Source organism: Pedobacter sp. PF22-3 (assembly GCF_026239555.1).
Lineage (GTDB): Bacteria > Bacteroidota > Bacteroidia > Sphingobacteriales > Sphingobacteriaceae > Pedobacter.
The window spans coordinates 1-115,343 of sequence record NZ_JAPIVP010000019.1 but is presented as its reverse complement, the minus strand read 5'-3'; the positions used below and the strand labels follow the sequence as shown (position 1 = coordinate 115,343).

The following is a 115,343-nucleotide window of genomic DNA, read 5'->3' as shown; positions in this document are numbered from 1 at the left end:
CAACACTTTCGTCAACAAGAAATTTCGTAAGTGACATTTTAGCCCAAAATGATATAAGTACCCAAGTTGCAGGATTCTCTTATAGTTTAGAAAAATTTACTGCTTATGATGAGTTAAAACTTGCATTTGGTTCAAATGTAAAAACGGGAACTCTTTTTGGTCGCAAAACATCCAGCAGCAGCGAAACCATTGATAAAATTTCGAAACGAACGGGCATTTATGCAAAATTTATTCAGAAAAATTTTACACTTGATTTAGATATACCCGCTGACGGTAAACTCATGAATGACGGCACGAACCTAGATGCACTAAATCAAAAATATCCTACCTATGTTAGCTCTATTACTTACGGACGTATGGGTATAATGGCCATAGAATCAGATTACACTTACGAGGCTGTTAACAATGCCTATAACTCTGCTTTCAAAGCCCTCTTCGTTTCTGGAAGCAGCTCTGCAACTGAAGAAGAAAAAAGAATAATAGATGAATCTTCCATGAAGATTTATATTATTGGTGCCGATGGCAGCGATGCTGTTGAAACCGTTAATGGATTTGATGCCTTTGTACAGTTTATTATTAAAGGCGGAAGCTTTTCATCAACTAACCCAGGGGTGCCAATATACTTTAGTTTAAGTCACCTTGCTGATCATTCTGTAGTAAAAACTAAATTCAGGATTAACATCGATACCCAGCCTGTATACGCTAGAATAGAATATCAGAATAAAAAAACCACCTATATTCCATCACAATATGAATCTGGAGGAGAAAGCCGCAGTACTGCAGATGTATATCTATGTTTCTACTCAGATATGACGGGCAATACGCCAACAGTTCCGCAAAACAACGTCAAATTTGAATATAATTTACGGCAAGAAACTTCTTCGTCAAGCAGTGATGCATATGGTCCCTCACCATACCAGCCACCATTGATTGTTAACAATTCATTTATTAAATCTAATAATTTCCAAGAGAACAAAATTTTGTTAAAACAGAATGCGGTCCTGATAAGTGATAGAAATACAAGTTCAAGTTATTATGATGAACACGATGGCGCAACCTATTACACGAGTAACTCCAATTATCAAAGAAACGATTACACACTAAATACTGGAATATTTTATAAAGTATTGGCTCCGGTACTATAAAGTATTAGCTATCATCGAAAAATCTTTCTAAAAAGTCATAAAAAAAGGGAATGGATTTTTATCCGTTCCCTTTTTTTATGTTTGTACTTAAAACAACAAAACTTTAATGGGATTATTATTAGACTACCTGAAACACCACAAGTGGATTGTGGTTCTGGCGTTATTGCTTGCAGGTTTCAATATTGGCTTTTCACTTTTAGATCCATACATCACCGGTCGTATTTTAGACCGCTTTATCAATAAAAAAGATACGCTCACCTACGCCCAATACCTTTGGGGTTCGCTGGGTTTAATTGGCCTTGCTATTGGTGCAGCCATGGTTTCCCGTATTGCTAAAAACTTTCAGGATTACTTTACCAGTGTGATTGTTCAAAAAGTTGGAGCAAAAATGTATGCTGATGGTTTGCAGCATTCGCTTAAATTGCCTTATCAGGTTTTTGAAGATCAGCGCAGTGGCGAAACTTTGGGTATTTTACAAAAAGTACGCTTAGATTCTGAGAAGTTTATTACCGCCTTTATCAGTATTCTTTTTGTCAGTTTAATCGGAATGATCTTCGTTATCGTGTATTCGGTTTCGGTAAGCTACAAAGTTACGCTGGTTTATTTTTCAGCTATTCCGATCATCAGCTTTGTAAGCTGGTTTTTAAGCCGTAAAATCAAAACCATACAACGCTCGATAGTTGGCGAAACTACTGCCTTGGCAGGCTCTACAACAGAATCGTTAAGAAATATCGAATTGGTTAAAAGCTTGGGCCTGGCCGACCAGGAAATTGAAAGGTTGAACAAAACCACCTATAAAATACTTGGTTTGGAGCTTAAAAAAGTGAAATATGTGCGCAGTATGAGTTTTGTTCAAGGCACTACTGTAAATCTGGTGCGCAGTACAATGGTACTGGTGCTGCTCTTGCTTATTTTCGATAATACCATTTCGGCCGGGCAATATTTTTCATTCCTTTTTTACTCCTTCTTCCTTTTTGGTCCGCTCCAGGAGCTTGGCAACGTGATTTTAACCTGGCGTGAGGCTGAGGTTTCGTTAGGCAACTTTAAAAAGATCTTAAGCACTCCGATTGATAAAAAACCTGAAAACCCGACTTCGATCGAAAAAATTAAAGAGCTAACCTTTAGTAAAGTTGGTTTCAAACACCTAACGGCGAATAGAAATGCTTTAGAAAATATTTCTTTTAAAACGCACCACGGCCAAACCATTGCATTTGTTGGTCCTTCGGGTTCTGGAAAAAGTACACTGGTGAAACTATTGGTTGGTTTATATCCGGCAAAAGAGGGTGAGATTTTATATAATGGTATTCCAAGTAACGATATTGATCTTGATGCCTTGCGTGAAAAAATTGGTTTCGTAACGCAAGACACGCAGTTATTCTCGGGTACGATTAGAGAAAACCTCTTATTTGTAAATCCTACGGCAACAGATGAGGAATGTTATAAAGTATTAAACCAGGCGGCTTGCCAAACCTTACTGGCCCGAGCCGATAAAGGTTTAGATTCGTTAATTGGCGAAGGCGGGGTAAAGGTTTCAGGAGGTGAAAAACAGCGCTTATCTATAGCCCGTGCCTTATTGCGCCAGCCAGATATCCTCGTTTTTGATGAAGCTACATCGTCTTTAGATTCGATTACGGAGGAAGAAATTACCAAAACCATCCGTTCGGTTTCCAATTTAACAGACCACATTACCATTTTAATTGCACACCGTTTATCAACCATCAAACATGCTGATAAAATTTACGTGTTAGAAAAAGGGCATATTATTGAACAGGGCAGTCACGAAGAATTAATTGCACAAAATGGCTTGTACCAGGCCATGTGGCGCCAACAAATTGGCGAGCGGATTGTTGAAGTTTAAGAGTAATTAAAATCTTTTTAAATGTTATTAGCAGAAATCAATAGCAACCAGGTAGCGCTGTTCGTGATTATACCTGCCATTTTATGGCTAGCCTTAATCTTAATAGCCCTTTATCATATCTCCAGAAATAGCGCAATGGGCTTCAGCGTAAAGGTATTGTGGTTCATCATTATCTTGCTGGCTCCCTTTCTGGGTTCGATTATCTACCTCATATGGGGTAAGAATAAAAAGTTTTAATTTTCGCCATGGTCCGTGGCCACACGGGCCATTTTGCTTTCACCACCTAAGAAGCAAATAAATAGTTAATTTATTATTGAATTCTAGAGTTGTCAACTCTACAAGGTTTTTTGGAAAGCAATTCCAGTAGTTCTTCGGTTTGGTTCTGTCCCGCTGTTCCTCCTGCCGATAATATTGATAAAAACAATTATGCTTTATCGGCATCCGTGCCATCGGGTTTAGGTGGCCAGGGCAAATGTATAATTGACGTTTTATTCTAACTGCTGCGGGGCTTGCATGAGGGATAGCAGTGGAAATCCTTTTTTGATTTTTCTTCAAAAAAGATTGCAACGAATAGCCCGACCCTTGCGCAGCTTGGGGCATGCCCAAATCATTTGCAATAGCAATTAAAACATGAATTTCAGAGTTGTCAACTTTCTAACAAACTGGCTATTAAACTTGACAATTCTTTTTTAGTAACTAAACAGCCTTGGTGGTTTGTTCATTAATATCCTGCAAACTCAGCTTGGTTAACGACTTTGTTTTTAACCAGGTAATAAATGCGATTCCGATAGTCATACTTCCTCCAAACACAACCGCGGGGACTAGTTTCATCAGTTTAGCCGTTAAACCCGATTCAAATTCACCAATCTCATTTGATGAACCAATAAACATACTGTTTACTGCCGAAACCCTTCCACGCATCTCATCTGGCGTAAGCAATTGCATGATGGTTTGCCTGATAATTACACTTACACTATCAAACGACCCCTCCAGAAAAAGGAAGAATAATGTTAGATAGAAGTTTTTAGATAAACCATAGCAAATAATGCTGAGGCCGAAGCCTGTTACTGCAATTAACAGGTTACGCCAAGGTTTCCCCATTGGCGAAAAGCGTGTCATGGCAAGCATCGTAATTACAGCTCCTGAAGATGCTGCACCGCGCATCATGCCCAACCCAAAAGATCCTAAGTGAAAAACATCTTTGGCAAATATGGGCAATAAAGCTACTGCCCCACCAAAAAAGACAGAAAACAGATCTAAACTCATCGCCCAAACCATCATCTTGGTTTTAAAAACAAATTGGATTCCTTCTTTTAAACTATGGAATATATGCTGCGTAGGCACATAGGTAGCTGGGTGCTTCTTAAAGGTTGATATGCAAATTAATGAGATGGTAATAAGAACTACAATTACACTGTATGCTGCTGTAATTCCCCATAACCAATTTACTAAACCACCAACCAACGGGCCAATAATAGTAGCCAGTTGCCAGCTGCTGCTGTTCCATGTACTGGAGTTTGGGTACAGCTCTTTAGGTACAATTTTGGCCATTAAAGAAAATGTTGCCGGACCAAAAAAACCTCTGGCCAAGCCGATGCAGAAAACCAAGCCATACATGATCAGTACAATAAGATTTTCCTGGAGGTGAAGATATTTACTGGTAATAATCAGCATTAAAACCGATGCCAGCCAAACACCTGAAAATATCTTGATTAACAACCCACGTTTCTCACTTTTATCGGCAATGTAACCACCATATAAGGCAATGCCAATAGCTGGAATAGCTTCGCATAACCCAACTAACCCGAGTTTTAGCGGATCGTGTGTTAAATCGTAAATATGGTAGCCGATAACCACGGCCTGCATTTGGTAAGCCAGTGTAAAGAAAAACCTCATTCCTAAAAAAGAACGAAATTCTTTATACCGCAATGCTGCGAATGGGTCTTGTTTAACAAGTACGGAGTTGGAATTTGAATCTGGCACTGAGAAAAATTGTTTGCAAAAGTACGTGATGCACAATAAGATCAAAGCATCATTTTTAAATTAATTACCAGTTTTTAATATTTTAGTTATATTTCGAAAGAAGCGCTGTAATAAAGAACTCTCTTCCGTAATAATTTCTACATCAGCCTGCATACCATTTTTTAAGACTATTTTTCGATTTGAATCCTTATTTTCGAAAGTCTCAAAACTAACTTTAGCTATGAAAATACTGTCGCGATAAGCAACATCAGAGATATAAGAGAGTCGGCCTCTAATCATCCCATATTGTTCAAAAGGAAAGCTTCTTAACTTTACCAAAGCGAGTTCTCCCTCGCGTATTTTACCCATGTTGTATTGCGGTATCTGAATCTCACCAAAAAAACTAGCATTACCAGGATTTACAATAAAAATTTCCTGACCAGTGGTGACATTTTGATTCTGTTGCACAATGCCTGCAAAGCTGAGCTTACCTGCTAAAGGTGCCCGTAATACATGTTGTGAAATCCAATTATCACTTTCCGTAATACATTGATTTAAAGCTTGCACAAATTTGGCTTGCTCTTCAGTAATCGTATGTTTAATATCTAATAGTTCCTTTTCTTTTGCGGCATAGCTACTAGCATTATTTAATATGGCTGTTTCGGTTTGTTGAAGTGGATATTTAGCTGATAAAAATTTGTTTTCTTGTTGATTAAATTCACTTCTAGAAATTACCTTATTTTTGAACAATTTTTGATAGGCTCTGTACTCTTGCTCTTGATTGGCAAATTCGAGTCTCTGAACTTCTTCCTGCTTAAGAATTTGGTTTTTCAAAGCAATAATATCCTTTAAATCACGCGTTAAAAAAGTCAGCTTATTTACATAATAACCATTTTGTTGGGTAGATTGATACTGAAGGTACTGCTGATAAAAACTTTGATAACTACTTTGAAGTTCGCCTAAACTTAAGTTGGCAGGAAGCGTCAGAACTTGGTTAAAATCCTTTAAAATACTGGCTTGAAAATCCTTAAGCTGCTTGTTTAGTTGTAGTACATTTTCGGGATTCGCCGTACTTTCGAAATAAGCTAACGATTGATTCTTGGTAACCATTTGTCCATCCTCTGCCAGAAGAGCTGTTAATTTCCCACTTTGTTTAGCCAGAACAGCTTTCGGAGCATTTAATGAATTTACCTTTAAGGTTGTTTTTACCACATCAGGGTAATCTATGAGGGCTGAAAGTAAAATGATACCTGCCAGTATAGCAAAAACCAATGTAATACCCCAGCGCAGAATCCATGTAGGAACAGCAGTAATAATTTCGTTTACTTCTTCGCTATTTTGATATATCGTTTCTTGTTCAATTGGCATGTTTTATCAATATATTAATTAGCTTCCTAATTCCAGTTGATTTTTAACCAAGTTATAATATTCTCCCTTACTTTTTGTAAGTTCTGCATGGCTGCCCTGCTCAACAATAATCCCTTTATCAATAACCACAATATTATCGGCGTTTCTAACTGTACTGAGTCTGTGGGCGACTACAACAACAGTTCTTCCTTTAAAAAAATCTTTCAAATTTTCCATAATAACCTTTTCATTATTGGCATCAAGCGCGTTGGTCGCTTCATCAAAAAAGATATATTCAGGATTTTTATAAACTGCCCTGGCAATTAATATTCGCTGCTTCTGTCCCTGGCTAATTCCATTTCCTTCAGCACCGATCTTTGTATCTAAACCCAAAGGGAGGCTTTCAATTAAATCGTCAATATTAGCCATCTTTATCGCATGCTGCAGTTTTAGCATATCTGGATATCCCTCTCCAACTGCAATATTTTTTGCAATGCTATCTGAAAATATGAAACCATCCTGCATTACAATCCCACATTGCCCACGCCAACATCGGAACCCTATTTGATCAATATGAGTAGATCCAACTTTTATTTCTCCTTTTTGTGGCACATAAAATCTCAAAAGCAGCTTTAAAATAGTAGTTTTACCACTTCCACTCATCCCAACAATAGCTGTAGTTTTTCCTTCTGGAATCCTTAAATCAATAGCCTTTAAAACTGGCTCATTACCCGCGCCTGGATAAGTAAAACTTAAATTTTGGATAGAGATACTTTTATTTACTGGTAAATCTTTCAAAAATATTTTATCAATGGGCTCTTCATCATTTAGTTGGTGTATCTCGTTTAAACGCTCTAAACTTATTTTAGCGTCTTGTAGTGATTGGATAAACCCCAACAGTTGCTCTATTGGACTATTTACTTGGCCTACTATATATTGAACAGCCATCATACCCCCTAAGGTTAATTCACCATCTATCACCGATTTTGCAACCAAAAATGTAATGAGGATATTTTTACCTTCATTAATAAAAAAAGCACCGGTTTGCTGTATTTGTCCTAACGATAAACTTTTTACGCCAAACTTAAATAAACCTGCTTGTACATGCTCCCAATCCCATCGCTTTTGTTGTTCACAATTATTCAATTTAATTTCCTGCATTCCACCTATAAGTTGCACAATGGCAGTTTGATTTTTAGAAGACAATTCAAATGTCTTAAAATCAAGATCTCTCCTTTTTTTAAGGAAAGCAATTACCCAAAGTGAATAAAGTACGCTACTTAATAAAAAAATAAGAAAAATATTTAGGTTGTAGTATGCAAGCACTCCTGCAAATAGCAAGAGGTTAAACAATGAGAAAACGATGCTTAACGTAGAACCAGTTAAAAAACTTTGTATCCTACCCTGATCGCTCATGCGTTGCATAATATCACCAGTCATCTTACTATCGAAAAAACTCATGGGAAGCTTCATCAGCTTAATCAAAAAATCGGTCAGAATAGAAATACTTATGCGCGTACTAATGTGCAACAAAATCCATGAGCGAATAAAATCTACACTCATTCTACCCAAAAACAACATTGTTTGTGCTATAAGAATAATGTAGATAAAATTTAAGTTTCGGGTGTTGATCCCAATATCTACAATCGATTGGGTAAGGAAAGGAACAATTAACTGAAGCAAGCTACCAACAGCTAGCCCCACAAATAACTGTGCTATTAATTGTTTGTACTGGTATAAGTAGCGCAGTAAATAGCCCCAGTTTAAACCCAGACCTTTATCTCCTTCCAGTGTATATAAATCAGGGGTTGGTGAAAGTATTAATACAATTCCTTGGCTTTTACCATTACTATTTGTACTTAACCAACCTCTTGTAAACTCCTCATAATTATATTTGATCAAGCCTTTGGCTGGATCGGCAACGTAAAAAATATTACCTTTTATTCTATACAGAATTACGAAGTGGTTTTGGTTCCAGTGTATAATTAAGGGAAATTCAGCAACCGATAATTGGATTAATGTAAGTTTACTACCAGTCGTCCTAAAGCCAATTTTCTCCGCAGCTTCGCTAATGCCTAACAACGAGACCCCCTCCTTATTAATACCCGAAATTTCCCTTAACCTTTGTAAACTGAAATTTTTTCCATAGTATTTAGCTACCATACGCAGGCAGGTAGGCCCACAGTCCATTTGATCTGGTTGCTTATAAAAAGGAAAGGTTTTCAAAGGGTTAATTATTTAAATCGTGTTCCGAAAATGGTTAACTGATTGTATTAGTTGTAAAATTTTAAAGTAAGTTTCATCAGATAAAATTAGATTTAGAATATCCTTAAATGGAATTACCAGCATAATAATCTTTTGTATTAATCTTCATCTATCATTGCAGTTCAGCCGTAACATAAGTCAAATGTTTTACACTATATATTATTCCTAAATAACAAGTTCTTGCAAAAGCATTTTTTTTAGCAAAAAATGTACTCTAAATGAGAATTAAGGTATAACCTTTTGTTTAATTCAAATCGCAGATTCACTTATTAAATACCGGTTATATAATGATTTTATAACATTAGCATCAATATTTATATCAAATTTTCGCGCATATAAACATCTAGAATGCTTGAACTTGGCTAAATCACTCATATCTAGTATTTTTGGAGACCTAAGATTGGCACTCCAATCAATCAACCTTAAATTATTATTAATAATCTGACCGTTATATTTTGAATTCAACAAAATGGTCTGGAAAAACATTTCGTCGGAAATGTTAGTATACTTAAAGAAATGATAGAAACCAACAGTTTCGTTTAAAAAATGAATAATATACTCTGCACAATCAGCAGTTAAAGTCCACCATTGAGATCCACCATAGATACTATCAATCTTTTCAAGTCTTTCTTTCCTAAATTTATTTTTCTTTTGAGCAATCATTAATTCTTCAGATTTTAAGTACCCCAATTCATCTATAAACCAATAATAGTTTACCCGATCTAGACCACCATTACCTGCCCATTTTTTTAAATTTGGAAGTTTAAAAAATTCCATAAATTGATGCTCTTTATTATTTATCAAATACTGCTCTATTTCCTGATTACTTTTAATCGGAAAATCCATCCCACTATGTAGAGAAAGATAATCAAATTTTATATTACTATAATTTAGTGCAGCCAACATCAGATTCAAAGTAGCTTCAACCATGCTGAAGCCTCCCCAGTTAACTATTAATCTTTTTTTTATCGCGTACCAGTTCTGACTTTTAGTTAGTTTGTTAAGTTTTCTTGAGAATGAAGGAGTATGTAACCTGGCATCCAAATGCAAAAAACAAAAGTTTCTAGTTCCATAAGTAAGTGTATCGATTAATAAAGCGAGCTGATCTATATTTTGGTGCGCAAGTATAAGATATGCTATTCTCATTAATCGCTTGAATCTAAGTATTTCAAATATGCTTTCTGTATTCTTTCCAGGCGCTCCTCAGTTCTGCTAAACATATTTTGAACTAGCCCAGGCTGTTCATTATGCTGTGAAGTAATATCTGAATACCCAAAATCTTTTTGTCGTGAGATAAATGGATAAAGCACCATTTTATGGCTTGTTAAATTAGCTAAAACCAAATCGGCAACATCCGTTTTTTTAAATCTATATTTTAACATTTTTGGAAAAATACTCTTATATAGAACAATGAATTGGGTTGATTGAAAAGGGTTTACCCAAAATCGATTTTTGGTTATTGGAACAGCATATCCAAAATACCCTATCCCACCAGATAATATTTCAGCACCCTGTTCATGTGCTTTAACAATATTATAAATTAGATCATCAGAATTATAATTCGAGGTAAACTCATGATCATCCTCACATATCACAATTACATCATCATTATTTTGGATAGCCATGTTCACAATCTTGAGCATACTTTGCCATAGGCCAATCGCACCAATTTTATGTTGGCATGCATCAATAATTTTAGTTGCAAACTCTGGCTTGCTTTCAAATTGTTTTGATATATGCTTTTTACGCTCCACTCGTTCTTTTAAGTTAATGATGTAAGTCGGAATAGATATTTTTTCGAATCCTGTGCTCATTTATACGTTTTTTTGATAAAAAGTATTGGCTTGAATAATATGAGATAAAATCATATCACTATTTTCAAATATTTCAGTAACATAACCTTCTTTGTTATTAAAAGGAGTTGCATCAGAATATCCAAATTCTTTTTGCACCGAGATAAAAGGATAGATCAAGAATTTTTTAGTCGTTAATTCACATATTTTTCGATCTGCCGTATCACCCACGTTAAAATCAGCATTGATAATCGTTTGATAAAACTTTTTAAAAACGATCATGAATTGCGTTCCTGTAAATTGATCCATCCAAAATAGATTTTCGGAAATTTGCAGTGCATCGAGAAACCAACTAACACCACCTAATAAAACATCTGCTTTTTTTTCTTCAGCTTCTTTTATAGCACTTAACAGTTTTTGGATATTATATCTTTTAGTGAATTCATGGTCATCTTCACATATCAAAATATAATCATCTTCTTTTGTACATGAATTTTGAATGATTTGCACAATAGTTTGCCAGAGACCAAAAGCACCATTTACGTTCTCAATTGCCTTAACAAAATTCAGCAAATAATACTTTTTATTTAGAAATTGAATATAAGCATGAGATTTACGTTCCGTTCTCTTTTCTAAATTGATAACATATGTTTTAATAAAATTTTCCATCATTGAATCTTATTTACGCAAAAAAGTATTAGTAATGTAAAAAGTGTTCATTTATTAAATAATTCAATCCTTTAACTAGGTCTTATCTCCATTTTTCATCTTTTTCAATTCATATTGCAGAAAGGTAATTCTGAGTATATGATATCCTTACAATTTCTTCCATTTCTAAAACGGATTGTTTTATCCCCAAATTTGTATTTCAATTCAGCTATGATGTACTTGTATTTTTACTTTATCTAAATTACGAAGTGATTCTAAGTTACCTGTCAAAATGCATCCCTTCTGCTAAGCAGAGCCAAAATTCATATATAATCAAACCAAAAAACTTCATAATCAAATAGTTATATCAAAAATCAGTTACTCTCATTTACAAGCAAATTTATCATCAGTTCAAGATCGGCCTCATTTGATTGATCAATTCTAAAACCACTAAAAATTAATATCCCATTTTTATTGATTAAAAAATTCACAGGAGCACTTCCCATATTATCAAGATTACCTTTATTCCTATACCGGGTTTCTTGCAATGGAATAAAACTATATTCGTAATTTTTAATTGATTGTAAAACTTGATTAGCTTGCTCTTCTTCGATATTTATGGAAACATAAGCTATTTTTTTGTCGCCAAATATTTTAATTACTCTTTCAAAATATGTAAATTCATTCCGACATGGCGAACAGGTAGGAAACCAATAAGTAAGCAGTACAGCCTTACCTCGTAGATCGCTTAAGGATAAATAATTATTATCAAAATAGTTGCGCAATCTGAAATTAGTAGCAAGTTCCGCATCTTTCTTTAGAATCTTAACTAAGTCATCCCTTACTGCTTGAGGCCCTTTATTAATTGCGTTTCCATATTTCAAAAGTGAGTTAAAGATGGATACTGAAGGTTTTGTCTTATAAAAATATAATAGGCTATCATAAGTAGCTTGCGAACCTGAAATCAGAAAAATCGCATCAGCTTTTAAAAGTCCGATCAGGGGCTTAGGCTCCTCTATAAATCTAGGAAATTTAACATTATTTAAAATCTCAAGTGCTTCTCCTCCTTTTCCGCTAGCAATAAGATCTTCTGCTGAACTGATTTTAGAAACCTGTAAGAGTAAATCGTCCCACTTTTCATATTTGACTTTATTTGTTGTTAAATCCTTTATTACATTTAATGCTCGCTTTCGATCTTCGTGTAATAAAAACTCAACATACTCTATCATAGAATCGGACGCAGAGCGAAATTTTTGAGGAAGATATACCTTTTTAATTTGTTCATAATAATTAATCTTTTCAACTTTATTATTTGAACTAGTTGCTAATATCCCTAGAGCTTTGGATGCAAAATCCGAATTTTTAAATGAGTATGATACCTTTTCAAGGGCCCTTTTAAACCTTATTGTGTCAGTTAACCTTAAGGAATAAGCATTTCTGAGCGCCTGCTCAGCTTTTTTTTCATTTATAGTAATATTTTCCCCCAGCTGCGCCCTAACTTGCTGTGAGAATATACACGTAAAAAATAACCAAACAAAGAAAATAAAATTACAACGCATGTTTCTTCCAATAAAGGAATCCTAAAGTTTACTTCATAGAGGTTCATAAATCAGAACCTCTATGATTCAGTATTTAATTAAAGGCAATATTTCGGTGGATTAGTTGTTGAGCACCCCTCTGTAACACTAGCTGTACACGATTTACCACCACTACAATCGCTATTTGTGGAACATTCTCCCTTACAATCTTGACTTCCTCCACCATTAGTACTCCCAATTCCCCCCATCACCTTCCTCAATTGTGCTCTTGTTAACACTTCGCCTTTATCAAAAGCATTTGGTTTTAAACTTAATTTTTTCATTGTTTAATGTTTAATTTTATGATTTAAGATTTTGTTGTCCTTTCACGCAAGGGCAACTTAAGCGATACCGGTGTACGCCAGTATTCGTTCTGGGGCAGTTTCGTTGCAACCGTGCTGCCCCTTTTGTACAAAAGACTATTACTTATAAATCAGGAAACTAGTTTAGGATGAATTAAGCAATTAAATATTTTATATCCTCTAAGTGATACGGCACTGGTAGTTTATATCCATTTACCAAAATAGTTGGCGTAAAAGAAATTTCAGCCATTTCACACCAAGCTTTTTGTTTTTGTATTACTACATCTATTTCATGGTCAAAATTAACGGGATATTTTTTAGCCCAATGTTCGTATTTTTTTACGGTTTGCATATACCAATCACTAAGTGCACGCTCTACTAAAGCAGTATCGTTCAATTTAGTTAAGGCACTGATATGCCGTGCTACTTTGGTTTTTTCATCATTATCATGATCTGCTGTAGTGAAAATAATTTTCAATTGTAGATCGTCTCTTATTTTAAGCCATTCGTCTAGGGTTTCGTGTGCATTACCGCATGGCCCACAAAACGGATTACTTACCATAGTAATTATTGTTTGAGCTTGAGGATTTCCTAAAACTACGGGCATTAAATCATTATTTACCGCATAACGAGGTTGGTTTAAAAGTGCTTGGTTAAACAATTCGTTGTTATATTTAAAATTTTTAAGCTGTTGGGATAGCAATTTAAACTGGGATGTTTTTAAAAATAATGGTTTCAATAAAGACCAAATTATAATAGGTAAAAAGAAACAAATTAACAATGTGAATAAGAAACTTGGAGATATATAGGCTGCAAAGCTTAAAGACCAAAGACCAAAGTTTAAGGCAATAAGATTTTCAAACAGCAGCAATACTTGCACCATACAACACAATACGCACCAATTTTTATGTTTATACTGGTAAGCAATGGAATAAAAGGTATATGGTAAAGCCAATGCACTTAGCCAACCAATCAAGGCAAAACTAATAGGTTTGAGTAATAGACAAAGGAAAGAACCTGTAAAATAAAAGAATCCGACCTCGCTCCAGCTTAGCCATTTAGTAATTTTTGCAGCATTTGATTTTAAAATGGCATTACAGTTATTTTTATTTCCTAGGCTACATAAGTTTTGTACAAGGGGATTGTTAGCGTCAATACTATGCGTCAATAAAAGTATGCTCACAGCAATGCCAGTAAGTTTCAACAATAACACTAAACCATAACCCAAAGTTATCGATTGAAAGTTTACTGCCATTAAAATGCTTATAGTGATTATTAAAACTAAAATGGGCAATTTAGCTGTACTAAAGATTTCGAGCAAACGTTTATTTTTATAACCAGGTTCTGTACTATTTTCGTTGGCTTCCGCCCTTAAAACACTGCCGCTCCATTTTTTCAGAAATTCATCTTCTGGCATGGATGCATTTAAATGCTTTTCGTCGCTATAGTTTATTTGGCCTTGGATAATGCTATTAATTAAAATAAAACTGCCTCCATTAGGAATTAATTGTGCAATGAAGGGTATTTCATAATCTTTATAATTTTCTTTGCGAATTCTCCTCGCCTCATTTGCAATATACCAATCAGTAAGGCAATCGGATACGGCCATTAAACTTGGATAATCAGGATGATTTCCTAAACATTCTTTTATTGTGGTTTCAGTGACACTTACATTTAATTTTTCTACCAAAAGCTGTGTAACTGCTTCAATATTGTTTAATTTATTTTTAAACAAAAACATACATATTCATTTTTTAATTATACAATTTAAAAACAATTAAAATTACTTTTTTAATTTTTATTCCAACACACCCAAAATATTATGTAAACCCTCCAAAATCAACAAAACATAAAACTGTCAATAGAATAATTTTAAAAAATCATACAAGCATATTCGATCTGTTTAAAAAATAAAATCCTAATAAACAATTACTTACAAAAGTAAAATCTGAAATTAAAAGATTTTTTGATCTATAATCAAAATTTACTACTAAAAAATTCGTTATTATTTAACTGTTAACGCAACACTAACCAATATTTTGAAAACATTCTCATGTATAATAATAGATGATGAGCCTACTTCCTTAGAATTATTGGCAGGTTACATCAGCAAAATGACAAATCTAAATCTAATTAAAACTTATATCAATGCAGAATTAGTCCTACAAGATGTAATTACTCTTGAGAATAAAATAGATTTTGCATTTATCGATGTGAAAATTTCAGGATTGGACAGGTTGTCACTAGCCACCCAAATTGCTCATAGAGTTGAAAATATTGTATTGGTAAGTGCAAATTTACAACATGCAATAGATGGTTATAATATTAATGCCAAACACTTTTTGTACAAACCTTTTGACTTCACATCTTTTGAAAAAACTGTTAATGCTGTAATTAATAATATAGCAAAAGAAACGCCCTATATTATGGTAAAATTAACTTGCACTCAAATTCGACGAATTTATGTTGACGAGATAATAGCAGTTGAAGGCAATGGAAATTATATTAATATATATACAACCGATGCGGTACTAACTCCTTATTATAAATTGGCGGATATGGAATTTAACTTAAAAGCCTTTTTGTTTATAAAGCGTGTCAACAAATCTTATATCATATCAACGAAGCATATTGAGAAAATAGATGGTTTTTTAATATCTCTTAAAAATGGGCTAAATGTATCAGTTGGTGAAAGTTATCGATCTAGCTTTAAAAAAGTAAGACTAAACTACTTTGAGAATGAAGCCAAATAAGCTTACAGCATTCATCATAAACATGAAAGCCCGATGAGTATGTTTACTCATCGGGCTTCTCTTACTAAAAGAATTTAGTATCCCGGATTTTGCTCAAGTAAATTATTTTTATTCACCTCATCGCGGCTAAACGGCCTAAAATAAAGTTTATTGTCCCAGCTACGGTTTTCCTGCGCATTCTCAGTAACAGGGGTATAAGTATAATCGTACACCGTATTATCATAATGATAAGGGGCAGACATGGTTTTACCTGCCTTAAATTTGCCGGTAACCTTAATATAAGTGGTTTTTCTGCCTAATGTTTCATTCGCAATTAACCACCTGCGCGCATCATGATAACGTTGTTCTTCATAAGCCATTTCTATGCGGCGTTCGTGACGGTAAGCTGCTCTAAGTCCATCCTGATCTGTAGCGGTTACAGCTGGCATACCTGCCCTGAAACGGATTTTGTTTAACCAGGTAGTAGCATTATTTAATTCTCCAAGTTCTATGCTCGCTTCGATATAATTAAAAACAGCTTCAGTATACCTAAAGAATGGCCACGGTACATTCTGTGACATAGAAGCATCTACTATAGTTGGATCTGGATCGATAAATTTATGATAATAATATCCTGTCCAGCTGCCGTTCCAGTTTTCAATTGAGCTTGCACGGGTATCTAAACCTTTAAAGTCAATTCTGCCAGAGTTATCCATTAAATCATAAATACCGGTCTGGATCTGGCTAGCCGGATCCACATTGCCCGAAGCCTTATCGCGCGGTTTCCAACCTGCGCCATCGTATAAAATGGTGGCATAAAAACGAGGGTCTCTATCCTGATAAGGATTAGCTTTCTGTGTGGTATTTGTCCAGCTAAATTTACTGCCATCTTTCATCTCATAATCATCAACCAACAAACCTATAGGTGTATTACCTGCCCAGTTATGATAACCATTCGGACCATTCTGCTGTGCATGTTTAATATTGTTCTGGATGATAAAATAACGGGCAAAAATAAGGTCTGATGCCGCAGTAGCATCTATTCCCGGTGCTTTACTGGCTCCGCCCATGGCAATGCTTTTATAATTTAACTGGCCATCTGCTACAGAAGCGGGCGCAGAAAGATTTAATTTATAACCTGTACCCAAATCCATCACGGCTTTAGCAGCAGTTTGCGCCAAACGGTAACGATCTGCTTGGCTGCCACTTGCATAACTTAAAAAATCTAATTTTTGGGCAGCAATGCCTGTAATTTTCGAAGTAAGTTTTGCCCTGTCATGCAGATCGCTTGCAGCATAAATTAATACCCTTGATTTTAAGGCTAATGCTGCAGTTGCAGTAGTACGCCCTTTATCTAACGTTTTACCTGTTAACAACCTGCTGGCTTCATCGCAATCCTTAACAATAAAATTTACACATTCTTCGTATGTATTCCTTTTTACGTTATAGTTATCATCTAACACATAAATTTTTGTAATAAGGGGTACAGCGCCATAATAACGCAATAACTGCTGATAGTAGTAAGCCCTTAAAAAATATGCTTCGCCCAATAACTGATCTTTTAACGATTGGCTGCTCAAACCATTATCCCCACTGGTTATTTTTTCAATGGTAATATTACAGGCCCTGATGCGATTGTACATTTGTTTATACGCCCAGGTATCGTCTACCCAACCTAATGTAGAAGGATTAATGGTCGCATTATTAACCAGATCTATACCGCGGGTGGGGTGTGTAAACAGGGCTTCATCTGAAACAGAAGCCAGCATTTGTTCTGAGAAACCTCCATTACCTAATCCGTTATAGATATCATTAACGAAGGCCTGCGCAGTTGCCGGATCTTTCCATACTGATTCTGCTGGCACCTGGCCAGGCGATTCTACATTTAAAAAATCTTTTTTACAGGATGCTGCAAAAATAATAGTGAAAATTAATATATATAGCTTTATATTTTTATTTATTGCTTTCATATTTTTGATTGTAACAGTTAAACTTGATTACCCTTTAAAAGGCGGCTTTAATACCAAAATTGATTACCCTGGCCTGTGGATAATATTGGCCACTCGAATTGGTTGATTCGGGATCCCATATCTTGATTTTATCCAGCGTAGCCAGGTTTAATCCGTTCGCATAAACCCTTACGCTATTCAGGCCTACTTTTTCTACCAGGGTATTTGGCAAGGTGTAGCCTAACTCTACGTTTTTAAGCCTGATGTAATTATTGCTCCGCAACCAATAGGTATTGTTCAGCGCATTGTTACTATCGGTATAATAAGTAGCTCCACGATTAGATAAACGCGGATTTATCGAACTTGGGCTATCAATGCTCCAACGGTTCAGGTACGACCATTCCAGAAAATTACCAATATCGCCAGATTCAGTTATACCTACAATCTGCATGCCTCCAGTTGCGCCTTGAATCAGGACAGATAAATCGAACCCTTTATATTGCAGGTTTAAATTGAAACCTCCGGTAAAGGTTGGTGTGCCGTTTTTATCCAGGCGGATTTTATCATCAGCATTAATTTTGCCATCACCATTAATATCCTTAAACTTCATATCACCAGGGCGTAAGGTGCTGGTTAGCGCACCATAATTTAATTTATTGGCATTAATTTCTGCCTGGTCTTTAAAAACACCATCATAATCGTATACCAACCAAGAATTGGTTATGCGACCAGTTGAGTACTGCCATTCAGGAGCACCAGGGGTTTCATCCCAAAAAATGATTTTATTTTTCGCATAGCCTCCGTTTACACTCACTCCAAAGTTTAAATCACCAACCTGGTCATTGTAGCTTAATTTAAATTCAAATCCTTTGTTGTTTACTTTCCCTAAGTTAACAGGAGGTAAACGATCGGTAATGCCCGAGCTTTCAGGCACTGAGCTACCTCTGCTAATTAAAATGTTTGTACGTTTATTGTAGAAATAATCTAATTCAAGTGATAATTTGTTATTTAGAAACGATGCGTCCAAACCTACGTTGGTATTATTGGCCACTTCCCATCCAAAGTTGAAGTTTGGCACTTTGCCTTCTGTTAGCGTTTTAGTAACAAGATCATTAAAGGTATAGGTGCCAAAATTCATTAAGCTGAGGTATTGATATTCTTGCAGTACATCTCCAAAATATGCCTCAGCACCCATCTGGCCATACGATGCCCTCAGTTTTAAATTATTTATGAACTTAACATTTTCTTTGAAAAAAGACTCTTCAGATAAACGCCAGCCTACCGATACACCAGGAAAAAAACCAAAACGTCTGTTGATTGGAAAAATGTATGATCCATCTACACGCCACAGAAATTCAGCAAGATATTTTTCTTTATAGTTATATCCAGCCCTCCCGAAATAACTTAACCGTGCTCTATTGAAAAGACGATTTGGATTACTAGGATCATCTAAATTACCTAATGATTGTTCGCGTTCATCACCAGCCAATAATTCCTGAACAGATTGTGAAATAAAATACCTTCTGAAAGCCGTAAAACCATCATTATCAACTTTTTCTCGGGTTACCCCAGCCATCAGACCAATATTGTGATCACCAATTTTTTTATCATAATTAATCATTCCGGTCAGGTTGATGGCCAATTGTCCACCAGCAGTTTCCCTTAACCTGGGATCGGTATATTGCGACCTTACCGTACCCGTTAACACTGGTGTTACACCGTCTGCTTCAAAAGTTTTCTTGTCCCAATCGTAAAGTGTCCAGGGCAATTGCCAATTTTTCTGCCTGCCCGAATATTTATCTATTGCAGCAGTTCCCGTTACTTTTAATCCCTCAACACCTGGGATTTTAATTTCTACTTTACCTGTAGTTTGAAAATAGTCTCTGATATCTTTATTATAACCGGTCAAATCTGTAGTAGATACCACCGGGTTATAACCATATTCGATATCTCTTCCAGGTTTACCATTTGGCCATATCGCAATTTCAGTTGGTCTTCCACGCATTAAAAACCTGAAAATATCGCCGGCACCCACCGTAGGGAAATTACGGTTTTCTTCTCTGGCTGTCACCCCTAAGGTTGTGGTAATATATTTATTCAACTTTGCTTCGAGATTAAAACGCATATCATATTGCTTGTATCCCGTTGCAGAATTTTTATAATAGCCATCCTGATCAAGATAGCCCAAAGAAACGAGGTACTTTACATTTTCACTTCCTCCATTGATCTGAACATTATGCCTTTGCTGAGGCGACCAGTTTTGAAAAGTGGTTTTAAACCAATCGGTATTAGGATATCTTAGCGGATCTGATCCATCGCCAAACTTTCTGATCTCATCTGCCTTATAAGCAGCATTAATTGTTTTTCCTCCTGTAGAAGTATAGGAACCCGTAGATTTAAAACTGTTCCACGCCGCCGACCATTCATTTGGATTAATATCAGAACCAAAGATATTAAGCTCATTCAGGATTTCGGCATATTGTACGGAATTGGCCATTTTCGGTATTCGTGTAGGTTGTTGCAAGCCATAACTAAAGTCGTATGAAAACTGAGGTTTACCAGATTTACCCAGTTTGGTGGTAATTAAGATTACCCCGTTGGCTGCTTGCGAGCCATAGATAGCAGCAGATGCATCCTTCAACACCGATACACTTTCAATATCGTTCGGATTTAACCTTTCGATACCTCCTGCACGGTTGGGTATACCATCTATTACAATCAGTGCATTGTTATTTCCAAGCGAGTTTGTACCACGAATCCTGATGGTAGACCCGTCGTAGCCCGGTTCTCCACTTCCCTGTAAAGCCGTTACACCAGGTAAACGTCCTGCTAACGAGTTGGTTAAGTTTACCGATGAAGATTTAGCAAGTTCAGTACCTTTAACAGAAGCAACAGCACCAGATACGACAGCTTTCTTTTGTGTGCCATAACCTACAACAACCACTTCCGAAAGATTTTGGTTATTCTCTAATAACCTGACATTAATATTGGTTTGGTTTTTTACCTGAACTTCCTGATCTGCATAACCGATATAGGTAAATATCAATGTTGCATCTTCAGGTACTTTGATGCTAAAATTTCCCGATCCATCGGTTACCGTAGTTGCTGCGCCTCCTTTCAACTTCACACTTACACCTGGAATTGGGCCTTTGGCATCTGTAACTTTCCCCTTAACAATAATATCCTGGAAGGGAAGTTTATAAAAATCAAAAGGTTCCTTTTCATGCAATGATGCCCTGGCAGACATGCTGGCAAGTGGAGAAAAAACGAGACAACCACCGCAAACAAGAAATAGGCTACTTTTGGCAAAAGTCCTCAATAGATTTTTTTTCATAGTTTTTAATTTATTTTGGTTAGATATTGATTGTAATACAATTTAATATTCATGAGTAATCATGAACTTTCATTAGTGCATTATTAATACTTTGATTTATTGAGTCAATCCTTTATATCAATTTCTCTAAAAAGATTGTAGCCTTCTTAGTTATGATGCCAATAAACACAGTTAACCATTATGAATCCCCTTATCTGATACATAAACTAACTATTTATATCTACGTGGTAAATATATGATGCGTATTACTTGTCAACTAAACAGTTAATATTTGGTTACACGCAAGATAGGAATATTAGGAATTTAAAAATGCGGGCGAAATAATATTTATACTGCAATGTATTGTAAAAAAAGCATTACAAAACGACGCAATATAGAATAAATAATACAATGTTAATTATTATTGTAAAAGCCGAAGAATTACTTTGGTTATTCGTTAGCTTATTTTGTCAAAAGAAATGCCTCTTTCTAACCTATGCAGGTAGGCCTTTAAACCAGCATGTTCGGTTTTTTCTAACTGTGGATCTTCAGAAAAAAGTTCGATAACTGTATTGCGTGCTTCAGATAAAATTATTTGATCTTTGGCCAGGTCAGCAAGTTTTAAATCCAGCACACCACTCTGCTGCGTTCCGGTAATATCGCCGGGGCCTCGAAGCTGCAGATCAATTTCCGATATTTCGAAACCGTTATTGGTCCGCACCATTGTTTCTAAACGGATCTTTCCCTCTTTACTGAGTTTATTACCGCTCATTAAGATGCAGAAAGATTGTTCTGCTCCACGGCCTACCCTACCGCGTAACTGGTGAAGCTGAGACAGACCAAACCGTTCGGCATTTTCAATTACCATTACTGAAGCATTAGGTACATTAACACCTACTTCAATTACGGTTGTAGCTACCATAATCTGACTTTTACCATCAATAAACTGCTGCATCTCGAACTGTTTATCTGCATTTGGCATTTGGCCGTGCACAATACTCATCTGGTATTCAGGGCGTGGAAATTGGTAGCTCAACTGCTCAATTCCAGCTTCGAGATTTAAAAGATCTAATTTCTCACTTTCCTTAATCAAAGGATAAACAATATAAACTTGTCTGCCTTTGGCTATTTCCTGCTTCATAAAACCAAACATCCTAAGCCGTTGGCCTTCAAAAAGGTGTTTTGTTTCTATTGGCTTTCTGCCAGCCGGTAATTCATCAATAATAGAAACATCAAGATCACCATATAAAGTCATTGCAAGCGTACGCGGAATTGGCGTAGCCGTCATCACCAGTATGTGTGGAGGAATAATATTTTTCCTCCACAGCTTAGCACGCTGTTCAACACCAAAACGATGTTGTTCATCAATTACAACAAGCCCCAGGTTTTTAAACTGAACCTTATCTTCAATCAATGCATGTGTCCCAATCAGAATATCAATCTCACCATTCTCCAATTGCTCATGCAAAACGGTACGCTCTTTCTTTTTAGTATTTCCGGTAAGAATAGCAACACGCACCAGATCATCGGTTACAAGTTCGGTAATAGAGGCATAATGCTGACGGGCCAAAATTTCGGTCGGAGCCATCATACAAGCCTGGTAGCCGTTATCATTTGCCAAAAGCATACTCATCAGTGCAACCGCAGTTTTACCACTCCCTACGTCGCCCTGAACAAGCCTGTTCATCTGCACACCGCGTTGCGTATCGATCCTGATTTCCTTAACTACACGTTTTTGAGCATTGGTTAACTCGAAAGGTAAAAATTCCTTATAAAAACGGTTCACCTTTTCACCAACTTTATCGAAGGTTGCACCTTTAAATTTTAATTGGCGTAAATGTTTATTGTGTAAAAGCTGTAACTGGATAAAGAATAACTCCTCAAACTTTAGCCTTCTTTCTGCAGCATTTAAATCCTGTTGATTTTTAGGAAAATGAATATTTAGCAAGGCCAATCTTTTATCAGGCAGCTGGTACTTATCTATAATGTATTGAGGTAAATTTTCTGGCACCTGAGGGATAACCTGATCAAGCAGACCTGCAATTAAACGTTGTAAGCCCTTTGAATCGAGATTAAATTTTTTAAGCTTTTCTGTCGAATTATAAACCGGTTGTAGGGTTAAATTACCTCTTCCTACCTGTTTGCGTTGGTATAGCTCCATTTCAGGATGTGAGATACTGAATGTTCCGTTAAAAAAATTGGGTTTCCCAAAGGCTACGTACGCGGTTCCAACGGTAATATTCTCATCAACCCATTTCAGGCTCTGAAACCAAACCAGTTCCATAATTCCGGTATCATCTTTAAAAACAGCGATAATACGTTTCGCTCTTTTGTCGCCGATTACCTTTTTGTTAATTACCCTACCGATGATTTGGATATACTGCGAATCGGGATTAATCTGGTTGATCTTAAAATATTTTGTACGGTCGATATACCTGAAGGGATAGTGCGCAAGCATATCCTGATAGGTGAACAGGCCGAGATCTTTTTTTAAAACATCGGCACGACTTGGCCCAACGCCTTTCAAAAACTCAACAGGTGTATCTAATACCGAATTAAACAAAATATTCTACTGTTTCTTGTAAACAACACTTTTTAGCAATGGTGCATTAAAAATAACAATCGATAGCAGCAAAAGCAAATAAGCAAAAAGTTGGTGCAGATCTATCTTCTCTTCAAAGTAGAAAAATGCAACGGCAAAAGCAACAATTGGATTGATATAGATTAAAATACCTAGGGCAGATGAAGGCATTCCCATCAGCGCATAAGAATTTAAAAAAAGTGGAATAATGGTAAATACAATAGCGATCAAAAATATATGCAGCCAAAAAATATTTTCGGTTGGAAAAGGCGCAGCATTGAGAAAATATAATGGCAGCATCATTAATCCGGATAAAATTAACTGAACGCCTAAAAAATTAAATTTATCTATTCCTTTAATTATTTTCAGCAAAATAACATACATGGCATAAAATGAAGCAATGATAATGGCCCATATTACTTCATGTAAGGATCCTGTTGCCAACAGTATGATACTGATAAAAGCAACAATAAGCGCAATAGCCTTGGCCTTGGTTAATCGCTCTTTTAAAATAATAAATCCGCAAAGTGCAGTTAACAGCGGGCAAACCATATAGGCAAAAGCTGCCGCCCTTAAACTCACACTATTTACGGCATAAATATAGGTGAACCAATTTCCGGTAATTAGAAATGACGACACTACCGTAAGCAGCATTAATTTAGTTTTATTGCGCGTGCTTAGTGATTTCAAGAAATTCAAATCACTTTTTAGTGCTTCTCTCCTGAATAAAAAAATGGTTGCCCAAACTAAAATAGTGGAAACGAATATCCTATAATATAAAATTTCGTGTGGTGGAAAACCCTTTATGTTACGTAAAGGTATAGACATTGTTCCCCAGATAATGTAAGGAACAATGCCCGATAGGAAGTATTTAATTTTATTGTCTGTCAAAACTAGCCTACAATGGCAATTACAGAGATTTCTACATTAACGTTTTTAGGCAATACAGAAACCTGAACCGTTTCGCGGGCAGGAAAATCAGCTGTGAAGTATTGCCCGTAAACTTCATTTACCTGAGCAAAAGTACCCATATCACTTAAAAAAATAGTAGATTTTACTACATGATCAAACGTTAAACCTGCCTCAAGCAAAACAGCTTTAAGGTTACGCATTACTTGATGCGTTTCTTCTTCAATATTGCCAATATTTAATTCTCCGCTTTCGGGATTAATAGCTACCTGGCCCGATACGAATAAAAAGTTTCCAGCTTTTACAGCCTGGCTATATGGCCCAATTGGAGCTGGGGCATTGGTTGTCTTAATAATTTGTTTCATACAATTTAGGGTTATTTGGCAAGCCACTGAATAAGCTTATAGATGATACCAGCAAGAAAAATTAAGATGGCCAATGCATTAATAAAATGCATAATTCTCAGATTGATGTTATTTGGCCTGTTAGGATCTTTTTTTCTAAAGAAGTACATGATACAAACTTAGCTAAAAAGCTTAATACGCGAAACTAAAAGGCATAAAAAAAGTCCCGATTTGCATCGGGACTTTCTTAAATTTTATATTGAAATACTAGTTTCTAGCAGTTTCAACACGACGGTTTTGGATACGACCTTCTTCAGTATCGTTAGAAGCAATTGGGTTAGCTTCGCCATTACCTTTAGTAGCAACTTGACTAGCGTTAACGCCAGAGTTTACTAAGTAAGTTTTAACAGAGTTAGCTCTGTCTTTAGATAATTTCAAGTTATATGCAGCAGTACCTTCGCTTGAAGCGTAACCGTTTACAGTTACTTTACCACCGTTTTCACGTAACACTGAAGATAATTTATCTAAAGTAGGGTAAGACTCAGTTTTTAAAACTGAAGAGTTGAAATCGAAACCGATTTTCTCGAAACCAGTTACGTTAGAAGCTACTGAATCAACTGGAGCTGATTTTGGAAGAGGACAACCTGAACCATCAACAGCAGTACCAGCAGGAGTTCCTGGGCATTTGTCGAATTGATCAGCAACACCGTCACCATCAGTATCTTTTTTCAAATCTTCAACAGATTTCTCAACAGCAGAAACACGGTTTTTCAATGCTTCAACTTCTTGACGTAAAGTTGGATCTTTTAACTCATCGTACATAGTAGCTAATGGGTTAGTCCACTCTAAACTTGGTTTAGCAGAAGAACCTAAAGAGAATTCTAAACCAGCATAACCGTAAGAGAATTTATCTTTAGTTTGACCTTTTGCATAAACTCCGTCTAAGTTATCAGCATCAACAAAGTTCATAGTGTAACCTAAGTTAAAGTTAACACGCTCAGAAACTTTGAATTTAACACCAGCACCAACTGGAATATAGAAACCTTTTACGTAATCTTTAGCATCATGTCTGTCATCAGCAGGACCAACAGCTTTACCTTTCCAGTCAATAACTTGACCAGCACCAGTAGTAATTTTTGGCGCATAAGCCATATAACCAGCACCAGCAGTTAAGAAGAAACCTACAGCGTTCTCACGACGTAAGAAATCGATAGAACCTACGTTTACAACACCACGTAAATCTACAGCATATTGTAATTCAGTTTCGAAATCTTTAACAGCAGGGTTAGTAATACCTTCGTTGTTACCTGAAAGTTTACCACGTGTTCCGTTTAATTCTAAACCGAAAGAGTGACCTAACTGCTTACGGATGTTTAAACCGTAACCTAAGTTAGCATCCCATTTGTTGAAATCATTAGTACCACCGATAGCAACAACTGGCATTAAAACACCACCGTGTACACCGATAGACCAAGTTCTGTACTGTCCTCTACCGCCAAATACCTTGACAGCAGAAGTGGTTGCAGGAGCATCCTGAGCGACAGCAAGAGAAGCAACTCCTGTTAATGCCACTAAAGAAAGCGCAACACTTTTCTTTAAAGTAGAATAATTCATTTTTTTCTTTTTTAAGGGTTAAACAATTTAATTGATTAATTTTTCAGTAAAGGCAAAATTAATCAAAATTTTAAATTTTCAAACTTTTATACAAACTCCGTTCCAAACTTCGCTACTCATTAAGCATTTTATTACTTTTGGCCCTTGCCCACATAAAATACCGTATCATGAAATATCCTACTATTGATCAGTCATTATTCTTTTTAAATAGAAAAAAATTCACTAACAACCTAAAAAACAATTCAATAGCTATATTTAACGCTAATGATGAGTTCCCAAGAAGTGGTGATCAAAACTTCGTTTTTAAGCAAAATCCCGATTTATTTTATTTATCTGGAATTGATCAGGAACAAACAATTTTATTGTTATATCCTGATTGTCCTAATCCTTTGTACAGAGAAGTCCTGTTTTTAAGACAGACTAACGACTATATCAAAGTTTGGGAAGGATATAAGTATACCAAAGAACAAGCAAAAGCTGCATCAGGTATCCAGTCCGTATACTGGCTGGAAGATTTTGATAACATTTTACATAGCATCGTTAATTATGCTGAACATATTTATTTAAATACCAATGAGAACGATAGGTACGCTCACGAAGTTCCTTATCGCGATATCCGTTTCATTGAGAAAATGAAATCAAAATATCCATTGCATCATTATGAACGCTCGGCACCGATTATGCGAAATTTGCGTGCAGTTAAATCAGATGTTGAGATCGAACTGATAAAAAAGGCATCAGCAATAACACGCGATGCTTTTATTAGGGTGCTAAAATTTACCAAACCTGGCGTTAAGGAATTTGAAATTGAAGCGGAGATTATACACGAATTTATTCGCCAGGGTGGAACAGGTCATGCCTATACCCCAATTATTGCTTCCGGCCATAACGCTAACATCCTCCACTACAACGATAATAACGAGGTTTGTAAAGGTGGAGATGTTATACTTTTCGATTTTGGAGCAGAGTACGCCAATTATAATGCAGATATGAGTAGGGCCATCCCTGTTAACGGCAGATTTACACAAAGACAAAAGGATGTATATAATGCCGTACTGCATGTAATGAAAGAGTCGATTAAATTAATTGGCGAAGGGACGATATGGAATACTTACCACGAGCAGGTTGGTGAAATCATGACCGAGCAACTGATCGATCTTGGGCTCCTTTCAACGGCAGATGTAAAGAAGCAAACCGCAGCATGGCCTGCTTATAAAAAATATTTTATGCATGGCAATTCGCATCATCTGGGTATTGATGTTCATGACTTTGCAGGAAGATACACCCCATTTGCCAGCGGGAACATTCTTACAGTTGAACCAGGTATCTATATTCCAGAAGAAGGCTTAGGCATCCGTTTAGAAAACAATATTCTCATCACTGCAAATGGCAACATCGATTTAATGGCCGATATACCATTAGAAGCAGAAGAGATTGAGGAAATTATGAACAGTTAGTCAGTTTGCAGTTAACAGTTGGCATTTGCGCTTACAGTTAATCAGTTTAAACAATAACCGCTTAACCATTATTGCCAAACTTATCCGCAAAACGATAAATATTAAAATCATCTTTTTTTAAGGCTGCCTGAATTTTTTCTCGCAGCCTTTTCTTATCGATATGCTGCAGTTTTTGATGCTGTATCAGTTTCCATGCTTTCTCTGCAAACAAAAAAGCTTTTCGGTTATGGTCAAAAAGTTCGGGTTTGATGATCCATTTACACAATTCGTCTATACCCATATTTTTATCGGCAACTGTTTTTAAGATGGGAATAGTTTTTACACCCTGATGAACGATTTTTTTTAGGTTATTGGCAAAAGTATCTGCTCCTTCCCTATCAGCCTTATTAATTACAAAACAACCAGCAATTTCCATCAAACCAGACTTGATATGTTGGACTTCATCTCCAGATTCTGGCACCAATACCACAATGGTTTTATCTGCCAATCCCGCAATTTCCACTTCCGATTGGCCAACCCCAACAGTTTCAACAATAATCAAATCAAAATTTGCCGCTTTTAAAACATCAACCATTTCAATGGTTTTTGCCGAAATACCGCCCAAAGCGCCACGTGTAGCCAACGAACGGATAAAAACATTTGGATTGTTAAACTGACCAGCCATCCGGATGCGATCGCCTAACAAAGAGCCAAAATTAAACGGAGAGGTCGGGTCTATCGCTAATATGGCAATGCGTTTGCCTTCAGCAACAAAATGATTGGTTATTGCATTTACCAGCGTACTCTTACCAGCACCTGGAGGCCCTGTGATACCCAAAACCGGAACATCAGTTTTACTATCTAAACTTCTTAAAATCGAATCGGCTGGTGCAATATCATTTTCAACAAGCGTTAATGTTCTTGCCAAAACCTTATAATTGCCCGCTTTTATTTCGCTTAAAATGGATAGATGCGTATTCATCAATAAAACTATCTTTGTACAAATTAACAAAAATTATTAGCTACAAGGCGCCACCATAATGAAAGTTACCGGTTTTACATTTTTAAGAAATGCTATTGCTAACGATTATCCTGCAAAGGAAGCGATACTTTCTGTGCTGCCATTGTGTGATGATTTTATTGTTGCATTGGGAAACTCTACAGACGAAACCTCCAAAATGGTTAAAAGCATTGATCCTAAAATCAGAACAATTGATACCATTTGGGATGAAAGCATCCGCGAAGGTGGACGTGTTTTTGCCGATGAAACCAATAAGGCTTTGGCTGAAATAAGTAGCGATACCGACTGGATGATTTATATTCAGGGCGATGAAGCCATACACGAAGATTATCTTCCACTGATTAAAAAAGAAATGGAAGCTGAAATCGACAATAACCATGTTGAGGCCTTGCTTTTAAAGTATAAACATTTTTATGCTTCTTATGATTACCTGGCCGAATCGAGGCGCTGGTACAGAAGAGAAGTAAGGATTATCAAAAATCTGCCTGGTGTTCGCTCTTACCGCGATGCACAGGGGTTCAGAATTAACGACAGAAAACTTAAAGTTAAGTTAATTGATGCTTATGTTTATCATTATGGCTGGGTAAAACCACCAAAAGGATTACAGGGCAAAGTGCGGAATTTTAATCAGTTTTATCAGACAGACGAGTGGATTGAAGAAAATTATCCGGTTCAAGAAACCTATGACATGCACAATGCGGATCGCTTGGTTCATTTTAAGGGTAGCCATCCAAAAGTAATGCAAGCCAGAATTGCAGCGGCAAACTGGAAATTTGAAAAAGATTTAACGAAAGAAACCACTAAAATGAATTTCCGCAGAAGAGTTTTACAAAAAATTGAAGATCTAACCGGATTGCGGTTATTTGAGTATCGGAATTATAAAATTGTAAAGTAGACTACAATTTAAATCTATATATATTTGCATCATCAAATAACATTTTAATGAAAAAGCCCAACATTTTAGTAACTTTTGATTCGATGAAGGATGCCAATTGCGGCTATTTCTCGTTTGGAAAAGGCTTGGGTGATGCATTGATCCAGGAAAATAGGGGAAAATTTAAATTAAAGTTTTATCTTTTTAAACATACTCAATATCTTTTTAATGGCCTGGTTGATATTATTTATCTATCCAGGTTAGACAGGTTATTCTTTAAAGGAAAAAATGACTTCGATGTTGTTCATCTTTCCGATCAAACCTGTAGATTAAGACCTAACAGGGTGAATGCAAAAGAAATAATGACCGTTCATGATATGAACAAGGTTCATTTAAGGTTTAGTAAGCCGCACAGAATCCAGGTATATTTAAAAAAACTGGGCAAGCTCATTTCGCAGTGTGATAAGATTGTATGCATATCACAGTTTGTTGCTAATGATGTTGTTCACTACTTCCCCGAAGCCAAAGAAAAGGTGAGTGTGATATATAATGGTGCAGATAAATTGATTTCGGATGAAAAACATCACCCCAGCTTTGTTCCTCCAAAACCTTTCTTATTTACAATAGGGTTATTATCGGTGCAAAAAGGATTTCATCTACTGCCAGCTTTATTAAAAGGGAATGATTTTGACCTTGTTATTTCGGGAAAAGAAACCCCTCATAAGCAAAGGATTTTAGAAGAAGCGGAGAAATATGATTGTTTAGACAGGATACATGTCACAGGACCAATCTCAGATGAAGATAAAGCCTGGTACTACAAAAATTGTGATGCTTTTTTATTCCCTTCAGTTGCCGAAGGATTTGGTCTTCCTGTAATAGAAGCCCTGCACTTTGGAAAGCCTGTTTTCCTCTCAAAATTCACTTCACTTCCTGAAGTTGGCGGCGATGTTGCCTATTATTTTGACACTTTCGAACCTGAACACATGCAGGAAGTATTTAGAAATGGAATGATGGATTTTACTCAAAATAACCGATCTAAAGAAGCGATTGCGCAGGCCGAAAAATTTTCGTGGGAAATTGCAGCCAACCAGTATCTGAATTTATATCAGGAATGCCTGGGGAACAGCAATGAAAAATAGGGATTTATATTGTAACAATTCTATCATTCCTATTCAATTCTGCACTGATTAATGTTTGATTATTAAAATATATCAGCTGTAAAACAGCTTATTTATTCATCCTTAAAAACCAAGAATTGTAATTTTAAACCGCACAGGTTTCGAAAAACCACAACGTTTAATTGAAAAGCTTAACTTTGTTGAGTTTTTATATAGATTTTTTAGGGTGATACTTTAACCATCTTCCTTTTTACATATTCCATTTTACATAAAATGAATACTTATTTTCGTTTATTATCATTTGCCAAGCCAATAGAAAAATTTGCAATACCGTATGTTATTGCAACTCTACTTTCGATTCTATTCGGAACCTTTAACTTAGCCTTATTATCGCCGCTATTTGAAACACTTTTAAATGCAAATAAACAAGCTTGCCAAACACCAAGCTTAACTGATAAAGCAGCTTCATCATTTAGTTTACTGGGAAAGTTAAGAGACTTTGTTAACTATTCAATTAAGGTTAACACCATAGAAAGTACACTGATGTACATTTGTATCATCATCGTTATCTCTGTATTGCTTTCCAATTTGTTCAGGTATTTTTCTCAGCGTTATATGGAAGATTTGAGAGTACATACGCTCCTCAACTTTAGAAAGCGGGTTTTCAACAATGTGATGAATCTTCACATAGGATATTTTAACAATGAAAGAAAGGGTGATATTATTTCTAAAGTAGCCTCTGATGTCCAGGTAGTTCAATTTACAGTTACCAACACCCTTCAGGTTGTCTTTAAGGAGCCTGTAACGCTAATTGTATATGTTATTCTTTTATTTAACATATCAGCAAAGCTGACCTTATTCTCTTTATTAGTAATCCCGATTTCTGCATTTATTATCAGCAAAATTGTAAAAAGATTGAAGCAGCAGGCAAAAGAATCGCATGAATCTTTTGCGAAAATGATTGGCTTTTTAGATGAGGCCTTGAGTGGGATTAAAATTATTAAAGCCTTTAACGCAACTGAACGAATTAAAGATAAATTCAACCAGGAAAATATATTCTATTCTAACTTAACTCGCAAAATGGTTAGGCGTCAACAACTGGGTTCTCCAGTTTCTGAATTTCTAGGCGTTTTAATGATTTCAATTATCGTTTGGTACGGGGGATCATTAATTTTGCATAATGATAAAAATGCGCTAACTGCATCAGATTTCATTGCTTATATTGCCATTTTTTCTCAAGTAATGCGCCCCGCAAAAGCATTAACAGATTCATTTAGTGGGATCCACTCTGGAATTGCAGCAGGCGAAAGGGTTTTAGAACTAATTGATACAAAACCATTATTGTTAGATCAATCAGATGCTAAAACGCTTGATGGTTTTAATGATACAATAAGTATTCAAAATATATCATTCAATTATGGAGAAAAACAAATATTAAACTCAATAAGCTTGGATATAGAAAAAGGTAAAACAGTGGCATTGGTTGGTCCTTCAGGTGGAGGTAAAAGCACCTTAATGGATTTATTTCCACGTTTTCATGATCCAAAATCAGGGAGTATCAAAATCGACGGCCACGATTATAAAGATCTTACCGTAGATAGTATCCGCTCTCAAATGGGTATTGTAAACCAGGAATCATTTTTGTTTAACGATAGCATTTTTAATAATATCGCCTTTGCTAAACCCGATGCTACGGAGGAAGAAGTGATTGCAGCTGCAAAAATTGCCAATGCGCATGATTTTATATTGAATACCGAAAATGGTTATCAAACCAATGTTGGCGATAGAGGGAACAAATTATCAGGCGGCCAAAAGCAACGGGTTTGTATTGCCCGCGCAGTTTTAGCTAACCCTCCAATTATGCTTTTAGACGAAGCTACTTCCGCGTTAGATACAGAATCTGAAAAATTAGTACAGGATGCTTTAAATAATTTGATGAAAAACCGTACCTCAATTGTTATCGCACACCGCTTAAGTACCATTCAGCATGCCGATAAGATCGTTGTGATTGATAAGGGCGAAGTTATTGAAAGTGGAAGCCACATGGAATTGATGAATAAAAATGGTTTATACAGGCGTTTAATCGACATGCAAGCCTTTAACGACTAAATATCGGATGAAGAAAGTATTATTTTTTATGCCTGACAATCCGCTTAAAAAAAATGCGGGTAACAGAACCCGGGCTTTAAGTATGTTAGGCTACTTTAGATCAAGAAATTTTGAAATTGATTTTGTAAGCGAATACTACACCGGCAAATGGGATGAGGATGATATTAAAGCTTTTGAACAATCTGGCCTGGCAGATAATACTTACGTGATTAAAAAAAAGCCTGCCAAAAAAAATATACTTTATTACCTGCTTTTTTACAAACTGCCAAATTTCTTCTATCAAAATAAAGCTTGGTTCTTTCCGCTCCAATTCCCGGAGTTGGTTACCTTAAGATTTAAGCGTGCTTTCAAAAAAATTCTAAAAAAAAACAATTACGATTACATCATGATCAATTATGCCAGTTGGGCTACGTTGGTAGCAGATAACCCGTACACTAAAAATGCGATAAAGGTAATTGATACCCATGATTTTATAACAGCCCAACTGCAAAGAAAGGTTAATATTGGCCAATCTTTTAAGGAAGAGATTAGAAGAATTTCATTATTTGATATTGCTTTAGCCATATCTGTAGAAGAGCAATATATCTTTAGTCAGTTTTGTAAAAGCAAAGTTGTTTTAGCACCAATGATGCTGGACAGGCCCGAAATCCTCCATTCAGTTAAGGGGAGAACATTTGACCTGATTTATGTGGCCAGCGATAATATACATAATCAAAAATCTGCCAGTTGGTTTTTTAAAGAGGTGTATCCACTGTTACCCGCCCATGTGCAAATATGTATTATCGGGCAGATCAACGAACACCTGTCTATTAAGGCGCCAAATATTACATCGGTAAACTTTGTTGAAGATTTATCTGCCTACTACCTCAATGCCAAAGTAGCCCTTTGTCCTATGCTAACGGGCACCGGGACTAAGATAAAAGTTATAGAAGCGCTTTCTTATGGTATACCTGTAGTTTGCAATACCAGAGGGATAGATGGCTTGATTGATAAAACCAATAATGGCTGCTTAGTGAGTGACGATGCGATTGAGTTCAAGAACAACATTATGCAACTATTAACAGACGCATCTGCATATCGTAAACAGGCCGAAAATGCATTGGCTACATTTAATCTTAATTACGAAAAGGAAAGTTGCTATAGGAAACTCGATACTGTTTTTAAAAAATAGTTTAATATTATTTCAATATGCAAAAGGTTGCCGTTATTGTGCCTATTTATAGAGAGCCAACTGCTTTAGAGGATATTTCGTTGCAGCAGTGCTTCAAAGTTCTTGCTAAATCACATCCAATACTTTGTGTAAAACCTAATTCTCTAAATCTACATACTGCCTATCCATTCGATAAATTAATCGGTTTTGATGATGCTTATTTTAAAGATATCTCTGGTTATAACAGGCTAATGCTAGCTGGCGAATTTTATGGAGCATTTTTGGATTACGAGTATATCCTGATTTATCAATTAGATGCATTTGTTTTTAAAGATGAGTTAGATATTTGGTGCAAAAAAAACATAGATTATGTTGGGGCTCCATGGCTCAGACATAAATACCCTGATGTGATCAAAGCAGTAAAAAATAATGTTTTGAGCTACATACATCGAAAATTTGATGTTAGAGATAAAAATACACTTGCTCCAACTCAACTACAACTGGAGTATAAAGTTGGAAATGGTGGTTTATCCCTCCGCAGAACACAGTTATTTTATGATTTAACCCAACGCTTTCAGGAAAAAATAAAAGAATATACTTTGAATTCTGCAGCCAACTTTAACGAAGATGTTTTTTGGAGCATTGAAGTAAATAGAAAAAAGAAAATTTTAAGAATCCCTTCGTATAAGGAAGCAGTATACTTTGCGTTTGAAGTGCCAGTGGACAGAGGCTTTGAACTCACTAACCATACACTGCCATTTGGGTGCCATGCCTGGAACAAAAACCTCGATGTCTGGAGGCCGATATTTAAAGACTTTGGGTATGCTATTTAAACCACAAGCGCATAGGATTAACTTTTTCTGCTATCATTCATTACCTTTAGGTAAGACGCCACAAATTGAAATAAACCAGCGTTTTTAATTAGTCTCAGACATTCTTTTAAGCTAAGCTGTGATTCTTTAATTAAACCACTTAAAATGACCTTATTATGCCTTGCATTTGATTTCTCCAGCAACCTCTTTTGTCCTGAATTAATAAATGAACAATTTTTTATTAAGTTTTTAATCCGCTTTCTCACTATTATTTCATAGCCTGACATCTTTTTTCGATTCTGGCTCATACTGCTTTTATGTACTCTAATTAAAGCAAAAGCCCCTTCAGCCGGTAAAAAAGCAAAATGAAAATCTTTAAATGCACACGAAATCCAAAAATCCCAGTCTTCCAAACTTTTCATAGCCATATCAAAAAAACCTATTTTTCTCAGTGATGATGACTTTATTAAAGCCGAGTTAACCGGCATTATATTTTGCTTCACCAACATTTCTAAAATGTCATATCCAGAAGCATTAAGCTTAGGCATCCAGTCATCTTGGTTTAAGGCTATGTTTTTATAAAGTTTTTCTTTGCTACCATCCACAAAATAATATGCCATAGTATAAGAGATATCTATAGTGGCATCTTTTTCCATATCCTCAATTTGCAGACTTAATTTTAGGTCCGACAAAAGATCATCTGCATCTAAAAACTGAATATATTTCCCCATTGAGTTTTTTATCCCCAGATTTCTTGCTGCAGATAAACCCGCATTTGATTGATAGAAATATTTTATTCGGGAATCTCTTGCTGTAAATTCTGCCACAACATCCTTTGTTTTGTCTGTCGAACCATCATCTACAACAATAAGTTCAAAATTTTGATATTTTTGTCCTAATACCGAAGTTAAAGTATCGGGTAAAAATAGCTGATAGTTATAAGCAGGTATGATAATAGTAACTAAAGGATTTTCCATTTAAAACAAAGTTAATTTAAATCTGAGTATGTATTTCAAATCATTCGGATTTAAGTAGAAATTTATTGATTCAAACCACAGTATGATTATCATAAAAATAATAGGCGGACTAGGCAATCAGATGTTTCAATATTCACTCTACAAATCGTTACAAAGCAAGGGCATCAAAGTTTATGCAGATTTATCTGATTTTAAAGATTATCCATTACACAACGGCTATGAGCTGGAAAGGGTTTTTAACATTAGCATAAAAACGCCTGGCAAATTTCTTTTAGATTTATTCAGACCCAATCAACCAAAATGGATATTTCGAAAGCTTAGAAGAGTTTTAAATTTAAAAAAGACTTATAAAGTAGAAGAAAATGAATTTAGATTCGATGCTTCTTTTTTAAACAATACCAACCAGTATTATGCCGGATACTGGCAAAATGAAAGTTATTTCTCAGATATCTCCAATCAAATAAGGCATGATTTCAAATTCCCAGAAATTGAGGGGATCGAAAATCAAAGCGTAATACAGCAGATTAAAGCCACTGAAAGTGTAGCGCTGCATGTAAGAAGAGGCGATTATTTAAAAGATCCTTTATTAGGCAGTATTTGCGATTTAGCTTATTACGAACAAGCCATATTGAGCATAAATTCGAAAATCGTAGATGCCCTGTTTTTTGTTTTTTCCGATGATATCCTTTGGTGCAGGCAAAATCTTAAACTGAAAAATGTAATATACATTGATTGGAATAAAGGATGCAACAGCTACATCGACATGCAATTGATGAGCAACTGTAAACATAATATTATTGCAAATAGCAGCTTTAGTTGGTGGGGCGCCTGGCTAAATACCAATAATGATAAAGTAATTATTGCACCCAAAAAGTGGGTAAATAACCTCGCCGCTAATGATACTGATATTTGCCCAAAAAATTGGATTAAGCTATGATAAGCCCTAAAATAACAGTCTTCATGGCTGCATATAATGTTTCTGGCTACATAGCAGAATCTATATCGAGTATTCTGAACCAGACATTTAAAGATTTTGAATTTATTATTATCGACGATGGATCAACTGATGATACGGCTTTAATAGTTAAAAAATTTAACGATAGCAGAATCAGTTTTATACAAAATGATGGAAATAAAGGAATCCCTTTTACCAGAAACAGATTACTAGAGTTAGCTAAAGGTGAGTACATTGCAATTTTAGACAGTGATGACATCGCTTATCCTGAAAGGCTCCAGTTACAGCTCGATTTTTTTTCATCGCATCCTGAAGCGGCATTGTGTGGAGGGCATGGTAAAATCATTGACGAAAACGGAATAGAAACTGGTACAGAAATAATTGTGGCAACCGATGATTCAATAAATATGCGCATGTTATTTGGCAATCCTTTTATCAACTCCAGCACCATGTTTAAAACCGAAATCTTTAGAGCACTTAGTGGTTATAAGAATTTTGCATTAGCTGAAGATTTCGATCTTTTTATTCGGATTTCTGAAAAACATAAAGTGAGAAATATTGATGTTTTTCTAGTAAAGTATAGAGTACACGGCGAAAACATAACTATAAAAAGATCGGAAGAGCAGGAAAAACACGAATTGGAAATTCTTAAAAATATACAGGAGAACTTAGGCATATCACATACCGAAAACAGTTTGAGTCTTCACAAAGAATTACTGACCAATAACTTAAATGAAGGTCGCTTTTTAGAATATTTCGAATTATTATTCGCGATGAAAAGTGCAAATTTGAAATCAAAGAGATTTGATATCCCTAAAATGAATCAATTTTTATTTAATAAGTGGTACGAAATATTGCGCTTAAAAAGATCAAATATTAAGGCATTAAACTGGTATTTTAAAAAGGAATTGTACAGTGGCGAATATTTTAATTTCAAACAATTCCGAAAAATGTTCAAGAGCAGCTTTAGGGGATTGATAAATTAATTTCCAACTATCCACTTCATTTTTGTTTTACCTATAGCTTTAGCTAAGAAAAAACTTACAACATAGGTTACTAAAAATCTAAACAACAGTATTGCAGTATTTAACCATACACTAAACTCAAGAAAGTTTAGCTTTAACGGTTGAAAAATTAAGGGAAGACCCCGGTCGATAATGATAACGTGGATGAGATAGATACCAAATGTAGTTTCTCTTGGTTGTAAATGTTTCCGTAGCCAATTTAAGCTACCCATTTTCAGCAATAGTGCAAACATGACCAAAGAATACACGATATTACTTACACGCAGGGTATTATATGCATCTTTTATCCCAATACTATTAAGGTATGTAGATTCTCCAACGGCAATACAAAAGGTAACAAAGGCTAAAAACAATACAATAATCCAAGAAGTGCGCTTAATTATACCCATTATTTTATCATAGTATGCATTGAAATAAACACCTAGCCATAGATAAAATACAAATCCAAAAATTGCTGTGGTATGGGTAGTGGCAATCCAGCCTTGATAAATATTTACACTATAAAACAGCGAAAACGAAGCCAGAACCAAACCAAACCAGATGTTGTATAAATACCTTTTAAATATTAATAAAATGGTAATACAGATTAGAAAATTAAGGATAAACCAATATGGACTAATGAGTACTATACGTATAAAGGTTTCGTAGAAATACAGAAAAAAATTGGATCCTATTAAGCCCATCGCACTTCCCCTGGAGTGGGCAATGAAACGGTCTAACACACTTAACATAATTAATACACAAATCCAGAACAACCATGGTCCGATGGTTTTTTTAAACCTATTTTTTAAATATTGAAAAGGGGTATATTCCTGAAACTTATGGTTAATTAAAAACCCTCCGATCAGAAAAAAAGCAATGGTACTAAATTTAAAAAACTGAATAATGGATGTTTCAAAAACCGAATCGAGTTGATTGGCATAATGATTTGGAGGAACAATTCCGCAGTGCTCCAACACAATACCCATCATCGATATACACCTAATAGTATCAACAAAATCAAAATTCTTTTTTTCGGGTGTTGCTTTCTGCGTTAATTCAATATTCATTAATGGCTTTGGTAGTTGGATTTGCAAATATCAACAAAAAAAGGCCTATATAAAAGACCGATTATTTTTTAATATATATAGAATATATGCATGTCGAATCTAGCTAAATACTTGAAGTGTTAATTTAAAATCCGTAATAGACTTAAAATAAATTAATTAAGTTCAGCAAAAGATTTCGCTTATAATTGCATTACCTTAGCTATGCCAACAATTAATTTTAGCATGATTAAAAAATTAAGAAAGTTATTTTCTAAAGATAATCCTCAAATTGCAAAATTTAAAACAGAATTTAAGCAATTGCTCATCGAGGAAAAGCGTTCAGCAAAACGTTTTTCTTTGGATGAAGAAAATATTTATCCATGTTTATCAGATAGTACAGCACAAACGGGTTTCGACAGGCATTATATTTATCACCCTGCCTGGGCAACAAGAATAATCATAAACAATAAACCTGTTAAGCATATAGATATTTCATCTACGTTACATTTCTGCTCAACCTTATCAGCAATTTTACCTGTTGAATTTTACGATTATCGGCCGGCAAAACTAAAGCTATCAAATTTAAAATCATTGCACGGAGATTTGATGAATCTGCCCTTTGAATCAAATTCGATTAACTCATTATCCTGCATGCATACAGTTGAACACGTCGGCTTAGGTAGATACGGTGACCCGTTGGATTACGATGGGGATATTAAGGCAATAAAGGAATTGATGCGGGTATTAGCTGTTGGCGGTAGTTTGCTATTCGTTGTTCCGTTAGGGTCAAAAGATGTCATCTGTTTTAATGCTCACCGCATTTATTCCAAAAACCAGGTTTTATCATTATTCTCTGAGCTAACTCTTAAAGAATTTACTTTAATACCAGAAGATGAAGCAGATGGAGGATTAGTTGTTAACCCATCTGATGAGTTGCTTAACAGGCAGTTTTATGGCTGTGGATGTTTTTGGTTTAGCAAAGATAAATAGCGACACATTATGCGAAAAAGAGCCTCAATTTCTTATTGAGACCCTTTTAACATTAATGTATGCAAAATATTACAATTTAATAAATTGGAGGGCCAATTACGTACCCTGCTGTCCCATTAATATGCTGAATACCTTTAAAATTAAATTTATATCTACTAGCAACTGAGGGGCTTGTGATATATCTTAAAACATTTCCTTCATTAAAATATACCATACCATTACTTAGGTCGTCTACAATTCTTGTACCGGGTAAGATTGGATTACCCATTGGATTTTTTGTAACATCTAGATTAGTTTTAATTGGTATAGTGTTTCTCACAAAAAGGGCCAAATATGTATCCATAGACTGGATATGCCTCAATTTCCCATCCATTACAATTAATATTCTGCCATCATTTGTAAAAGTTAAGATATCCCCCTCATTCCTAGTGATGCGTGTATCTGTTGGGGCTGGGGTTGGATTCGTATTAATACCATATCTTGTAGAAGAATATTGTGTTCTAACTTGACTTTGAAACTCAGTATATACATAACGAATCAATATTCTTCCATTTACTTTATGACCAGGTAAGGAAGCGGTAGTTGCAATTGAGGCAAAATCATCTTTATAATCCGCTGAAGTTAATGCCTTTTCATACAACGTAATTTCAGATGGATCTGGCTGGATATTAGAATCTCCACTTTGATATTCAGTATAAATCAGGGAAACTATACAATCGCCAGATGTGAATCCACCTGTACTTAATATACTTCTTTTAAAAGAAAAAGAAAACTTAAAACCAGTAGGTGTATTAACATTTGGGACTTTTAAAGCATTATTTTCAATATAGTCCGCATCAATTTTAAATGACACAAACTGAATCTGTGCATTTGATTTTATAGCTAACACCATGAAAGCTAATAAAATAAAAATATATTTTCTCATATTATTTTTCATAGCGGGCTTTATATTCATTTGCCATATCATACTCGGCCTTTACACTTTCTAAGCTTTTATGAAACCAGCCATTAATAATAAATTCTTTATCTTTTTCGACATATATCACCTTATCTTCAGTTGTTACTAGTGTAATTACTAAGAATTTTGTAAGATTTAAATCTGGGGTATTACGAGCAACTTTTGTGCTAATTTCGTCTGTTCTAATGTCTTTCTTACATCCCTGAAAGGACATTGCACTGATACTTCCTAGCAGAAGTATATAAATTATTTTTTTCATAGGTATTTTTTTTCACAAAAAGACAAATAAAAAACATTATTTTTGACAATTCCTTATTATCATTATTTACATTATTAATATACAATAGTAAATAATAAAAATACATAGCCGTTAACGTTTTTTAGTATGTTAGATATAGGGGTTACCTTAAGAAGGTACAGAGATAAGTATAGTTATACACAGCAATACGCCGCTGATGTAATCGGAATAAGCAGAGTTGCTTACCGAAAGTGGGAAAACAATGAAGTGGATTTTTCGCTTTCGCAGCTTGGTAAAATAGCCGAACTTTACGAAATTTCCATTCAGGATATTATCATGCAATCAGGCTTCAAAAAAGCTAAAGTAGTTTCCCAAAAACAAAAAGTGCATCAATATTTTTGATGCAGCATTTATATTATCTTTAGGTTAACAAGCTATAACCTGATAACCTCTATCGAATCATTTTTTGTAAGTATCTTACAAACACATTCCAGATTGAAATCAGGATAAGCCTCAACAAATTTTTTATACTTATTAGGTTTAAACTGAATATCGTTATATTTTACCTCGTAGGCCATTCCTTTGTTGAGCTGTTCTTCTACTACAAAATCTACTTCGTTACCATCAGCTGTACGCCAAAAATGCAGGTGATCGGCATCATAAAGCTGCCTCAATCTGATATATGTATAATTTTCTAGAAGTTCTCCTTTATCGCCCCTATCGCCTGGTCTAGAAAAGTTATTCAGCAACGCATTACGCAAACCATTATCGTTAAAATAAACCTTTGGCATTTTGGTCAACTCTTTACGCACATTGCCATAAAAAGGAGATAGTAATTGTACAATAAAGGTTTTCTGCATTAAATAAACATAATTTTCAATTGTAGAACTGGCCATCTTTAGGGTATTTCCTAATTCGTTGTTATTGATCAGACTGCCAGTCTGATCGGCCAACAGCCTTGCCAGCTGAAAAAACTTTAGTTCTTCCTTAATTCCTGCTTCCAAAGCATCCTTTTTCATATAGCTGTTTACAAGCTCCTTAAGCATTTCCTGCTTTTCCTGTTCAGTATCTGCCAATACAACGGCCGGATAACCACCATAAACCAAATATTCATCAAACAAAAGGTTTATACGGTTTAGCTGAAGGCCTTGATATGTTGGTCTCTTAATCATCTGCTCCCATTCCACGATTAAATCATCTTCACCTTTAAAATGGAGAAACTCATCAAAGGCCAAAGGAAAAAATTCGAATACCTTTTTCCTACCGGCCAGGCTATCCCTAAAACTCTTATCAATGTAAAACGCACTGCTACCTGTAGCGATGATTTTTAATTTTGGTGAATACTTATCGTATAAAAGTTTTAAAAAATTACTGGGGTCTTTTGCATACTGAACTTCATCGATAATGACATATAACCGTTTATCTGCAGGAAGATCGGCCGGCAATAAGGTATAATTGAAAATATTTTCGGGATGCTGATTTACGGCCTCTAAAATGACAGGATCTTCGAAGGTTAAAAAATACACTAGCTCATTTTCCATTTGCAATTGCTCTGCCAACTGCTTAACAAGCGTGGTTTTGCCGATCTGCCTTGGCCCTATAATAATGGTGTGCTGAGGCTTATTAAGGTGGTTTTTTAGAGATTTTAATGCAGTTGATCTTTCCATATCGATAATTGAAGAATACAAATATCGATAATTTTAAGATAACAACTCAATATTATCCGATAATTTTAAGATAACAACTCAATATTATCCGATAATTTTAAGATAACAACTCAATATTATCCGATAATTTTAAGATTAATATTTCGCTTCAACAAAAAAAGTGGCCTTTTTGAGGCCACTTTAAAATCATATCTCTTAAACCAATTAAAGTTTTCTGGCTACTTCAACCTGTTCGTAAGCTTCTACAATATCGCCAACTTCGATGTTGTTAAAGTTCTGAATATTTAAACCACACTCATAACCTTTCGATACTTCTTTCACATCATCTTTATAGCGTTTTAAAGATGCCAGTTCACCGGTGTATACTACAACACCATCTCTAACGATACGGATCTTGCTGTTACGGGTAATCTTACCATCCAGTACCATACAACCTGCAATGGTACCCACTTTAGTGATTTTAAATGTTTCGCGAATCTCAACGTTAGCCACAATTTTCTCCTCAAACTCTGGATCCAACATACCTTCCATTGCCGATTTAATCTCGTTGATGGCATCATAAATGATAGAATATAAACGAATATCAATCTGTTCAGCTTCTGCCAATTTACGTGCACCTGTTGATGGACGAACCTGGAAACCGATAATGATTGCATCAGATGCCGAAGCCAACAATACATCAGACTCTGAAATCTGACCAACGCCTTTACTGATAATATTGATCTGGATCTGCTCTGTAGATAGTTTCAGTAATGAATCTGACAGTGCTTCGATAGAACCATCCACATCACCTTTAACAATGATATTAAGTTCTTTAAAGTTACCGATTGCCAAACGACGACCAATTTCATCCAAAGTAATGTGTTTCTGCGTACGTAAGCCCTGCTCGCGTTGTAACTGCATCCGTTTGTTTGCAATATCACGTGCTTCGGTTTCACTTTCTAAAGCATTAAATCGATCACCTGCTGTAGGCGCTCCTTGCATACCCAAAACCTGTACCGGCTGTGATGGACCTGCAGATTCTACTTTAGCACCACGCTCATTGGTTAATGCCTTTACACGTCCGCTGTAACTACCTGCTAAGATTGGATCTCCTACTTTTAAGGTACCACCCTGAACCAATACTGTAGTTACAATACCACGTCCTTTATCTAACGCCGATTCAATTACCGTACCTGTAGCACGTTTATTTGGATTGGCTTTCAGTTCTAATAATTCAGCTTCTAATAATACCTTATCTAAAAGCAAATCAACATTTAAGCCACTTTTGCTTGAGATTTCCTGTGATTGGTATTTACCGCCCCAATCTTCAACCAGGATATTCATTACAGATAATTGCTCACGTACTTTATCTGCATTGGCACCTGGTTTATCTACTTTAGTGAAAGCAAATACCAATGGTACGCCTGCTGCCTGTGCGTGATTAATGGCCTCTTTTGTTTGAGGCATCACTGCATCATCTGCTGCAATAACAATAATGGCAATATCGGCTGCCTTAGCACCACGTGCACGCATCGCCGTAAAGGCTTCGTGACCTGGAGTATCTAAGAAAGTTACTTTTTTACCGGTTGGCGTGGTTACCATGTAAGCACCGATGTGCTGGGTAATACCACCTGCCTCGCCAGCTACCACATTTGCCTTACGGATATAATCCAGCAATGAGGTTTTACCGTGATCGACGTGCCCCATAATTGTAACAACCGGAGCTCTTTCGATTAAATCTGCTTCTTTGTCTTCCTCTTCAATTACGTTTTCCTCATCTTCATCAGGTTTAACAAACTGAATTTCGTAACCAAACTCATCGGCAACGATGGTTAAGGTCTCAGCATCTAAACGCTGGTTAATGGAAACAAACATACCAAGGCTCATACAAGTACCAATAATTTTGGTAACCGGTACATCCATCATGCTCGCTAATTCATTAGCCGTAACAAATTCTGTTACTTTTAATATTTTCGATTGCGATTCAAGCTCGTTTGCGGCTTCTTCTGCATTATAAGCAACATCATCACGTTTCTGACGACGTAATTTAGCACGCTGTGCAAATTTACCTGATTTACCTGCACCACTTAAACGGGCAAGTGTTGCCTTAATCTGATCTTGAATTTCTTTCTCAGTAGGTTCTTCTTTAGGTCCGCTTGGTGTAGCATTTCTATTTTGAAAACCCGGTCTGTTATTGTTGTTATTTCTATTTCCTTGATAAGGAGTTCCTCCTTGCCCGGCTGGTCTGTTACCTTGATATGGTGTACCGCTAGCTGGCCTGTTACCTTGATAAGGTTGACGAGGCTGACCTGGTGCACCACCCTGACCTGCAGGATTATGCTGTCCTGGCTGACCTTGACCATGTTGACCTGGCTGGCCTGGTGCCCCCGGAGTTTTCTTACGTTTACGCTTACGTTTAGCAGCTTCACTATCGCTAGATGATGCTACTGGACCGTTTCTTCTGTCCGGTGTTGTTGGTAAAACAATTTTACCAATAATATTCGGACCTGTTAATTTAACCGTACGTGCTTTAATTACCTCAGGTTCGTTATTTACCGGCTTTGTTTCAACTGGTTTCTCTTCGGCCTTAGGCTGTTCAACTGGTTTTACAGGTTCAGGTGCTTTAACCACTGGTGTTTCTGCTACTGGCGCTGGTGCGACAGGAGTTTCTTCCTTTTTAACCTCAACTGGTTTTTCTTCCACTTTAGGCTGTTCAACCGGTTTTACAGGCTCTGGTGCTTTAACTACTGTTGGTTCTACAACAGGTGCTGGCGCAGCAGGAGTTTCTTCTTTTTTAGCTGGGCGCGTTTTTGGATTAAGATCATTTAAATCGATCTTGCCTACAATTTTAACTCCAGGTAATCCGGTTTCTTCAGCCTTATTCTCTTTTACTGGCTCTACTGCTGCCGCAGGTGCTGGTGTTGGCGCTTCTACCTTAGGTGTTTCTACAGCCTTTGGTTTTTCTACCGGAGGGGTAAATGATTGAGTATTTTTAATTAAAATCTCCTCATTTTTCTCAAAATCGGCATTTTTCTTCGGCGCTTCTACTGGCTTCTCAGTTTCAGGCTCGTCGCGACGTATTTTACCAATCACTATTTGTTTGGCTTCTTCTCTTACGATCTTATCTCCCTGATACTCTTTTAATAAGGCATTATACATCTCACCCGTAAGTTTAAACATAGGGCTTTTCTCGGCAGAGAATCCCTTTTTGTTTAAAAACTCAACGGCCGTACCCATGCCTATATTAAGTTCTTTAATAGCTTTAATTAAAATGATTGGTTTGTCGTCTGACATTTAGCTCCTGTTATTTTTTATAATAATACAAAAGTAGTGTTTATTTGGCAATTACACCACTTATTCAAATTCTGACTGTAAAATCTGAACCACTTCTTTAATGGTCTCTTCTTCTAAGTCGGTGCGTTTTACCAAATCTTCTACTGTAAGTGCCAAAACACTCTTAGCAGTATCGCACCCGATAGCCTTTAATTCATCAATGATCCAGCTATCAATCTCATCTGAGAATTCTTCTAAATCCACATCCTCGTCGCTTTCTTCACCTGCTTCACGGTACACATCAATTTCGTAACCGGTTAATTTACCAGCCAGTTTAATGTTATGTCCGCCACGTCCAATAGCTAATGAAACCTGATCTGGTTTTAAATAAACCGATGCATGTTTAGTTTCATCATCCAATTTAATAGAAGTGATTTTAGCCGGGCTCAAAGCACGGGTAATGTATAATGAGATATTATTAGTGAAATTAATCACATCAATATTTTCGTTTTTCAACTCCCTAACGATTCCGTGAATACGTGATCCTTTCATACCCACACATGCTCCAACCGGATCTATACGGTCATCATATGATTCAACAGCAACCTTTGCACGTTCTCCTGGTTCACGAACAATTTTCTTAATGGTAATTAAACCGTCGAAAATTTCCGGGACTTCCTGTTCGAACAGGCGTTGCAAGAATTCTGGTGCCGTTCTAGAAATAATAATCTTCGGATTAGCATTGATCATTTCTACTTTAGAGATTACTGCTCTTACAGAATCGCCTTTTTTGAAATAATCAGCAGGAATCTGCTCGGTTTTAGGCATTAAAAGTTCGTTACCTTCATCATCTAAAACCAAAGTTTCTTTCTTCCAAACCTGATAAACCTCGCCGGTTACAATTTCACCAACGCGATCTTTATATTTTTTGAAAATTTCATCCTTCTCTAATTCCAATACTTTAGAAACAAGTGTTTGGCGTGCGGCTAAAATCGCTCTGCGACCGAAGCTTTCTAGCGTGATCTGCTCAATATAATCGTCGCCAACTTCTAATGTTGGGTCAAGTTTCTGTACATCAGCAAGTTCGATTTCTAAATCATCATCCTCAGAAAATCCATCCTCCATCACTTTTCTCGTTCTCCAGATCTCCAAATCCCCATTATCAGGATTAACAATCACATCACAGTTTTCGTCTGTTCCGTATTTTTTACGCAACATGCTACGAAAAACTTCTTCCAGCACACTGATCACCGTTGGGCGATCTATATTTTTGAAATCTTTGAACTCTTGAAAAGAGTCGATCAAATTAATTGTTGTAGTACTCATTTTACTTAAATGAAATTAACACACTTGTTTCTAATATATCATTAAACGGAACATCTGTTTGTTTTGCTACCGCTTTTTTCCCTTTTTCTTTAACTGATTCTTCAATCAGCAGATTATCTTCTGTAACCGCAAGCAGTTTTCCTTCTTTTTTTAATCCTTCTTTCAACTTAATGCTTACCGTACGGCCAACATTTTTATTGTACTGACGGATTAATTTTAAAGGTTCGCCAACACCCGGCGAAGAAACTTCTAAATTATAAGCCTGTTCTATTGCATTTTCCTCTTCCAGATGAAAACCAACATGCCTACTTATGGCTACACAGTCCTGTATGCTAATACCTTCGTCGCCATCAACATGAATAATCAACTTATTGTTTGGCAACATTTTCACTTCAACCAAAAACAGTTCTGGCCGATCTGCAATTTTTTCCTCTACGAGGGCTGCAACTCTCTTTTCTACCTGCATATTTTAACCTGATTTCATAGAAAAAGGGGACATTGTCCCCTTCTCTTTTCTTCGATTACGATGCAAATGTAGTAATTTTTTATAAAAAATCAAACACCAGCACTAATTATTATGCTGATTATTACCGTTTAAGTGTTTGTTGCTGTGCTTTTAAATTCTGCTTACCCTTTCCCATAATCAGATCGCCAACGGTTGCAAATTTTACCCCAATGTAACTTTCTACCAGATATTCTTTACCTCTTAGAAAAGGCTGCTCGGGACTAAACACGAGTGAATCGCCAAATACTTCAACCTTTCCAGGCACTTCCTGCTCATCCTGGATACTATCCTGATCGCCTGGCTTGATCAAAACCGACATCATATTAATTGTATCTGCTTTGTTCTGATACGCATTTTTAACCTGCAAGAGACTCGCCTCATCAATATTTTTAATTATGATCGAAGTACTATCTCTGGAAAACTTAATGACCGGTTTATTGTTTCTATTCGAACATGAAAATAAGGATATGGAAACCCAAACAATAACCGAATAGGCAAAATAGCTTTTAAACATTTACAAAAATAACAATTATGAGATTTATTATTGAAATCCTGATAACAGGACTGGCATTTTTTATAGGCGCAAAACTGGTGCCGGGCGTAAGTATTGATGGCTTCGGAAATGCCATTATTGCCTCTGTACTGATTGCACTTGCAAATGCAACAATCGGATTCATCCTAAGGCTACTAACTTTCCCAATCAATTTCCTAACCTTAGGATTGGTATCATTTATCATCACCGTTTTAATGATTTTACTGGTTGATAATATGATGACTTCTTTTAACACTTCAGGCTTTATCGCTGCAGCATTTTTAGCTATAGTTGTCGCTTTGATTAAAGCGATATTTAGTGCGGTTGCCGGAGAGAAGGATTAGTTCGGAGTTGTGAGTCTGTAGTCATGAGTCGAATTGAACTAAGGACTACAGACTTTTGACTAAAGACTACCGAATAACTTCTCTTGATATTACCATTTTCTGGATCTCGGAAGTCCCTTCGTAAATCTGGGTAATTTTAGCATCGCGCATTAACCGTTCTACATGGTATTCTTTAACGAAACCATAACCACCATGTACCTGTACCGCTTCAATGGTAACATCCATGGCAGCTTTCGATGCAAACAACTTAGCCATGGAACCCGCCTGGGTATAAGGCAATCCCTGATCTTTTAACCAGGCAGCCTTGTAAACCAACAGCCTGGCCGCTTCGATCTGCGTAGCCATATCAGCCAGTTTAAAAGCAATAGCCTGATGATCAGCAATTGGTTTCCCGAAAGATTTACGTTCTTTAGCATACTGCGTTGCCAGCTCGAAAGCCCCTTGTGCAATACCTAAAGCCTGGGCTGCAATACCAATCCTTCCGCCCTCTAATGTTTTCATGGCAAACTTAAAACCAAAACCGTCTTCACCAATCCTGTTTTCTTTTGGCACTTTAACATCGTTAAACATTAAAGAATGTGTATCAGAGCCACGGATGCCCAATTTATTTTCTTTTGGCCCAACGGTAAAACCCTCCATTCCTTTTTCTACAATAAAAGCGTTTATTCCTTTATGCTTTAATTCAGGATGGGTTTGTGCAATAACCAGGTAAGTTGATGCAGTACTACCATTGGTAATCCAGTTTTTGGTGCCGTTAAGCAAATAATAATCTCCTTTATCTTCGGCTGTGGTACGTTGAGATGTAGCATCAGATCCAGCCTCGGGCTCCGACAAACAAAAAGCGCCTATTTTTTCTCCGGCAGCCAGTGGCTTTAAATATTTTTCCTTTTGGGCTTCACTGCCGTAAGCTTCTAATCCGTAACAAACCAATGAATTATTTACCGAAACCACTACAGATGCTGACGCATCTATTTTAGAAAGCTCTTCCATTACCAGAACGTAAGAAATGGCATCAAGTCCGCTTCCATTATATTTTTCACTCACCATCATCCCCAGGAAACCAAGTTCTCCAAGTTTTTTTACCTGCTCGGCCGGAAATTTCTGGTGTTCATCTCTTTCAATTACGCCAGGCTTTAATTCTTGCTGCGCAAAATCGCGGGCAGCTTGCTGAATCATTAATTGTTCTTCACTTAATTCAAAATGCATAACATTTATGTATAAAAGGTTAGTAAATCAAATGTAGCATTTCTGATCGAAATTACTATGGCTGCATAGTAATTTATTTTTAAATCCATTTCCTAATGCGATGGCATATTTAGGGTTGGCTTATGTAGTCGCAAAAAATCTATTTGTTTTTTTTGGAAAGCAATAACTGCAATACTTCGGTTCCGATAGCCTGCCCTTTGCTTAATCCAGATGGAAGAATCTGGATAACGCTGTCGGTCAGGTTTATTTAACTAAGGCTAGCTGTACTATTAAGCTGACAGCAGCTCCAGATTTACTTACTCGTGCAGAGGCCTTTGTTAACGACTGAAACGGCATTCTTTTGGCTGTAATCCTGAAGGCTAATTTATGGGATGATCATCAACATTAATGACAAGAGAATTTAAGAAAATAATATCGTCATTTCCTTTGAAGCTTACCGATTTTCCATCGGTAGCGTAATGGAGAAATCTTTAACCTTTTGGCAACACAACCCAAAGATCTCTCTACTCCGCGCTGCTCTGGCAGAGATAACGATTTTCTATTGAAGTATATCTACGGTAGCGCAGTTCGAAGTATAATTAAAAAATATAGTAAGGTGCGCATAAAACGATCAAAGAAAACAGAATTATTTGGGCTCTTTCTTAGTCAGGATGAAGAATAAACTCAAACTACCCAAAACCAGGATCAGCAAGACCTGCGAGGAATGGATAATGGTTGAGTAGGCTAAGCCATCATTAAAAGATATGCCATACAATACCAGTGACCGGGCAACCATCCAATGAAAAACACCAATACCACCCTGAACAGGGGCTGCCATTGCAAAGCCTGAAAAAACAATTGCTGTAAATGCAGCATTAAAATGTAATCCGGCAGTAGCCTGTATCGAAGAAAAAGCAAAATACATAGAAAGTAAATAGAAAAACCAAATACCCAGGGTATAGGTTAAGAACAATCCTTTTTGTTTCAGCTTACTGTACGAGCCAAATCCCTGGCGGAGGTTTACGAAAATGCGCAGAAATTTTTTATTAAATTTTTGACGGAGAAAATAGATTGCAATGGCAATGAACAGAAATATAACAACACTAAAACTAATTAACCACCAATAGTTAACGGTATTTAATTTTTTAGCGAGATTAAGATATATGGTTTGATAAAGAAAATCGGCTACAATATCATATTGAAAGCTCAGCATCACCAAAGTGGTTACAAAAAGCATTACTACATCAAACAGCCGTTCGGTAATTACCGTACCTATGGAAGCAAACATGGGTACCTTTTCGGCTTTATGAATAACGGAACAGCGACCAATTTCGCCAAAACGCGGCAAAGCGAGATTAGCGAGATATCCGATCATTACGGCGTGGTACGCATGCCAAAAGCTCACATTATAATGGATAGACTGATACAACATCTGCCAGCGCAAAGCCCGCAACACATGGGCAATTAAAACGGCAATGACAGAAATAATTACCCAAAGGTAATTAGCCGTTTTAATTTCCAGCCATATCTTTTCTAAATCCTGACCCCAAAAAGCTAAATACAAAACCCCTATTCCTATTAAAAACAGGATGATAAATTTTAGCGCTGTTTTGAGGTCGAATGTCACAAGGTTATTTTAGCAAATGATTATTATCGTCGGGAAAAACCAGTATTGGATTATATTTTTTAGCATCTTCTATTGGCAGTGAACCATATGACATGATGATCAGCACATCACCCAATTGAGCCAAACGGGCTGTGGCACCATTTAAGCAAATGGTTCCGGTTCCACGCTCGCCTTTAATTACATAGGTTTCAAAACGCGCACCATTATTATTATTTACAATCTGCACCTTTTCATTTGCAATAATGTTAGCTGCATCCATCAAATCCTCATCTATCGTAATACTACCTACATAATTCAATTCGGCTTGTGTTACCCTAACACGGTGTATTTTCGATTTTAATATTGTGATAACCATTTGGCAAAGTTAGCAATCAGTTTGGAGTTTCAAATAATGTATAATGTAATATGGAAAATGGATGATGGTTGGCTATATACATCATGAAAAGGTTCATAGATGATAGCTTCGGGAGCTATTCAATAACCATACAACTCTTCCATCTTACCTCTCCGGTTTTCAATCACTTTATAATCATATTATCAATCAACCTCGTTGTGCCTACTTTTGCAGCAACCAGGGCAACTAAGTTATTTTCGTCTTTTGATTTGGCTGGCTCGAGTGTATCGCCATTGGCAATGGTAAAATAATCAAGTTCTACACCTTCTATATCCTGATAAAACGCTTTTGCCCGATCTACCAATGTCGCAAGTGAATATTCATCAAAATGATCCATAACAAACTGCAGCGATTTACTCAGCACGAGCGAATTTGCGCGTTCGTCTGTTGATAAATGGATATTCCGGCTGCTCATGGCTAAACCGTCATCCTCGCGAATAATAGGGCAGGTAATAATAGTAATGGGCAATTTAAAATAAGACAGCATATTTTTGATCATCAGTACCTGCTGAAAATCTTTCTGTCCGAACATCGCCACATCAGGCTCCACAGCATCAAACAGTTTTTTAACAATCTGCGTTACACCCTGGTAATGGCCTTTCCTAAACTCGCCTTCCAACAGAAATTCGGCATGACCTAAATCGATGTGCCATGCCTCATCGGCTCCCATTGGGTACATTTCCTCCACATTTGGCATGAACACAGCGTTACAACCGGCATCGGCCAGCATTGCCAGATCATGTTCAATAGGTCGCGGATATTTTTCTAAATCTTTAGGGTCGGTAAACTGTGTAGGGTTTACGAAAATACTGCAGATAATGATATCGGCATTTTGTTGGGCCAGTTTTATCAACGAGATATGGCCATGATGCAGAGCACCCATGGTAGGCACTAATGCTACTTTTTTAGCTGATGCTTTTAATGGCTGTAAAAATGCCTTAAGCGCTGCTTTGGTTTTAAATATTTCCAATTTGGACAATCTAAATTAAAGCCGTAAAGGTGTAAATTAATCTAAATGAAACCAAACAAATGCTTGCTATATTGATAAATAGTATTATTATGCTTACCTTTGCAGCTCATTATCTTTTATTTAACTTAATTTTTTCCTAAAATATGGAGATGGCAAAAACGAAGCTGCTGATTGTTACACACGAGATGTCGCCTTTCCTCGAGCTTACTAAAATTTCTGAAATTACACGCCAATTGCCACAGGCTATGCAAGAAAAAGGATTCGAAATCCGCATCTTGATGCCAAAATTCGGTAATATCAACGAAAGAAGAAATCGTTTACACGAAGTAATACGCTTATCGGGAATGAACATCATTATTGATGACAACGATAATCCTTTAATCATTAAAGTAGCCTCCATCCCAGCTGCACGCATGCAGGTTTATTTCTTAGACAACGAAGAATATTTCCAACGCAAACAGGTATTTAGAGATGCCAGCGGAAAATTCTTTGATGATAACGATGAACGTACGATTTTCTTCTGTAAAGGTGCATTGGAAACGGTTAAAAAATTAGGTTGGGCACCAGATATCGTTCACTGCCACGGCTGGATGAGTGCATTGGTTCCTGCTTACATTAAAACCACCTACAAAAATGATCCTACATTTAAGAATTCTAAAGTAGTGTATTCTGTTTATGAGGATGGTTTTACAGAGAAATTGAATGCCAGTTTTGCTACTAAAGCGGTAATGGCTAACATGACTGAAGATGACACCAAAGCCTTTTTGCCATCTGATTGCGATAGCATGCACATCGGCGCTATAACGCACTCAGACGCAGTGGTTTTAGCGGATGAAAACTTAAGCAAAGATGTGTTAAAATTTGTTAAAGATTCCAATAAGCCAACATTAGCTTTTAACTTAACCGAGAATTTTGAAAACTTCTACAGTTTTTATGAAGAAATTTCAAATGATGAATTGGTTTCAGTAGCTTAATCAGGTATTATTATTTTAAATATGAAATTTACAAAACAAGACTTATTAACCCTGTTGATAGGTCTTTTTCTTTTTGCATCGTGTAAAAACCCCGATGGTGTTGGTTTAGATGTGGATCCAAATACCGCCATTACCGGAACTTTGGTGGTATCTCCTGTTACCACACAATTAGTACGGGAAACAGCAGCGAATACTTTAGGATTAAACCGTTATCCATTAGGATACATGACTGACCCTGTTTTTGGTAAAACAGAATCAGGTATAGCGATGACAGTTTACCCGGTAAGCAACAGTTATGATTTTGGAAACGCCCCTCAACTTGATTCGGCCGTTTTAGTACTAAAATTCGATGAATCCAGCACGGTGACCAAATTTTATGGCGATACTACCAATTCTAAATACAGTATAGATGTATTTCAATTGGCCAATAAGGTAACCACTTATAAAAGTTCGGATGTTCAAGCCATCAACAATACCCTATTGGGAAATTTTACAGGCAAACTGGCACCGAATACTAAAACTAAGGTATTTGATGTTATAGCAGGCAAAGACACCCTAAAAACGGTTCCTGCACAGATCAGAATTCCTTTAAATAAGGCGTTTATACAAAACGCCATACTCAATCAGGGTACAGCAGGAACGGCAACAGATACTAAGTTTATAGAATCGTTTAAAGGTTTGTACGCACAGATCAATAAAACTTCTTCTACAGGAGTTGGCGGAATTGCATTCTTTAACTTTTCGGGAACTGATTCTTACCTGCAAATGGTTTGGAAAAAAACGAATACTTCCAATGGCACAGATACTGCAACTGTAAATTTCCCTATCGGAAAGCTGGTTTCAAACGGTAACGGTGGTTCTGCAATATCGGGCGTAGCCGCCAATATTAAACACGATTACACTGGCACAGAGGTACAAAAGCAAATTGATGTACCAGTCTTACCAGACACAACACAAAGTTATAATGTAACATATTTACAAGGTTTAGCTGGTGTAAAAACAAAATTAAAGTTTCCTGCATTAACAAACTTTACCAGCACTTACGGAAAGGCAGTTATTAATAAGGCAGAATTAGTTGTAGAGATTGGTGAGAGTGCACCAGCATATCCTTTTAACGCCGCACAGCGACTTTCTTTATATCGGTGGGATATTGCGCAACAGCCTGCAAATATACCAGACTATACAACATTTTCTGGCAGTAATGCTTCTGGAGGCGCGGCACTATTTGGCGGTTACTTCGATTCGTTAAAAAAACGCTATATCTTTATTGTAACCAGTTATGTGCAAAGTTTAATCGACAAAAACATGCAAGATTATGGCACATTTCTGGCGCCTACATCTTATACTGATTTTCAGAATGTTCCAAGTGCCACATCTGCCGAAAGATCGGTTATAGGTGCTGGCAGCACAACTGCAAATAAGATAAAACTAAATATTTACTACACTAAAATTAATTAATGATTTTAGTGAAGCCATAAGGGAAACTCCTGTCAATAAACCGACAGGAGTTTTTTTGTTATCAAAAATAAACGCATAAAAAAAGCCACCTCTCATCAGGCAGCTTTTTCAAAATTACTTTAAACGCTTAATTAAAACGGAAGATCACCATTTTCATCTGATGGACCGATTGTAAATTCATCATCAATTTTAGTTTCAGTATTTTGATGGATGGGTGTTGTTGGACTTTGCTCAAAATCGCTTTTTCTACCCAACATGGTAAAGTTTTCGGCCACAATTTCGGTTACGTATTTTTTAACCTTTTCTTTATCTTCGAAGGATCTTGTTCTTAGTTTGCCCTCTATGTAAACCAGTTTTCCTTTCTGCAGGTATTTAGAAGCTACCTCGGCCAATCCGCGCCATAATACAATATTGTGCCATTCTGTTTGCTCTACCCTCTTGCCGTCTTTGTTGTATGTTTCCGAAGTAGCTAATGGAAAGCTGGCTACTGTTACGCCACCGTCTAAATGCCGCACTTCAGGGTCTTTGCCTAAGTGGCCTACTAAAATAACTTTGTTAATCCCAGACATAAATATTTTTGGTTAGTTGTTTTCTTTTTGCAAATGCACTGAATAAAATGGTTAGTTATTCCATTTTATCCTTATAAAAATATTCCTGAACAAAATCATGGATTACTTTTGGTTGCGGCAACTCATCTAATTTACTTAAAGAAACCCAATTAAGTTCCTTTTGTTTACTAAAGTTAAATATATAATTTTTTAATGCAAAAAATTGTATATGGATTATTTGGTGGGTTAAAATATGCTTCTTAGCACTTATAAAGCTAAAACCGACTTCATTTCCAAATACAGATTTTACCTGGTCGATGAATAATGAATCGTTCCACTCGTATTTTTCAGTTGTTTCTACACTCGGGAAATCATATAAATGCTGCCATATATCTCCTGCCTGCCGTTCCCTAATCAATACTTTCTCCTCTTCAGAACAAATAAAATAATTGATGTATCGATGTTTCTGTTCGGCTTTACGGATTTTAACTGGCAATGTGTTTACCTGGCCATGGTTAAAGGCATAACACTGTTGATTGAGCGGGCAAATACCACAATTGGGCGATTTTGGCTTACACTGCATGGCCCCAAATTCCATAATAGCCTGATTATATAGGGCAGGGTCTTCTTTATACAGTAAATCATTGGCTAATGCATAAAACTCTTTTTTACCGGCAGGACTATTTATTGGGGTAGCTAAACCGTAAAACCTGGAGAGTACCCTAAATACATTTCCATCTACTACAGCACGTGCTTCACCTGATGAAAATGAAGAGATTGCAGCAGCGGTATACTCACCAATTCCTTTCAATTTTATGAGCTCATCATGCAGATTTGGGAAGATTCCGTCGTAATCTTTCACCACAATCTGAGCAGTTGCATGCATATTCCTTCCTCTCGAATAATAACCCAGGCCTTGCCAAAGCTTTAAAACTTTGGCCTCGGTAGCACTAGCAAAATCTGCAACTGTAGGGAAATTTTCTAAAAACCGAATAAAGTATGGAAGCCCTTGCTCTACCCTTGTTTGTTGTAATATAACCTCTGATAACCAGATGGTATAAGCATCATTGGTGTGTCTCCATGGTAAATCTCTTTTATTGATCAGGTACCAATTGATGAGTTCATTTTGAAATGTCATTAGTGCAAATTACGGTCTATTTATCCAATTAAAAAAAAACTTGCAATAGCCTGATAAGTCTGGTGATAAAAAAATCATCTTTTATTTCCCTATCTCATTAAAAAGCAATACTTTTGCAACCCCAAAACAGTAGTAATATTAAAACATAATATATAATAAATAATAAAATATGACTAAGGCAGATATTATTTCAGAAATATCAACAAAAACCGGAATTGAGAAGGTTGATGTACAGGAAACAGTGGAGGCATTTTTCAAGGTTATCAAAACCAGCATGATTGGCGGTGAAAATGTATACGTTAGAGGCTTCGGAAGCTTTGTTGTTAAAAAGAGAGCGCAAAAAACTGCGAGAAATATCTCAAAAAACACTGCAATAATCATCCCTGAACACTTTGTTCCTAGCTTTAAACCAGCAAAAGTATTTGTTGATAAAGTAAAAAGTAACTCAAAAAAAATTAAAGTAGAAGCCTAAGTCTTAATATATGAATAGCAACATCAGATCAAAACAAACCATTGTTATTGGAGCGATTGTATTGCTTGTTGCGTTCTTATTTACAAGAGACATTAAGGGTTTAGTTAAACCAACGGAAGAAAATGGAAAAATGCCTTCAAGTGGCCAAATGGCCGGAGCAGCTTCTCCATCATCAACATCGGTATTAAACCTCGAAACTTCATCTACTGCTGCAAAAAATGTGATCAATAAAAATTTGGCTACAGACATTACAGCTTTAGAAAATAGCTACAAAGGCGCAAATGGCGCAGAAAAGATTCAATTTGCCAAACAACTTGCTCAGAAATGGGACGATGTTGAACAAATTACTCCATCTGCCTTATATTTAGAAGTTGTAGCCGAAGGTGAACCATCAACAAAATCGTGGTTAGCTGCCGGAAATCAATTTATAAAAGCTTTTGAAAGCACACAAGACAGCCTGGCACAGCCTGCTTTATTGCAGAAAGCCAATATGTCTTACAAAAATGCATTAGAGAAAGACTCTACGAACATTGAAGCTAAAACAGGCTTAGGTGTAACAATAGTAAATGGCTTAGGTGCACCAATGCAAGGTATTGCAATGTTGTTAGAAGTTGTGGCGAAAGAACCTAAAAATGTGAAAGCGAATATGAATTTAGGATTGTTCTCGATAAAATCAGGTCAGTTTGACAAAGCAATTCCTCGTTTTAACACAGTAATTGCCGCAGCTCCAACACCTGAAGCCTATTTTTACTTAGGAACAGCTTTAGAAAATTTGGGCAGAAATAAAGAAGCAGTAAATGCTTACCTATCAAGCAAAAAATTAGCGGCTAACCCAACCTTATCTTCATTCATTGATAAGAAGGTGGCTGAACTAAAGAATAAAAATTAATTAACAGATTAATAAAAACATTTAAAACTTAAAACTATGCCAAGCGGTAAAAAAAGAAAGAGACATAAAATGGCTACCCACAAACGTAAAAAACGTTTAAGAAAAAACAGACATAAGAAAAAATAGTTTCTTATTTTGATTAAGCCAGTTAAACCTCATAGTAAACACTATGAGGTTTAAACAATTTATATGATTTTTTTAATTGTATATTTTTTGGCTACATCAATGTTTTATTTACTATCCATTTGTTAATAGGCGAAAGCCTTAAATCTGTAGCTGTTGGTAAAAGAATTAATTATCAATTCGACTCCTGCCGGAGTTACCATAGCGTTGATTGAAGACAAACAACTTGTTGAGCTTCACAAAGAACAAATCAATATTAATTACGCCGTAGGCGATATTTATTTAGGCCGCATTAAAAAAATTATGCCCGGTCTGAATGCTGCTTTCGTGGATGTTGGTTATGAGAAAGATGCATTTTTGCATTACTTTGATTTAGGCCCTCAGGTGCAATCTTTAATTAAGCTAACGAAGATCAAGCGTAATGGCTCGGTTACAGGCACGTTATTAGATAATTTAAAGCTGGAAGCCGATATTAATAAGGCAGGCAAAATTTCTGATGTGCTCAGTAAAAACATGCTCCTACCTGTACAAATTGCCAAAGAACCAATTTCTACAAAAGGTCCACGTTTAAGTTCCGACATTTCGATTGCCGGCAGGTATGTGGTACTGGTGCCATTCTCCAATACCATATCTGTATCAAAAAAAATTAAAAGTAATACCGAGCGTAATCGTTTAAAAAAGATTATCGAAAGTATTAAACCTCAAAATTTTGGGGTCATTATCAGAACCGTTTCTGAAGGCAGAGGAGTTGCCGAAATGCAAAAAGATCTTTTGGATTTGATTGCTAAATGGGAGAACTTCATTAAAAAAATGCCATCTACCGAACCTTCAAAAAGAGTTTGGGGAGAAATGGACAGATCATCAACGTTAATCCGTGATATTCTGAACCCTGATTTTACAAATGTTTACGTTAGTACGCCAGATCTGTACGACGATATCCGTTCTTATGTTCACGATATTTCTCCTGAAATGGAAAAAATCGTTAAACTTTATAAACAGAAAGAACCGATCTTCGATCATTTTGGTGTAGAAAAGCAGATTAAAAATGCTTTCGGAAAAACAGTAAACTTACCAGGTGGCGCATACCTTGTTGTTGAGCACACTGAAGCACTCCACGTAGTAGACGTGAACAGTGGAAACCGTACTGCCAGTAAAGAAAATCAAGAAGAGAATGCTTTACAGGTAAACAAAGAGGCGGCTAAAGAAATTGCCCGTCAACTGCGCTTGCGTGATATGGGCGGTATTGTGGTCATCGATTTTATCGATATGCACAAACCAACAAACCGTAAAATACTATTCGATTATTTGCGTGAGCTGATGTTATTGGATAGAGCCAAACATACGATTTTGCCTCCAAGCAAATTTGGTCTGGTACAAATTACCAGACAACGTGTTCGTCCGGAAATGAATATTGTTACGGTAGAAAAATGCCCGGCCTGCGATGGGACCGGAGAAATTAAAGCGAGTATCGTGTTAATGGATGATATTGAGAATAACCTTAATTATATTTTAAGAGAGCAGAATGAAAAAGGTGTAACACTCTGTGTACATCCTTATATTGAAGCTTATATTACTAAAGGTATTTTCAACCTTCAACGCCGCTGGTTCTTTAAGTATGGCCAGTGGATTAAAGTTAAAGCGCAATCATCGTATCATTTAACTGAGTTTCACTTTATCTCTGCTAAAGACGAAGAGATTAAACTGTAACTGAAAAAAATTAACTGAAAGCCTGGATACTCATCCGGGCTTTTTGCTTAGGTGTAATTTCAAACCTCGCAGGTTTTAAAACCTGCGAGGTTTATCAACGAGAAAGGTTAAATTCGTAATCTAAAATTTTAATCAATTGGCAAAATCTAAAACCGCATATTTCTGTCAGAGCTGTGGCTACGAATCGGCAAAATGGCTGGGCAAATGTCCTTCCTGCAATCAATGGAATACTTTTGTAGAAGAAATTGTAGAAAAAAGTCCGGCTTCAGTTCCTACCTGGAAAAGTGATACAGCCAGTCGCAAACTAAGCAAACCAAGCAAGGTTAATGAAATACAATCATCAATTGAGCGTAGGATATTAACCGGTGATAAAGAATTGGATCGGGTATTAGGCGGAGGCCTGGTAGAAGGATCATTGGTATTAATCGGTGGCGAGCCAGGTATCGGAAAATCGACCCTGATGCTGCAATTGGCCTTAAATTTAAAAGGCAAAAAATTACTTTATATTTCCGGCGAAGAAAGCGAACAACAGATAAAAATGCGGGCGGAAAGGATTCAGGATAGTCCGTCGTCTAACTGTTACATCTTAACGGAGACATCAACGCAAAATATCTTTAAACAGATCGAAATTTTAGAACCTGAAATTTTGGTGGTCGATTCTATTCAAACGCTCCATTCTGCCCATATTGATTCTACTCCTGGCAGCGTATCACAGGTAAGGGAATGTACCGCAGAACTCTTGCGTTTTGCAAAAGAAACTGGTGTACCAGTTTTCCTGATCGGCCACATTACTAAAGACGGCGCTATAGCTGGGCCTAAAATACTCGAGCACATGGTTGATACGGTTTTGCAATTCGAGGGCGACAGGCATCACGTTTATCGCATTCTAAGATCGATCAAAAACCGGTTTGGTGCAGCGGCAGAACTGGGTATTTACGAAATGCAGGGCAGTGGTTTAAGGGAAGTTTCTAATCCTTCTGAAATTTTATTATCGCAGCGCGATGAAGAGTTGAGCGGAATAGCCATAGCGGCAACATTAGAAGGCGCCAGGCCAATGTTGATTGAAACACAGGCTTTAGTAAGTTCGGCAGCGTACGGAACTCCGCAACGTTCTGCAACAGGTTTCGATACCAAAAGGATGAATATGCTTTTAGCTGTTTTAGAGAAACGTTGTGGTTTTAGGTTAAGTACACAAGATGTTTTCTTAAATATTGCAGGCGGAATTAGAGTAGAAGATCCTGCCATTGATCTGGCGGTATTGATTGCCGTTATATCGTCTCATCAGGATATTGCGGTGTCTTCAAAAAATTGTTTTGCTGCAGAGGTAGGTCTATCCGGGGAGATTAGAGCGGTAAACAGAATCGAACAGCGCATTGCCGAAGCAGACAAACTGGGTTTCGAAACCATTTACATTTCTAAATATAATTTGAAAGGTATTTCATTAGAAAAATACAACCTTGAGATTAAAGCGGTAAGTAAAATAGAAGAAGTATTCAGCCTTGTTTTTGGGTAAAAAAAGTGTGGAAATAACTCAACAACATTCCTCACAAAGGAGATAATTTTCCACATTCTTTAATAATACTAACGATTAAGTGGAACAAACAAAAACAAAATAACCAACTGAATATAAGAACATTAGCAATAATTAAAACAAAAACTAAAGTTTTGGTTTTGGGTTTGCCCTAAGAAAATAAGATAAGTAAATCATAGCGTTTGATTTACATAATATTAGGGATGATTTTCCTCGCTAACGGATGTTAGCGGGGCTTTTTTTTGTTCAACATTTAAAAAAAATTTAGATAACTTTGATCAGACCATAACCAAATCAACAATAAAATCATGAAAAAAATTATTCTAAGCTTAAGTTTTTGCCTATTTACAGCACTTTCATTTGGGCAAGCGGTATATAGTGGTCAAAAATTTGGAGAAGAAGTTAAACCAGGCGATGTAAAACCCGCTGCTAAGATGGAAGCTGCCATGGGCGACAAAAAAACGGTCGATATGAAAATTGAAGGCAAGGTAGTAGATGTATGCAAGAAAAAGGGTTGCTGGATGACATTAGAAATGCCAAATGGTGATCCTATGCGGGTAACTTTTAAAGATTACGCTTTCTTTATGCCAATGGATATTATAGGTAAAAAAGTGGTTCTGGATGGTTTAGCGAAGAAACAGACCATTTCAGTAGAAACCTTACGCCATTATGCCGAAGACGCCAAAAAATCTCCCGAGGAAATAGCTAAAATTACTGACCCTAAAAAGGAACTTGCATTTGAAGCTAAAGGTGTAGTGATTTTGGACAAATAAGAACATCTTTTTGCCTCTATTCGTCACCCTGAACCGAGCCTTAGCGAGCTCACCGAAGGTAATTTATTTCAGGATCTCCATAGCATGAAAGATACTGAAATAAATTTCAGCATGACGATAATATAAAAAAAGAAACCCCGATGCATAACATGTATCGGGGTTTTATCTTTATAGGATTTCAGATTATAAAACCCAGTTCCAGCCAAATTCATCAGGCGCTAAACCGTAACGAATATCGTTTAATTTTTTAGCAATACCATTAGAAATATGTCTTGTTGATGGATCAGTCAGTTTATAGATCTGACCATTATAACCCATTTCGCCCACGTGCGTTACCGTAGCTGCAGTTCCAGCAGCAAAAGCTTCAGTTAAGCTTCCGTTTTCGATTCCTTCAATTATTTCCTTAACAGAAACTCTGCGTTCTTCAACTTCTACTCCAGCCTCTTTAGCCAGTTTAATAATTGTATCACGCGTTACACCGTCTAAAACAGTACTGCGTACTGATGGTGTTACCAGTTTACCATTAATTACAAAAAGTAAGTTGGCTGTTCCGGCTTCTTCAATAAATTCATGGGTTACTGAATCTGTCCAGATCAATTGATCGTAGCCTTCTTTTTTAGCTTGCTCGAAAGGATATAGCGAACGTGCATAATTTCCAGCGGTTTTGGCAAAGCCAACACCACCTTCATCCGCACGTGTAAATTCAGTTTCAATTTTAACCTTTAATGCACTGCTATAATATGGACCGGTTGGCGTGGTTAACAAAGCAAATTTATAAGTATCAGATGCTTTAACACCTAAATAAGGATCCATGGCGAACATTACCGGACGAATATACAGCGCATAATCTTCCTGGTTAGGCACCCATTTCTCATCAACATTGATTAATGCGGCCAAACCCTGCATAAAAATTTCTTCAGGAATACCCGGCATCGACATCCTGGCTGCTGATTTGTTAAAACGTTCGAAATTTTTATCGGCACGGAATACACTGATTTTTCCGTTTGGTTGACGGTAAGCTTTTAATCCTTCGAAAATTGCCTGCCCGTAATGAAGTGCAGAAATTGCCGGGCTCATCGGAATCGGGCCATAAGGAAGAATCTGTAAATTTTTCCATTCGCCATCTTCGTAATCAGCAGTAAACATGTGATCGGTAAAAACCTTACCGAAGGGTAATTGGGAAAAATCAGTAACCGTTAATCGTGTTTGATCTGTTTTGGTGATTTTTATATCTAATGTCTCGGTCATTGTATTTGAATTTTGAATGGGTGAATAATCGAATGATTGAGGGTTTTACCCGCTCATTCTCTAATTCAATAATTCACTCATTCTGTCATTAATTATTTCGTGCAAATTAAGAAAAAACAGGCTTTTTTAATAGCTTTTTGCAATATTAATCTTTGTTTTTGAGTGTTTTAAGTACACTAAGCACCCACCCTTTACCCCACTCTTCCATCTGCTCATCTGTCCATAGAAATGGATAAAAGATTCGCTTCTGAAAACGTGGCGGCAGGTACTTTTGCCAGTTGGTTCCACCTGTTGCCGCAATATCAACCGGATCTTTCTCCAGATAACGTACCGCAGATTTATAATGCGATAAAGGCCATTCTACATTAACGTACAGATCAAGTTTACGTAATTCATCAGCAAGGGCAGAAACATCAGCTCCATTGGCCTGCAATTTATGGTAAAGCGCTGTAAAATTAGTTGAAGTGCGGTTTTTAGCCAATTGTAAAAACTGCGCTGCATACTTATTGATAAATTGCTTTAAAGTTAAAGTTTGCTTACCCGAGGCCAGTTCGGTTGCACCGAATTTCCAATAAATATTTTCGAATTGTTCTTCTATTGTTGCATTGCTTAGCTCCTTACGTTTGGATTTGTCTACCAATCTGATAAAATCTGTAGCACAGATCTCGATCATCCGGTACTGGCCCGATTGGAATCCACTGGCAGGAAGTAACGACATACGGAATTTCAGGAACTGCTCTTTCTCCATACCATCAACCATCACCTCAAAAGAAGAGGTTAAGGCATTAAAATAAGCATTGATCCGTTTTACCCGTGCTGTAAAAAATTCGACGGTTAAATTTTCATGCTCTGCAATCTGCCTGCATTCGTGCAATGCAAGCTTAAAATAAAGTTCGGTAATCTGGTGGTACATGATGAAAATCTCTTCATCAGGAATTGGTGTTTTAGGGTTCTGCAGGCTTAGCAAAGTATCCAAATGGATGTAATCCCAATAGGTCAGGAAATCAGCATACAAAAGCCCATCAAGGTATGATGCCATATCCTGCCCCATTGCGGTATACTTTTCCTGCAATTGGTGTAGTTTGTCTTTTATTTCGGGTGTAAAATCCATGGTTTAAAGTTAGCTTCACAAAGGTGATAAAGATTTTGCAACAAATAACTAAATTTTATACATTTGAAACATGGCGATGGGGTACCGCCAAAACCGCCCAAACAGGCTGATGACTCCTACGATTTTTATTTAAAATTGAATACAAATGCCTGTTAAAAAATTAACAGAAGGATTTCTTCTGTCTATCAAACACTTTATTAAACTCGACTTCGGACTACTCTTAATGAGTACTGTTAAGTGGTTATTTATCTCTACAATATTGGGTGGAATTATTGGCTCTGCCTCTGCCCTGTTTTTAGAAACTTTAAATTGGGCAACTGATTATCGTGAGCAACACCTTTGGATAATTGCCTTTTTACCCATTGCAGGTATAATTATTGGTCTGGCTTACCATTATTGGGGTGCGAAAGTTGTTAAAGGAAACAATCTTTTGATTGAGGAATTACAATCGCCCAAAAATGTAATTCCGCTGGTTATGGCTCCGCTTATTTTTGCGGGTACGATTATCACCCATTTATTTGGCGGATCGGCTGGCAGAGAGGGCACAGCTGTGCAAATTGGCGGAGCCTTTGCCGACCAGTTTACAAGATTGTTCAAGCTTAAAGCCAGAGACCGCAAAGTGATTCTCATCTGTGGGATCAGTGCGGGTTTTGCCTCTGTGTTTGGAACACCTTTGGCCGGCGCCGTATTTGGATTGGAGGTTTTTGTGATTGGAAGTTTAACTTACGGTTCAATTCTTCCATCATTTATCACCGCAATTATTGCCGATTATGCCTGCAAGGCCTGGGGCGTTGGGCATACCCATTATTCTATAACCGAAATACCAGAAATAGATTCGATAAACCTATTGTTATCTTTAGGCGCAGGCATATTGTTTGGCCTTACAGCCAGAAGTTTTTCTACTTTGAACCATACGTTATCCAGTATTTTTGCCAAAATTAACTACCCACCATTACGACCATTTATAGGCGGAATAATTTTAGCCGCCATTGTTTACCTGATCGGAAATACGCGATATATCGGTTTGGGCATTCCAGTTATTTCAGAATCCTTTATCAAACAAGAAGCCTGTTATACATTTGCAATTAAATTATTTTTAACTGCATTTACCTTGAGTGCGGGGTTTAAGGGTGGTGAAGTTACTCCACTTTTTTTTATAGGGGCAACACTGGGCAGCTTTTTGAGTTTTTTCATCCCTTTACCGCTTAGTTTGCTGGCAGGAATGGGCTTTGTGGCTGTTTTTGCAGGGGCAGCGAATACCCCTTTGGCCTGTATTTTTATGGGAATAGAATTATTTGGCGCATCATCAGGAATTTATATTGCCCTGGCCTGCGTTACTGCTTACTTATTTTCTGGCCATACAGGGATTTATCGCTCGCAAACGATAGGCGCACCTAAACATTTGTTGTTGAAGAGGCACCAGTTTTTGAGGTAGCGAAGCGCGTGGGGCGCCGGGCGTACAGAAAAAAGCATTGTTGTCATTCTGAACGCAGTGAAGAATCTATTACCATCAAAGCGCTAAAAAGGCAGTACTTTATGAGGGCAAGTATAAAAAAGCACATGGATTCTTCGTTGCAATCAGAATGACAAAATTCTCTATTTTCGACGTCATTCCCGCGCATGCGGGAATCTTAAAGCGTTTGCGTTAAGATTCCCAATCAAGTTGGGAATGACGATCTCTAGAGAGATATTACCTAATTAAAATTTATCTGTTACCCATATTGATTTTTATGCAATAAATTATCCTTCAGAATCACAGAACTCTATAAAAATTTGTTCTCCCGATTGGAACGCAGCCCCGAACGTTCGGGAAAGAGATCTATCTGGACAGATTTTGCTTCGCAGAGCCTTCGGGTTCTCGACTTCGTTGCACTCCCGCTCGAAATGACGATATTTAGGTTATTACATTTTACATTTAGTACAGCACCCTAAACTTTATTGTCTGCTCAATCTTTTTAAGCGATTTAAACAATTGTTTATCGTACTGTGCATTGATATCCGTAATGGCATAGCCAATTTCTGGGTTGGTCATTAAAAACTGGCTCACAATGTTAATATCGTGTTTAGCAAAAACGGTATTGATTTTTGCCATAATACCCGGAACGTTTTTATGAATATGAATTAAACGGTGCGATTTCTCAATTTTTGGCAATTGCAGATTTGGAAAATTAGCACTTAGATAGGTTGCGCCAGTATTCATAAAATCAGCAACCCTTTTCGGGATAAAACTAATATTACGCGGGTTATTTTTAGGGTCATCAAAAACAACAATACCTTGTGTAGTACATAAACTAAGGTCTATTTTATTCTTTGCATTTCCCAAATATCCAATAGTTTTTAGCTTAGCCGCATTTTTCAGCTGTTCCTTGCTTATTTTTTCTCCATCGGCTAAAACAATAATTCCTACATCTTTTATGTATTTATCCTCAAAAGAGGTTTTATGCCTAATCGATAAGCCATCATTTTTAAGGATAGAAATCGTTAAAGGGTCAACATCACCAATTACCAGGCAAAGGATTCTATTTTTGGGATAGGAAATTGCACGCGGCAAATCGTTTACGTACAAAAACTCGTCGAAGCTTGGTGTTACATGGTCTGCTTTGGAAACAATGCTTTCACGGGCAATATTTTCCGTAAATGCAAAAAACTTATTAATAATCCCGCTTTCGCGCAATTGGAAATCGGAATAGCCATCACCTATACCAAATAACTCGCCTTCTAGTTTTAAATGCTGAAGTAATTTTACTTTACCCCCCTCTTCACTCAAAGGATTGGCATGATCATAATCTATAATTTTGCCATCGCCAGTGGTTACAAAAGTATTGGCATAAATATTTTCCTTTTTAATATGGTATTGGCTTACTACAGGGGTAATAAATTCTTTAAAACCGCCAGAAACAATCAGTACGTCATCTGCATGTTTCTTAAAAAACTCGGCATTACGCGAAAAAGAAGTGGATACCTTCTTTTTTAAATGTTTAATGAGCTGTTTTAAATGATCTTCATCCGCTTCGAGCAGTTTAACTCGTTGTGCTAAACTCTCGGAGAAGGAAAGTTTTCCTTCCATGGCTAAATTGGTATAATCTTCAATTTTTTGGAAAATCGCCTCTTTATCTGGGTGGTTCTTTAGCGAAATTCGGGCAAGTTCATCAAGGGCTTCTACCTGTGTAAAGGTACTATCAAAATCGATGATGTAATAGGCTTTCTGTTTGGGCATTATTTTAAATGTTGGGTAATTTCTTTTATGCTTTCGGCAACCGGCTTAAAGATAATGCCTGTTGCAGTTTTTACTTTATGATTATTGTAATAACTTAAGGTTAAACTACTCTTCGCGGCATCCTTGGTGATGGAAGGCTGTTGACCAGTAAATATAGAAGCAAATTTAAGCGCCCTCCAGGCTATTCCAAGCATCCATGGTTTTGCTTCTTTTGTTGGCGCTTTAACACCAAAACCCTGCGCAATTTCGCTGAACAAATCTTTATAATGATAATCATCAGCAGAAATGATATACCGCTCTCCTGAAACTTCGGTATCCATTAACAGGATCATCACTTTAGCTACGTCTTCAACATCAACAAAACCCGAAGCGCCATCAGTATAAAATGGAAAACCGCCTTTTACCAATTTAAAAATTGCCCCACTCCCTTCAAAACCCGCATTTTTACCAATAATTACCGATGGATTAACAATGAGCGCGTCTAATCCTTCGGTAATGCCCCGCCAAACCTCCATTTCTCCTTCGTATTTAGACAAACCATAAGCATGTGCTTTTGCATCATATTCCCAAAAATCTTTTTCTGTAATTTTATGACCCTTTTTGGCATTGCCGAGGGCTGCAACCGAACTTACATGCAATAGCCTGCAATTATTTTCGGCACAAAGGTTAACCATGTTCGATGTACCTTCAATATTTACATGAAAAAGCTGTTTTTTATCTTTCGGGTTAAAGGACACAAATGCAGCACAATGGTAAACTTTGGTAATCCCGATAAATGCATCTTCTAAAGCAGCGGGTTCATTAATATCGGCTTCAAACCATTCAATCAAAGGAATATTTTCAATCAATGAAGGAATTTTAGATTTTTCCCGCCTGAGCGCCCGAACAGCTAAACCACTATCAGTTAACTGCTTAATTAATTCAGATCCTAAAAATCCAGTTCCTCCGGTTACCAGTATCATTTTATTTTTTTCGGGCTATATGTGGAAATACGCATTCAAAAATAGATATTTGAGCCGAGAGTTTTAAATATATGTCATTAACGGATTTCTTTTCCCCAATAAACCCAGATAGTTTTACGCCCAAACAAGGTTTTTTTACAAGTCAGTTAGGGCTAAAAACGCAGATTTATACTGAATCGTTTCCCGATTTTGAAGAACAAACCTACGATCTGGCCATTTTTGGGGTACTTGATGGAAGAGGTGCCGTTAATAACGAAGGTTGTGCCCTGGCTCCTGATTATTTCAGGGAGAAATTTTATAAACTGAATGAAGGTTCTTTTAACAGCAGGATTGTCGATCTAGGTAACATTAAACATGGTGCAACCATTGCAGATACATACATCGCCATCAAAATGGTGGTTTCGGAACTCATTAAAAAAGATATTATCCCAATTATTATTGGCGGTGGACAAGATCTAACTTATGGCCAATACCTGGGTTATGAAGATTTAGAGCAGAAAGTAGATCTGGTAATTATTGATAACCAATTTGATATTGGCGACGATGACAACGAGGGAATTTCCACCCGATCGGATTGTTACCTGAACAAGATTTTCTTACATCAACCCAATTACCTGTTCAATTTCAGTAATGTTGGCTATCAAACTTATTTTGTAAATCAAGAAAGTTTGAGTGTAATGGATAAATTATATTTTGATGTACACCGTTTGGGTGAGTTTGCACAGGATATCACTTTAACAGAGCCTATAATCCGCAATGCGAATATGATAAGCTTTGATATTGGCGCTATCCGCTCTGCTGATGCCGCAGCAAATGCCAATACTACTCCGAACGGTTTTGATGGTGAAGAAGCCTGCCGTATTGCCCGCTACGCCGGCATGAATGATAAGTTGACTTCAATAGGATTTTATGAGTTTAACCCGGCTTATGACAATAACGGACAAACGGCTTTCTTACTTGCCCAAATGGTTTGGTATTTTGTAGATGGATTTTACGCCCGTAAAAAGGATTTCCCGCTCACACCGAAATCGCAGTATATCATCTATAGAACCAGTTTAAAAGACGGTTCGGGAGAAATGACGTTTGTAAAAAGTAAAAAATCAGACCGTTGGTGGATGCAGGTCCCTTATCCATCCGGCCAATCCAAAAACGAACGTTACCATTTAGTACCTTGCCGATATGATGATTATCAGATTGCTGTTAATGGAGAAATGCCCGATTTGTGGTGGAGAACCTATCAAAAGCTGAATTAAGAGTTGTACAATCTCAAAGTTGAAACCGTGTAATTTCAAAGTGAATGTTGTGTAATTTCAAATCATAATCTGTGTAATTTCAAAATAGACATTCTATATATTTTCTTTTTTTGTAATTTTTATTAAAATAACTTGCTATGCAACAATTAGTTAAAAGGCAGATAAGAAACATATTGATCAACAAAAAAGTAAATTCCTATTATTGCAATTAAGGTTACTGCAAATCCTAAAAAGGTTGAAAAAACATGAATTTTTGGAGGATCGGAGAATCAAAAACGCAGCCAGTATAAAATATTAAGCTGGCAATCGATAAAATAGGGACTAGATGATTACAAACAGTCTACCATAATTTTACACAGCTATTTACGTTTTAGCGATACAGATTTCTATATTTGAATAGGAATAAACGAACCTCATAAAAACATCATGATTTTCAAAATTACAAATCATGATCACTAATGAAAAAATTAATACAGATGAAAAAAATATTATTAGCAATGGCTTTGTTGCCATTTGCAGCATTGGCGCAAAAGCCATTTACAGTTAATGGCAATATAAAAGGCCTAAAAACCGGGGATAAGGTTTACCTTATTTATCAAACAGACGGTAAAAGCATTACCGATTCTGCAATGGTAGCAAATGGTGCTTTTGTTTTTAAGGGAACACTAGCCAGTCCTGCGCAGGGGAGTCTCTTCTTAAACAAAAACCCTTACGTAAACCGTCCTGCACAAGGTGAAAAATTAGATGCTTTATCACTTTATGTAGAGCCGGGAAGTATAAAACTCGCTGCTGCAGATTCTTTAAAGAATGCAACAATTACGGGTTCTACTGTTAATGATGATGCAAAGAAATTAAGAACATTAACCAAACCGGTAGCAGACAAACTTGCTGCAATTAATGCAGAATATGCAGGTTATACCGCTGAGCAAAAACAAGATAAGGCCGTTATGGAGGCTTTAAGCAAACGTTATGAAAAAGAAGCTGCCGCAATGCCTCCGTTGTTATTACAGTTTGCCAGCAGCAACCCAAAATCTTTTGTGAGCTTAAGTTCTATAAACCAGTTAGCTTCAGATCCAGATCAGGCAGCCGCAGCTCAAAAAGCTTTTGAAGCACTGTCACCTGAACTTAAGGCAACTTACACCGGCAAAAAAATTGCTCAAATATTTGACGCTGAAAAGAAAACAGCGATAGGTGTAATGGCCATGGACTTTACACAGAATGACCCGGAAGGCAAACCTGTTAAATTATCTGATTTTAAAGGAAAGTATGTGCTGGTAGATTTCTGGGCTTCATGGTGTGGCCCATGTCGCCAGGAAAACCCAAATGTAGTAGTAGCCTACAACAAATTTAAAGATAAGGGCTTTACTGTTTTAGGTGTTTCTTTAGACCGTCCGGGTAAAAAAGATGCCTGGTTAAAAGCAATCGCTGATGACAAATTAACATGGACACATGTTTCTGATTTGAAGTTTTGGGATAACGAGGTTGCGCAGCTATATGGTATCCGCTCAATTCCAGCCAATTTCTTAATTGATCCAACAGGTAAAATTATTGCTAAAGGCTTAAGAGAACAAGCTTTACAAGATAAACTTCAAGAATTATTAGGAAGTAAATCAAAATAAAAAATCCGCATTAAAAGAGAAAGTCCCAGCTAAAAACTGGGACTTTCTCTTTTTAATAGCAAAATATTAACCTCAATTTAGTTAATATTTATTCCTATATTTTTCAACTTATCTTCTTTTAAATCAAATCGAACCCGATATCTTCCCTGAAATATTTGCCATCGAAATAAATCCTGCCTGCATCAGCAGTTGCTGATTGTAAAGCAGTAAATAAATCTTTTTGTAAACTGGTAATGGCAATTACCCTGCCTCCATTTGTTTTCACTACATCATTTTCTAACAATGTACCCGCATGGAATGCATTAGAATGACGTAGGTTTTCGATTCCAGTAATGGTTTTACCTTTCAGGTAATCGCCTGGATAACCACCGGCAACAATCATTACAGTAGCTGCAGTTTGTTCAGAGATAACCAGATTAACCTGGTTTAATTGTTTATTAGCCGTAGCTAAAAACAGTTCTACCAAGTCGTTTTCCACTCTAGGTATCACACTTTCCGTTTCTGGATCGCCCATGCGCGCATTGTATTCGATTACAAATGGCTCTTCCCCTACTTTAATCAGTCCGAAAAAGATAAAACCTGTATAGTCGATATGATCTTTCTTTAAACCGTTAACGGTTGGTTTAATGATGCGCTCTTCTACTTTAGCCAAAAATTCTGGTGTAGCAAAAGGAACTGGAGAAACCGAGCCCATACCACCAGTATTTAAACCGGTATCGCCCTGGCCAATCCTTTTATAATCTTTAGCAGAAGGTAGTGTAATATAATTTTCACCATCAGTTAAAATAAACACCGAAAGTTCTATACCACTTAAAAACTCTTCAATGACTACCGTTGCCCCAGCTGTACCAAATTTACCACCAAGCATCTGTTTTAATTCTTCCTGAGCTTCGATGGTTTCGGTACAGATTAATACCCCTTTACCTGCTGCCAAACCATCGGCCTTTAAAACAACGGGTAAAGCATGGTTTTGAAGATAAGCCAGACCATCTTCCAAAGTTTCTGTTGTGAAAGATTTTGAAGCTGCGGTAGGAATACCATGGCGTTCCATAAACTGTTTAGAGAAATCTTTACTTCCTTCTAAAATAGCGCCTTCTTTTTTAGGTCCGATAACGGGAATGTGCGCAATGGTCTGATCGGCAAGGAAAAAATCATGAATACCATTTACCAAAGGCTCTTCAGGCCCTACTACAACAAGTCCGATGTTTTCAGTAAGCACTACTTTTTTTATGGCATCAAAATCGTTTACATTGATGTTGATATTTGTACCATAAGCCCCTGTACCACCGTTACCTGGAGCAATAATTAGTTTATCGCAGTACGAAGACTGGCTCATTTTCCAAGCGAATGCGCTTTCTCTGCCGCCTGAACCTAAAAGTAAGATATTCATATCGGCAAAGATAATTAAAAATGTAAGATGGAAAAGGTAAGATGGATGATGTACCTATTGATCGCCTTCATTTCCCGTCTTACATTCCAACCTACATGTTCGCTCACTTCGCGCTTCGCGTCATTTGCTCAAGCATATCCCACATTTCGTTCGGGATTGCTTCCAAACCGTTCATCTGGCCTGCACCCTGCAACCATTCGCCGCCATCAATGGTAATTACTTCGCCATTAATGTAGCCCGAAAAATCGCTTACCAGAAATGCAGCTAAATTGGCGAGTTCCTGGTGATCGCCAACTCTTTTTAGCGGAACACGGTTTTTAAAATCGAATTTTTTAGCTAAATCTCCCGGTAAAAGACGCTCCCATGCGCCTTTAGTCGGAAATGGACCCGGAGCAATTGCATTGGTACGAATACCATATTTCCCCCATTCTACGGCCAAAGATCTTGTTAATGCTAAAACACCACCTTTTGCACAGGCCGATGGCACAACATAGGCCGAGCCTGTAAAAGCATATGTAGTAACAATATTTAAAACTGTTGCCGCCTGTTTTTCCTTAATCCAATGTTTACCAAAGGTAAGTGTACAGTTAACCGTTCCTTTTAGAACGATATCGATAATGGACGAAAAGGCATTGGCTGATAATCGTTCAGTAGGTGAGATAAAATTACCTGCGGCATTGTTCAATAATACATCCACAGCGCCAAACCGCTCTAACGTTTTCGCCAGTACGTTTTCTACCTGTTCAATTTCCCGTACATCGCAGGCCACCGCCAACACTTTGCCGCCGGTTTTTTCTTCCATTTCATCGGCAGTTTTTTGTAATACATCCTGCTTGCGGCTGGTAATAACTAAATTAGCGCCTAACTTCAAAAAATAAACACCCATCGCTTTCCCAAGTCCTGTTCCTCCACCTGTAATTACAATGGTTTTTCCTTTTAAAGCATCTTCTCTGAGCATTGGTGAGTTATAATTGAACATCATATTTGGTTAACTGGTTAATTGTTGAAATCGGTTAATTGTTGAAACTGGCTAAACGTTCATAGCCATTGCGGATTGTGAACTGCCAACTAAAAATCATTAATTACTTCCGCTGCAGATTAGCTAAAATGGTTTTTAAAATATGGCGCGTTGCAGGCGACCACCATTGTGCCAACATTTTTTCTAAAGTAGCAGATTGGTCAGCAGATACCGCAGCAATTAGCGCTTCGCGAATATTTACTTTGCTTTGCGACCATGTATTGCTTTCGAGTTCCATGTATTTTTTAATCTTGCGTTCGGCTGCTGTTAACAAACTCTCGTTTTTGACCAATTCATCTACCAAACCAATTTTTAGCGCCTCTTCAGGATTATACAATTTACCTGAGAGCAAACTGCGGGTGGCTTCGGCTTTACCGATCCAAAAAGCATATAACTGAAAAATACTATTGGGTACGATAATACCTACCGGAACTTCATTTAAGCCGATAATATATTGCCCTTCTGCCATTACACGGTAATCGCAGGCTAAGGCCATTACGCAACCACCTGCCGGGCTATGCCCGCTAATTGCTGCAACCATCGGTTTTTTGAATGAAACCATATTGGCTGTAAAATCTAAAAACAACTGCCAGAAAGATTTAGCCTCTTCTTCGTTATAGTTATAAAGTTCAACCAAATCCAATCCAGCAGAAAAGAATGGTGCTGTTCCGGTTAATATTACACCACCAATATTATCATCGGCAGTAATATTTTTAAGCATATCGTTTAGCTCGGTAATCAACTCCCGGTTTAAGGCATTTGACTTACCTCTATCTAATGTGATGGTTGCCAGTCGATCTTTAACACTTACTTTTATTGTATTCATATTTAAATAGTATCAAGATTTAAGAATCTAGTATCATGACATATATACCGCAGCATAAACTATGCATGCATACTAATTCAAATTTATCTATTTTTATCTATTTAACATCATAAGTATAAACTTTTCTGGCCAAATGCCCTGCAGCGTCTATTCCTTCTATTACCATGCGGTATGTGCCGGGCTCATCTGCATTATAAAATTCGAATTGTGCCTTTCCATCTTTATCTGTAACAACCTGTGGGTTCCAATAAATGGTTGTTCTTAAATCGGACCTGTTGCCAGGGCTAGCGGTATCGTATTTTGGTGAATAAAATTCTCTTGAAACCGTAAATCCTTTAGGATTAAATGTTACAATTCCCGGCGCATATCTATCTACACTTCTACCACCATCGCCACGTTTAGTGGTAATAATAATTAAACCTCCACCTCCTCGTGAGCCATAGATGGCAGTATTACCAATACTTTTTAGCAACTCGATAGATTCTACATCCATAGGTGTAACATTATCCAGGAAATCGGCCTCCATTTGCATGCCATCAACAATAATACCCATAGGCGTATCTTGACTACGCATCAGGTATGGTACATTCCCCCTAAATATTACGCCTGGTAAACGCCCCTGCAAACATTGTGATAAGGTAACACAAGTGGACAACTGGTCGGCTGTCATAATAAAATCAGCCCTACCAGCTCCGTTCAGGTTTGATGAATTTTTAGCCGGATTTTTCTTTTCTGTAATGGTCACCTCATCAAGTTTAATGGTTCGCTCCAGCAAGCCCAAACGGGTCATCTCATTAAAATAGTTATCACTTTCTTTAATGTACTTCATTAAAGAATTGTTTACATTGATATCAACATCGGCCCCATTTTTATTCTTGGTCACAATCTGCCCGGGAACAACATCAAGATTAATGTCTACAAATTTCCGTTCCGTTTTAGTTCTTGCCTGAACTACAAACTTGGTACTGTCGCCAAAACTTAAATTATCGAACACAAATTTCCCTTCGGCGTTGGTTACCGTATCCAAAATATACATGGTTCCTTTGGTGGCCATTAACATTACTTTACCACCAGGTACAGGCTTATTGCCTTTCATCACCGTTCCGCTAATGCTAATAGACTGCTCGGGCTTATAGGTAATATTCGGACCAACATTATTGATAATATTCTTCCAAAGAAATCTTCTCCAGCCCTGGGTAAGCATCAGGTTATCAAGGTCTTTTTGTGTTTGAAGATCATCTTTCAAGAAATAATGGTTGGGCTGCTCTACGTACCCCGTTAGATCAGAAGTAAGTAATAGTGAAGTAAGAATATTGGATTCATTGTTTTCATCGGGAGCAATTTTTGAGGCATTGGTAACTGCTACCGAAAAACTACCTAAAACGGGTTTATTATCATTATTTGCATTGAAACTAAAAGCCGCTTTTCCTCTTTTTGAAGCTGATACAGCAGATGAATTAAGCGATACATCAATCAATTCTGACTTGTTATTTATAAAGGCCAAACGTTCGGCTAAAGGCTGATTGCTGCTTGAAAACAAAGTAAACTGAACAATGCCTGCTGGCAGGTTCTTTTTCGGAATATTGGCCACCAGCACTTGTTTATCCATTTTGGCTTTGGAGCCATAATATACATTGCCGCCTTGCTGGGCAACAACCTTTAGTTCGGCTCCATTTGTAAGGTCGGCACTGGCCATAATTTTAACCACTACTTTACCAGTATCTAAAGCGTTTACAGAAAGTGCGTAACCACTTTTAACTGCTACCGGAAGTTTAATCGTCTTTTCGGATCCATCTTTGAATTTAACTTTTGCCGAATATGATCTACCTGCCTGACTATTAAACACGAAACTTCCCATACCCAGGTAATTGGTAGAAAAAGTGGTCACTTCATTTCCCGCTTCATCTATAATGCTTCCTTGCACATCCTCACCCCGGCCGTTGGAGCCTACCGCTTTGATAGCTAATTTTTGTGGAAGCTCCTCAACAAGGGTACCTCCTTCTGGCATAAACTGCACATCTACATCATTAGAGGTTGAGGTAATCGGTATAGATTTGATCACCTTTTGTTTATTATCGAGTGTTATGGTGGCCATAATTTTTCCAGATTTATTTTGAAAGGGCTGATTATTGGTGAAATTAATCACGGCATCGCCTGTTAAACTGGTTTTAACTTTCCCTTTGCTAACCGAGCGATAATCTAACTGCACATCATAACTTACTTCATTCTGGCTATAAGCAACACCATTTTTATCTTCAAAATGAATGGTTGCCACAACTTTATCTGCATTGTTCTCTTTGGCAAAATTGTAAGCGGTTTTTGTAAAAACTTTGTTGGCCCAGCTATTTCCGATCTTAATGGTTTTATCGTAAAAGAATTCAGTACCGAAATTACGCATGTAATTGGTATAGGCCCTGATTCTATAATTACCCTCAGCAAGTGAATCGGTTAGCTTAAAATCGCCCCATGTAATTCCACCCATAATAGGTAATTTAACTTGTTTCTTTAGCGAATCTTTTTCATTGATCAACTCTACATATAGGATTTTGCTGATGCCAGAAGGTGCCGAAGTTTTGGTATTCACCACATAGGCCTTGAACCAAATATCATCTCCAATGGCATAATAAGGCTTATCTAAATGAAGGTGGACTTTTTCCTGGGGATATTTACTGGTATAATCATCAAGTTTCTGTAGGATCTGACTAAATGGATCATCATCCATTTTAAATGCGCCAAAAACAATAAGCAGAGATAGAAAACTAATTGCGAGAGTAATTTTAAGTTTCATGTGGTTGGGGTACAAATAAATACGTGTCAAGGTACAAAACCTAAGGCATACTTTTATGAAGTAAGCATGAAATTTAGCTAGACTTCTAAGTTTTTAGTTAGTCATGCTAAAAATGCTTTCTTCATAAAAAGGCAGCGCTACGGGTTTAATTGCGAGCGCCGTTTATCTCCTTAAAATTTTTATATATCAATTCGGAATGAGCACACTGAACATTTGGCGGCCTCAGCCCAGCTTTCATTTTACTCCGCTGCGCTCCATGTGCACTTTAATCGGGTTTAGGAACAAAGGTTTATGTACCCGCAACCCTACAAATGAAATACCGCATTAGCCAACTAGCCCCGGTTACAGCGATACCCTGCAGCAACGAGGAACGAGGAAGCGAAGCGTATAAGCGGAAAACGGGAAGAAACTTTATGTTTTGTATTGGCCCTGCGCTCCCTTTAATAGAAATGTTTATTTTTTTTAGAAAATGAGCATATAGTGGTCCTTTGCAACTTTAGTCCCGCTTTCGCTTATAGTCCTCGCTGCGCTCCGGGCTATTCCGCTTAATCGGGTTTAGGAACAAAGGTTTGTGCCTGGAGAACTGACCATCAATCATAAACCCGACAGCAGCGGCGGCTCAAGATTCTTCTATCGGGACCATAGCGAATGGCGGGGCTACAGACCGCCACAGCACACTGGCTTTCATTTCCAAAAACAAAAAACATTTCTTTAGTTAGGTGATTTGGAAATGAGGGGTTCCGAGCATTTGGCAGCATCAGCCCCGCTTTACGCTTTACTTCGTTACACTCCGTGTTCGCTTTAATCGGGTTTAGGAACAAAGGTTTGTGCCAGGAGAACTGACCATCAATCATAAACCCGACAGCAGCGGCGGCCCCCCGATTCTTCTATCGGGACCACAGCGAATGGCGGGGCTACAGACCGCCACAGCGCACCGGCTTTCATTTTCAAAAACAAAAAACATTTCTTTAGTTAGGTGATTTGGAAATGAGGGGTTCCGAGCGTTTGGCAGCATCAGCCCCGCTTTACGCTTTACTTCGTTGCACTCCGTGTTCGCTTTAATCGGGTTTAGGAACGATGTTTTGTACCCTGAGAACAGACTGTCAATCATAAACCCGACAGCAGCGACGGCCCCCGATCTTCTATCGGGACCACAGCGAATGGGGGTCTACACACCGCTTCAGCGCACCGACTTTCATTTCTAAAAAAAGAGAAAACGCATTGACTGTCGCCCACCAACAGATTAAAAAATTTATTAAAACTTATTCTTCCACATCATGCTTTCTACCGGCCTGGTGGTTTTATTGTTGTACTTTGCGTTACCTTTTGTATTGTACATTGTTTCTATTTTACCCTCAACAGCAAAATAAATCAATTGGCCAATAGGCATGCCGGCATAAATTTTTACAGGCTGCGCTACTGATATTTCCAAGGTCCAGGTATTACAGAAACCAACATCGCCTTTACCAGCCGTGGCATGGATATCGATACCCAAGCGCCCCGTGCTGCTTTTTCCTTCTAAAAAAGGTACATGCCCATGTGTTTCGGTATATTCTACGGTAACACCAAGGTAAAGCGTACCTGGATGAAGTACATAACCATCTTTAGGAATTTCGAAATGTTCAATTTCGTTATGCGCCTTCGAATCAAGTACGCGGCTTTTATAAGTAGCCAGATATTTACCTAAATGAACATCATACGAGTTGGTTCCTAAACATTCGCGTTTAAAAGGCTCAATGATGATTGTTCCCTTCTCCATTTCTTCCAATATCCTGCTATCAGATAATATCATTTTTTGTACGTATTTTTGGCCTAAATTATCATTTATTTAAGATAATTTTGCATGTAATCTCCAATTTAATCAATGCCAATAATTTACCACAAAAATATTGATCAGCATTCTGTTTTAGCCATTTGGAAAATTGAGGAAACGGAAGAAGAGTTGTTGGCCGGACTGCAGCTTAAGCAGCACGAACATGATATTATTTCATCGTTAAACAGTGGCAAAAGGCTATTGCACTGGTTAAGCACAAGGTTGCTGTTGAGAACCATGCTAAATACAACCGAGTATATCGACTGCCAGTTTGATGAACATGGGAAACCTTACCTGGTTAATTCCGATTATCATATTTCATTAAGCCATTCTTATGATTATGCTGCTGTAATGATTAGCAAAGATCACCCGGTTGGTGTTGATATTGAACTCATCAAGCACAAAATAAAAAGCATTAAACACAAGTTTTTAAGTGATTTAGAGCTTGCCCAAAAACAGATTGGCGATAATACCGATGGCTTATACGTAGCCTGGTGTGCCAAAGAGGCTGTTTATAAGTGGCATGGAAAAAAAGGATTGGAATTTAAGCAGCATATCCATATTAAACCCTTTAAGCTAAAAAACGAAGGCTCATTAAATGCATTGGTAGAACTGCCATCGGGTACCCGGGAGTTGACCATTAATTACTTTAAAACAAAAGACGGTTACATGTTGGGCTATGTAGCCGGCAATTCTTAATATACATGGAGATGAACGAGACAGCGGATAAAGCAATTGCTAAGGACTTTAAGCCAACTATTTTTACAGACTGGGGCTTAACAGACTACCAGGAAGCCTGGGATAAACAGGAAGATCTGCTCAATAAAACTGTAGCCATTAAAACAGAGAACCGGGTTAATAACACGAATAAGCCTACGCCAAACCATCTTATATTTTGCGAGCATCCGCACGTTTATACGCTAGGCAAAAGCGGGCATCCCGAAAATTTATTATTGGATGAGCAGGGATTACAAGATAAACAAGCCACCTACTATAAAATAAACCGCGGTGGTGATATTACTTATCATGGGCCAGGGCAGATTGTAGGCTACCCCATCCTTGATCTTGATAATTTTTTTACCGATATCCATTTATATCTACGCACCCTGGAAGAAGCCGTTATCCTTACCTTAAAGGATTATGGGATAGAAGCAGGACGTTATCCGGGTTTTACCGGAGTTTGGCTGGATGCCGACAATGAAAAGGCACGTAAAATATGTGCCATGGGCGTACGCTGCAGTCGCTGGGTTACCATGCATGGCTTTGCCTTTAATGTAAATGTAGATTTGGATTATTTCAAAAATATTGTTCCATGCGGCATTGATGATAAAGCGGTAACCTCTTTAGCACAGGAATTAGGCTATCAGCCAGACATGCAGGAAGTTAAAGATAAACTGAAAAACCACATTGCAGAATTGTTTCAAATGAAGCTGGTTGAGTAAACGATAAAACCAGGCTTGAAGCTACTTCGTAGATCAAGTTATGAAGATTTTATTAAGCGCCATTTTATTTTCTTTCTTAACTTCGGGCTGTACAAAACAAGCCCCCATGATTAACGAGCCAGCAACCAATCCAGCTACAATTCCTTCAAAAGAAACTGGAAATTTCACTTATTTAGCCCTTGGCGATTCTTACACCATTGGCGAATCGGTTAAGCAAGCCGAATCTTTTCCTTATCAGCTTCAAGGTTTATTAAAAGCTCAAAACATCACCGTAGCCAATCCTAAAATTATTGCCACTACAGGCTGGACAACCGACGAGCTTCAGGCGGCCATCAAAAGGGAAAATTTAAACGGCACTTTCAGTTTTGTTACGCTTTTAATTGGTGTAAATAATCAATATAGGGGTTACCCTTTAAGCACCTATAAAAAGGAATTCTCAGAATTGTTACAAACGGCAATTGCTTATGCAGGCGGCAATAAATCTAGGGTTTTTGTGGTTTCCATACCCGATTGGGGCGCTACTCCTTTCGGCAAAAACTCAGGAAGAAACACGCAAACTGTTGCCACTGAAATTGATAGTTTTAACGCGGCAAACCAGGAAATAACGCTGGCAGCAGGCGTGAGCTATACCAATATCACACCTGCATCAAGAAATGCAGCAACCGACCTATCGCTGGTAGCAGACGATGGACTACACCCCAGTGCCAAAATGTATGCCGGATGGGCTACCTCTTTATCAACAAAGTTAGCTGCGGTGTTGAAATAATAAATGCTCATTTATTCCATTTTTGAATAAAAAAAATTACTTTAGTTCGACAATTTAAATTAATCACCTTTAAAAACAGTAATTTATGAATGAGTATGAATCAAGCGGAGTAGCCGCGGGCATTGGAGGAGGTATTGCAATCGTATATCTTGCAATAATCGTAATAATGATTGTAGGCATGTGGAAAGTGTTCGAAAAAGCGGGCAAACCAGGCTGGGCAGCTATTATTCCTATCTACAATTTAATTATTTTATTAGAAATTGTTGGTAAACCAATGATCTGGATTTTATGGCTGATCATTCCTTGTGTTAACATTGTGTTTGCAATCTGGCTTTACAATTTAGTAAGCAAAAGCTTTGGCAAATCAGAAGGTTTTACCGTTGGTATGGTTATTTTCCCTTACATCTTCTGGCCAATTTTAGGTTTTGGAGATGCTAAATACTTAGGACCATCAGCAGCAGAAGCACAAAATGGTGGGTTTGGAAATAATCCTTTTAATAATCCAAACAACCCATTCAATAGCCCAAACAATCCTTTCAACAAACCAACTGATAATCAAAACAATCCTAATGATACTCCACCAGTAGTATAATTTAGAATGTTTATCATATTTATATTTTGCAGCTTAATCAACCTGGTTGATTGGCTGCAAAATCATTTAATCCCATGCCCCTTTAAATCCTTAACAGGTATCGACTGTCCGGGTTGTGGCTTTCAAAGATCTTTTATCGCGCTTATTCAAGGCGATTTATCAAAAAGCTGGTCGCTTTACCCTCCTACCATTCCCCTGCTGTTTTTATTTATCACAGCTAGTCTATTGTATAAATTTCAGTTTAAACAGCGTTCCTTTATCTTTAAAATATTGGTTATCGTTGTTGGTAATTTTGTAATGATCTGCTATTTACAAAAAATGTTTTTTAGCTAAACATTTATATTAGCCGTAAGGTGATTATAATCCTTTAATACCGTTTCTAAAAACTGTAATTCGTTCATTCCTGCTGGAATGTTTACCAAAATATGGGTTTTAGTTTTAGCCGCCATGGCATAAATTAAATCGGCATTACCTGTTTGATAATAACTGGTTAACACTTCATGAATAAGTTCTATATCCCGATCATTTAAATGAAGAACTTCCTTAAACAGCGGCTCATATTCTTCAGGCAGATTAAAACTAAATGCAACATTGGCTAATTCTGTGCGAGGTTTAGTTTTAATTAAGGTTGTTTTGGCCAATAAATCTCCCAAACGCTGGTGGTTTTTAGTTATCGCTACCGATACCAGTGCAACAACGCCCCAGCCAAAAGGAAAGCCAAAATCAATCATCCGGAATAACCATCTAAAAATATACTGCCCGAAGGTTGGCTGTGTACCATCAATACTGATCACCTTGATCTTTAGCACCTTTTTTCCAAAAGTTTGTCCATCCATAGTGATTTCGCAAACCAGATCATAAAAAACAAAAACAGCCAGGAAAATAAATAAAATAACTATCGCAGCACTTCCAGACATTGCCATTTGAGCAGCTCCCATAATTACCATGGTAATTACAGCGAGCATTATAAATCCGGCCAAGTCGATACACCTTGCGGCGATACGTTCTCCAAGGCCGGCAATTTCGTAATCAATATCAATATTCTGAGCCGTGCTAATTCTGATGCTATCCATATTATTCAAACATAATTTTTTTAAAGATAATAGCTATAGTTAAATCTTTATTTATTTGAAAATAAAGATTTATTATATTTTTCGATTTAGCTGTTTCATATATATTTCTTTTCATGAATTAAAACATCTGGGAATAATTCGGGTTTTATTTCCATGAAAATTTAACTATTTTAACCCAAGATTTGGTAACGCCTTTAAATGAGAGAAGCACTATTTGTTAAACAGAATTCGAAAAAGTGGCAGCATTACGATTCCATGCAACAGGCAAGTCCCGATGACGTGGCCAATCAGTTTATTGAGATCACCAATGATCTGGCATACTCGAAAACGTTTTATCCAAATTCGAAAACAACTGAATATCTTAACGGCTTAGCTTCCAAATTACACCAAACAGTTTACAAAAACAAAAAGGAAAAATCGAACCGCTTTATTCATTTCTGGCAAACTGAACTCCCTTTAATATTGTTGCAACAAAGAAAACAAGTATTTTATGCCCTGGCATTTTTTTTGGTTTCTTGTGCCATTGGTGCATTATCTGCTAAATATGACGATACTTTTGTCCGTTTGATTATGGGCGACGCCTATGTAAATATGACAAACGAAAATATTGCAAAAGGTGATCCTTTTGGGGTTTACAAGCAAAGCAATGAATTTATGATGTTTTTGCAGATTGGCTCCAATAACATCTTCGTTGCTTTGTATACTTTTGTTTTAGGTATCTTATTTTCATTTGGTTCTATTGTTTCGTTATTCAGGAACGGGATTATGCTCGGTTCTTTCCAATATTTCTTTTTTAGCAAAGGCCTGGGCTTTCAATCGGTTCTGGTGATCTGGATTCACGGAACGTTGGAAATATCGGCAATTGTTTTAGCGGGTGCAGCGGGTTTAGTTTTGGGCAATAGCCTTTTATTCCCTAAAACTTATACCCGAATGGCCTCTGTATTAAAAGGCGCAAAAGATGGATTAAAAATTGTAATAGGTCTGATCCCGATTTTTATTGTGGCCGCATTTTTCGAAAGCTTTGTTACCCGACATACTGAAATGCCCTTATGGCTGAGCGCGCTGATATTATTATCTTCTGCAGCTTTTATTATCTGGTATGTATTTATTTACCCCATTAAAATCTACAATAACAAGCAACACTCACATGCCAGGGAAAATTGAATTTAAGAAAAGAAGAGATTTCGGACAGGTAATCAATGATACCTTTACTTTTGTGCGCCAAAATATTAAGCCGCTAATCAAAATATATTTTACATTCTGTGGCTTATTTGTACTGGCCAGTATGTTAACCATGTTAATGCAACAATATAAAATGGTTAATATTATCAATACCATCGGTAATGGTAAAAACAGCAATGGATTAGGCTTCTCTGCGTTATATGGATTAGAATATTTTCTTTCTATTTTGTTTTCTTTGGCCTCTTATACGAGCATGAGTGTTGCCATCCTCTCTTATATAGCTATTTACGTAAAAAAAGGCAACCAAACACCTACAACAGATGAGGTATGGGGATACTTTAAACATTATTTCTTCCGGATTTTTGGCAGCTCTATTCTACTGATTATCATGTTACTTATCGCTTTTATGTTTTGCCTTCTGCCCGGTTTCTGGTTATTCCCCTATGTAGCCATGATCTATCCCATAATGGTTATTGAAAATGGTTCTTTTGGCTATTCTTTTAGTAGAAGTTTCAATATTATAAAAGATAATTTCTGGATTACCTTTGGCACGCTGATCGTGGTATGGATTATTGTTTACGCCTGCATGAGCATGATCATTCTGCCTACCAGCCTGTTTAATATGATTGGTATGTTTACCCATAAAAGCCCACACATGTCATTAACGCTCACCATGATTACAACGGTTTTGCAATCGTTGTGCCAGGTGTTTACCATTATTCCCATCATTACCATTTCATTAGCTTATTTTAGTTTGGTTGAACAAAAAGAAAGCACGGGTTTAATGGAAAGGATTTCTAATTTTGGCGATATCGAAAAACCTATTGATACCAGACCTGAAGAATATTAAAATGCAGCGCGCACTATTCCGATATCTTCTTGCTTCACTTTTGTTTTTTATTCCGGTAATCAGCAAAGCACAGCATGTTAAGCCTAAACCTATTATTAAGGAAATCAGGATTGACAGTGCTAAAATTACCCCATTAAAATTCGATAAAGATTCCATCAGCACCTATAAAGAGCAAAAAGAATTTCAATATGATGAAATTGGCGAGCAGCAATTGTCGTGGTGGGATAAATTCTGGATGTGGTTTTGGCGTTTAATCAGCTCATTAATTCAGGGGGCAACCTCTAATTTAATTTCGAGGTATATTTTTATCGGACTAGGCGTAGCGCTTATTTTGTTTATCGTAATCAAAACCATCGGGGCTGAGAATATATTCAGGAAAAAATCGAAAGCAACAATCCTTCCATACGATGTGATTACCGAAAACATCCATGAAATCGATTATGAACAAGAACTGCAAAGATTGGTTGCGGAAAGAAAATTCCGCCTGGCGGTTAGGCTTTTATATTTAAGGGCATTAAAAAAACTGAGTGATGCCGAAATCATCCATTGGCAGCCTGATAAAACCAATTACAATTATTTAATGGAAATCGATAAACCGGAACTCAGAAATGATTTTGGTAAGCTTACCCTGCAGTTCGATTACATCTGGTACGGCGATTTCCCCATTGATGAAGGAAAATTTGAACCTATTAACCAATCGTTTAACCAGTTTAACAGCCAGATTAAATGAAAGGTTATAAAATATATCTGACAATTGGGGCTATACTAATTATTCTTTATTTGGTTGCCCAGTACAACAAACCCACCCCAACCAACTGGGCCCCCACCTATGCAGTAAAGGATAAAATCCCATATGGAACATATATTTTGTACCATCGGATAAAGGACATTTTACCGGAGGCAAAGATAAAACAATCTAAAACGGCTATTTACAATACTTTAAAGGATAAAAATTTTAACAAAGCAGCATATTTAATCGTTGCCCAACAAGCAGAAATCAGCAAAACAGACTTTGATCAGCTGGTTAAATTCATGCAGACCGGTAATGATGTTTTTATTGCCAGTTACGAGCTGGGAAAAATAGAAAAAAGCCTTAAACTACAATCGCTTAGCACCATGTCTGCCGAAGGGAGCACGCTGAATTTCACTAACCCAAGTTTGAAAACTGAGGCAAACTATGGTTTTGAAAGGGGGATTGGCAGTCAATATTACAACAAACTTGATACCAGTAAGGCTACTGTACTCGGCGTAAACGGAGACGGGAAGCCCAACTTTGTCCGTTACAGCTATGGCAAAGGAAATCTATACTTAATTGCCGAGCCAGGTTTTTACACTAATTTCAATCTGCTGGATAAGTATGGTGCAGAATATGCCGCTAAAACCTTAAGTTATTTACATGGTACTCGGCAGGTCATTTTCGACGAGTATTTTTCTGCACAAAAAACCACCACTACTGATATGCTCAGGGTATTCTTTAAACATCCTGAACTGAAATATGCTTATTATCTGGCCATATTCAGCTTAATCATTTTTGTGTTATACGATATGAAGCGCAGGCAAAGAATTATCCCAATTGCTGATCCGCTTACCAATTCTTCATTGGCATTTGTCCATGTAGTGGGCAGTGTTTATTACCACGAACGCAACAACATCGATATCGCCTTAAAAAAGATCAACTATTTTTTGGAATATTTAAGAACAAGATATTACCTAAAAACCAACGATATTGACGGCAACTTTGCCCAGTTACTCATGGAAAAAACAGGCATTAACGAAGCGCTGGCCAAAACGCTTACCAATCACTTTATGCAAACGCCAACCATGAACACCTTAAGTGATACCCAATTGATTTATTTAAACGCAAGTATAGAACAGTTTTATAAAAATACGCAAAGCAATGGAACAAGAACAGTTTAACCCACGTACCGACTTAAGCGCTTTAAATGAGGCGGTAAATCAGATCAGAAATGTACTTGGAAATATCATTATCGGCCAAAAACAGGTTATTGATTTCTTAATTGTTGGTTTGCTAGCCGATGGACACATCTTAATTGAGGGCGTACCTGGAGTAGCTAAAACGCTTAGTGCGAAACTGCTAGCCAAATCGATAGCGGCGCAATTTTCGAGGGTGCAGTTTACGCCAGATTTAATGCCTTCTGATGTTTTGGGAACCCCAATATTTAATACCAAAACTGGAGATTTTGAATTTAGAAAAGGTCCGATTTTCGGAAATATTATTTTGGTTGACGAGATTAACCGTGCGCCTGCCAAAACCCAATCTGCACTTTTCGAAGTGATGGAAGAACGCCAGGTAACTATTGACGGGCAAACCTACATCATGGGCGAGCCTTTTATGGTATTGGCCACTCAAAACCCGATTGAGCAGGAAGGCACATACCGCTTACCTGAAGCACAATTAGACAGGTTTTTATTTAAAATAGAGGTTAAATATCCTTCATTAGAAGAAGAAACCGCAATTTTAATGGCACAACATAGCCTGGTTAATAAAACATTGTTGAGCGATGTAAAACCGGTATTATCCATCCAACAGATACTAGAAGCCAGGGCTGTTATCCGTAATTTATTTGTGGAACCGAAATTATTGGAATTTATTGCCAAAATTGTAAGTGAAACCCGCAACAACCCATCGCTATACTTAGGAGCATCGCCCAGGGCATCACTAGCCATTGTACACAGTGCAAAAGCTTTTGCTGCTATCCAAGGGCGCGATTTTATTACACCGGATGATATCATTGCCGTCGCAAGCCCCGTATTGGCACATAGGGTTTTGTTATCACCTGAAAAAGAAATGGAAGGATTAACCACAAGCGATATCATCTATCAGATTATTAAAAAAATAGAAGTACCGAGGTAGGTCAGTTAACAGTTGCCAATTTTCAGTTTGCAATTTGTAATACAGTTAACCAGTTCCAACAATTTAGCAATTAAACAATCTATACAATTGAAAAAAATCTTTCAGCAGTATTACAGCAACCTATTCCTGACCGATCGTTTATTCACGGCCTTAGGATGCTGCATTCTACTTTTTTTGTTAAAGTTCTTTTTTCCTTGGCTAGCCGATATCCCCGAAATTGCAACAGGTGCTGTTATCCTTTTATTTTTTATCGATATTTTTATCCTATACCGAAATAATATTGGCATTGAAGCCAGAAGATTAACTTCTAAACGTTTAAGTAATGGTGATGAAAACCCGATACAGATCGAAATAAAAAATTATTATGGTTTCGGGGTAAACGCAAGGGTAATTGACGAAATACCTTTTCAGTTTCAGATTCGTGATAAAGATTTTAAGCTCCATTTAAAACCTGCAGAAATAAAATCGATCTACTACAACCTGCGCCCAACAAAGCGTGGTGAATATGATTTCGGATTCATTAGAACATACATTAGCTCGCCTTTGGGTTTAATCAGTCGCCGGTACAATTTTGATGGCGCCAAACTTCTACCTGTTTATCCATCATTTATCAATCTTGGCCAATACGAATTAATGGCTGCTTCACGCTATTTAACTGAATTTGGGATTAAAAAGATCAGAAAGATTGGACAAAGCAGTGAATTTGACCAGATTAAAAATTATGTCGGGGGCGACGATATCCGTACCATTAACTGGAAAGCCACTGCAAGAAAAGGCAGCTTAATGGTGAACACCTATATAGATGAGAAATCACAGCATATTTATTGTATCATTGATAAATCGAGGGTAATGCGCATGCCTTTTGAAGGATTGAGCTTACTTGATTATGCCATAAATGCTACCGTTGCGCTTTCAAAAGTAGCCATGCTTAAAGAAGATAAAGCCGGATTGATTACCCTATCCGAAACGATCGGATCGATAGTACCGGCCGACCGTAAAACTTCGCAGCTGGGCAGCATTATGAACGTGCTTTACAAAGAAAAAACACGCTATCTGGAAAGTAATCTTGAGGCCCTGTACACTACAGTCCGTTCTGTTGTAAAACAACGCGGTCTTTTGGTTTTCTTTACCAATTTTGAGAGTTTATCGGCGCTCCAACGTCAGTTGCCATATTTAAAAAGAATTGCTAAATACCACTTACTGTTGGTTGTGTTTTTCGAAAATACCGAACTAAAAGAATTAAGTACAGAACCTGCTAAAGATGTGGAGGGCATTTATCATAAAACCATTGCTGAAAAGTTTATCTACGAGAAAAAACTAATGGTTAAAGAATTGAACAAACATGGTATTCTGGCTATTCTTACACCACCACAAAAGCTTACCGTAAATGTCATTAATCAATATTTGGCACTAAAAGCACAACAGCGGATTTAGTTTAGAGCGTGGAGCAGCAAGCTTGGAGTCACGTTGAATCGACTCAAAACGCCTTATCGTCGGTCTGTGTCACCACAGACCGAAATTTATAAAAGATTCCTATAATCGGTTAAAAATCCAAAATTATCTATACCTGTTTCATAAAATCTGGCAGATGAATAATCATAATCTTCAGGTTTTTCGCATAACTGCCATTTTTCCTGTAATGGATTGTGATGGATGTAATCTATTTTCTGTTCAAGTTTATGTTGCGTATCCATAAGAATGGCTAATGGATCCCGTTGCCATAGACGAAAATTTCTTTCTACATCGGTTACCTTAAAATCTGATATTATTTCTGGATGGTGATGTTTCATGTCCTGAAAAATTTGATGAGAAGTAAATTTATTAAAGCTTGCATAAGGCATCTCTTTCCCATTTACCTCAACCATTTTCCAAACCAAGTGTAGGTGATTTGGCATAATCACAAACGCATAAACCTCAATATTTTTTCTCTTAATTAATTCTTCTAAGCTATCAATAACAATGCGTTTATACTTTTCGGAAGAAAACACTTGCTTCCAATCTTTCACCGTATCTGTCCAAAAATAAACTTCACCCAAAAGCATTTTTGAATTACGATCTTGTCTAAAGATTTCGTTTTCCATAAATAAAAATAGAAAATTAACCTTAATTTATTCACTCAGGCCATACGCCTACTCTTGGTTTTTGTCCACAAAGAGTAACAACCGATAACTACTAAAAATTGAAATCTGTTAAATTGAAGATTTGTTCGGTCTGTGGGGACACAGACCGAGGGAATGGCGGATTTAGTTTCGAGGGTGGACTAATGAGCTTGGAGTCACGTTCAATCGACTCAAAACTCCAAACGCCTAACTCAAAACTAACTACTCTTCTTCCCTAAAATATACCTTATAAAAATTCATCGATTTATCATCGTCATAACCTTTCTCGATCATATCTTTATTACCGTGGATATAGATGTGAAAATTCTTATCCAATTTTAATACACTTTTATAGGCACGCGCCTGTTTTTTAACCGCAGATTCGGCAATCTCAAAATGATCGGCTATGGGACTTTCGTACTCTTCTTCGTAGTTTTTCTTATAGTTTTTAAATGATTCTATCCCCTCAGCATTACCGATTACCTCATTTCCAAACTCTTCAATATCAAAAGTTTCTTTTTCTTTGAAATACTTCATTGAACGATTTAAGAGGTCTATTTTATCTGCTTTACTGATTTCATAATCATCATCAAGCTTCTGCGTGACGAAGTTTTTATAAACGCCTAAAACATTATTGGTCTGGTTATAATTATCGTTCCTGATTTTCAGTTTTAAGAATTCATCTTTCCAATAAACGGCAGAATCGTTGCTGCTTTTAGATTGATCCAATACAACAACTTTATAACCCTCTTCTCTATCTACATTAAAAATCAAACAGCCTTTATCCAACTTATTAATGCTAATGGCTTCTTGTTCATAACTTACATTAAAGCCATCCTGTTCCGGATAAACTTTTAGATAGGTATCTTTCGTTTCAGATTTAAAAATCCCAACTACATCCAATTGTTCGCCCTCTATCTGCACTTTTTCAAAATAGGCAACATACAATTCACCCGATTTAATTTTTGGATGGTTCGCTACATCGTATAAATGTTTGGCCAGTTGTTGCGAATCTTCATGAAAAAGTTGATTATTCTCGAAAATTTCATGAACGAAATGGAATACTTCGTTCAATTCTAAATTATCGTTAGGGTGATAAAACCGGTAGACTTCATTTACCTTTTCGAAAGGCTTTAAGAAATACTGCAACAGCAGGTTTCCTAACATTTCATCATCGATTTTTAAAGGCGCATCAGATAATCTGTAGTACTCTTCAAGTAATTTATTGCCTGTATGGTGGATGGAAAGTTGCTTAAGGGAAGCCTCGAAAAATGAAATCATAGGCGCAAAAATAGCAAAATCATTGATTACCCCGTCGTCAAAATTTGCTTGTTACCTGCAGTTTCACCTTCAGGCATCTATTTTCTGCGGTAGAATTAAGACCGGTTTTGGCGGTGAAAGTTAGTTTGTACTTTTCAACTGATTTAGAAAATCAACAATCTTCTTATCCGCATAATTGGCCACACCTTCATGTTTGAAAGACAATCGGCCCTGCTTATCGAAAATGACTGTTGTAGGTAAAGCACCTGCAAATATCTGCTCAGGGATATTACTTTCCACTTTATAAACCGGCAAAGTATATTTACGATCCGCCATAAATCTGGTTGATTTTGTAAGATCGCCATCAGCATCCGCAAAAATGAAAACTATATTTTTATCATTTTTAAATTGATCGTATAATTTGTTGATCGAAGGCATTTCGGCCCTGCATGGCGGACACCAGGTTGCCCAAAAGTTGAGAAAAATAACTTTGCCCTTCAAATCGCCAAGATCAACCAGATTACCGCTGGCATCTTTAAACCGGATTCCGTTAAGACCCCCAACATTTTCTTTTGGTGTTTCAACATTGGGCTTGTAAAAACCGATCTCCATTAAGCCCTTAATAAAAAATGCTTTTGCGCCAGGTACAAAAACCATTACCAAAACGATAACGATCAATAATGCGTTGAATATATTTTTCCTGATGAATTTCATTAATTATCCATTTTTCTTATCGCAAATCATTAAAGAGCAAGGTTGCAATCTATATTTAAATAATTTATAACAGATTTATGCAATTCTACGTTAAACTACTGATTAAATTGAAAGTCGAAATACTATAAACATAAAGTTACTTTGTAAATATATATAATTGCTTAAGAATTTATTACTTTTGACCGCATTGAAAAAGCATAGACAGAACATTCATAAATATTTATCGGTATTCCTGCTGATCGTATTTGCTATTGCTTTAACTCCGTGGAGTGTACTTCACCACCACAACGCTCTTCCTGTTGTGGAAAATGAAGTCAACTGTAAACATGTTAGTCACGTACAGGCTCATGGCGATACCTGTTTAATCTGTAATGCAAGTTTTGAAAAAAACTATGTGCAAACGCACCACATTTACAAGATCTTCTTATCAGCCAAGATTTTCAACCGTACCGAACCTACATTAAAAAATGCCTTTACCGAAATAAAGCGCACTTGTTTACGCGGTCCTCCTTTAGCTTAATTTTTTTCTTATTGCGCATCCGCGCTGATCAAATTATTTATCCGATAAACTAAAAACAGCTTTATTTAAGCTTCTGTTTTGGTATTTCGTTCATTTTATTTACACACAACACATGAAAAAATTACAGCTTATTGGCTTGGTAATTCTATATACATTATTAAGCAATACTGCTTTCGCTGCCTTACTAAAGGATATAAAAGGTAAGGTTGTTGATGCCAGTACAAAACAAGCATTACCTGGCGCTACCATTTTTATTCCCGACTTAAAAGTTTCTTCCATAACTAATAATGATGGAGAGTTTACATTAAATAACCTTCCTGCAAAAGGAAGTTACCTGGTTGAGGTACACTACATAGGTTATAAAACCGCTACACAAGTGGTAAACTTTGCAAACGCAACCGGATTAGAATTTGCCCTACAGCCTACCGCTATAGAAACAAAAGAGATCGTAATCACAGGAAGTTTAATCAGCAGTACAAGCAAAAGAAATAGTGCTTCATCTGCGATAGTTGGCAAAGATCAGTTATTGCAGCCATCCACTAATTTAATCGATGCATTAGCTAAAGTACCTGGTGTATCGCAGATTACTACCGGTCCATCTATTTCTAAACCGGTAATAAGGGGCTTAGGCTACAACCGCATTGTAACTTTAGATGATGGCATTAAACAACAAGGCCAGCAATGGGGCGATGAGCACGGTATCGAAATCGATCAGTTTAAATCAGACCGTATCGAAGTTTTACGTGGCGCAGCATCATTAATGTACGGTTCTGATGCACTTGGGGGGGTGATTAACTTATTGGAGCCAAGTTCTGCTCCCGAAGGACAGGTGAAAGGAGAATTCATCACCAATTATTCTACCAACAACGGACTTACCGCTAACTCGTTGATGTTGAATGGCAACGAAAACGGCTTCGTTTGGAGGGCCCGTGGAACCTATAAAAATGCTTATTCTTTTAAAACACCTACAGGTTACTTTCCAAATTCGGGCTTTAACGAAACCGATTTAAGTGGTATGGTGGGTTTGAACAAAAGCTGGGGTTATACTCACTTAAATGTTTCTAATTTTCATAATAACATCGGTTTTTACGACCCGCATTTAGATGACAATGGAAATTTCGTGAGAGAAGATGGAAGCTCTTTCACTAATGACGATAATAAAAACCGTACTTTAGAATTTCCACGTCAGGACATCAGACACTTCAAGATTGCATTGAACAACAATTTCATCATCGGTAACGGTAATTTAAAGGTTGATTTAGGTTATCAGCAAAATCAACGAAGAGAGTTAGACGAGCCAACCCCAGCTTTGTTCTTCGATCTTAAAACGTACAATGCAGATCTGAAATATTATATCCACGAAACCAATGGATGGCAGCCCGTTTTTGGTGTAAGTGTAGATGATGGCCATAGCCAAAATAAAGGAACAGAGTTTTTAATCCCTGCTTACGATACTTTTGGTTTAGGCGCTTTTGCTTATGCAAAGAAAAACTGGGAAAACAGTACTTTTAGTATTGGTGCCCGTTACGATTTCAGAAAAAACAATGGAAAACAATTATTTGATGATGGCGAAGAAAAATTTGCGCCTTTTAAAAACAAGTTTTCTAATGTAAGCGGTGCATTAGGTTTTACACACCAGTTTAATGATGAACTGAACTTTAAAGCGAATGCGGGTTCTGCTTTCCGTGCACCTAACCCTGCAGAGTTAGGCTCTAATGGTGTGCATGAAGGTACATTTAGATACGAGGTGGGTAACGCTGCCTTAAACCCTGAGCGCAGTTACCAGGTAGATGCCGCTTTAGAATATGAAGGAAAAATTGTAAGTGCAAGTGCCAGTATCTACAACAACTATATCCACAATTATATTTATGCATCTACCAATGGCGAACAAAGAGTAGCTGACGGTACACTTTATGATGTTTACCGCTACGGACAGGTAAATGCAAACCTTTACGGCGCTGAGGCCAGTTTAACCATCCACCCGGTTCCGTTTATTCATTTCGAAAACACATTTGGATATGTTCATGCACAGAACAATACGCTAAACAGACCGCTTTCATTTATTCCGGCCGGAACATTGAGAAATGAGCTGCGTTTCGAGCCTAAACTTAAAGGCACAAATGATGCCTACCTTTCTGTAGGTATCAATTCGGCATTTAAACAAACCCGTGTGGATGATGTTTTTGAAACGCCAACCAGCGGTTATACCTTATTAAATGCAGGTATCGGCGCTACATTTAACTTAGGCAAACAACCGGTTAAATTATCGGTTTCGGCCAACAACTTGTTAAACCAGAAATATTATGATGCTTTAAGCAGGTTTAAACCAGGTCGTTTTGATCAGGAAAACCTGAATTTAGGCGTTTACAACCCTGGCAGAAACATCACTTTCGGATTGTACATTCCTTTTACAGTGGTGAAGTAAGCGTATTAATCTCATTATAACCAAAAAGCGGAGTTGATCGATGAGATCACTCCGCTTTTGTTTAATACAGTACCGTCGTCATTTAGAGCAGAGTGCAACGAAGTCGAGAACCACGAAGTGCTCAGCAAAGCTAAATCTATCGATATAGATCTCTCCGTTCCGCTACTCTTCAGTCGAGATGACGACTCTTTTATTGAAGTCTGGCTGAAGACCATGAAATGAATTACCTTCGGTGAGCTCGCTAAGGCTCTTCAGGGTGATGACATATGCAACTACTTCTTAAACGTTTCCCTTTTGGCCCTTACATACTGGTTTGGCCATTCCAAATCATCACCAAGAACCTGTGCCGCGTGTGTAGGGAAGTAAGCATCACGCAACGATTCGCGGGCAATAAAAATTAAATCGGCTTTTTCCTGTTCCAGAATTTCTTCTGCCTGGTGGGCCTCAACAATTACACCAACTGCACCAGTATAAATACCGATCTCATTTCTGATTTTATCTGCGAAAGGAACCTGGTAATTTGGTCCGGCTGGAATAAAAGCATCAGGTACATTTCCACCGGATGAGGTATCAATTAAGTCGACACCGCGATCTTTTAGTACCGCAGCCAATTGCAACGAATCATTCTCGTTCCAGCCGCCATCTGTCCAGTCGGTTGCCGAAATGCGGACAAATAATGGCAGGTTATCTGGCCATACCGATTGTACAGCTTCAACCACATCAATTACCAAAAGGATCCTGTTTTCGAAACTTCCGCCGTAAATATCTGTACGTTTATTACTCAATGGACTAAAAAACTGATGGAGTAAATAACCATGCGCAGCATGTATTTCTACTACTTTATAGCCCGCATCAAGTGCCCGTTTTGCAGCCGCCCTGAAAGCAAAAACAATATCCTGAATTTCAGAAATCGTTAATTCATGTGGCTTCACCTGTCCAGGTTTAAAAGGAACTGGAGATGGACCAACTGGTTTCCAGCTGTTTTCACCTGCAGCAATTTGATCGCCGCCGTTCCATGGCACCTCACAACTGGCTTTTCTGCCCGCATGTGCCAACTGGATCCCAGCGATAGCACCGTTATTATGAATGAAAGAAACAATCTGTTTTAGTTTTTCTACATGTTCATCTTTCCAAATCCCTAAATCGGCATAAGTGATTCTTCCATCAGCCGTTACTGCTGAAGCCTCCTGGATAATTAAACCTGCGCCACCAACGGCACGGCTACCTAAATGCACCAAGTGCCAATCGTTGGCAAAGCCATCAATAGCAGAATATTGACACATCGGAGAAATCACAATTCTATTTTTTAAGGTTACATCCTTTATGGTAAAAGGAGAAAATAATTTTGACATATCTTGTTTGTTTAACCGCAAAGAACGCAAAGTTTTTTCGCAAAGAAATTGAAGCCCTTAACCACAGTGCTCTTTGCGTATTTCTTTTTTCCTTTGTGATTTACGTTTAAAAACCAGCTTTATTTAATTCGGTATTGATAAACTGAATTTCTTCAGCATTTAATTTTACGTTTATAGCTCCTGCATTTTGTACAGCCTGTTTTTCATTTCTTGCACCAACTAAAGCGATGGTGATGCCTGGGCGTTCAACCGTCCAGCGTAACACCAATTGAGATAAGGTGGCATTTTTCTCGTCGGCCAACGGTTTTATTTTAGCTAAAAATGCGTTTGTTTTTTCGATACTTTCTGGTGAGAAAAATTTATTTCCCTGACGGTGGTCACCCTCTTCAAACTGATAATCAGCAGTCATTTTTCCGGTTAATAAACCACGCTCCATCGGACTGTAAGCCAAAACTGATTTATTATTCTCGATGCAATATGGAACAGTTTCCGCCTCAACGCCACGGTTTACCATGCTAAATGGAATCTGGTTGGAAATAATTTGCAAAGTCTGATCTACCTCTTTTAATTGTGTTACATCATAATTGCATACGCCTGCATAACGCACCTTACCCTGTTCAATTAACCTGCTCACGGCTTCGAAAGTTTCGCTGATTGGAGTAGTTAAATCTGGCCAATGGATCTGGTAAAGATCTATATAATCAGTACCCAAACGTTTTAAAGATTGCTCACATTCATAAATCACACTTTCCTTTCCGGCATATTTATAAATATCAATCTCCTTTCCGTCGTTGTTTTTACTCTTAAAGCCAAAATCGCCTTTAGCCAGATCCCAACGCATGCCAAATTTGGTTACCAGTTGTAACTTATCGCGTGAAATACCTTTTATAGCATCGCCCACAATTTCTTCGCTATCTCCCTGGCCGTAAATGGGCGCGGTATCAATAGAAGTGACCCCTAACTCATAACTGGCTTTTATGGCATTAATGGCATCGTTTCTGTCTGTGCTTCCCCACATCCAGCCGCCAGCAGCCCAGGCACCAAATGTGATTACCGAAAGTTCTAAATTTGAGTTTCCAATTTTTCTGTATTCCATAATTATTTTTTAATAATTTTATCAACTGCATAACCGTTATGCGGTAAGTAAACGAGTAGTGCGGATAAAAATGCCACATGGATGAGTTGCGAAGGAAGTGCCTCCCAATTCTCAATGAGCGTTGTTCCGAAAATAAGCATCAACGAAATTACTCCTGCCAATAACAATCCTTGCCTGGTAAATAAACCCAATATAATCATTAGCCCCGCTATAAATTCCGCAAAAGGCAAAATATAACTGAAAGGAACAACTAGTATTTCAGGCAGATACGATTTTGAAAATTGTCCAACCATCCAATGGCTAAAACCTGCAAGTTTTGGCAAACGAACCAAACCATGCCCGAAAAAACTTAAACCAATTGCTAATCTGCTAAGCAGATATGCCCATTTTGTATCCATACTACATCGATGTATTACAAACATACAATCTCGGCATTAAGGATGTTTTAGTGCAACAATTATTAGACTGATATTTTACCTTTCAATGGCGGAGCCCGCGGCAAAGACGCAAAGCGTTTGGCGTTTAGCGGTTGATGCATCGCATGAAAACACCATCCGTCACAAGCTCAACACCAAAATTTTTCTTCAAAAATTTGGAGATAATAAAATAAGATCATACTTTAGTGTATTATTTAACTAATACAGTAGATATGATCAATATTAACAATCTTAATTTTGGCTACAGTAAGCATAAGCCATTATTTAAAAATATGAGCATGCGGTTAAGCAACGGCCATATTTATGGTTTGCTCGGTAAAAACGGTGCCGGCAAATCAACTTTATTAAAAAATCTTGCAGGTTTGGTGTATGCCCAAAGTGGTACATTAGATGTATTGGGTTATGACCCTGCAAAAAGACAGCCTGCACTTCTGGAGCAGATCTGTTTTATTCCTGAAGAATTTTATTTGCCATCGGTAAAAATTAATGCGTACATAAAAGCCAACGCTCCTTTCTATAAAAACTTCGACCATAGTTATTTCACTGATCTGATCAAAGAGTTTGATATTCCGGTTGAACAGAAACTCATTAATATGAGTTATGGCCAGAAGAAAAAAGTAATTATCGCTTTTGGATTAGCTACACAAGCCAAGCTGGTGATTATGGACGAGCCGACCAATGGTTTGGATATTCCATCAAAGGCACAGTTCAGGAAAATTATGGCTTCGGCCATGACGGATGAGCGATGCATCATCATTTCTACCCACCAGGTAAGAGACCTTGATAACCTGATTGACACGGTAATTATGCTCGATGAGAATGACATTGCCCTTAAAGCTACAGTAGAAGAAATTACGGAAAAACTGACCTTTAAAAAAGTAAAGGAGGTTGATGACAGCGTCTTTTATGCTGAACCATCACTCTCTGGTTACAATGCCGTAATGCCAAATTATCACCATGAAGAAAGCAAGTTGGACATGGAGCTACTTTTCAATGCCATCCTTGCAGAAAAAACCAAATTTAAACCTTTATTCAGCTAAGCAATGAACAACACTTTTAATATGACTCGATTTGGCTTATTGCTCAGAAGACAATGGCTAGAATTTGGAAAAATTTACCTGATCAGCCTTGTGGTATTACTGGGAATTGTAGTAGGATTCTACGGCTACAATATACCTTCGCCCTTTAAAAATAACAATTTCGATTACGCCGGCAATCTTGATATGCGTTTCCGCTATCCTCTTTTCCTGATTTTGGGATTTGTTTTTATCAGCATAGTGGCCAGCAGCTATTTTAATATCCTCGGACAAAAATCGAGGGCCATTTTGGAACTGATGACACCTGCATCTGTATTTGAAAAATTTCTGGCAGGGGTAGTTTACACGGCATTAATAAGTTTATTCAGTTATCTACTGATCTTTTATCTGACCGACCTTGCCTTTGTAAAATACTTAAACGGGCATCTCAATGCTTTTAACCATCCAGGCATTAAGAAAGTCGAATCCATTCCCCAAGAGGTATTTCGTGATGAAGGATTTGGAAAATATTGGGCCTATTTCTTTGCTTTACCTTTTCTGATTACCAGTATCTTCCTATTGGGATCCATTTATTTTAATCGTTTCCATTATATTAAAACAGCCTTATCTGTTATGGTTTTCGTTGGCCTGGGATCGTACCTGGTTGTTAGATTTTCGGTCTGGCTAATGGAAAATAAAGTTCGCTACCACCATAACTTCAGGAATGATGGTAAGGATCAGATTTTGTTAGCAATTTTACTCATAACAAGCCTCATCACATTCATGGTTTGGGCAATTACATACATCCGCTTAAAAGAAAAAGAAGTTTAATTAAAAGGTATAGATATGGAATTTAGAGATAATAAGGCAATATACCTTCAGATAGCAGAATACGTTTGTGAACACATTTTGCTCGGAAAATGGAAGGCCGATGAAAAAGTTCCTTCGGTAAGGGAATTAGCTGTAGAAATGGAAGTAAACCCCAATACGGTAATGCGCACCTATGAGTTGCTGCAAAATAAAAACATCATCAAAAATAAAAGAGGAATAGGTTTTTTTGTAGATGAAGCTGCAGCTGAACATGTAAAAAGCTACCGGAAGCAACAGTTCATAGCAGATGAGCTACCTGTAGTGTTCAGGAATATCTACCTGCTTAACATCGGTTTTGATGAACTGGAAAACCAATACGAAACGTTTGTAAAAGAAAACTTTAACGCTTAAGAGAATGAAAACAAGTAATAAATTATTAATTAGCCTGGCGGTGCTATTAATTGTTATACCCATTATAGTTGTAGGTATAAATATAAAGGTAAATTATAAAGAAAAAGGTCCTGAGGATACCTATTTAGGAACCCAAAACATCAACAATGAGTCCTTTGAACAAAAATCTAAAGGAAGGGTTAGCATTTCATTGCAATCGCCTTTCAATGCAGTTCAGATTAAAGATGCAAAGGGTTTTAATGTACAACTTTTTGTAAAAGAAGATAACAAGTACGGCCTTAAGATTCAAGAAAAGTTTAAAAACGATTTAAAGTATGAGGTAGATGCAAACGGCGTGCTTCAACTATCGATTAAAAACTTTAGTGAGGATGATGGCATTGAAAAAATTATTATTGTAATTTATTGTCCAAAAATTAATAAAGCTTCAGTTGCCAACTCATATCTTCTGGAATTTAGTGCCCATTCAGATTCTTTACTATTGGATATCGATAATGGCGGAACTCTATTCTTAACCGGAGACAATACAACTAATGATGAGAAAGGAAAAATCACAAGTGTAATCAACCCAACCAAAATCGGTAAACTTTACCTTAACCTGAACAAAACTAAGTTTAGTGGTTTTACCAATGGTTTTAAAGACCTGTATATTATTGCAAATAAATCAGAAATTGAAATCGGAAATATCGACGAAAACAACAAAACACCATTCCCTTTTGATAATCTGAGTATTAAAACAACAGATACATCAAGTGTAAAGCTTCAAAATGTAAATGTAAAAACCTTTGCTGCCGATTTTTCAAATGCTACAACATTACAAATCCCAACGCCTTTGCTTAAACAGCTGTTTAAGTAATAATTTTAATGGGCTGATAGATTTACATAATAAATTATCTCTACCATTTACAAACTCTAATAGAATGGTCATCCTAGACCGGAGCAACGCGAAGTGGAGAGATCTATCTAGACAGATTTCTCGACTGCGTTTCACTCCGCTCGAAATGACGATAACTTAAGAGGGTTTTTACGCGTAGATCAATTACTGCCATTCATATAATTATACAACAAATCATCCTCCAGGAAGACATGATGCATTGATGATATAGCCCATTTCTCACGCTTTATCTTATACAATACATCTTTTCTTCAGGTGATGTAAAAAGGGCATGATTTTTAAGCTAACTAATTGGCAAAAGTTTAACTTGAGCCAATTAGTTTTTTAAATGATTAGCCATCAATGAAGAAATACTTCCTGTTATTAGCAATTAGCCTGTTTATTTTTAGCCACGCAAAGGCACAAAAAACAGATACCCTTTCTATCACTCTGGATAACGTTAAATATCCTTATCCCGTTAAATACTTCCCCATCAATACCGAAGGACAAGATATTAAAATGGCCTATATGGATATCCAGCCAACGCAAGCTGCCAATGGCAAAACGGCTATTCTTTTTCATGGGAAAAACTTTGGCGGGTACTATTGGACCAACGTAATCAAAGCCCTCACCAATATTGGTTACCGGGTAATTGTTCCTGATCAGATTGGCTTTGGTAAATCATCAAAAGCATTTATCCATTATAGTTTCCACCAAATGGCTACCTGGAACAAAAGGCTTCTAGATACTTTGGGCGTCCAAAAAACTGTAGTTTTGGGTCATAGCATGGGCGGTATGCTAGCCACCCGTTTCGCTTTGATGTATCCTGAAAAAACAGAAAAGCTTTTACTTGAAAATCCGATCGGATTAGAGGATTATAGAATGTTTATCCCTTATATTACTACAGCGCAACAATACCAAACAGAACTTAAAACCACTGCAGAAAGTATTCGAAAATATTACCAGGGCTCATATTTCACTTATTGGAAACCCGAGTATGAATATCTGGTAAACATTGCCGGTGGAGTTACCAATAGTTCAGATTACCCACGCTGGGCTAAAGTTGCCGCACTAACTTATACGATGATATATGAGCAACCTGTGGTATATGAATTTCAAAATTTAAGGGTGCCTACCGTTTTATTTATCGGTAAAGAAGATAAAACCATTGTGGGCAAAGGTTTACTTACACCAGATCAACAGGCTTTACATGGGCAATATAAACTTTTAGGAAAACAGACTGCAGCCAAAATTATCGGTGCTAAAATTATCGAATTTGATGCCTGTGGACATATCCCGCATATCGAAATCCCTACGGAGTTTTTGGTGGCTTTAACGGGGAGTTTATAAACTAGATACCGTAAGTAGCGTAATTCCTGCGCATGCCGGAATCTAAATAATTATCATAAGGCAGGTATAAAGCATTAAGATTCTCAATCAAGCTGGGAATGAAGACTATATTAAATTAATTAATCTCTTTACCCACAATTTTATTAATACCCTGCATTTCAAAATCGATATCCTGCCCCATCGATTTCATTTTTCCGTACAACTCTACACGTAGGTGACTGTTCTGCACAATACCAGTTTTGACGTCAATAGATGTTTCTCCGGAATTGGTTCCCCGTAAATCTGTTTCCATTTTGTTGCCCATTGCTTCAAAATTTCCTTTTGAAATCAATGTCCCTTTTACGCTCAATATAGCAATTCCGTCCTTTACTTCTTTCAAAGTGTATTGCGTAATTGTTTCAATGGGCATACTCATTTGCATTTTGGTATCAACGGTCCAGCTGTCGCCTATTTTAACCGCCCTATCCGGATAAATTTTAAATGACGATTCCATTGTCTGCTTTATTATTTCATTGCTAAATTGTTTACTTAAAGCACTTTTAAACTGTTTAATCTGGCTGGTATCTTTACTCATCCTTACCGCCATATTATCCAGCATTTTATCTATACCAGCAACGGTTTTAACCACTCCGGTTGGACTTATCGTCATATAAAAAGATGCGCCTTTTAGGCCGCTGAAAGGATTCTTTTTGGTGCTATCCTGATCATCGGAGGTTAATGTCATGGCATTTCCCATTGCATTCGATTTCATAAACAACCTATTGTAGGTTACCTTTATATCTTTATCGCCATTGTGTCCCTCAGTGATATCAAAAATATAATCTGTACCAATGGTTTGCGTAGAATTAATGCTTCTCCCGGCAATTTTCTGGTTGATGATCTGATCTGAAACAAACGAAAAATCATACTTATTCCCTGTCGGATAATTCTGCTTAAGCGAATATGTTTTTTGCGCCCATACACCGAGTGAGGCTAAACTGCAGAGCAATGTGATTATTATTTTCATCTTCCTTTATTGATCAAGCTATCCGGCAGGTTGCTGGGCAAAAATGCGACTTAACTGAAAATACAATTCGGGATGTTTATCTTTTAACAGCTCAGGTTTTTCAAAGAAATATTCAGAAACCACGGCAAAAAATTCGGCCTGGTTAGTAATGGCGTAAGGGTTAATATCCGACTTGTTATCTGCAATTTTTTCCATTTCCTCATGCATCATTTTAATCCATGGTAAAGTGTATTCATGTGCCAGTAAATTCTCTGGAACACCATCAGTTGCCCCATCAGATTTATCCAGAAGGTGTACAAATTCGTGGATGGCTGTATTTTCTTTGCCTGCACTTTTAGAAAAACCATGGCGCAGCGCCGAACGCGACAAAATCATCTGTCCGTTCATATAACCCGTACCTACCATGCCCATGATGTTCCTTTCGCCACTATCAAACTGAAAATCCTTATTAAAAGTATCTGGATATAATAAAACGCTGGTCAGGTTTTTGTATTCCCAATTGTCGAAACCAAAAATGGGGATCACCGCACTTGAGGCAATCAGCAACTCATCTAATGTGGTCATTTCCAAACCAACAGGCTCAATTTTAACCGTACTGAAAAATGCAGCTACTTTTTCTTCAAATCTACGTTTATCTGTTGAATCAAGATTATGGTAATAACCTACATAATCATCCAGTATTTTCCTGTCTACATCGGTTAATGGCGTTACCGCCACTTTCTTTTTCTTCAGGATTAAATAAAGGGCAATCAGAAAAATTGGAATCAGGTATATAAAAGGGAGAGAATTCATGCTCAGGATTATGATATTGCAGGGCTTTCTATAATTTCAATTTGTATTAAAACATCCGCTCGTGTCACCGGATAAGGTTTATTGTTGGCTATCGCCTGATAAACGGCTTCAAAAAGTGGCAAATAACTTCCTACTTCCGACGGAATATTCTTCTCGGTTTTATTTCCATCAGCATCAATGGTAGTTAATAAACCCTCTTTATTTGCAGGCTCAATGCCATAATCAGGATCGGTTAATTTCATGCCAGCCAACAACTGTTCTTCCTGAATATCGGCTCTTTGCTTGATAAAGCTGCCGTTTACGCCGTGTAAAATAAATCCTGACTGCGAGTTTACGACCAACATGCTCGAAGTAACAAAAACATACACACTATCGGGGTAAGTCAATTGGATCGAAAAATAATCATCTACTAAAGTACCAGCTCTATTTTTACCCAAAATTTTTTGGTAACTTAAAGGTTTGCCAAAAAGGCTGATTACCTGATCTAAAAGATGTGGCCCTAAATCATATAGAAGTCCACTGGCTTCTAAAGGGGTTTCTTTAAATACTTTTGGTCCAATTACATTGCGGTAACGATCATAACGGAAATGCACTTCAACCAGTTTACCCAATTTACCACTCTCAATTACATGACGTACAGATGTAAAATCGCTGTCCCAGCGGCGGTTCTGGTAAAAGAAAATCTGTTTGCCTACACTATCGGCCAGTTCGAAAAGTTCTTTTGCCTGTGCAGTAGTAGCGGTAAAAGGTTTTTCAACTAAAATATGCTTATATGCATTTAATGCAGCCTTCGAATGTTCATAATGGAGATTGTTTGGGGTGTTAATTACAACTAAATCTATTTCCTCATCATTCAGCAGTTCGTTAACACTATTGTAGCTTATAATATCTGGATAATCGTTTACTGCGTTTTTATGGCTGCGCTCTACTATAGCCTTTAAGTTGAAGCCGCTGTGTGCCTGTAAAAAAGGAGCGTGAAAAACTTTCCCCGACATGCCATAAGCTAATAAACCCGCATTAATTATTTTATTGATATTCGTATCCATAGGTTATAAAAGTAACCAAAAATATCATTACCATTCAAGCCTAAGTGTTAAAAAGCCTAAACGTTTTACTTAAGGCTTACACGTTTTTACACTATCTTTGCAGGTATGAAACCGTCGGAGATTAATGCCAAGTGGAAAGTTTTACAGGAAAGGATTTCAACTGAATTTGATTCAGATTTCCCTGATTTAAAGGTAATGCTTTTTCTTATCGGCGTTCAGGAACTGGGCAAAGGGCCTAAGAAATACAGTAAACGCCAGAAAGAAGAGCTAATGCACATTGCTACCTGCCGTTTGTTAAGCGAAATGGGGTTCTATGAATTGGAAGGATTAGATCAGGATGGTTGGCCCCACTGGAAATTAATCAAAGCCATACCCCCTTATACCATGTTGGAGCAGGAAATGCTGATGAAATCGCTGGTGGTGAGTTATTTCGAAGATATCTATTCTGCAGACTAAATCTCATCGTATCCGTGGTGTTGGATGTTCCCATCCGACACAAGTCTATTTAAAGAGTTATTTAAGTGTTTTGGAAAGCAGGGCCTCTGCTTTTCTTATGTTAGTCGGGCTTTTCGCTATATCCCGATGAAAAATCGGGTATGCCGCTTCATCCGATAGCAATCGGATCCCGTTTAATAAATTCAGCCAGTGCAACTATTTGGGGTCGCAGGTGCGCCAGAAAAACTTACGAAGTTGGCCCCGGCCTGGTCTAAGCGAAACTTAGTAAGTTTGGCCTGGCCTTGCAGCGATCACCCCCCCAAGCACCACAATTCGAGGTTAAATAAACCCGACAGTAGCGGACACCGAACGCAGAGAGGTAAAGCGAATGGCGGGGCTTTCGGAACCGATACAAACAGGAACCTGCTTTTCAAAAAACTAAAGAATATAAAAACTAGCAGTGTCAGATGGTAACATCAGACACCACATCAAAAAACTTACGAAGTTGGCCCCCGGCCTGGTCTAAGCGAAACTTTGTCAGTTTGCATGGCCAGCACCAAACTAAGTTAACTAAACCCGACAGTAGCAGACACCGAACCCAGGAACTTGATTTTCAAAAAAACTAAATAATATAAAAACCAGCAGTGTCAAATGGTAACATCAGACACCACAAAAAACCCCGGTGAATGTACACCAGGGCTGCATATATATTGACCTCATAGGTAGAGGGAATTTTAAATATTATCCTTGTTTTTGTGCTGAAGCTTTTAAGGCATCATTAGCCACAATTACAATTTCTACACGACGGTTAGCTGCACGGCCTGCGTCTGTGTCGTTATCTGCAATCGGCTCAGCAAAACCTTTACCAATGGTAACTAATCTTGATGATGGAACACCTTGAGAAACGGCATAAGCTTTAACAGCTGCTGCTCTTCTTTCTGAAAGGCCCATGTTATATTGTTCTGTACCACGGCTATCGGTATGACCGATAATTTTGATATCAGTATCTGGATATTGGTTTAGTGAAGAAGCTAAACTCTGAATATTGGTTTTAGCGGCATCTTTTAAAGCGGTTTTATCGAAATCGAATAAAATACCACTATCGAATTTTACAATAATACCTTCTCCTTCACGGATTACTTCTGCGTTAGGAATAGCTTTTTGAATTTCAGCAGCCTGCCTGTCCATTCTACGGCCGATAAAAGCACCTGCGGTACCACCAATAGCACCACCAATTAAGGCACCAACTGCTGTATTACCTGCTTTTTTACCGATTAAAGCCCCGATAACACCACCTGCTGCTGCACCAATACCGGCACCTTTTTGTGTTTTAGTTAAACTATCACAACTTTGGAATGCCATCGATCCTACGGCTAATCCTATACTTAATGTGGCTATTCTTACTTTTGAAATACTCATGATATGCTAGATTTATAATTTCTAACCGACATATTCAAACACAATGCCAAAAAATAATATAACCGTATTTTCGGTCTATTTCGACAAATAACACTATAAATAGTACTTCTATTTACAAAAAAGGGTCCTGATCAATCAGAACCCTTCTTGTATAATGTATTATTCTTAGTACAAAACTAAGCAGAGAAATAACTCTCCAGCTCTTTCAGCGTATTTTCATCTGTTTTAAAATCTTTGATTACCTGTCCTTTTTCCACCAACACAATGCGGCTACAAACATCGGTAACATGATTTAAATCATGACTAGAGATAAACGTAGTCATGTTGCCTGCCTGTGCCTTTAGCAAATTCTTTAAGCGGATCTGCGTGGTTGGATCGAGGTTGGCAAAGGGTTCGTCTAGAATTAATATTTCTGGCTTTTGCATCAAAGCAGCAGCAATACCCACTTTAACCTGGTTTCCCTTACTAAAATCACGTATGTACTTTCCGCTGTTCAGGATTTCACCATTAAAAAACTCTCCGTACTGGTTAAGGTATGCAGAAACATCGGCAACACTTAAATTATGTAAACTGCCAATAAAAATAAAATACTCTTCAGGTGTTAAATAATCGATCAGGAAACCTTCGTCTAAAAAAGATGCGGTATAATTTTTCCAGTTATCGTTTTGCATTACGTTTTCACCTTTCGATAAAACCTCACCTGTGGTTGGGCGGATCAAATCTAAAAGCATCCTAAAGAAAGTGGTTTTACCAGCGCCGTTATTCCCCACTAAACCTACGGTTTCTCCGGCAGCAATCTGTAGATCTTCGATATTTACAACGGTTTTATCGCCATAAACTTTTTGTAATTTCTTAACTTCTAAAATCATAATTATTCTCTAAAGCCTTCGGCTATTTTATATCGTTGTTTTTCAAGTCGTTTTGCAATGTAGTTTACCCAAAAGCTCCTTAATAATAGCATGGCTAAACCGAATACGCCCACTACAGCCAAGCCCCAGTAAGGTTTATTTAATATGCCAAATGGCACATACATAATAATGGGTGTAAGCGCATAAGGGAACATTAAAAGCCATTGGGTGGCACCGGTTCCCTGGTAGTTAAAGCTTGCGGCTTTGGTAATATCTAATCTTTTATAATTTAAAGTAGCCAGGTAAAGCACTACAACAGTTCCGAAGCCAATGTTATAAAAATAAGCAGCCAGGTGCAGGAGCAATAATTTTGGACTTAAAAATCCATAAAAACTTGCCAATACGGTAATAATGGTACAACCAATAGTAAAAAGTAAAAATTTAGCTTTTATGTAATCTTTAAAATTGATTTTGTTGGCCAATATGCCATCAAAGTGGGCGCTTTGCCAGGCAAACATAAACTGGCCATAAATAATGATGGAGATGCCCGTCATAAATATAGCGCCAAACATCATCTGTCCAAAAGCATCGCTATTGATCGCTTTTTCCTTATAAAAAATAAACCCGTAAAAAAGGAAAAAGAAGCCCATAATTACCGCTGAGCGTGGACGTTTATGGCGGAGAATTAATTTTAATTCTAAAGCAGCCAGTTCACCCACTTTACCAAAGCGGTTAAGGAATGCATAATCGGTGCTGCCTTTTTTCTCCTGTTTGGTACTCAACTCTTCCACGTATAAGTTTTTACGCAAGAAATTAGAATTGAAATAAAATATAGCAATTGCTGCAAGCGTAAATGCAAAGCCATATGCAGGTTGTGCAGCAATGCCCTTGAATACGAAATCAGAAGCTGCCATAATAGAAATAACCTTATAATATTCTAAAGCAGCAAAAGCAGCAATTACAACCAATCCGAAAAAGGTATATAGGGTATTAGTGATGGATTTACGCTTAATATACAATACAAGGTAATTGTTAAAAACCATTATTGAAAATATCGAAACGATATACATAATGGTGGTAACAGCACCTAAGCTTGGCGCAATTTTAGTAAAGCAAAAAGGCAGAAAAATGAAAAAAGGCCAAAGGTTAAAAGCAGAAAACAGTGCTTTAACATTTAAAAAACTGATGATTTTACTTCTCGAAATCCTTAAATGCAGATAAGGAATAATGCTCAGTGTGGGCAGTTCCTGAAACTGTAGACGCATGATAAAATCGAATGCAAAATAATAAAGGATAATGCCATTGAAACTGGAGATTACCGTTTTGTTTGGGAAAATTTGTGGCAGAAAATGCGACATTCCAAAACCTACGCCAACAGCAATGGCAAAGAAGTAAAGCATAACGAAACCCAAAACAATCTGGCCAGCAATACTACCGCCCCTGTTCCGCGAACGCCAGAAAGATTTTCTTTGATGGCTTAAAAAAGTACTCAGCATATTTAGTTTAGGTGTTTGATTTTTAGTCAATATACCTATTAGTATGCATTTGGAAGAAATTGTTACACTAATATTTGTATTTGTCTTTCCAGTTCTGCTTAAGCTTTTCGCGCAGTTTCTCTTCTGCAGGGTTTTTACCCGGATCGTAGAGTTTTGTGCCACTTAATTCTTCAGGAAAATATTCTTGTGCCGAAAAATTACCTTCATATCCGTGTGAATATTGGTAATCTTTTCCATAGCCGATGTTTTTCATCAGTTTGGTAGGTGCATTGCGGATATGCAGCGGTACAGGCAGATTACCGGTTTGTTTAACTAAAACCTGCGCTTTGTTAATGGCTTCGTAAGAGGCATTACTTTTTGGCGAACTAGCCAGATAAGTTACACACTGTGATAAAATAATCCGCGCCTCGGGATAGCCTATTACATTTACGGCCGTAAAACAGTTATTGGCCAATAAAAGTGCATTTGGGTTGGCATTTCCGATGTCTTCTGAAGATAAAATCAATAACCTGCGGGCAATAAATAAGGGATCTTCTCCTCCTTCTATCATCCGGGCTAACCAGTAAACCGCAGCGTTAGGGTCGCTACCACGGATTGATTTAATAAATGCCGAAATGATATCGTAATGCTGTTCTCCGGCTTTGTCATACAGTGCGAGGTTTTGTTGTGCATGGGCCAGTACATTCTCATTGGTGAGCACAATTTTACTGCCGCCGATGCCATTGATGGCGATCTCGAGCACGTTTAACAGTTTTCGCGCATCGCCACCAGATAAACGGATTAAGGCCTCATGTTCTTTGATGGAAATTTTCTTCTCTACCAGTACAGTATCCTTTTTAATGGCGGTTTGCAACAGACCAACCAGTTCTTCTTCTGTAAGTGACTTTAAAATGTAAACCTGACAACGCGAAAGCAAAGCGGAAATAACTTCGAAAGATGGATTTTCTGTGGTGGCACCGATCAAAGTAACCAAACCCCTTTCTACAGCTCCTAATAAACTATCCTGTTGCGATTTACTGAAACGATGGATCTCATCAATAAACAAAATGGGCAAACCCAGAAAGCTATCTTTTAGTTGTGCGGCACGGTCGATTACCTCGCGGATATCTTTCACCCCACTGTTAATGGCACTCAGGTTAAAAAATGGCCGGTCTAAGGCCTGCGAAATGATATAGGCCAATGTGGTTTTACCTACTCCCGGCGGACCCCAGAAAATCATGGATGGCAGCTGGCCACTTTCAATCGCTTTGCGTAATACCGCTCCCGCTCCTACCAAATGCTGCTGACCAACATATTCATTGAGGTTTTGGGGGCGCATACGTTCGGCTAAAGGGGGCAGGTTTTGCATAATGGTAAATATATAAAATTGAATATTTTGTTTGTAGATAATTTACTAACCAAATAGGTGTGGGATAAGTTTGCTACGGATGCACGAATCTACGCGGAGAGGTTAATGTGGTTTTCAATTTTCCGTGAACATCTTTGCAATATTTTAAAATTAAATAATCTAAGATGATATGACGCAAAACATTATCTATGCAAAGTAGCTTAATGAGTGCCGTCATGCTGATCCCATTAGGAAAAGGATCTAAAACCTAATCCTCTATCTTAGAGTGGTGCTTGGTATCCTTCATCGTAGTATACAAAATCAGCGAAATCAAAATACATCCGGTTACGTACCAGTAAAAGTAATTTTCATGACCGATATTTTTAAACCAAAGCGCAAAATATTCTGCCGTTCCACCGAAAATGGCAACTGTTAAAGCATAAGGCAAACCCACGCCCAATGCCCTGATTTCGGCGGGAAAAAGCTCTGCCTTTACCACCGCGTTAATACTGGTATAGCCGCTAACAATAATTAAAGCTGCAATCATCAATAAAAAGATAATGGTGGTGTTGGTTTCGCCAGCCAAGCCTGTTAAAATCGGATAGGTACATAAGGTACCCAATACACCGAAACCAATTAATAGGGGCTTCCGGCCGATCTTATCAGACAATAGACCGAACAGCGGCTGCATGATGGCAAAAACCAATAGCGACACAAATGATAATGTTGTGGAAGTTTCTTTACTCAGGTGGACAGTATTGACCAGAAATTTTTGCATATAAGTACTAAACGTGTAAAAGGCGATGGTTCCGCCTAATGTTAGGCCCACTACGGTAAAAATCTCTTTCGGGTACTTCAATAGTATGGCAATGCCACCCTTTTTGTCTTCCGTATTTTTACTTTTAAAGGCTACTGTTTCATTGATATGTCTCCGCAGATACAAGGCAATAAAAGAAAGGACAGCACCAATAAAAAAAGGAATCCGCCAGCCCCAGGCGCTTAATTCTGCAGGACTAAGCAACCAGTTCTGCAAGATCAACTGAATGCCTAAAGCCAGCAACTGTCCGCCGATTAAGGTTACATATTGAAAGCTGGAATAAAATCCACGGTGTTTTTTGGTGGCCATTTCGCTAAGGTAGGTAGCAGAAGTTCCATATTCGCCGCCAGTACTCAAACCCTGAATCAATCTGGCAAAAACGAGCAATAGTGGGGCGGCAATGCCAATCCTTTTGTAACCCGGGGTTAAACCGATAATTAAAGATCCTATGGCCATAATTAGCACAGAGAGTGTCATCGAATGTTTTCTGCCCAGTTTATCGGCAATACTTCCAAATAACCAACCTCCAATGGGCCGCATTAGAAACCCTACGGCAAAAATTCCGGCTGTATTTAATAACTGTGCAGTTGGATTGCTGTTCGGGAAAAAAGCAGGCGAAAAATAAAGTGCAAAAGCAGAATAGGTATACCAATCGTACCATTCAACCAGATTCCCAACGGAGCCTCCAAAAATAGATTTTAGCCGGGATCCTACCTCCTTAACTTCATTTTGCTGTACCGTTTTTTCCATAGTATTGAATTACTGAATGAGAGAGTTTTGATTGATTGAATGAGAGAATGATTGAATGCCGGATGTGAAACTTAAATCAACACTGGTTGTTTATCAAAAATATAATAATTTTATCAAGAAAGCGCTCAGTTATTTCAATCTAATACCGTTCACTTTGTATTTCAAAACCCAATCATTACCACAATGAAAGATAACTTTTCTACCCAATCTGCCGATTATGCCATCTACCGTCCAACTTACCCACAAGAATTATATGAATATCTGTTCTCCTTGATAAAAAGCAGGGAAACGGCATGGGATTGCGCCACAGGAAATGGCCAGGTTGCACGTGTATTGGCGCAACACTTTAATGCAGTTTATGCAACCGACATTAGCGAAAATCAATTAAAAAATGCTTTACAACTACCAAACATCACTTATAAAGTAGAACCAGCAGAACAAACCTCTGTGGAAAATAATAGTTTCGATTTAATTACAGTAGCGCAGGCGATCCATTGGTTTAATTTTGAGGCATTTTATGCTGAAGTAAAAAGAACATTGAAACCGAATGGACTTTTCGCGGTAATTGGTTATGGCTTAATGGTTATCGACAAAAAGGTAGATGTGGCAGTACATAAACTATATGAAGATATTTTGGGTAAATACTGGGACAGTGAACGCCGTTACATTGAAGAAGGTTACAAAACCATTCCCTTTCCTTTTGAAGAAATTATTGCACCACATTTCCAGATCAAAACCACCTGGAATTTTAAACAGTTAATCGGCTATTTGAATACCTGGTCTTCATTGCAGCATTATAAAAAAGCGAATGAGCGCAACCCATTGGAGTATATGCTTACCGAACTAAAGGAAGCATGGGGCGATGATGCAGAGAAGGATGTTCATTTCCCTGTTTTATTGCGGGTTGGACGATAATTCATTGCTTGTCATTGCGAGGAGGAACGACGAAGCAATCTTTCATACACTAGTGATCCTACTATAAAGATTGCTTCGTCGGCTGAAAAAGCCTTCTCGCAATGACGGATTTTCTTTGCGGTAAAAAACAGAGATTATTTCAACAACTCTAATATACCTAAAACAGTTAGCTTTTTTTGTTCGCCGCTTTGCATATCTTTTAACGTCAGTTCGCCGCTGGCAATTTCATCGCCACCAATTAAAATCACATAAGGGATGTTCTTTGCATCAGCATAAGCCATTTGTTTTTTCAGCTTCGCTGAACTTGGGTATAACTCTGCTGCAATCCCGGCATTTCTAAGCTGCTGAACAATCGGCAAGGCATATTTTTCAGCTTCTGCATCGAAATTACTGATCAAAACTTTCGTTCCCACTTCTGCCGAAGCAGGGAAAAGGTTCAATTCTTCCAATACATCATAAATACGGTCGGCACCAAAAGAAACACCCACACCGGTTAAACCTTTTAAGCCGAACATCCCAGTTAAATCATCGTAACGACCACCTCCACCAATGCTGCCCATGGCCACTTCATTGGTTTTAACCTCAAAAATACAGCCGGTATAATAATTTAATCCACGGGCCAATGTAATGTCTAACTCCAATTTAGCAGTTAAAGGTAAACCATAAGCAATCAGACTTTCTACGTAGTCAAAAACCTGTTCTATTTCTTCAATACCTTTTAAACCGGTTTCAGATTCAGCTAAAACTTCTTTCAGGCTGGCCAGTTTTTCCTCGTTAAAACCTTCTAACAAAATTACCGGACGGAGTTTTTCTAAGTCTTCTTCGGTAAAACCTCGTTCTAATAATTCTTTGCTTACACCATCTAAGCCGATTTTATCCAGTTTATCGATGGCTACCGTCATATCAATGATCAACTCTGGTTTACCGATAATTTCGGCAATACCTGATAAAATTTTACGGTTATTAATCTTGATGATAAAATCCTTTAAGCCCAATTTGCTCAAGGCCTCATTGTAAATCAAAATAAATTCGGCTTCGTTTAATAAACTTTCCGAGCCTACCACATCCACATCACACTGGTAAAATTCACGGTATCTACCTTTTTGAGGACGATCGGCACGCCAAACCGGCTGTACCTGAAAACGTTTAAAAGGCAAGGTGATTTCGTGCTGGTGCATCACTACGTAACGGGCAAAAGGTACGGTTAAATCGTAACGGAGTGCTTTTTCGGAAATTAAAGGAATCAGCTTGTTGCTATTATCTTCTTCAGCAAAATCGAACGATTTTTTTTTCGGATCTTTAAGATACTCCCCGCTATTTAAAATTTTAAATATCAGCTTATCACCTTCATCACCATATTTCCCTGTTAATGTAGAAAGATTTTCGAAACTTGGCGTCTGGATTTCAGCATAACCATATTTCCTGAAAACCGTTTTAATGGTATCATAAATAAAGTTGCGTTTTACCATTTCAACCGGAGTAAAATCGCGGGTTCCTTTTGCTAATGAGGGTTTAATAACTGACATAGCCGCAAAAGTACAAAAATGTAAGGTTTAAACCGATCAGGTTTTTAAATGTAATATTAAATAAACTTGCAGATGCTAATTGTAAACTGCCACTGTTAACTGATTTGGGCGTTTCCCAAGCTACGCAAGGGC

General features: G+C 37.3%; 102 protein-coding genes and 1 riboswitch (1 of these 103 running past the window's edge). Of the genes, 45 read left to right on the top strand and 57 right to left on the bottom strand.

Annotation, left to right across the window (positions count from 1 at the left end; translation table 11 throughout):
* From OQX63_RS20395 to OQX63_RS20385, 3 genes are all read left to right on the top strand, one after another.
* A protein-coding gene (locus OQX63_RS20395) for a thiol-activated cytolysin family protein (RefSeq protein WP_265852650.1) crosses the window boundary here: on the top strand, nt 1-1,145 show its 3' portion. 448 nt of this gene lie to the left of the window's left edge; 1,145 of the gene's 1,593 nt are visible here — the last part of the coding sequence; its start codon lies off the left edge, out of view; the stop codon is at nt 1,143-1,145.
* Between the two features lie 106 nt (nt 1,146-1,251).
* Nucleotides 1,252-3,003 (top strand): ABC transporter ATP-binding protein, encoded by a 1,752-nt coding sequence (locus OQX63_RS20390; RefSeq protein ID WP_265852649.1) that lies wholly within the window; start codon nt 1,252-1,254, stop codon nt 3,001-3,003.
* Between the two features lie 21 nt (nt 3,004-3,024).
* Nucleotides 3,025-3,240 (top strand): PLDc N-terminal domain-containing protein, encoded by a 216-nt coding sequence (locus OQX63_RS20385; RefSeq protein ID WP_265852648.1) that lies wholly within the window; start codon nt 3,025-3,027, stop codon nt 3,238-3,240.
* A gap of 459 nt (nt 3,241-3,699) precedes the next feature.
* Here OQX63_RS20385 and OQX63_RS20380 read toward each other — a convergent pair whose 3' ends face one another.
* From OQX63_RS20380 to OQX63_RS20340, 9 genes are all read right to left on the bottom strand, one after another.
* A complete protein-coding gene (locus OQX63_RS20380) occupies nt 3,700-4,986 on the bottom strand; it encodes an MFS transporter (RefSeq protein ID WP_265852647.1) in 1,287 nt (428 codons plus the stop codon).
* 60 nt (nt 4,987-5,046) lie between these two features.
* Nucleotides 5,047-6,333 carry an HlyD family secretion protein gene (locus tag OQX63_RS20375; RefSeq protein ID WP_265852646.1) on the bottom strand — a complete coding sequence of 429 codons (1,287 nt, stop codon included), beginning with the start codon at nt 6,331-6,333 and terminating at the stop codon, nt 5,047-5,049.
* Nucleotides 6,334-6,351: 18 nt separating this feature from the next.
* Entirely contained in the window at nt 6,352-8,538 is a 2,187-nt protein-coding gene (locus tag OQX63_RS20370) for a peptidase domain-containing ABC transporter (RefSeq protein ID WP_265852645.1), read from the bottom strand.
* Between the two features lie 288 nt (nt 8,539-8,826).
* Nucleotides 8,827-9,723, bottom strand: a complete 897-nt coding sequence (locus OQX63_RS20365) for a beta-1,6-N-acetylglucosaminyltransferase (protein WP_265852644.1) — start codon at nt 9,721-9,723, stop codon at nt 8,827-8,829.
* Entirely contained in the window at nt 9,723-10,391 is a 669-nt protein-coding gene (locus OQX63_RS20360) for a glycosyltransferase family 25 protein (RefSeq protein WP_265852643.1), read from the bottom strand. The genes OQX63_RS20365 and OQX63_RS20360 overlap by 1 nt, the downstream gene beginning before the upstream one ends.
* Complete coding sequence (locus OQX63_RS20355; RefSeq protein ID WP_265852642.1) at nt 10,392-11,042, bottom strand: hypothetical protein; 651 nt, start codon at nt 11,040-11,042, stop codon at nt 10,392-10,394.
* Nucleotides 11,043-11,392: 350 nt separating this feature from the next.
* Nucleotides 11,393-12,577 carry a TlpA disulfide reductase family protein gene (locus OQX63_RS20350; protein ID WP_265852641.1) on the bottom strand — a complete coding sequence of 395 codons (1,185 nt, stop codon included), beginning with the start codon at nt 12,575-12,577 and terminating at the stop codon, nt 11,393-11,395.
* A 77-nt stretch (nt 12,578-12,654) separates the two neighbouring features.
* Entirely contained in the window at nt 12,655-12,879 is a 225-nt protein-coding gene (locus tag OQX63_RS20345; protein WP_265852640.1) for a hypothetical protein, read from the bottom strand.
* Nucleotides 12,880-13,051: 172 nt separating this feature from the next.
* Nucleotides 13,052-14,638: a thioredoxin domain-containing protein gene (locus tag OQX63_RS20340; protein ID WP_265852639.1), complete on the bottom strand. Its 1,587-nt coding sequence runs from the start codon at nt 14,636-14,638 to the stop codon at nt 13,052-13,054.
* A 298-nt stretch (nt 14,639-14,936) separates the two neighbouring features.
* Here OQX63_RS20340 and OQX63_RS20335 point away from each other — a divergent pair, with 298 nt between their 5' ends.
* Nucleotides 14,937-15,650 (top strand): LytR/AlgR family response regulator transcription factor, encoded by a 714-nt coding sequence (locus tag OQX63_RS20335; RefSeq protein WP_265852638.1) that lies wholly within the window; start codon nt 14,937-14,939, stop codon nt 15,648-15,650.
* A 74-nt stretch (nt 15,651-15,724) separates the two neighbouring features.
* Here the strand turns inward: OQX63_RS20335 and OQX63_RS20330 are convergent, their stop codons facing one another.
* The 7 genes from OQX63_RS20330 to OQX63_RS20305 all read right to left on the bottom strand — a co-directional run bounded on the left by OQX63_RS20330 (nt 15,725) and on the right by OQX63_RS20305 (nt 26,339).
* The gene (locus tag OQX63_RS20330; RefSeq protein ID WP_265852637.1) at nt 15,725-17,599 is read right to left on the bottom strand and encodes a RagB/SusD family nutrient uptake outer membrane protein; all 1,875 of its coding nucleotides are present in this window, start codon (nt 17,597-17,599) and stop codon (nt 15,725-15,727) included.
* Nucleotides 17,600-17,633: 34 nt separating this feature from the next.
* The gene (locus tag OQX63_RS20325; RefSeq protein WP_265852636.1) at nt 17,634-20,912 is read right to left on the bottom strand and encodes a SusC/RagA family TonB-linked outer membrane protein; all 3,279 of its coding nucleotides are present in this window, start codon (nt 20,910-20,912) and stop codon (nt 17,634-17,636) included.
* A gap of 436 nt (nt 20,913-21,348) precedes the next feature.
* Nucleotides 21,349-23,454 carry an ATP-dependent DNA helicase RecG gene (gene recG, locus OQX63_RS20320; protein ID WP_265852635.1) on the bottom strand — a complete coding sequence of 702 codons (2,106 nt, stop codon included), beginning with the start codon at nt 23,452-23,454 and terminating at the stop codon, nt 21,349-21,351.
* 6 nt (nt 23,455-23,460) lie between these two features.
* A complete protein-coding gene (locus tag OQX63_RS20315; RefSeq protein ID WP_265852634.1) occupies nt 23,461-24,363 on the bottom strand; it encodes an EamA family transporter in 903 nt (300 codons plus the stop codon).
* Nucleotides 24,364-24,365: 2 nt separating this feature from the next.
* Nucleotides 24,366-24,746 (bottom strand): RidA family protein, encoded by a 381-nt coding sequence (locus OQX63_RS20310; protein WP_265852633.1) that lies wholly within the window; start codon nt 24,744-24,746, stop codon nt 24,366-24,368.
* 11 nt (nt 24,747-24,757) lie between these two features.
* Nucleotides 24,758-24,895 (bottom strand): DUF6728 family protein, encoded by a 138-nt coding sequence (locus OQX63_RS23425; protein ID WP_317039670.1) that lies wholly within the window; start codon nt 24,893-24,895, stop codon nt 24,758-24,760.
* Nucleotides 24,896-24,992: 97 nt separating this feature from the next.
* Nucleotides 24,993-26,339, bottom strand: coding sequence for an OmpA family protein (locus OQX63_RS20305; RefSeq protein WP_265852632.1), 1,347 nt, complete (start codon nt 26,337-26,339; stop codon nt 24,993-24,995).
* Nucleotides 26,340-26,506: 167 nt separating this feature from the next.
* Here OQX63_RS20305 and OQX63_RS20300 point away from each other — a divergent pair, with 167 nt between their 5' ends.
* Nucleotides 26,507-27,796 carry an aminopeptidase P family protein gene (locus OQX63_RS20300; RefSeq protein ID WP_265852631.1) on the top strand — a complete coding sequence of 430 codons (1,290 nt, stop codon included), beginning with the start codon at nt 26,507-26,509 and terminating at the stop codon, nt 27,794-27,796.
* Nucleotides 27,797-27,857: 61 nt separating this feature from the next.
* Here the strand turns inward: OQX63_RS20300 and meaB are convergent, their stop codons facing one another.
* Nucleotides 27,858-28,757, bottom strand: a complete 900-nt coding sequence (meaB, locus tag OQX63_RS20295) for a methylmalonyl Co-A mutase-associated GTPase MeaB (protein WP_265852630.1) — start codon at nt 28,755-28,757, stop codon at nt 27,858-27,860.
* 58 nt (nt 28,758-28,815) lie between these two features.
* Here meaB and OQX63_RS20290 point away from each other — a divergent pair, with 58 nt between their 5' ends.
* From OQX63_RS20290 to OQX63_RS20270, 5 genes are all read left to right on the top strand, one after another.
* Nucleotides 28,816-29,691, top strand: a complete 876-nt coding sequence (locus tag OQX63_RS20290; RefSeq protein ID WP_265852629.1) for a glycosyltransferase family 2 protein — start codon at nt 28,816-28,818, stop codon at nt 29,689-29,691.
* Between the two features lie 47 nt (nt 29,692-29,738).
* Nucleotides 29,739-30,809 (top strand): glycosyltransferase family 4 protein, encoded by a 1,071-nt coding sequence (locus tag OQX63_RS20285; RefSeq protein ID WP_265852628.1) that lies wholly within the window; start codon nt 29,739-29,741, stop codon nt 30,807-30,809.
* Between the two features lie 252 nt (nt 30,810-31,061).
* Entirely contained in the window at nt 31,062-32,897 is a 1,836-nt protein-coding gene (locus OQX63_RS20280) for an ABC transporter ATP-binding protein (RefSeq protein ID WP_265852627.1), read from the top strand.
* Between the two features lie 7 nt (nt 32,898-32,904).
* A complete protein-coding gene (locus OQX63_RS20275; protein WP_265852626.1) occupies nt 32,905-34,068 on the top strand; it encodes a glycosyltransferase in 1,164 nt (387 codons plus the stop codon).
* Between the two features lie 17 nt (nt 34,069-34,085).
* Nucleotides 34,086-34,880: a DUF5672 family protein gene (locus OQX63_RS20270; protein WP_265852625.1), complete on the top strand. Its 795-nt coding sequence runs from the start codon at nt 34,086-34,088 to the stop codon at nt 34,878-34,880.
* Nucleotides 34,881-34,897: 17 nt separating this feature from the next.
* Here the strand turns inward: OQX63_RS20270 and OQX63_RS20265 are convergent, their stop codons facing one another.
* Complete coding sequence (locus OQX63_RS20265; RefSeq protein ID WP_265852624.1) at nt 34,898-35,836, bottom strand: glycosyltransferase family 2 protein; 939 nt, start codon at nt 35,834-35,836, stop codon at nt 34,898-34,900.
* Between the two features lie 82 nt (nt 35,837-35,918).
* On the opposite strand from OQX63_RS20265, the gene OQX63_RS20260 reads away from it, so the two are divergent.
* Nucleotides 35,919-36,773, top strand: a complete 855-nt coding sequence (locus OQX63_RS20260; RefSeq protein ID WP_265852623.1) for an alpha-1,2-fucosyltransferase — start codon at nt 35,919-35,921, stop codon at nt 36,771-36,773.
* Nucleotides 36,770-37,777 (top strand): glycosyltransferase family 2 protein, encoded by a 1,008-nt coding sequence (locus OQX63_RS20255; protein WP_265852622.1) that lies wholly within the window; start codon nt 36,770-36,772, stop codon nt 37,775-37,777. Before OQX63_RS20260 ends, OQX63_RS20255 begins: the two co-directional genes overlap by 4 nt.
* Here the strand turns inward: OQX63_RS20255 and OQX63_RS20250 are convergent.
* Nucleotides 37,774-38,865 (bottom strand): acyltransferase family protein, encoded by a 1,092-nt coding sequence (locus tag OQX63_RS20250; protein WP_265852621.1) that lies wholly within the window; start codon nt 38,863-38,865, stop codon nt 37,774-37,776. The two genes, OQX63_RS20255 and OQX63_RS20250, sit on opposite strands and share 4 nt — an antisense overlap.
* A 222-nt stretch (nt 38,866-39,087) precedes the next feature.
* On the opposite strand from OQX63_RS20250, the gene OQX63_RS20245 reads away from it, so the two are divergent.
* Nucleotides 39,088-39,834: a DUF268 domain-containing protein gene (locus OQX63_RS20245; RefSeq protein WP_265852620.1), complete on the top strand. Its 747-nt coding sequence runs from the start codon at nt 39,088-39,090 to the stop codon at nt 39,832-39,834.
* Between the two features lie 76 nt (nt 39,835-39,910).
* On the opposite strand, the gene OQX63_RS20240 is transcribed toward OQX63_RS20245, so the two are convergent.
* Both OQX63_RS20240 and OQX63_RS20235 read right to left on the bottom strand, forming a co-directional pair.
* The gene (locus tag OQX63_RS20240; protein WP_265852619.1) at nt 39,911-40,771 is read right to left on the bottom strand and encodes a hypothetical protein; all 861 of its coding nucleotides are present in this window, start codon (nt 40,769-40,771) and stop codon (nt 39,911-39,913) included.
* Nucleotides 40,761-41,051 carry a hypothetical protein gene (locus OQX63_RS20235; protein ID WP_265852618.1) on the bottom strand — a complete coding sequence of 97 codons (291 nt, stop codon included), beginning with the start codon at nt 41,049-41,051 and terminating at the stop codon, nt 40,761-40,763. Before OQX63_RS20235 ends, OQX63_RS20240 begins: the two co-directional genes overlap by 11 nt.
* A gap of 126 nt (nt 41,052-41,177) precedes the next feature.
* Here OQX63_RS20235 and OQX63_RS20230 point away from each other — a divergent pair, with 126 nt between their 5' ends.
* A complete protein-coding gene (locus tag OQX63_RS20230; protein ID WP_265852617.1) occupies nt 41,178-41,432 on the top strand; it encodes a helix-turn-helix transcriptional regulator in 255 nt (84 codons plus the stop codon).
* A gap of 32 nt (nt 41,433-41,464) precedes the next feature.
* Here the strand turns inward: OQX63_RS20230 and OQX63_RS20225 are convergent, their stop codons facing one another.
* The 5 genes from OQX63_RS20225 to OQX63_RS20205 form a co-directional block, all read right to left on the bottom strand.
* Nucleotides 41,465-42,697 (bottom strand): ATP-binding protein, encoded by a 1,233-nt coding sequence (locus OQX63_RS20225; protein ID WP_265852616.1) that lies wholly within the window; start codon nt 42,695-42,697, stop codon nt 41,465-41,467.
* 204 nt (nt 42,698-42,901) lie between these two features.
* On the bottom strand, nt 42,902-45,973 hold the full coding sequence (infB, locus tag OQX63_RS20220; RefSeq protein ID WP_265852615.1) for a translation initiation factor IF-2: 3,072 nt from the start codon (nt 45,971-45,973) through the stop codon (nt 42,902-42,904).
* Between the two features lie 60 nt (nt 45,974-46,033).
* Nucleotides 46,034-47,278 carry a transcription termination factor NusA gene (gene nusA / locus OQX63_RS20215; RefSeq protein WP_265852614.1) on the bottom strand — a complete coding sequence of 415 codons (1,245 nt, stop codon included), beginning with the start codon at nt 47,276-47,278 and terminating at the stop codon, nt 46,034-46,036.
* A 1-nt stretch (nt 47,279) separates the two neighbouring features.
* Nucleotides 47,280-47,744 carry a ribosome assembly cofactor RimP gene (rimP, locus tag OQX63_RS20210; RefSeq protein WP_205057670.1) on the bottom strand — a complete coding sequence of 155 codons (465 nt, stop codon included), beginning with the start codon at nt 47,742-47,744 and terminating at the stop codon, nt 47,280-47,282.
* Between the two features lie 121 nt (nt 47,745-47,865).
* A complete protein-coding gene (locus OQX63_RS20205; protein WP_265852613.1) occupies nt 47,866-48,297 on the bottom strand; it encodes a hypothetical protein in 432 nt (143 codons plus the stop codon).
* 17 nt (nt 48,298-48,314) lie between these two features.
* Here OQX63_RS20205 and OQX63_RS20200 point away from each other — a divergent pair, with 17 nt between their 5' ends.
* On the top strand, nt 48,315-48,659 hold the full coding sequence (locus OQX63_RS20200) for a phage holin family protein (protein ID WP_265852612.1): 345 nt from the start codon (nt 48,315-48,317) through the stop codon (nt 48,657-48,659).
* 66 nt (nt 48,660-48,725) lie between these two features.
* Here the strand turns inward: OQX63_RS20200 and OQX63_RS20195 are convergent, their stop codons facing one another.
* From OQX63_RS20195 to panC, 4 genes are all read right to left on the bottom strand, one after another.
* Nucleotides 48,726-49,865, bottom strand: a complete 1,140-nt coding sequence (locus tag OQX63_RS20195) for an acyl-CoA dehydrogenase (RefSeq protein WP_265852611.1) — start codon at nt 49,863-49,865, stop codon at nt 48,726-48,728.
* A 625-nt stretch (nt 49,866-50,490) separates the two neighbouring features.
* A complete protein-coding gene (locus tag OQX63_RS20190; protein ID WP_265852610.1) occupies nt 50,491-51,471 on the bottom strand; it encodes a lysylphosphatidylglycerol synthase transmembrane domain-containing protein in 981 nt (326 codons plus the stop codon).
* A 4-nt stretch (nt 51,472-51,475) separates the two neighbouring features.
* Entirely contained in the window at nt 51,476-51,826 is a 351-nt protein-coding gene (panD, locus tag OQX63_RS20185; protein WP_090503313.1) for an aspartate 1-decarboxylase, read from the bottom strand.
* 163 nt (nt 51,827-51,989) lie between these two features.
* On the bottom strand, nt 51,990-52,835 hold the full coding sequence (gene panC, locus OQX63_RS20180) for a pantoate--beta-alanine ligase (protein WP_265852609.1): 846 nt from the start codon (nt 52,833-52,835) through the stop codon (nt 51,990-51,992).
* A gap of 149 nt (nt 52,836-52,984) precedes the next feature.
* Here panC and OQX63_RS20175 point away from each other — a divergent pair, with 149 nt between their 5' ends.
* Nucleotides 52,985-53,809: a glycogen/starch synthase gene (locus OQX63_RS20175; RefSeq protein WP_265852608.1), complete on the top strand. Its 825-nt coding sequence runs from the start codon at nt 52,985-52,987 to the stop codon at nt 53,807-53,809.
* Nucleotides 53,810-53,830: 21 nt separating this feature from the next.
* The gene (locus OQX63_RS20170) at nt 53,831-55,267 is read left to right on the top strand and encodes a DUF4270 domain-containing protein (protein WP_265852607.1); all 1,437 of its coding nucleotides are present in this window, start codon (nt 53,831-53,833) and stop codon (nt 55,265-55,267) included.
* A 131-nt stretch (nt 55,268-55,398) separates the two neighbouring features.
* Here the strand turns inward: OQX63_RS20170 and OQX63_RS20165 are convergent, their stop codons facing one another.
* Complete coding sequence (locus tag OQX63_RS20165; RefSeq protein ID WP_193422884.1) at nt 55,399-55,836, bottom strand: single-stranded DNA-binding protein; 438 nt, start codon at nt 55,834-55,836, stop codon at nt 55,399-55,401.
* Nucleotides 55,837-55,891: 55 nt separating this feature from the next.
* The gene (mutY, locus tag OQX63_RS20160) at nt 55,892-56,953 is read right to left on the bottom strand and encodes an A/G-specific adenine glycosylase (RefSeq protein WP_265852606.1); all 1,062 of its coding nucleotides are present in this window, start codon (nt 56,951-56,953) and stop codon (nt 55,892-55,894) included.
* A gap of 169 nt (nt 56,954-57,122) precedes the next feature.
* On the opposite strand from mutY, the gene OQX63_RS20155 reads away from it, so the two are divergent.
* The 5 genes from OQX63_RS20155 to OQX63_RS20130 all read left to right on the top strand — a co-directional run bounded on the left by OQX63_RS20155 (nt 57,123) and on the right by OQX63_RS20130 (nt 62,448).
* Entirely contained in the window at nt 57,123-57,425 is a 303-nt protein-coding gene (locus OQX63_RS20155; protein ID WP_055909222.1) for an HU family DNA-binding protein, read from the top strand.
* A 10-nt stretch (nt 57,426-57,435) separates the two neighbouring features.
* The gene (locus OQX63_RS20150; protein WP_265852605.1) at nt 57,436-58,314 is read left to right on the top strand and encodes a tetratricopeptide repeat protein; all 879 of its coding nucleotides are present in this window, start codon (nt 57,436-57,438) and stop codon (nt 58,312-58,314) included.
* A 279-nt stretch (nt 58,315-58,593) separates the two neighbouring features.
* Complete coding sequence (locus OQX63_RS20140) at nt 58,594-60,144, top strand: Rne/Rng family ribonuclease (RefSeq protein WP_265852604.1); 1,551 nt, start codon at nt 58,594-58,596, stop codon at nt 60,142-60,144.
* A gap of 136 nt (nt 60,145-60,280) precedes the next feature.
* The gene (radA, locus tag OQX63_RS20135; RefSeq protein WP_265852603.1) at nt 60,281-61,657 is read left to right on the top strand and encodes a DNA repair protein RadA; all 1,377 of its coding nucleotides are present in this window, start codon (nt 60,281-60,283) and stop codon (nt 61,655-61,657) included.
* Between the two features lie 326 nt (nt 61,658-61,983).
* Nucleotides 61,984-62,448 (top strand): DUF4920 domain-containing protein, encoded by a 465-nt coding sequence (locus tag OQX63_RS20130; RefSeq protein WP_265852602.1) that lies wholly within the window; start codon nt 61,984-61,986, stop codon nt 62,446-62,448.
* A 183-nt stretch (nt 62,449-62,631) separates the two neighbouring features.
* Here OQX63_RS20130 and OQX63_RS20125 read toward each other — a convergent pair whose 3' ends face one another.
* Together OQX63_RS20125 and OQX63_RS20120 are read right to left on the bottom strand one after the other, a co-directional pair.
* Nucleotides 62,632-63,696 carry a branched-chain amino acid aminotransferase gene (locus tag OQX63_RS20125; protein WP_265852601.1) on the bottom strand — a complete coding sequence of 355 codons (1,065 nt, stop codon included), beginning with the start codon at nt 63,694-63,696 and terminating at the stop codon, nt 62,632-62,634.
* A 145-nt stretch (nt 63,697-63,841) separates the two neighbouring features.
* Nucleotides 63,842-64,807 carry a tryptophan 2,3-dioxygenase family protein gene (locus tag OQX63_RS20120; RefSeq protein ID WP_265852600.1) on the bottom strand — a complete coding sequence of 322 codons (966 nt, stop codon included), beginning with the start codon at nt 64,805-64,807 and terminating at the stop codon, nt 63,842-63,844.
* A 63-nt stretch (nt 64,808-64,870) separates the two neighbouring features.
* Nucleotides 64,871-64,933, top strand: a riboswitch (Fluoride riboswitch).
* A gap of 19 nt (nt 64,934-64,952) precedes the next feature.
* On the opposite strand from OQX63_RS20120, the gene OQX63_RS20115 reads away from it, so the two are divergent.
* The gene (locus tag OQX63_RS20115; protein ID WP_265852599.1) at nt 64,953-66,242 is read left to right on the top strand and encodes a voltage-gated chloride channel family protein; all 1,290 of its coding nucleotides are present in this window, start codon (nt 64,953-64,955) and stop codon (nt 66,240-66,242) included.
* Between the two features lie 480 nt (nt 66,243-66,722).
* Here the strand turns inward: OQX63_RS20115 and OQX63_RS20110 are convergent, their stop codons facing one another.
* Both OQX63_RS20110 and OQX63_RS20105 read right to left on the bottom strand, forming a co-directional pair.
* Nucleotides 66,723-68,024 (bottom strand): HAD-IB family phosphatase, encoded by a 1,302-nt coding sequence (locus OQX63_RS20110; protein WP_265852598.1) that lies wholly within the window; start codon nt 68,022-68,024, stop codon nt 66,723-66,725.
* The gene (locus tag OQX63_RS20105) at nt 68,024-68,986 is read right to left on the bottom strand and encodes an NAD-dependent epimerase/dehydratase family protein (RefSeq protein WP_265852597.1); all 963 of its coding nucleotides are present in this window, start codon (nt 68,984-68,986) and stop codon (nt 68,024-68,026) included. The genes OQX63_RS20110 and OQX63_RS20105 overlap by 1 nt, the downstream gene beginning before the upstream one ends.
* Before the next feature lie 71 nt (nt 68,987-69,057).
* On the opposite strand from OQX63_RS20105, the gene OQX63_RS20100 reads away from it, so the two are divergent.
* Nucleotides 69,058-70,239 (top strand): formimidoylglutamase, encoded by a 1,182-nt coding sequence (locus OQX63_RS20100; protein WP_265852596.1) that lies wholly within the window; start codon nt 69,058-69,060, stop codon nt 70,237-70,239.
* Nucleotides 70,240-70,715: 476 nt separating this feature from the next.
* Nucleotides 70,716-71,858: a TlpA disulfide reductase family protein gene (locus tag OQX63_RS20095; protein WP_265852595.1), complete on the top strand. Its 1,143-nt coding sequence runs from the start codon at nt 70,716-70,718 to the stop codon at nt 71,856-71,858.
* Nucleotides 71,859-71,976: 118 nt separating this feature from the next.
* Here the strand turns inward: OQX63_RS20095 and purD are convergent, their stop codons facing one another.
* From purD to dcd, 5 genes are all read right to left on the bottom strand, one after another.
* Nucleotides 71,977-73,248 (bottom strand): phosphoribosylamine--glycine ligase, encoded by a 1,272-nt coding sequence (purD, locus tag OQX63_RS20090; RefSeq protein ID WP_265852594.1) that lies wholly within the window; start codon nt 73,246-73,248, stop codon nt 71,977-71,979.
* Between the two features lie 103 nt (nt 73,249-73,351).
* On the bottom strand, nt 73,352-74,227 hold the full coding sequence (locus OQX63_RS20085; RefSeq protein ID WP_265852652.1) for an SDR family oxidoreductase: 876 nt from the start codon (nt 74,225-74,227) through the stop codon (nt 73,352-73,354).
* Nucleotides 74,228-74,330: 103 nt separating this feature from the next.
* Nucleotides 74,331-75,092 carry an enoyl-CoA hydratase/isomerase family protein gene (locus OQX63_RS20080; protein WP_265852593.1) on the bottom strand — a complete coding sequence of 254 codons (762 nt, stop codon included), beginning with the start codon at nt 75,090-75,092 and terminating at the stop codon, nt 74,331-74,333.
* 97 nt (nt 75,093-75,189) lie between these two features.
* The gene (locus tag OQX63_RS20075; RefSeq protein WP_265852592.1) at nt 75,190-77,880 is read right to left on the bottom strand and encodes a carboxypeptidase-like regulatory domain-containing protein; all 2,691 of its coding nucleotides are present in this window, start codon (nt 77,878-77,880) and stop codon (nt 75,190-75,192) included.
* 1,255 nt (nt 77,881-79,135) lie between these two features.
* Nucleotides 79,136-79,672: a dCTP deaminase gene (dcd, locus tag OQX63_RS20070; RefSeq protein ID WP_265852591.1), complete on the bottom strand. Its 537-nt coding sequence runs from the start codon at nt 79,670-79,672 to the stop codon at nt 79,136-79,138.
* Nucleotides 79,673-79,744: 72 nt separating this feature from the next.
* Between dcd and OQX63_RS20065 the strand changes: the two genes are divergently transcribed.
* From OQX63_RS20065 to OQX63_RS23420, 5 genes are all read left to right on the top strand, one after another.
* Nucleotides 79,745-80,392 carry a 4'-phosphopantetheinyl transferase family protein gene (locus tag OQX63_RS20065; protein ID WP_265852590.1) on the top strand — a complete coding sequence of 216 codons (648 nt, stop codon included), beginning with the start codon at nt 79,745-79,747 and terminating at the stop codon, nt 80,390-80,392.
* 11 nt (nt 80,393-80,403) lie between these two features.
* A complete protein-coding gene (gene lipB / locus OQX63_RS20060) occupies nt 80,404-81,135 on the top strand; it encodes a lipoyl(octanoyl) transferase LipB (RefSeq protein WP_265852589.1) in 732 nt (243 codons plus the stop codon).
* Between the two features lie 40 nt (nt 81,136-81,175).
* Nucleotides 81,176-81,901: an SGNH/GDSL hydrolase family protein gene (locus tag OQX63_RS20055; protein ID WP_265852588.1), complete on the top strand. Its 726-nt coding sequence runs from the start codon at nt 81,176-81,178 to the stop codon at nt 81,899-81,901.
* Between the two features lie 85 nt (nt 81,902-81,986).
* A complete protein-coding gene (locus OQX63_RS20050; protein WP_265852587.1) occupies nt 81,987-82,493 on the top strand; it encodes a DUF5684 domain-containing protein in 507 nt (168 codons plus the stop codon).
* 6 nt (nt 82,494-82,499) lie between these two features.
* A complete protein-coding gene (locus OQX63_RS23420; protein WP_265852586.1) occupies nt 82,500-82,826 on the top strand; it encodes a DUF2752 domain-containing protein in 327 nt (108 codons plus the stop codon).
* Here the strand turns inward: OQX63_RS23420 and OQX63_RS20040 are convergent.
* Nucleotides 82,823-83,566 (bottom strand): RDD family protein, encoded by a 744-nt coding sequence (locus OQX63_RS20040; protein WP_265852585.1) that lies wholly within the window; start codon nt 83,564-83,566, stop codon nt 82,823-82,825. The genes OQX63_RS23420 and OQX63_RS20040 overlap by 4 nt on opposite strands.
* Nucleotides 83,567-83,764: 198 nt before the next feature.
* Between OQX63_RS20040 and OQX63_RS20035 the strand changes: the two genes are divergently transcribed.
* The 6 genes from OQX63_RS20035 to OQX63_RS20010 all read left to right on the top strand — a co-directional run bounded on the left by OQX63_RS20035 (nt 83,765) and on the right by OQX63_RS20010 (nt 89,907).
* Complete coding sequence (locus OQX63_RS20035) at nt 83,765-84,730, top strand: stage II sporulation protein M (protein WP_265852584.1); 966 nt, start codon at nt 83,765-83,767, stop codon at nt 84,728-84,730.
* Complete coding sequence (locus tag OQX63_RS20030; RefSeq protein WP_265852583.1) at nt 84,714-85,598, top strand: hypothetical protein; 885 nt, start codon at nt 84,714-84,716, stop codon at nt 85,596-85,598. Before OQX63_RS20035 ends, OQX63_RS20030 begins: the two co-directional genes overlap by 17 nt.
* A gap of 1 nt (nt 85,599) precedes the next feature.
* The gene (locus OQX63_RS20025; protein WP_265852582.1) at nt 85,600-86,328 is read left to right on the top strand and encodes a DUF4129 domain-containing protein; all 729 of its coding nucleotides are present in this window, start codon (nt 85,600-85,602) and stop codon (nt 86,326-86,328) included.
* On the top strand, nt 86,325-87,515 hold the full coding sequence (locus OQX63_RS20020; protein ID WP_265852581.1) for a DUF4350 domain-containing protein: 1,191 nt from the start codon (nt 86,325-86,327) through the stop codon (nt 87,513-87,515). Before OQX63_RS20025 ends, OQX63_RS20020 begins: the two co-directional genes overlap by 4 nt.
* Nucleotides 87,496-88,473, top strand: a complete 978-nt coding sequence (locus tag OQX63_RS20015; protein ID WP_265852580.1) for an AAA family ATPase — start codon at nt 87,496-87,498, stop codon at nt 88,471-88,473. The genes OQX63_RS20020 and OQX63_RS20015 overlap by 20 nt, the downstream gene beginning before the upstream one ends.
* An 87-nt stretch (nt 88,474-88,560) precedes the next feature.
* Nucleotides 88,561-89,907 (top strand): DUF58 domain-containing protein, encoded by a 1,347-nt coding sequence (locus tag OQX63_RS20010; RefSeq protein WP_265852579.1) that lies wholly within the window; start codon nt 88,561-88,563, stop codon nt 89,905-89,907.
* 86 nt (nt 89,908-89,993) lie between these two features.
* Here OQX63_RS20010 and OQX63_RS20005 read toward each other — a convergent pair whose 3' ends face one another.
* The 3 genes from OQX63_RS20005 to OQX63_RS19995 form a co-directional block, all read right to left on the bottom strand.
* Complete coding sequence (locus tag OQX63_RS20005; protein WP_265852578.1) at nt 89,994-90,554, bottom strand: transposase; 561 nt, start codon at nt 90,552-90,554, stop codon at nt 89,994-89,996.
* Between the two features lie 240 nt (nt 90,555-90,794).
* Nucleotides 90,795-91,853, bottom strand: coding sequence for a nucleoid-associated protein (locus tag OQX63_RS20000; protein WP_265852577.1), 1,059 nt, complete (start codon nt 91,851-91,853; stop codon nt 90,795-90,797).
* Between the two features lie 120 nt (nt 91,854-91,973).
* Nucleotides 91,974-92,546, bottom strand: coding sequence for a TlpA family protein disulfide reductase (locus tag OQX63_RS19995; RefSeq protein ID WP_265852576.1), 573 nt, complete (start codon nt 92,544-92,546; stop codon nt 91,974-91,976).
* Between the two features lie 187 nt (nt 92,547-92,733).
* Here OQX63_RS19995 and OQX63_RS19990 point away from each other — a divergent pair, with 187 nt between their 5' ends.
* A complete protein-coding gene (locus OQX63_RS19990; protein ID WP_265852575.1) occupies nt 92,734-93,066 on the top strand; it encodes a hypothetical protein in 333 nt (110 codons plus the stop codon).
* A gap of 112 nt (nt 93,067-93,178) precedes the next feature.
* On the top strand, nt 93,179-95,491 hold the full coding sequence (locus tag OQX63_RS19985) for a TonB-dependent receptor (RefSeq protein ID WP_265852574.1): 2,313 nt from the start codon (nt 93,179-93,181) through the stop codon (nt 95,489-95,491).
* 272 nt (nt 95,492-95,763) lie between these two features.
* Here OQX63_RS19985 and OQX63_RS19980 read toward each other — a convergent pair whose 3' ends face one another.
* From OQX63_RS19980 to OQX63_RS19970, 3 genes are all read right to left on the bottom strand, one after another.
* Nucleotides 95,764-96,843: an NADH:flavin oxidoreductase/NADH oxidase gene (locus OQX63_RS19980; RefSeq protein WP_265852573.1), complete on the bottom strand. Its 1,080-nt coding sequence runs from the start codon at nt 96,841-96,843 to the stop codon at nt 95,764-95,766.
* A 106-nt stretch (nt 96,844-96,949) separates the two neighbouring features.
* On the bottom strand, nt 96,950-97,939 hold the full coding sequence (locus tag OQX63_RS19975; protein WP_265852572.1) for an aldo/keto reductase: 990 nt from the start codon (nt 97,937-97,939) through the stop codon (nt 96,950-96,952).
* 2 nt (nt 97,940-97,941) lie between these two features.
* The gene (locus tag OQX63_RS19970) at nt 97,942-98,337 is read right to left on the bottom strand and encodes a DoxX family protein (RefSeq protein ID WP_265852571.1); all 396 of its coding nucleotides are present in this window, start codon (nt 98,335-98,337) and stop codon (nt 97,942-97,944) included.
* A gap of 251 nt (nt 98,338-98,588) precedes the next feature.
* Between OQX63_RS19970 and OQX63_RS19965 the strand changes: the two genes are divergently transcribed.
* From OQX63_RS19965 to OQX63_RS19945, 5 genes are all read left to right on the top strand, one after another.
* Nucleotides 98,589-99,416 (top strand): ATP-binding cassette domain-containing protein, encoded by an 828-nt coding sequence (locus OQX63_RS19965; RefSeq protein WP_265852570.1) that lies wholly within the window; start codon nt 98,589-98,591, stop codon nt 99,414-99,416.
* 3 nt (nt 99,417-99,419) lie between these two features.
* Nucleotides 99,420-100,223 carry a hypothetical protein gene (locus tag OQX63_RS19960; RefSeq protein ID WP_265852569.1) on the top strand — a complete coding sequence of 268 codons (804 nt, stop codon included), beginning with the start codon at nt 99,420-99,422 and terminating at the stop codon, nt 100,221-100,223.
* Between the two features lie 15 nt (nt 100,224-100,238).
* Nucleotides 100,239-100,613: a GntR family transcriptional regulator gene (locus OQX63_RS19955; RefSeq protein WP_265852568.1), complete on the top strand. Its 375-nt coding sequence runs from the start codon at nt 100,239-100,241 to the stop codon at nt 100,611-100,613.
* Nucleotides 100,614-100,617: 4 nt separating this feature from the next.
* On the top strand, nt 100,618-101,466 hold the full coding sequence (locus OQX63_RS19950) for a hypothetical protein (protein WP_265852567.1): 849 nt from the start codon (nt 100,618-100,620) through the stop codon (nt 101,464-101,466).
* 381 nt (nt 101,467-101,847) lie between these two features.
* Nucleotides 101,848-102,834 carry an alpha/beta fold hydrolase gene (locus tag OQX63_RS19945; protein ID WP_265852566.1) on the top strand — a complete coding sequence of 329 codons (987 nt, stop codon included), beginning with the start codon at nt 101,848-101,850 and terminating at the stop codon, nt 102,832-102,834.
* A 115-nt stretch (nt 102,835-102,949) separates the two neighbouring features.
* Here the strand turns inward: OQX63_RS19945 and OQX63_RS19940 are convergent, their stop codons facing one another.
* Genes OQX63_RS19940 through OQX63_RS19930 form a run of 3 tightly spaced genes read right to left on the bottom strand, consistent with a single transcriptional unit; the run spans nt 102,950 to nt 105,678 of the window.
* Nucleotides 102,950-103,840, bottom strand: a complete 891-nt coding sequence (locus tag OQX63_RS19940; protein WP_265852565.1) for a DUF6263 family protein — start codon at nt 103,838-103,840, stop codon at nt 102,950-102,952.
* Between the two features lie 18 nt (nt 103,841-103,858).
* Nucleotides 103,859-104,632 carry a zinc-dependent peptidase gene (locus OQX63_RS19935; RefSeq protein WP_265852564.1) on the bottom strand — a complete coding sequence of 258 codons (774 nt, stop codon included), beginning with the start codon at nt 104,630-104,632 and terminating at the stop codon, nt 103,859-103,861.
* Nucleotides 104,633-104,640: 8 nt separating this feature from the next.
* Nucleotides 104,641-105,678 (bottom strand): Gfo/Idh/MocA family oxidoreductase, encoded by a 1,038-nt coding sequence (locus OQX63_RS19930; protein WP_265852563.1) that lies wholly within the window; start codon nt 105,676-105,678, stop codon nt 104,641-104,643.
* A gap of 105 nt (nt 105,679-105,783) precedes the next feature.
* Between OQX63_RS19930 and OQX63_RS19925 the strand changes: the two genes are divergently transcribed.
* On the top strand, nt 105,784-106,134 hold the full coding sequence (locus tag OQX63_RS19925) for a hypothetical protein (protein WP_025143454.1): 351 nt from the start codon (nt 105,784-105,786) through the stop codon (nt 106,132-106,134).
* 720 nt (nt 106,135-106,854) lie between these two features.
* Here OQX63_RS19925 and OQX63_RS19920 read toward each other — a convergent pair.
* From OQX63_RS19920 to OQX63_RS19900, 5 genes are all read right to left on the bottom strand, one after another.
* A complete protein-coding gene (locus OQX63_RS19920; RefSeq protein ID WP_147227337.1) occupies nt 106,855-107,532 on the bottom strand; it encodes an OmpA family protein in 678 nt (225 codons plus the stop codon).
* Between the two features lie 176 nt (nt 107,533-107,708).
* Nucleotides 107,709-108,401, bottom strand: coding sequence for an ABC transporter ATP-binding protein (locus OQX63_RS19915; protein WP_265852562.1), 693 nt, complete (start codon nt 108,399-108,401; stop codon nt 107,709-107,711).
* 2 nt (nt 108,402-108,403) lie between these two features.
* On the bottom strand, nt 108,404-109,876 hold the full coding sequence (locus OQX63_RS19910) for a DUF5687 family protein (protein ID WP_265852561.1): 1,473 nt from the start codon (nt 109,874-109,876) through the stop codon (nt 108,404-108,406).
* 67 nt (nt 109,877-109,943) lie between these two features.
* On the bottom strand, nt 109,944-111,224 hold the full coding sequence (locus OQX63_RS19905; RefSeq protein ID WP_265852560.1) for a replication-associated recombination protein A: 1,281 nt from the start codon (nt 111,222-111,224) through the stop codon (nt 109,944-109,946).
* Nucleotides 111,225-111,471: 247 nt separating this feature from the next.
* A complete protein-coding gene (locus OQX63_RS19900) occupies nt 111,472-112,770 on the bottom strand; it encodes an MFS transporter (protein WP_265852559.1) in 1,299 nt (432 codons plus the stop codon).
* 183 nt (nt 112,771-112,953) lie between these two features.
* On the opposite strand from OQX63_RS19900, the gene OQX63_RS19895 reads away from it, so the two are divergent.
* Nucleotides 112,954-113,685: a class I SAM-dependent methyltransferase gene (locus OQX63_RS19895; protein WP_265852558.1), complete on the top strand. Its 732-nt coding sequence runs from the start codon at nt 112,954-112,956 to the stop codon at nt 113,683-113,685.
* 134 nt (nt 113,686-113,819) lie between these two features.
* On the opposite strand, the gene hisS is transcribed toward OQX63_RS19895, so the two are convergent.
* Entirely contained in the window at nt 113,820-115,211 is a 1,392-nt protein-coding gene (gene hisS / locus OQX63_RS19890; protein WP_265852557.1) for a histidine--tRNA ligase, read from the bottom strand.
* Between the last annotated feature and the right edge of the window lie 132 nt (nt 115,212-115,343).

What these genes read in the sequence shown, in the direction of transcription:
- OQX63_RS20040 (WP_265852585.1), bottom strand. Translation starts at nt 83,566, where the DNA reads ATGGATAGCATCAGAATTAGCACGGCTCAGAATATTGATATTGATTAC.
- OQX63_RS20390 (WP_265852649.1), top strand. Translation starts at nt 1,252, where the DNA reads ATGGGATTATTATTAGACTACCTGAAACACCACAAGTGGATTGTGGTT.
- OQX63_RS20255 (WP_265852622.1), top strand. Translation starts at nt 36,770, where the DNA reads ATGATAAGCCCTAAAATAACAGTCTTCATGGCTGCATATAATGTTTCT.
- OQX63_RS19915 (WP_265852562.1), bottom strand. Translation starts at nt 108,401, where the DNA reads ATGATTTTAGAAGTTAAGAAATTACAAAAAGTTTATGGCGATAAAACC.
- OQX63_RS20175 (WP_265852608.1), top strand. Translation starts at nt 52,985, where the DNA reads ATGGCAAAAACGAAGCTGCTGATTGTTACACACGAGATGTCGCCTTTC.
- OQX63_RS20065 (WP_265852590.1), top strand. Translation starts at nt 79,745, where the DNA reads ATGCCAATAATTTACCACAAAAATATTGATCAGCATTCTGTTTTAGCC.
- OQX63_RS20385 (WP_265852648.1), top strand. Translation starts at nt 3,025, where the DNA reads ATGTTATTAGCAGAAATCAATAGCAACCAGGTAGCGCTGTTCGTGATT.
- OQX63_RS20270 (WP_265852625.1), top strand. Translation starts at nt 34,086, where the DNA reads ATGCAAAAGGTTGCCGTTATTGTGCCTATTTATAGAGAGCCAACTGCT.
- OQX63_RS20115 (WP_265852599.1), top strand. Translation starts at nt 64,953, where the DNA reads ATGCCTGTTAAAAAATTAACAGAAGGATTTCTTCTGTCTATCAAACAC.
- OQX63_RS20285 (WP_265852628.1), top strand. Translation starts at nt 29,739, where the DNA reads ATGAAAAAGCCCAACATTTTAGTAACTTTTGATTCGATGAAGGATGCC.
- OQX63_RS20125 (WP_265852601.1), bottom strand. Translation starts at nt 63,696, where the DNA reads ATGACCGAGACATTAGATATAAAAATCACCAAAACAGATCAAACACGA.
- OQX63_RS20305 (WP_265852632.1), bottom strand. Translation starts at nt 26,339, where the DNA reads ATGAATTATTCTACTTTAAAGAAAAGTGTTGCGCTTTCTTTAGTGGCA.
- OQX63_RS20350 (WP_265852641.1), bottom strand. Translation starts at nt 12,577, where the DNA reads ATGCGTTGTAATTTTATTTTCTTTGTTTGGTTATTTTTTACGTGTATA.
- meaB (WP_265852630.1), bottom strand. Translation starts at nt 28,757, where the DNA reads ATGAATACGCATCTATCCATTTTAAGCGAAATAAAAGCGGGCAATTAT.
- OQX63_RS19980 (WP_265852573.1), bottom strand. Translation starts at nt 96,843, where the DNA reads ATGTCAAAATTATTTTCTCCTTTTACCATAAAGGATGTAACCTTAAAA.
- OQX63_RS19900 (WP_265852559.1), bottom strand. Translation starts at nt 112,770, where the DNA reads ATGGAAAAAACGGTACAGCAAAATGAAGTTAAGGAGGTAGGATCCCGG.
- OQX63_RS19955 (WP_265852568.1), top strand. Translation starts at nt 100,239, where the DNA reads ATGGAATTTAGAGATAATAAGGCAATATACCTTCAGATAGCAGAATAC.
- OQX63_RS20375 (WP_265852646.1), bottom strand. Translation starts at nt 6,333, where the DNA reads ATGCCAATTGAACAAGAAACGATATATCAAAATAGCGAAGAAGTAAAC.
- OQX63_RS20150 (WP_265852605.1), top strand. Translation starts at nt 57,436, where the DNA reads ATGAATAGCAACATCAGATCAAAACAAACCATTGTTATTGGAGCGATT.
- OQX63_RS19950 (WP_265852567.1), top strand. Translation starts at nt 100,618, where the DNA reads ATGAAAACAAGTAATAAATTATTAATTAGCCTGGCGGTGCTATTAATT.
- hisS (WP_265852557.1), bottom strand. Translation starts at nt 115,211, where the DNA reads ATGTCAGTTATTAAACCCTCATTAGCAAAAGGAACCCGCGATTTTACT.
- OQX63_RS19995 (WP_265852576.1), bottom strand. Translation starts at nt 92,546, where the DNA reads ATGAAATTCATCAGGAAAAATATATTCAACGCATTATTGATCGTTATC.
- OQX63_RS19960 (WP_265852569.1), top strand. Translation starts at nt 99,420, where the DNA reads ATGAACAACACTTTTAATATGACTCGATTTGGCTTATTGCTCAGAAGA.
- OQX63_RS20025 (WP_265852582.1), top strand. Translation starts at nt 85,600, where the DNA reads ATGCAGCGCGCACTATTCCGATATCTTCTTGCTTCACTTTTGTTTTTT.
- OQX63_RS20050 (WP_265852587.1), top strand. Translation starts at nt 81,987, where the DNA reads ATGAATGAGTATGAATCAAGCGGAGTAGCCGCGGGCATTGGAGGAGGT.
- OQX63_RS19935 (WP_265852564.1), bottom strand. Translation starts at nt 104,632, where the DNA reads ATGAATTCTCTCCCTTTTATATACCTGATTCCAATTTTTCTGATTGCC.
- OQX63_RS20205 (WP_265852613.1), bottom strand. Translation starts at nt 48,297, where the DNA reads ATGTTTAAAAGCTATTTTGCCTATTCGGTTATTGTTTGGGTTTCCATA.
- OQX63_RS20170 (WP_265852607.1), top strand. Translation starts at nt 53,831, where the DNA reads ATGAAATTTACAAAACAAGACTTATTAACCCTGTTGATAGGTCTTTTT.
- OQX63_RS20240 (WP_265852619.1), bottom strand. Translation starts at nt 40,771, where the DNA reads ATGAAAAATAATATGAGAAAATATATTTTTATTTTATTAGCTTTCATG.
- OQX63_RS23420 (WP_265852586.1), top strand. Translation starts at nt 82,500, where the DNA reads ATGTTTATCATATTTATATTTTGCAGCTTAATCAACCTGGTTGATTGG.
- OQX63_RS19945 (WP_265852566.1), top strand. Translation starts at nt 101,848, where the DNA reads ATGAAGAAATACTTCCTGTTATTAGCAATTAGCCTGTTTATTTTTAGC.
- OQX63_RS19940 (WP_265852565.1), bottom strand. Translation starts at nt 103,840, where the DNA reads ATGAAAATAATAATCACATTGCTCTGCAGTTTAGCCTCACTCGGTGTA.
- OQX63_RS20155 (WP_055909222.1), top strand. Translation starts at nt 57,123, where the DNA reads ATGACTAAGGCAGATATTATTTCAGAAATATCAACAAAAACCGGAATT.
- OQX63_RS20110 (WP_265852598.1), bottom strand. Translation starts at nt 68,024, where the DNA reads ATGCCCAAACAGAAAGCCTATTACATCATCGATTTTGATAGTACCTTT.
- OQX63_RS20035 (WP_265852584.1), top strand. Translation starts at nt 83,765, where the DNA reads ATGAGAGAAGCACTATTTGTTAAACAGAATTCGAAAAAGTGGCAGCAT.
- OQX63_RS20075 (WP_265852592.1), bottom strand. Translation starts at nt 77,880, where the DNA reads ATGAAACTTAAAATTACTCTCGCAATTAGTTTTCTATCTCTGCTTATT.
- OQX63_RS20095 (WP_265852595.1), top strand. Translation starts at nt 70,716, where the DNA reads ATGAAAAAAATATTATTAGCAATGGCTTTGTTGCCATTTGCAGCATTG.
- OQX63_RS19905 (WP_265852560.1), bottom strand. Translation starts at nt 111,224, where the DNA reads ATGCAAAACCTGCCCCCTTTAGCCGAACGTATGCGCCCCCAAAACCTC.
- OQX63_RS23425 (WP_317039670.1), bottom strand. Translation starts at nt 24,895, where the DNA reads ATGTACTTCTTTAGAAAAAAAGATCCTAACAGGCCAAATAACATCAAT.
- OQX63_RS20330 (WP_265852637.1), bottom strand. Translation starts at nt 17,599, where the DNA reads ATGAAAGCAATAAATAAAAATATAAAGCTATATATATTAATTTTCACT.
- OQX63_RS20360 (WP_265852643.1), bottom strand. Translation starts at nt 10,391, where the DNA reads ATGAGCACAGGATTCGAAAAAATATCTATTCCGACTTACATCATTAAC.
- OQX63_RS20080 (WP_265852593.1), bottom strand. Translation starts at nt 75,092, where the DNA reads ATGAATACAATAAAAGTAAGTGTTAAAGATCGACTGGCAACCATCACA.
- OQX63_RS20265 (WP_265852624.1), bottom strand. Translation starts at nt 35,836, where the DNA reads ATGGAAAATCCTTTAGTTACTATTATCATACCTGCTTATAACTATCAG.
- OQX63_RS20085 (WP_265852652.1), bottom strand. Translation starts at nt 74,227, where the DNA reads ATGTTCAATTATAACTCACCAATGCTCAGAGAAGATGCTTTAAAAGGA.
- OQX63_RS20340 (WP_265852639.1), bottom strand. Translation starts at nt 14,638, where the DNA reads ATGTTTTTGTTTAAAAATAAATTAAACAATATTGAAGCAGTTACACAG.
- OQX63_RS20325 (WP_265852636.1), bottom strand. Translation starts at nt 20,912, where the DNA reads ATGAAAAAAAATCTATTGAGGACTTTTGCCAAAAGTAGCCTATTTCTT.
- OQX63_RS19975 (WP_265852572.1), bottom strand. Translation starts at nt 97,939, where the DNA reads ATGGAATACAGAAAAATTGGAAACTCAAATTTAGAACTTTCGGTAATC.
- OQX63_RS20130 (WP_265852602.1), top strand. Translation starts at nt 61,984, where the DNA reads ATGAAAAAAATTATTCTAAGCTTAAGTTTTTGCCTATTTACAGCACTT.
- nusA (WP_265852614.1), bottom strand. Translation starts at nt 47,278, where the DNA reads ATGAGTACTACAACAATTAATTTGATCGACTCTTTTCAAGAGTTCAAA.
- OQX63_RS20100 (WP_265852596.1), top strand. Translation starts at nt 69,058, where the DNA reads ATGTCATTAACGGATTTCTTTTCCCCAATAAACCCAGATAGTTTTACG.
- OQX63_RS20245 (WP_265852620.1), top strand. Translation starts at nt 39,088, where the DNA reads ATGATTAAAAAATTAAGAAAGTTATTTTCTAAAGATAATCCTCAAATT.
- OQX63_RS20165 (WP_193422884.1), bottom strand. Translation starts at nt 55,836, where the DNA reads ATGTCTGGGATTAACAAAGTTATTTTAGTAGGCCACTTAGGCAAAGAC.
- OQX63_RS19970 (WP_265852571.1), bottom strand. Translation starts at nt 98,337, where the DNA reads ATGGATACAAAATGGGCATATCTGCTTAGCAGATTAGCAATTGGTTTA.
- OQX63_RS19985 (WP_265852574.1), top strand. Translation starts at nt 93,179, where the DNA reads ATGAAAAAATTACAGCTTATTGGCTTGGTAATTCTATATACATTATTA.
- dcd (WP_265852591.1), bottom strand. Translation starts at nt 79,672, where the DNA reads ATGATATTATCTGATAGCAGGATATTGGAAGAAATGGAGAAGGGAACA.
- OQX63_RS20235 (WP_265852618.1), bottom strand. Translation starts at nt 41,051, where the DNA reads ATGAAAAAAATAATTTATATACTTCTGCTAGGAAGTATCAGTGCAATG.
- mutY (WP_265852606.1), bottom strand. Translation starts at nt 56,953, where the DNA reads ATGACATTTCAAAATGAACTCATCAATTGGTACCTGATCAATAAAAGA.
- OQX63_RS19910 (WP_265852561.1), bottom strand. Translation starts at nt 109,876, where the DNA reads ATGCTGAGTACTTTTTTAAGCCATCAAAGAAAATCTTTCTGGCGTTCG.
- OQX63_RS20195 (WP_265852611.1), bottom strand. Translation starts at nt 49,865, where the DNA reads ATGCATTTTGAATTAAGTGAAGAACAATTAATGATTCAGCAAGCTGCC.
- OQX63_RS20030 (WP_265852583.1), top strand. Translation starts at nt 84,714, where the DNA reads ATGCCAGGGAAAATTGAATTTAAGAAAAGAAGAGATTTCGGACAGGTA.
- infB (WP_265852615.1), bottom strand. Translation starts at nt 45,973, where the DNA reads ATGTCAGACGACAAACCAATCATTTTAATTAAAGCTATTAAAGAACTT.
- OQX63_RS20055 (WP_265852588.1), top strand. Translation starts at nt 81,176, where the DNA reads ATGAAGATTTTATTAAGCGCCATTTTATTTTCTTTCTTAACTTCGGGC.
- OQX63_RS20365 (WP_265852644.1), bottom strand. Translation starts at nt 9,723, where the DNA reads ATGAGAATAGCATATCTTATACTTGCGCACCAAAATATAGATCAGCTC.
- OQX63_RS19925 (WP_025143454.1), top strand. Translation starts at nt 105,784, where the DNA reads ATGAAACCGTCGGAGATTAATGCCAAGTGGAAAGTTTTACAGGAAAGG.
- OQX63_RS20020 (WP_265852581.1), top strand. Translation starts at nt 86,325, where the DNA reads ATGAAAGGTTATAAAATATATCTGACAATTGGGGCTATACTAATTATT.
- OQX63_RS20105 (WP_265852597.1), bottom strand. Translation starts at nt 68,986, where the DNA reads ATGATACTGGTAACCGGAGGAACTGGATTTTTAGGATCTGAATTAATT.
- OQX63_RS20015 (WP_265852580.1), top strand. Translation starts at nt 87,496, where the DNA reads ATGGAACAAGAACAGTTTAACCCACGTACCGACTTAAGCGCTTTAAAT.
- OQX63_RS19930 (WP_265852563.1), bottom strand. Translation starts at nt 105,678, where the DNA reads ATGGATACGAATATCAATAAAATAATTAATGCGGGTTTATTAGCTTAT.
- panD (WP_090503313.1), bottom strand. Translation starts at nt 51,826, where the DNA reads ATGGTTATCACAATATTAAAATCGAAAATACACCGTGTTAGGGTAACA.
- OQX63_RS20310 (WP_265852633.1), bottom strand. Translation starts at nt 24,746, where the DNA reads ATGAAACAAATTATTAAGACAACCAATGCCCCAGCTCCAATTGGGCCA.
- OQX63_RS19920 (WP_147227337.1), bottom strand. Translation starts at nt 107,532, where the DNA reads ATGAGTATTTCAAAAGTAAGAATAGCCACATTAAGTATAGGATTAGCC.
- purD (WP_265852594.1), bottom strand. Translation starts at nt 73,248, where the DNA reads ATGAATATCTTACTTTTAGGTTCAGGCGGCAGAGAAAGCGCATTCGCT.
- OQX63_RS20300 (WP_265852631.1), top strand. Translation starts at nt 26,507, where the DNA reads ATGAAATATCCTACTATTGATCAGTCATTATTCTTTTTAAATAGAAAA.
- OQX63_RS20280 (WP_265852627.1), top strand. Translation starts at nt 31,062, where the DNA reads ATGAATACTTATTTTCGTTTATTATCATTTGCCAAGCCAATAGAAAAA.
- OQX63_RS20230 (WP_265852617.1), top strand. Translation starts at nt 41,178, where the DNA reads ATGTTAGATATAGGGGTTACCTTAAGAAGGTACAGAGATAAGTATAGT.
- OQX63_RS20355 (WP_265852642.1), bottom strand. Translation starts at nt 11,042, where the DNA reads ATGATGGAAAATTTTATTAAAACATATGTTATCAATTTAGAAAAGAGA.
- OQX63_RS20345 (WP_265852640.1), bottom strand. Translation starts at nt 12,879, where the DNA reads ATGAAAAAATTAAGTTTAAAACCAAATGCTTTTGATAAAGGCGAAGTG.
- OQX63_RS20250 (WP_265852621.1), bottom strand. Translation starts at nt 38,865, where the DNA reads ATGAATATTGAATTAACGCAGAAAGCAACACCCGAAAAAAAGAATTTT.
- OQX63_RS19965 (WP_265852570.1), top strand. Translation starts at nt 98,589, where the DNA reads ATGATCAATATTAACAATCTTAATTTTGGCTACAGTAAGCATAAGCCA.
- OQX63_RS19895 (WP_265852558.1), top strand. Translation starts at nt 112,954, where the DNA reads ATGAAAGATAACTTTTCTACCCAATCTGCCGATTATGCCATCTACCGT.
- OQX63_RS20000 (WP_265852577.1), bottom strand. Translation starts at nt 91,853, where the DNA reads ATGATTTCATTTTTCGAGGCTTCCCTTAAGCAACTTTCCATCCACCAT.
- OQX63_RS20120 (WP_265852600.1), bottom strand. Translation starts at nt 64,807, where the DNA reads ATGGATTTTACACCCGAAATAAAAGACAAACTACACCAATTGCAGGAA.
- OQX63_RS20260 (WP_265852623.1), top strand. Translation starts at nt 35,919, where the DNA reads ATGATTATCATAAAAATAATAGGCGGACTAGGCAATCAGATGTTTCAA.
- OQX63_RS20225 (WP_265852616.1), bottom strand. Translation starts at nt 42,697, where the DNA reads ATGGAAAGATCAACTGCATTAAAATCTCTAAAAAACCACCTTAATAAG.
- OQX63_RS20275 (WP_265852626.1), top strand. Translation starts at nt 32,905, where the DNA reads ATGAAGAAAGTATTATTTTTTATGCCTGACAATCCGCTTAAAAAAAAT.
- OQX63_RS20290 (WP_265852629.1), top strand. Translation starts at nt 28,816, where the DNA reads ATGAAAGTTACCGGTTTTACATTTTTAAGAAATGCTATTGCTAACGAT.
- OQX63_RS20200 (WP_265852612.1), top strand. Translation starts at nt 48,315, where the DNA reads ATGAGATTTATTATTGAAATCCTGATAACAGGACTGGCATTTTTTATA.
- rimP (WP_205057670.1), bottom strand. Translation starts at nt 47,744, where the DNA reads ATGCAGGTAGAAAAGAGAGTTGCAGCCCTCGTAGAGGAAAAAATTGCA.
- OQX63_RS20005 (WP_265852578.1), bottom strand. Translation starts at nt 90,554, where the DNA reads ATGGAAAACGAAATCTTTAGACAAGATCGTAATTCAAAAATGCTTTTG.
- lipB (WP_265852589.1), top strand. Translation starts at nt 80,404, where the DNA reads ATGAACGAGACAGCGGATAAAGCAATTGCTAAGGACTTTAAGCCAACT.